General features: G+C 64.9%; 101 protein-coding genes, 1 tRNA gene and 3 pseudogenes (2 of these 105 cut by a window edge). 53 read left to right on the forward strand and 52 right to left on the reverse strand.

The annotated features are described in order from the left end of the window. A protein-coding gene (locus AC3WLX_RS17605) for a glycerate kinase type-2 family protein (RefSeq protein ID WP_492336889.1) crosses the window boundary here: on the forward strand, positions 1-1,250 show its 3' portion. It extends 34 nt beyond the left edge of the window; only the last 1,250 of its 1,284 coding nucleotides appear in the window; the start codon falls outside the window, past its left edge; the stop codon is at positions 1,248-1,250. 64 nt (positions 1,251-1,314) lie between these two features. Here AC3WLX_RS17605 and AC3WLX_RS17610 read toward each other — a convergent pair whose 3' ends face one another. Next, on the reverse strand, positions 1,315-1,836 hold the full coding sequence (locus tag AC3WLX_RS17610) for a MarR family winged helix-turn-helix transcriptional regulator (protein ID WP_492336890.1): 522 nt from the start codon (positions 1,834-1,836) through the stop codon (positions 1,315-1,317). A gap of 173 nt (positions 1,837-2,009) precedes the next feature. Between AC3WLX_RS17610 and AC3WLX_RS17615 the strand changes: the two genes are divergently transcribed. From AC3WLX_RS17615 to AC3WLX_RS17625, 3 genes are read left to right on the forward strand one after another with little or no spacing between them, the layout of a single operon-like run. Continuing rightward, positions 2,010-3,050 (forward strand): branched-chain amino acid ABC transporter permease, encoded by a 1,041-nt coding sequence (locus AC3WLX_RS17615; RefSeq protein WP_291622411.1) that lies wholly within the window; start codon positions 2,010-2,012, stop codon positions 3,048-3,050. A gap of 7 nt (positions 3,051-3,057) precedes the next feature. Continuing rightward, a complete protein-coding gene (locus AC3WLX_RS17620) occupies positions 3,058-4,827 on the forward strand; it encodes a branched-chain amino acid ABC transporter ATP-binding protein/permease (RefSeq protein ID WP_492336891.1) in 1,770 nt (589 codons plus the stop codon). Next, complete coding sequence (locus AC3WLX_RS17625; protein WP_492336892.1) at positions 4,824-5,555, forward strand: ABC transporter ATP-binding protein; 732 nt, start codon at positions 4,824-4,826, stop codon at positions 5,553-5,555. Before AC3WLX_RS17620 ends, AC3WLX_RS17625 begins: the two co-directional genes overlap by 4 nt. A 178-nt stretch (positions 5,556-5,733) precedes the next feature. Here AC3WLX_RS17625 and AC3WLX_RS17630 read toward each other — a convergent pair whose 3' ends face one another. Then, positions 5,734-6,366, reverse strand: coding sequence for a pyridoxamine 5'-phosphate oxidase family protein (locus AC3WLX_RS17630; protein WP_492336893.1), 633 nt, complete (start codon positions 6,364-6,366; stop codon positions 5,734-5,736). A 121-nt stretch (positions 6,367-6,487) separates the two neighbouring features. Between AC3WLX_RS17630 and AC3WLX_RS17635 the strand changes: the two genes are divergently transcribed. Further along, a complete protein-coding gene (locus AC3WLX_RS17635) occupies positions 6,488-7,372 on the forward strand; it encodes a LysR family transcriptional regulator (RefSeq protein ID WP_492336894.1) in 885 nt (294 codons plus the stop codon). Between the two features lie 85 nt (positions 7,373-7,457). On the opposite strand, the gene AC3WLX_RS17640 is transcribed toward AC3WLX_RS17635, so the two are convergent. Then, the gene (locus AC3WLX_RS17640) at positions 7,458-7,877 is read right to left on the reverse strand and encodes a PaaI family thioesterase (protein ID WP_492336895.1); all 420 of its coding nucleotides are present in this window, start codon (positions 7,875-7,877) and stop codon (positions 7,458-7,460) included. 255 nt (positions 7,878-8,132) lie between these two features. Next, positions 8,133-9,302, reverse strand: coding sequence for a 4-hydroxybenzoate 3-monooxygenase (gene pobA / locus AC3WLX_RS17645; RefSeq protein ID WP_492336896.1), 1,170 nt, complete (start codon positions 9,300-9,302; stop codon positions 8,133-8,135). Between the two features lie 263 nt (positions 9,303-9,565). Here pobA and AC3WLX_RS17650 point away from each other — a divergent pair, with 263 nt between their 5' ends. From AC3WLX_RS17650 to AC3WLX_RS17700, 11 genes are all read left to right on the forward strand, one after another. Further along, positions 9,566-10,582, forward strand: coding sequence for a TRAP transporter substrate-binding protein (locus AC3WLX_RS17650; protein ID WP_492336897.1), 1,017 nt, complete (start codon positions 9,566-9,568; stop codon positions 10,580-10,582). 232 nt (positions 10,583-10,814) lie between these two features. Then, positions 10,815-11,324, forward strand: a complete 510-nt coding sequence (locus AC3WLX_RS17655) for a TRAP transporter small permease (RefSeq protein WP_492336898.1) — start codon at positions 10,815-10,817, stop codon at positions 11,322-11,324. Positions 11,325-11,326: 2 nt separating this feature from the next. Then, entirely contained in the window at positions 11,327-12,646 is a 1,320-nt protein-coding gene (locus AC3WLX_RS17660) for a TRAP transporter large permease (protein WP_291622863.1), read from the forward strand. Between the two features lie 12 nt (positions 12,647-12,658). Next, positions 12,659-13,120: a DUF3237 domain-containing protein gene (locus tag AC3WLX_RS17665; RefSeq protein ID WP_291622861.1), complete on the forward strand. Its 462-nt coding sequence runs from the start codon at positions 12,659-12,661 to the stop codon at positions 13,118-13,120. 59 nt (positions 13,121-13,179) lie between these two features. Beyond that, positions 13,180-13,353: a type II toxin-antitoxin system HicA family toxin gene (locus AC3WLX_RS17670; protein WP_492337315.1), complete on the forward strand. Its 174-nt coding sequence runs from the start codon at positions 13,180-13,182 to the stop codon at positions 13,351-13,353. A gap of 5 nt (positions 13,354-13,358) precedes the next feature. Continuing rightward, entirely contained in the window at positions 13,359-13,757 is a 399-nt protein-coding gene (locus AC3WLX_RS17675; protein WP_492337316.1) for a type II toxin-antitoxin system HicB family antitoxin, read from the forward strand. A 129-nt stretch (positions 13,758-13,886) separates the two neighbouring features. Continuing rightward, a complete protein-coding gene (locus AC3WLX_RS17680) occupies positions 13,887-14,696 on the forward strand; it encodes a crotonase/enoyl-CoA hydratase family protein (protein WP_291622859.1) in 810 nt (269 codons plus the stop codon). Next, positions 14,693-16,576, forward strand: a complete 1,884-nt coding sequence (locus tag AC3WLX_RS17685; RefSeq protein ID WP_492336899.1) for a feruloyl-CoA synthase — start codon at positions 14,693-14,695, stop codon at positions 16,574-16,576. Before AC3WLX_RS17680 ends, AC3WLX_RS17685 begins: the two co-directional genes overlap by 4 nt. A 25-nt stretch (positions 16,577-16,601) precedes the next feature. Then, positions 16,602-17,363 carry an SDR family NAD(P)-dependent oxidoreductase gene (locus AC3WLX_RS17690; protein ID WP_492336900.1) on the forward strand — a complete coding sequence of 254 codons (762 nt, stop codon included), beginning with the start codon at positions 16,602-16,604 and terminating at the stop codon, positions 17,361-17,363. A gap of 207 nt (positions 17,364-17,570) precedes the next feature. Next, positions 17,571-17,990, forward strand: a complete 420-nt coding sequence (locus AC3WLX_RS17695) for an acyl-CoA thioesterase (protein WP_024340606.1) — start codon at positions 17,571-17,573, stop codon at positions 17,988-17,990. A 91-nt stretch (positions 17,991-18,081) separates the two neighbouring features. After that, positions 18,082-19,233, forward strand: a complete 1,152-nt coding sequence (locus AC3WLX_RS17700; RefSeq protein ID WP_291622847.1) for an ABC transporter substrate-binding protein — start codon at positions 18,082-18,084, stop codon at positions 19,231-19,233. A gap of 260 nt (positions 19,234-19,493) precedes the next feature. Here AC3WLX_RS17700 and AC3WLX_RS17705 read toward each other — a convergent pair whose 3' ends face one another. Together AC3WLX_RS17705 and AC3WLX_RS17710 are read right to left on the reverse strand one after the other, a co-directional pair. Continuing rightward, positions 19,494-20,222, reverse strand: coding sequence for a glutathione S-transferase family protein (locus AC3WLX_RS17705; protein WP_291622845.1), 729 nt, complete (start codon positions 20,220-20,222; stop codon positions 19,494-19,496). 37 nt (positions 20,223-20,259) lie between these two features. Continuing rightward, complete coding sequence (locus tag AC3WLX_RS17710) at positions 20,260-20,520, reverse strand: hypothetical protein (RefSeq protein WP_492336901.1); 261 nt, start codon at positions 20,518-20,520, stop codon at positions 20,260-20,262. Positions 20,521-20,647: 127 nt separating this feature from the next. Here AC3WLX_RS17710 and AC3WLX_RS17715 point away from each other — a divergent pair, with 127 nt between their 5' ends. Together AC3WLX_RS17715 and AC3WLX_RS17720 are read left to right on the forward strand one after the other, a co-directional pair. Continuing rightward, positions 20,648-21,346: a helix-turn-helix transcriptional regulator gene (locus tag AC3WLX_RS17715; protein WP_492336902.1), complete on the forward strand. Its 699-nt coding sequence runs from the start codon at positions 20,648-20,650 to the stop codon at positions 21,344-21,346. 1 nt (position 21,347) lies between these two features. Next, positions 21,348-21,665 carry a YkgJ family cysteine cluster protein gene (locus AC3WLX_RS17720; RefSeq protein ID WP_291622838.1) on the forward strand — a complete coding sequence of 106 codons (318 nt, stop codon included), beginning with the start codon at positions 21,348-21,350 and terminating at the stop codon, positions 21,663-21,665. Here the strand turns inward: AC3WLX_RS17720 and AC3WLX_RS17725 are convergent. Both AC3WLX_RS17725 and AC3WLX_RS17730 read right to left on the reverse strand, forming a co-directional pair. Continuing rightward, complete coding sequence (locus tag AC3WLX_RS17725; protein WP_291622836.1) at positions 21,662-22,060, reverse strand: hypothetical protein; 399 nt, start codon at positions 22,058-22,060, stop codon at positions 21,662-21,664. The genes AC3WLX_RS17720 and AC3WLX_RS17725 overlap by 4 nt on opposite strands. Before the next feature lie 277 nt (positions 22,061-22,337). Beyond that, positions 22,338-22,685 (reverse strand): DUF3307 domain-containing protein, encoded by a 348-nt coding sequence (locus AC3WLX_RS17730; protein WP_492337317.1) that lies wholly within the window; start codon positions 22,683-22,685, stop codon positions 22,338-22,340. 404 nt (positions 22,686-23,089) lie between these two features. Between AC3WLX_RS17730 and AC3WLX_RS17735 the strand changes: the two genes are divergently transcribed. The 4 genes and pseudogenes from AC3WLX_RS17735 (at position 23,090) to AC3WLX_RS17750 (ending at position 26,295) form a co-directional block, all read left to right on the forward strand. Next, entirely contained in the window at positions 23,090-24,535 is a 1,446-nt protein-coding gene (locus AC3WLX_RS17735) for a TAXI family TRAP transporter solute-binding subunit (RefSeq protein ID WP_492336903.1), read from the forward strand. Positions 24,536-24,703: 168 nt separating this feature from the next. After that, on the forward strand, positions 24,704-24,922 hold the full coding sequence (locus tag AC3WLX_RS17740; protein WP_492336904.1) for a hypothetical protein: 219 nt from the start codon (positions 24,704-24,706) through the stop codon (positions 24,920-24,922). 123 nt (positions 24,923-25,045) lie between these two features. Next, a pseudogene (locus AC3WLX_RS17745) lies at positions 25,046-25,828 on the forward strand (enoyl-CoA hydratase/isomerase family protein); the annotation flags it as partial. Positions 25,829-26,046: 218 nt separating this feature from the next. Then, positions 26,047-26,295, forward strand: a complete 249-nt coding sequence (locus AC3WLX_RS17750) for a hypothetical protein (RefSeq protein WP_291628593.1) — start codon at positions 26,047-26,049, stop codon at positions 26,293-26,295. Positions 26,296-26,349: 54 nt separating this feature from the next. On the opposite strand, the gene AC3WLX_RS17755 is transcribed toward AC3WLX_RS17750, so the two are convergent. The 4 genes from AC3WLX_RS17755 to AC3WLX_RS17770 form a co-directional block, all read right to left on the reverse strand. Then, positions 26,350-27,582: an EAL domain-containing protein gene (locus AC3WLX_RS17755; protein ID WP_492336905.1), complete on the reverse strand. Its 1,233-nt coding sequence runs from the start codon at positions 27,580-27,582 to the stop codon at positions 26,350-26,352. 271 nt (positions 27,583-27,853) lie between these two features. After that, a complete protein-coding gene (locus AC3WLX_RS17760) occupies positions 27,854-28,801 on the reverse strand; it encodes a fatty acid desaturase (protein ID WP_492336906.1) in 948 nt (315 codons plus the stop codon). Between the two features lie 11 nt (positions 28,802-28,812). Continuing rightward, the gene (locus AC3WLX_RS17765; protein WP_492336907.1) at positions 28,813-29,829 is read right to left on the reverse strand and encodes an alpha/beta fold hydrolase; all 1,017 of its coding nucleotides are present in this window, start codon (positions 29,827-29,829) and stop codon (positions 28,813-28,815) included. Between the two features lie 158 nt (positions 29,830-29,987). Then, on the reverse strand, positions 29,988-30,791 hold the full coding sequence (locus AC3WLX_RS17770) for an MBL fold metallo-hydrolase (RefSeq protein ID WP_291626460.1): 804 nt from the start codon (positions 30,789-30,791) through the stop codon (positions 29,988-29,990). Between the two features lie 196 nt (positions 30,792-30,987). Between AC3WLX_RS17770 and AC3WLX_RS17775 the strand changes: the two are divergent. After that, a pseudogene (locus AC3WLX_RS17775) lies at positions 30,988-31,164 on the forward strand (MFS transporter); the annotation flags it as partial. Between the two features lie 188 nt (positions 31,165-31,352). Then, positions 31,353-32,303 carry an AraC family transcriptional regulator gene (locus tag AC3WLX_RS17780; protein ID WP_492336908.1) on the forward strand — a complete coding sequence of 317 codons (951 nt, stop codon included), beginning with the start codon at positions 31,353-31,355 and terminating at the stop codon, positions 32,301-32,303. On the opposite strand, the gene AC3WLX_RS17785 is transcribed toward AC3WLX_RS17780, so the two are convergent. Together AC3WLX_RS17785 and AC3WLX_RS17790 are read right to left on the reverse strand one after the other, a co-directional pair. Further along, the gene (locus tag AC3WLX_RS17785) at positions 32,300-33,307 is read right to left on the reverse strand and encodes a zinc-dependent alcohol dehydrogenase family protein (RefSeq protein ID WP_492336909.1); all 1,008 of its coding nucleotides are present in this window, start codon (positions 33,305-33,307) and stop codon (positions 32,300-32,302) included. The two genes, AC3WLX_RS17780 and AC3WLX_RS17785, sit on opposite strands and share 4 nt — an antisense overlap. Positions 33,308-33,322: 15 nt before the next feature. After that, positions 33,323-34,933 (reverse strand): acyl-CoA synthetase, encoded by a 1,611-nt coding sequence (locus AC3WLX_RS17790; protein ID WP_492336910.1) that lies wholly within the window; start codon positions 34,931-34,933, stop codon positions 33,323-33,325. 200 nt (positions 34,934-35,133) lie between these two features. Between AC3WLX_RS17790 and AC3WLX_RS17795 the strand changes: the two genes are divergently transcribed. From AC3WLX_RS17795 to AC3WLX_RS17810, 4 genes are all read left to right on the forward strand, one after another. Further along, positions 35,134-36,339, forward strand: coding sequence for an ABC transporter substrate-binding protein (locus AC3WLX_RS17795; RefSeq protein WP_291626450.1), 1,206 nt, complete (start codon positions 35,134-35,136; stop codon positions 36,337-36,339). Positions 36,340-36,590: 251 nt separating this feature from the next. Beyond that, a complete protein-coding gene (locus AC3WLX_RS17800; protein ID WP_492336911.1) occupies positions 36,591-37,658 on the forward strand; it encodes an HlyD family secretion protein in 1,068 nt (355 codons plus the stop codon). Further along, positions 37,655-40,426, forward strand: a complete 2,772-nt coding sequence (gene rbbA / locus AC3WLX_RS17805) for a ribosome-associated ATPase/putative transporter RbbA (RefSeq protein ID WP_492336912.1) — start codon at positions 37,655-37,657, stop codon at positions 40,424-40,426. The genes AC3WLX_RS17800 and rbbA overlap by 4 nt, the downstream gene beginning before the upstream one ends. Positions 40,427-40,428: 2 nt before the next feature. Beyond that, the gene (locus AC3WLX_RS17810) at positions 40,429-41,541 is read left to right on the forward strand and encodes an ABC transporter permease (protein WP_492336913.1); all 1,113 of its coding nucleotides are present in this window, start codon (positions 40,429-40,431) and stop codon (positions 41,539-41,541) included. Between the two features lie 195 nt (positions 41,542-41,736). On the opposite strand, the gene AC3WLX_RS17815 is transcribed toward AC3WLX_RS17810, so the two are convergent. After that, positions 41,737-41,813 (reverse strand) — tRNA-Met (locus AC3WLX_RS17815). 393 nt (positions 41,814-42,206) lie between these two features. Between AC3WLX_RS17815 and AC3WLX_RS17820 the strand changes: the two genes are divergently transcribed. Beyond that, positions 42,207-43,799 (forward strand): GMC family oxidoreductase, encoded by a 1,593-nt coding sequence (locus AC3WLX_RS17820; protein WP_492336914.1) that lies wholly within the window; start codon positions 42,207-42,209, stop codon positions 43,797-43,799. Between the two features lie 262 nt (positions 43,800-44,061). Here AC3WLX_RS17820 and AC3WLX_RS17825 read toward each other — a convergent pair whose 3' ends face one another. Further along, the gene (locus tag AC3WLX_RS17825) at positions 44,062-44,823 is read right to left on the reverse strand and encodes an SDR family oxidoreductase (RefSeq protein ID WP_492336915.1); all 762 of its coding nucleotides are present in this window, start codon (positions 44,821-44,823) and stop codon (positions 44,062-44,064) included. 118 nt (positions 44,824-44,941) lie between these two features. Here AC3WLX_RS17825 and AC3WLX_RS17830 point away from each other — a divergent pair, with 118 nt between their 5' ends. Together AC3WLX_RS17830 and AC3WLX_RS17835 are read left to right on the forward strand one after the other, a co-directional pair. Beyond that, on the forward strand, positions 44,942-45,454 hold the full coding sequence (locus AC3WLX_RS17830; protein WP_492336916.1) for a CvpA family protein: 513 nt from the start codon (positions 44,942-44,944) through the stop codon (positions 45,452-45,454). 128 nt (positions 45,455-45,582) lie between these two features. Continuing rightward, the gene (locus AC3WLX_RS17835) at positions 45,583-46,365 is read left to right on the forward strand and encodes an SDR family oxidoreductase (RefSeq protein ID WP_197966639.1); all 783 of its coding nucleotides are present in this window, start codon (positions 45,583-45,585) and stop codon (positions 46,363-46,365) included. Positions 46,366-46,498: 133 nt separating this feature from the next. Here the strand turns inward: AC3WLX_RS17835 and AC3WLX_RS17840 are convergent, their stop codons facing one another. After that, positions 46,499-46,975, reverse strand: a complete 477-nt coding sequence (locus tag AC3WLX_RS17840; RefSeq protein ID WP_492336917.1) for a DUF3775 domain-containing protein — start codon at positions 46,973-46,975, stop codon at positions 46,499-46,501. 122 nt (positions 46,976-47,097) lie between these two features. Here AC3WLX_RS17840 and AC3WLX_RS17845 point away from each other — a divergent pair, with 122 nt between their 5' ends. From AC3WLX_RS17845 to AC3WLX_RS17875, 7 genes are all read left to right on the forward strand, one after another. Then, positions 47,098-47,946 (forward strand): MBL fold metallo-hydrolase, encoded by an 849-nt coding sequence (locus tag AC3WLX_RS17845; protein ID WP_492336918.1) that lies wholly within the window; start codon positions 47,098-47,100, stop codon positions 47,944-47,946. 85 nt (positions 47,947-48,031) lie between these two features. Then, positions 48,032-48,874 (forward strand): fumarylacetoacetate hydrolase family protein, encoded by an 843-nt coding sequence (locus AC3WLX_RS17850; protein WP_492336919.1) that lies wholly within the window; start codon positions 48,032-48,034, stop codon positions 48,872-48,874. Between the two features lie 183 nt (positions 48,875-49,057). Further along, positions 49,058-49,669, forward strand: a complete 612-nt coding sequence (locus AC3WLX_RS17855; RefSeq protein WP_291627667.1) for a glutathione S-transferase family protein — start codon at positions 49,058-49,060, stop codon at positions 49,667-49,669. 100 nt (positions 49,670-49,769) lie between these two features. Continuing rightward, on the forward strand, positions 49,770-50,639 hold the full coding sequence (locus tag AC3WLX_RS17860; RefSeq protein ID WP_492336920.1) for an MBL fold metallo-hydrolase: 870 nt from the start codon (positions 49,770-49,772) through the stop codon (positions 50,637-50,639). Positions 50,640-50,756: 117 nt separating this feature from the next. Beyond that, positions 50,757-51,905, forward strand: a complete 1,149-nt coding sequence (locus AC3WLX_RS17865) for an alpha/beta hydrolase (protein ID WP_492336921.1) — start codon at positions 50,757-50,759, stop codon at positions 51,903-51,905. Between the two features lie 66 nt (positions 51,906-51,971). Next, positions 51,972-52,943 (forward strand): iron exporter MbfA, encoded by a 972-nt coding sequence (gene mbfA, locus AC3WLX_RS17870; RefSeq protein WP_492336922.1) that lies wholly within the window; start codon positions 51,972-51,974, stop codon positions 52,941-52,943. A gap of 96 nt (positions 52,944-53,039) precedes the next feature. Then, positions 53,040-54,512, forward strand: a complete 1,473-nt coding sequence (locus AC3WLX_RS17875) for an amidase (protein ID WP_492336923.1) — start codon at positions 53,040-53,042, stop codon at positions 54,510-54,512. A 108-nt stretch (positions 54,513-54,620) separates the two neighbouring features. Here AC3WLX_RS17875 and AC3WLX_RS17880 read toward each other — a convergent pair whose 3' ends face one another. The 3 genes from AC3WLX_RS17880 to AC3WLX_RS17890 all read right to left on the reverse strand — a co-directional run bounded on the left by AC3WLX_RS17880 (position 54,621) and on the right by AC3WLX_RS17890 (position 57,877). Continuing rightward, a complete protein-coding gene (locus AC3WLX_RS17880; protein WP_492336924.1) occupies positions 54,621-55,709 on the reverse strand; it encodes a Zn-dependent alcohol dehydrogenase in 1,089 nt (362 codons plus the stop codon). A gap of 186 nt (positions 55,710-55,895) precedes the next feature. Then, positions 55,896-57,680, reverse strand: coding sequence for an acyl-CoA dehydrogenase family protein (locus tag AC3WLX_RS17885; protein ID WP_492336925.1), 1,785 nt, complete (start codon positions 57,678-57,680; stop codon positions 55,896-55,898). 8 nt (positions 57,681-57,688) lie between these two features. Then, entirely contained in the window at positions 57,689-57,877 is a 189-nt protein-coding gene (locus AC3WLX_RS17890) for a hypothetical protein (protein ID WP_492336926.1), read from the reverse strand. Positions 57,878-57,911: 34 nt separating this feature from the next. On the opposite strand from AC3WLX_RS17890, the gene AC3WLX_RS17895 reads away from it, so the two are divergent. Beyond that, a complete protein-coding gene (locus AC3WLX_RS17895) occupies positions 57,912-58,613 on the forward strand; it encodes an SDR family NAD(P)-dependent oxidoreductase (RefSeq protein ID WP_492336927.1) in 702 nt (233 codons plus the stop codon). A gap of 115 nt (positions 58,614-58,728) precedes the next feature. Beyond that, positions 58,729-59,559, forward strand: a complete 831-nt coding sequence (locus tag AC3WLX_RS17900) for an enoyl-CoA hydratase (protein WP_492336928.1) — start codon at positions 58,729-58,731, stop codon at positions 59,557-59,559. 35 nt (positions 59,560-59,594) lie between these two features. On the opposite strand, the gene AC3WLX_RS17905 is transcribed toward AC3WLX_RS17900, so the two are convergent. After that, entirely contained in the window at positions 59,595-60,485 is an 891-nt protein-coding gene (locus tag AC3WLX_RS17905) for a LysR family transcriptional regulator (RefSeq protein ID WP_492336929.1), read from the reverse strand. 120 nt (positions 60,486-60,605) lie between these two features. On the opposite strand from AC3WLX_RS17905, the gene AC3WLX_RS17910 reads away from it, so the two are divergent. Further along, positions 60,606-61,445 (forward strand): oxidoreductase, encoded by an 840-nt coding sequence (locus tag AC3WLX_RS17910; RefSeq protein WP_492337318.1) that lies wholly within the window; start codon positions 60,606-60,608, stop codon positions 61,443-61,445. Between the two features lie 52 nt (positions 61,446-61,497). Here the strand turns inward: AC3WLX_RS17910 and AC3WLX_RS17915 are convergent, their stop codons facing one another. Together AC3WLX_RS17915 and AC3WLX_RS17920 are read right to left on the reverse strand one after the other, a co-directional pair. Next, a complete protein-coding gene (locus tag AC3WLX_RS17915) occupies positions 61,498-62,121 on the reverse strand; it encodes a GNAT family N-acetyltransferase (protein WP_492336930.1) in 624 nt (207 codons plus the stop codon). 67 nt (positions 62,122-62,188) lie between these two features. Beyond that, complete coding sequence (locus tag AC3WLX_RS17920; protein ID WP_291621960.1) at positions 62,189-62,392, reverse strand: DUF1127 domain-containing protein; 204 nt, start codon at positions 62,390-62,392, stop codon at positions 62,189-62,191. 110 nt (positions 62,393-62,502) lie between these two features. Between AC3WLX_RS17920 and AC3WLX_RS17925 the strand changes: the two genes are divergently transcribed. Both AC3WLX_RS17925 and AC3WLX_RS17930 read left to right on the forward strand, forming a co-directional pair. After that, complete coding sequence (locus AC3WLX_RS17925; RefSeq protein ID WP_492336931.1) at positions 62,503-63,402, forward strand: transcriptional regulator GcvA; 900 nt, start codon at positions 62,503-62,505, stop codon at positions 63,400-63,402. Positions 63,403-63,543: 141 nt separating this feature from the next. Continuing rightward, entirely contained in the window at positions 63,544-64,875 is a 1,332-nt protein-coding gene (locus AC3WLX_RS17930; RefSeq protein ID WP_492336932.1) for an MFS transporter, read from the forward strand. Between the two features lie 122 nt (positions 64,876-64,997). Here the strand turns inward: AC3WLX_RS17930 and AC3WLX_RS17935 are convergent, their stop codons facing one another. The 3 genes from AC3WLX_RS17935 to AC3WLX_RS17945 are packed head-to-tail and all read right to left on the reverse strand — an operon-like array spanning position 64,998 to position 67,604. Then, complete coding sequence (locus tag AC3WLX_RS17935) at positions 64,998-65,411, reverse strand: Rieske (2Fe-2S) protein (RefSeq protein ID WP_492336933.1); 414 nt, start codon at positions 65,409-65,411, stop codon at positions 64,998-65,000. After that, on the reverse strand, positions 65,411-66,520 hold the full coding sequence (locus AC3WLX_RS17940; protein ID WP_492336934.1) for an amidohydrolase family protein: 1,110 nt from the start codon (positions 66,518-66,520) through the stop codon (positions 65,411-65,413). Before AC3WLX_RS17940 ends, AC3WLX_RS17935 begins: the two co-directional genes overlap by 1 nt. Before the next feature lie 25 nt (positions 66,521-66,545). Further along, positions 66,546-67,604: an amidohydrolase family protein gene (locus AC3WLX_RS17945; RefSeq protein WP_492336935.1), complete on the reverse strand. Its 1,059-nt coding sequence runs from the start codon at positions 67,602-67,604 to the stop codon at positions 66,546-66,548. Positions 67,605-67,749: 145 nt separating this feature from the next. Here AC3WLX_RS17945 and AC3WLX_RS17950 point away from each other — a divergent pair, with 145 nt between their 5' ends. Beyond that, positions 67,750-68,232 (forward strand): CinA family protein, encoded by a 483-nt coding sequence (locus tag AC3WLX_RS17950; RefSeq protein WP_291621972.1) that lies wholly within the window; start codon positions 67,750-67,752, stop codon positions 68,230-68,232. Positions 68,233-68,355: 123 nt separating this feature from the next. Further along, the gene (locus AC3WLX_RS17955) at positions 68,356-69,180 is read left to right on the forward strand and encodes an IS5 family transposase (RefSeq protein WP_291624818.1); all 825 of its coding nucleotides are present in this window, start codon (positions 68,356-68,358) and stop codon (positions 69,178-69,180) included. A 171-nt stretch (positions 69,181-69,351) separates the two neighbouring features. On the opposite strand, the gene AC3WLX_RS17960 is transcribed toward AC3WLX_RS17955, so the two are convergent. The 12 genes from AC3WLX_RS17960 to AC3WLX_RS18015 all read right to left on the reverse strand — a co-directional run bounded on the left by AC3WLX_RS17960 (position 69,352) and on the right by AC3WLX_RS18015 (position 82,979). Beyond that, a complete protein-coding gene (locus tag AC3WLX_RS17960; RefSeq protein ID WP_492336936.1) occupies positions 69,352-69,627 on the reverse strand; it encodes a DUF1488 family protein in 276 nt (91 codons plus the stop codon). Positions 69,628-69,708: 81 nt separating this feature from the next. Then, positions 69,709-71,178, reverse strand: a complete 1,470-nt coding sequence (locus AC3WLX_RS17965) for an AMP nucleosidase (protein ID WP_492336937.1) — start codon at positions 71,176-71,178, stop codon at positions 69,709-69,711. A gap of 265 nt (positions 71,179-71,443) precedes the next feature. Next, positions 71,444-72,778 (reverse strand): HlyD family type I secretion periplasmic adaptor subunit, encoded by a 1,335-nt coding sequence (locus AC3WLX_RS17970; RefSeq protein WP_492336938.1) that lies wholly within the window; start codon positions 72,776-72,778, stop codon positions 71,444-71,446. 10 nt (positions 72,779-72,788) lie between these two features. Next, positions 72,789-74,537: a type I secretion system permease/ATPase gene (locus AC3WLX_RS17975; protein ID WP_291621980.1), complete on the reverse strand. Its 1,749-nt coding sequence runs from the start codon at positions 74,535-74,537 to the stop codon at positions 72,789-72,791. Between the two features lie 252 nt (positions 74,538-74,789). Beyond that, positions 74,790-75,059 (reverse strand): GlsB/YeaQ/YmgE family stress response membrane protein, encoded by a 270-nt coding sequence (locus tag AC3WLX_RS17980; RefSeq protein ID WP_492336939.1) that lies wholly within the window; start codon positions 75,057-75,059, stop codon positions 74,790-74,792. Between the two features lie 102 nt (positions 75,060-75,161). Next, the gene (locus tag AC3WLX_RS17985) at positions 75,162-76,139 is read right to left on the reverse strand and encodes an ABC transporter ATP-binding protein (RefSeq protein WP_492336940.1); all 978 of its coding nucleotides are present in this window, start codon (positions 76,137-76,139) and stop codon (positions 75,162-75,164) included. After that, positions 76,136-77,551 carry an amidase gene (locus tag AC3WLX_RS17990; RefSeq protein ID WP_492336941.1) on the reverse strand — a complete coding sequence of 472 codons (1,416 nt, stop codon included), beginning with the start codon at positions 77,549-77,551 and terminating at the stop codon, positions 76,136-76,138. The genes AC3WLX_RS17985 and AC3WLX_RS17990 overlap by 4 nt, the downstream gene beginning before the upstream one ends. Next, on the reverse strand, positions 77,548-77,745 hold the full coding sequence (locus AC3WLX_RS17995) for a hypothetical protein (protein WP_492336942.1): 198 nt from the start codon (positions 77,743-77,745) through the stop codon (positions 77,548-77,550). The genes AC3WLX_RS17990 and AC3WLX_RS17995 overlap by 4 nt, the downstream gene beginning before the upstream one ends. Continuing rightward, the gene (locus AC3WLX_RS18000) at positions 77,742-78,803 is read right to left on the reverse strand and encodes an ABC transporter ATP-binding protein (protein WP_492336943.1); all 1,062 of its coding nucleotides are present in this window, start codon (positions 78,801-78,803) and stop codon (positions 77,742-77,744) included. The genes AC3WLX_RS17995 and AC3WLX_RS18000 overlap by 4 nt, the downstream gene beginning before the upstream one ends. A gap of 175 nt (positions 78,804-78,978) precedes the next feature. Then, complete coding sequence (locus AC3WLX_RS18005) at positions 78,979-79,881, reverse strand: ABC transporter permease (RefSeq protein ID WP_492336944.1); 903 nt, start codon at positions 79,879-79,881, stop codon at positions 78,979-78,981. A gap of 210 nt (positions 79,882-80,091) precedes the next feature. Next, the gene (locus AC3WLX_RS18010) at positions 80,092-81,045 is read right to left on the reverse strand and encodes an ABC transporter permease (RefSeq protein ID WP_100232268.1); all 954 of its coding nucleotides are present in this window, start codon (positions 81,043-81,045) and stop codon (positions 80,092-80,094) included. A gap of 275 nt (positions 81,046-81,320) precedes the next feature. Continuing rightward, entirely contained in the window at positions 81,321-82,979 is a 1,659-nt protein-coding gene (locus AC3WLX_RS18015) for an ABC transporter substrate-binding protein (RefSeq protein ID WP_291624400.1), read from the reverse strand. A gap of 197 nt (positions 82,980-83,176) precedes the next feature. Between AC3WLX_RS18015 and AC3WLX_RS18020 the strand changes: the two genes are divergently transcribed. Continuing rightward, entirely contained in the window at positions 83,177-84,772 is a 1,596-nt protein-coding gene (locus AC3WLX_RS18020; protein WP_492336945.1) for an ABC transporter substrate-binding protein, read from the forward strand. A 335-nt stretch (positions 84,773-85,107) separates the two neighbouring features. Here AC3WLX_RS18020 and AC3WLX_RS18025 read toward each other — a convergent pair whose 3' ends face one another. Together AC3WLX_RS18025 and AC3WLX_RS18030 are read right to left on the reverse strand one after the other, a co-directional pair. Further along, positions 85,108-87,339, reverse strand: a complete 2,232-nt coding sequence (locus tag AC3WLX_RS18025; RefSeq protein WP_492336946.1) for a CHASE2 domain-containing protein — start codon at positions 87,337-87,339, stop codon at positions 85,108-85,110. 130 nt (positions 87,340-87,469) lie between these two features. After that, on the reverse strand, positions 87,470-92,512 hold the full coding sequence (locus AC3WLX_RS18030) for a VCBS domain-containing protein (protein ID WP_492336947.1): 5,043 nt from the start codon (positions 92,510-92,512) through the stop codon (positions 87,470-87,472). A gap of 743 nt (positions 92,513-93,255) precedes the next feature. Here AC3WLX_RS18030 and AC3WLX_RS18035 point away from each other — a divergent pair. Both AC3WLX_RS18035 and AC3WLX_RS18040 read left to right on the forward strand, forming a co-directional pair. Beyond that, a complete protein-coding gene (locus tag AC3WLX_RS18035; RefSeq protein ID WP_492336948.1) occupies positions 93,256-93,984 on the forward strand; it encodes a transglutaminase-like cysteine peptidase in 729 nt (242 codons plus the stop codon). 171 nt (positions 93,985-94,155) lie between these two features. Beyond that, positions 94,156-95,271 (forward strand): lysozyme inhibitor LprI family protein, encoded by a 1,116-nt coding sequence (locus AC3WLX_RS18040; protein ID WP_492336949.1) that lies wholly within the window; start codon positions 94,156-94,158, stop codon positions 95,269-95,271. A gap of 202 nt (positions 95,272-95,473) precedes the next feature. Here the strand turns inward: AC3WLX_RS18040 and AC3WLX_RS18045 are convergent, their stop codons facing one another. From AC3WLX_RS18045 to AC3WLX_RS18070, 6 genes are all read right to left on the reverse strand, one after another. Continuing rightward, the gene (locus tag AC3WLX_RS18045) at positions 95,474-96,673 is read right to left on the reverse strand and encodes an ABC transporter substrate-binding protein (protein WP_492336950.1); all 1,200 of its coding nucleotides are present in this window, start codon (positions 96,671-96,673) and stop codon (positions 95,474-95,476) included. A gap of 138 nt (positions 96,674-96,811) precedes the next feature. Beyond that, positions 96,812-98,650: an AMP-dependent synthetase/ligase gene (locus tag AC3WLX_RS18050; protein ID WP_492336951.1), complete on the reverse strand. Its 1,839-nt coding sequence runs from the start codon at positions 98,648-98,650 to the stop codon at positions 96,812-96,814. A 92-nt stretch (positions 98,651-98,742) separates the two neighbouring features. Beyond that, the gene (locus tag AC3WLX_RS18055) at positions 98,743-99,531 is read right to left on the reverse strand and encodes an ABC transporter ATP-binding protein (RefSeq protein ID WP_291621638.1); all 789 of its coding nucleotides are present in this window, start codon (positions 99,529-99,531) and stop codon (positions 98,743-98,745) included. 4 nt (positions 99,532-99,535) lie between these two features. Then, on the reverse strand, positions 99,536-100,294 hold the full coding sequence (locus AC3WLX_RS18060) for an ABC transporter ATP-binding protein (protein ID WP_291621636.1): 759 nt from the start codon (positions 100,292-100,294) through the stop codon (positions 99,536-99,538). After that, a complete protein-coding gene (locus tag AC3WLX_RS18065; RefSeq protein WP_291621634.1) occupies positions 100,291-101,442 on the reverse strand; it encodes a branched-chain amino acid ABC transporter permease in 1,152 nt (383 codons plus the stop codon). The genes AC3WLX_RS18060 and AC3WLX_RS18065 overlap by 4 nt, the downstream gene beginning before the upstream one ends. 5 nt (positions 101,443-101,447) lie before the next feature. Next, a complete protein-coding gene (locus AC3WLX_RS18070; RefSeq protein ID WP_492336952.1) occupies positions 101,448-102,323 on the reverse strand; it encodes a branched-chain amino acid ABC transporter permease in 876 nt (291 codons plus the stop codon). 329 nt (positions 102,324-102,652) lie between these two features. Here AC3WLX_RS18070 and AC3WLX_RS18075 point away from each other — a divergent pair. The 4 genes and pseudogenes from AC3WLX_RS18075 to AC3WLX_RS18090 form a co-directional block, all read left to right on the forward strand. Next, positions 102,653-103,348 (forward strand): annotated as a pseudogene (locus tag AC3WLX_RS18075) (ABC transporter ATP-binding protein); the annotation flags it as partial. Beyond that, complete coding sequence (locus tag AC3WLX_RS18080; protein WP_492336953.1) at positions 103,345-104,886, forward strand: permease; 1,542 nt, start codon at positions 103,345-103,347, stop codon at positions 104,884-104,886. The pseudogene AC3WLX_RS18075 and the gene AC3WLX_RS18080, both read left to right, overlap by 4 nt. A 78-nt stretch (positions 104,887-104,964) precedes the next feature. Next, positions 104,965-105,777, forward strand: a complete 813-nt coding sequence (locus AC3WLX_RS18085) for an MBL fold metallo-hydrolase (protein WP_492336954.1) — start codon at positions 104,965-104,967, stop codon at positions 105,775-105,777. Positions 105,778-105,842: 65 nt separating this feature from the next. Further along, the gene (locus tag AC3WLX_RS18090; RefSeq protein ID WP_492336955.1) at positions 105,843-106,364 is read left to right on the forward strand and encodes a hypothetical protein; all 522 of its coding nucleotides are present in this window, start codon (positions 105,843-105,845) and stop codon (positions 106,362-106,364) included. A 106-nt stretch (positions 106,365-106,470) separates the two neighbouring features. On the opposite strand, the gene AC3WLX_RS18095 is transcribed toward AC3WLX_RS18090, so the two are convergent. The 3 genes from AC3WLX_RS18095 to pcaB form a co-directional block, all read right to left on the reverse strand. Next, on the reverse strand, positions 106,471-106,920 hold the full coding sequence (locus tag AC3WLX_RS18095) for a cupin domain-containing protein (RefSeq protein WP_492336956.1): 450 nt from the start codon (positions 106,918-106,920) through the stop codon (positions 106,471-106,473). Positions 106,921-107,218: 298 nt separating this feature from the next. After that, entirely contained in the window at positions 107,219-108,475 is a 1,257-nt protein-coding gene (locus AC3WLX_RS18100) for an aminopeptidase (RefSeq protein ID WP_291621617.1), read from the reverse strand. A 113-nt stretch (positions 108,476-108,588) separates the two neighbouring features. Further along, complete coding sequence (gene pcaB, locus AC3WLX_RS18105; protein ID WP_492336957.1) at positions 108,589-109,950, reverse strand: 3-carboxy-cis,cis-muconate cycloisomerase; 1,362 nt, start codon at positions 109,948-109,950, stop codon at positions 108,589-108,591. Positions 109,951-110,262: 312 nt separating this feature from the next. Between pcaB and AC3WLX_RS18110 the strand changes: the two genes are divergently transcribed. Further along, positions 110,263-111,819: a winged helix-turn-helix domain-containing tetratricopeptide repeat protein gene (locus tag AC3WLX_RS18110; protein WP_492336958.1), complete on the forward strand. Its 1,557-nt coding sequence runs from the start codon at positions 110,263-110,265 to the stop codon at positions 111,817-111,819. A gap of 59 nt (positions 111,820-111,878) precedes the next feature. On the opposite strand, the gene AC3WLX_RS18115 is transcribed toward AC3WLX_RS18110, so the two are convergent. The 3 genes from AC3WLX_RS18115 to AC3WLX_RS18125 form a co-directional block, all read right to left on the reverse strand. Beyond that, positions 111,879-112,568 carry a hypothetical protein gene (locus AC3WLX_RS18115; RefSeq protein WP_492336959.1) on the reverse strand — a complete coding sequence of 230 codons (690 nt, stop codon included), beginning with the start codon at positions 112,566-112,568 and terminating at the stop codon, positions 111,879-111,881. Between the two features lie 87 nt (positions 112,569-112,655). Then, positions 112,656-113,369, reverse strand: a complete 714-nt coding sequence (locus AC3WLX_RS18120) for a hypothetical protein (RefSeq protein WP_291621612.1) — start codon at positions 113,367-113,369, stop codon at positions 112,656-112,658. Between the two features lie 135 nt (positions 113,370-113,504). Further along, positions 113,505-113,606, reverse strand: partial view of a hypothetical protein gene (locus AC3WLX_RS18125; protein ID WP_291621610.1) — the 3' end only. 147 nt of this gene lie beyond the right edge of the window; the window shows 102 of its 249 coding nt (coding positions 148-249); the start codon falls outside the window, past its right edge; it ends in the stop codon at positions 113,505-113,507.

The following is a 113,606-nucleotide window of genomic DNA, read 5'->3' on the forward strand; positions in this document are numbered from 1 at the left end:
ATGACGCCGCGGTTGACGCCGCCCATCCCAACGTGGTGCTGGCTCCCCATTTGCAGCCTGCGCCCCGGGGACGCGTGATCTGCCTCGCGGCTGGCAAGGGCGCCGGCGCCATGGCCGCGGCCGCCGAGCGGCATTATCTCGACGCGCTCGCGCTGGCGCCGGAGCGCCTCGTTGGCATCGCCACCACGCGCCACGGCTACGGCGTGCCGACCCGCCGCATCCGCGTGGTCGAGGCCGGCCATCCCGTGCCTGACGAGGCCGGACTGAAGGGCGCCGCCGACACGCTCGCGCTCGCTGGCGAAGCCGGTCCCGACGATTTGCTGCTGGTGCTGCTGACCGGCGGCGGCTCGGCCAACTGGATCGCGCCGGTGGAGGGCATCAGCTTCGCGCAGAAGCAGGCGGTCAACAAGGCGCTGCTGCGCTCGGGCGCACCGATCGGCGAGATGAACATCGTGCGCAAGCACCTGTCGCGCATCAAGGGCGGGCGGCTGGCACGCGCCGGCAGGAAGGCCGCCGAGATCGTCACGCTCGCGATCTCCGACGTGCCGCATGACGATCCGTCCGCGATCGCTTCCGGCCCCACGGTGCCGGATCCGACCACGCTGGCGGACGCGCGCGCGATCGTCGCGAAATACCGGCTCGACGTCGACGATGCCGTGCGCCGCGCGCTCGAGGATCCCGCCAATGAGAGCTGCAAGCCGGGTGACGCTGCGTTTGCGCGCGCCTCGTTCGAGCTGATCGCGCGGCCCAGGCAGTCGCTCGACGCCGCGGTGAAGCTCGCGCGCGCGTCCGGTTACGAGACGATCGATCTCGGCGCCGATCTCGAGGGCGAGGCGCGCGAGGTCGCCGCCGCGCATGCCAGGCTGGCGCTGGACGCCCGCGCGCAAGGCAGGCGCCTCGCGATCCTCTCCGGCGGCGAGCTCACGGTCACCGTGCGCGGCAACGGGCGCGGCGGCCCCAACCAGGAATACGCGCTGGCGCTGGCCTCGCTGTTGCAGGACACGCCGGGCATTGCCGCGCTGGCCGGCGACACCGACGGCGCCGACGGCGGCGCCGGCCATCCGACCGATCCCGCCGGCGCAATGATCGACGCGACGACCTTCGCGAAGATGAAGGTGCTGGGGCTGCAGCCGCAGGCCTATCTCGACAACAACGACGCGACCGCGTTTTTCGAGGCGACGGGGGACCTGCTCAAGCCGGGCCCGACGCTGACCAACGTGAACGACGTCAGGGTGATTTTGGTGGATTGAGGCCTAGGTATCTCCGTCATGGCCGGGCTTGTCCCGGGCATGACGGTGGATAGAGAGCGCCCCGTCAAAACTCGTGGGCGATCTTGGCGAGCATCGCGAGCAGGGCCTCGCGGTTGGCCTGGCCGAGCAAATCGTTCAGCCGCGCCTCGTGCTTGGTGGCGACCAGCTTCTTGGCGCGGGCCAGCACCGCCTTGCCCTTGTCGGTGAGCACCAGGATGTGCGAGCGGCGGTCGTTGGTGGAGCGGATCCGCGTGCAGAGGTCGCGGCTCTCGAGATTGTCGAGCATGGCCACGAAGTTCGGCCTGAGGATGCCGAGCGTGGAGGCGATCTCGGTCTGGTTACGGCCCGGGTTCTTCTCGACCAGCAACAGCACCGAGAACTGCGCGGGCGTCAGTTGCAGCGAGGCCACGCAGCGCAGGAAGTTCTCGAACACCTTGAGCTGGGCACGTTTCAGGACATAGCCGAGCTGCTCGGACAACTCGCCGAGCTGGAGGGCTTCCGCCTGCGGCTCGCCCGCGTCCTTGCGGCCCTTGGCCGCGTCGGCCGGTTTTCCGGAAGACTTTTCAGCGGTTTTGGAAACGGTCATCGCCTCGTGCTCGCAATCCCGATAAATTCGGGACGGGTCGCTCCCCACCCTTGATGTTATATTTGATAATTGTTATGGACCATACCAAATATCGTCAGCGTTTTTCAATGGCTGTGAGCGGACCGTCCACCGCAATCGCGAGGACCGGTCCGGATTAGGGGGAGCGTCCGGTCTTGAATACCACCATCATGCTGTTCCTGGTGCAGGACGGCATCACCAACGGCGCCATCTATGCGCTGCTCGGCCTAGCGCTGGTGCTGGTGTTCGCGGTCACCCGCGTCATCCTCATTCCCCAGGGCGAGTTCGTCACCTATGGCGCGCTGACCTATGCCTCGCTGGCGGCGGGCCAGATGCCTGGCACGGCAAAGCTCGCGCTGGCGCTCGGCATCGGCGCCTTCGGCTTCGACCTGTTCGTGGCCCGCAAGGCCTTGCACGGCCGCCTGGTCCTGCGCAGCCTCGTCACCAACATCGTGCTGCCGGCGATCGTGCTGGCGCTGACCCTGTACTTCGCCGCCCAGAAGCCGCCGGTCGCGATCTGCATCGCGCTGTCGCTGGTGATCGTGGCGATGATCGGCCTGTATCTCTACCGCATCGCCTTCCAGCCGCTGGCGCACACCTCCGTGCTGGTGCTGCTGATCGCCTCGGTGGGCGTTCATTTGGCGCTGCAGGGGCTTGGCCTGTTGTTCTTCGGCGCTGAAGGCCAGCGCGGGCCCGCCGTGCTGTCCGGCGCCTTCACCGCCGGCGCGCTCCGCTTCACCGGCCAGAGCATCACCGTCTACGCCATCACCATCGCCTTCATCGTCGCCCTCTGGCTGTTCTTCGGTCTGACGCTGTACGGCAAGGCGCTGCGCGCGACCGCGGTGAACCGGCTCGGCGCGCGGCTTGCCGGCATCCGCACCACGCTGTCGGGGCAGATCGCCTTCCTGCTCGCCTCCGTCATCGGCGCGCTCTCGGGCATCCTGATCGTGCCGATCACGACGCTCTATTACGACAGCGGATTCCTGATCGGCCTGAAGGGCTTCGTCGCCGCGATCATCGGTGGCCTCGTCAGCTACCCCCTCACCGCAGTCGCGGCGCTGGTGGTCGGCATCGTCGAGGCGTTCTCGTCCTTCTACGCCTCCAACTACAAAGAGGTCATCGTCTTCATGCTGCTGATCCCCGTGCTGCTGCTGCGCTCGCTCGCCGCGCCCGCGGTCGAGGAAGAGAAGGACTGACGCCAAGATGCAGAGCCGGCTTCCCATCATCGTCTTTGCAGCCGTCATGGCGGCGATCCCGTTCGTCCCGGGCATGCCGCCGTTCTGGATCGTGCTGCTCGACAATATCGGCCTTGCCGCCCTGGTCGCGATGGGCCTCGTGCTGCTGACCGGCGTCGGCGGCCTGACCTCGTTCGGCCAGGCGGCCTTCGTCGGCTTCGGAGCCTACACCACCGCCGTACTGACGACCGCCTACGGCCTGTCGCCGTGGCTGACGCTGCCGCTGTCGCTCCTGGTCAGCGGCCTGTTCGCGGTGCTGCTCGGCCTGATCACCGTCCGGCTCTCCGGCCATTATCTACCCCTCGGCACGCTCGCCTGGGGGCTCGGGCTGTTCTATCTCTTCAGCAAGCTGGAGTTCCTGGGCCGCAACGACGGCATATCCGCGATCCCGCCACTGTCGATCGGCACGTTCAAGATGCTCTCGCCCGGCTCGATCTATTACGCGATCTGGATCGCCGTGATCGTCTCGGCGCTGCTGACGATGAACCTGCTGGACTCCCGCACCGGCCGCGCGATCCGCGCGCTGCGCCGAGGCCATATCGCGGCGGAAGCCTTCGGCGTGCATACGCCGCGGGCCAAGCTGCTGGTGTTCATCCACGCCGCGGTCCTCGCCGGGCTCTCGGGCTGGCTCTACGCCCATCTGCAGCGCGCGGTGAACCCGACCCCGTTCGGCGCGCATATGGGCATCGAATATCTCTTCATCGCGGTGGTCGGCGGCGCCGGCTATGTCTGGGGCGGCGTCCTCGGCGCGGCCATCGTCGTGGTCCTGAAGGAGGTGCTGCAGAGCTATCTGCCGCTGATCCTGCCGGGCTCCGGCCAGGTCGAGACCATCGTGTTCGGCATCATGCTGGTGGCGCTGCTGCAGCTCGCGCCCGGCGGCCTCTGGCCCTGGCTGATGTCTTTCCTCCCCGAGCGGACCGGCGGCAAGAAGCCGGACACCTCGCAGAAGCTGGAGCATCGCACCCGCGCTCCCGCCGAGGCCGGCGTCCTGCTCCAGGTCGACAAGGCGCGAAAGCAGTTCGGCGGCGTAGTCGCGGTCAACAACGTCTCCTTCGACGTCAAGGCCCGCGAAATCGTCGCGCTGATCGGCCCGAACGGCGCCGGCAAGAGCACGACCTTCAACCTGATCACCGGCGTGCTGTCGGCGACCGCGGGCTCGATCTCCGTACTCGGCAGGAAGGTCGATAACGCACCGCCGCAGGAGATCGTGAAACTCGGCATCAGCAGGACCTTCCAGCACGTCAAGCTGGTGCCGGACATGACCGTGCTGGAGAACGTCGCGATCGGCGCGCATCTGCGCGGCCATTCCGGACCCTTGTCCTCGATGCTGCGGCTCGACCGCGCCGACGAAGCCCGGCTGCTCGCGGAGGCCGCCCGCCAGATCGAGCGCGTCGGCCTCACCGAACAGATGCACCAGCTGGCAGGCAGCCTCTCGCTGGGCCAGCAGCGTATCGTCGAGATCGCCCGCGCTCTCTGCGTCGATCCGATGCTGCTGCTGCTCGACGAGCCGGCCGCGGGACTGCGCCACATGGAGAAGCAACGCCTTGCGACGCTGCTGCGCGACCTGCGCGACGGCGGCATGAGCGTACTGCTGGTCGAGCACGACATGGGCTTCGTCATGAACCTCGCCGACCGCATCGTGGTGCTCGATTTCGGCACCAAGATCGCCGAAGGCACGCCGGCCACGATCAAGACCAATCCCGAAGTGATCAAGGCCTATCTCGGAGTGGCGGCATGAGCACGCTGTTGTCCGTCACCGACGCGCATGTCGCCTATGGCAAGGTCGAGGCGGTGCGCTCGGTCTCGCTCGAGGTCGGCAGCAACGAGATCGTCACCATCGTCGGCGCCAACGGCGCCGGCAAGACCACGCTGCTCTCGGCCATCATGGGCATTCTGCCGCTGAAAGGCCGCGTCGCCTTTGCGGGCCAGGATCTCGCCCGCCTCGACATCGAGGACCGCGTCGCGATGGGGCTCGGCCTCGTGCCGGAGCACCGCGAATTGTTCGTGACCATGAATGTCGAGGACAATCTCCAGCTGGGCGCTTTCCGCATCGAGCGGAGCAAGGCCAAGACCTCGATCGAGCGGGTCTATGCGCTGTTTCCACGGCTCAAGGAGCGGCGCAAGCAGCTCGCCGGCACGCTCTCAGGCGGCGAGCAGCAGATGCTCGCGATGGGCCGCGCCCTGATGGGCGAGCCGAAGCTCCTGATGCTGGACGAGCCGAGCCTCGGCCTTGCCCCGATCATCGTCGCCGACATCTTCCGCATCGTCACCGAGCTCCGTACTGCCGGCGTCTCGGTCCTGCTGGTCGAGCAGAACGCACAGGCCGCGCTGAAGATCGCGGACCAGGCTTATGTGATGGAGCTCGGCGAATTCGTGCTCAGCGGCAAGGCCAGCGACATCGCGGCGAACGAGCGCGTGGCTGCGAGCTATCTCGGCTTCCAGAACGAAGACGCGAGCGTGATGTGACTCTTATCCTCCCCTGGAGGGGGAGGGTCGCTACGCATGCAGCGAAGCGAAATGCGTAGCGGGGCGGGGTAACGGTCTCTCCGTGGCGTAAACTGCCCGTGTTGAGAGATCACCCCACCCCGCTCGCGCTTCGCGCGATCGACCCTCCCCCTCCAGGGGAGGGTAAGAAAGCAGCAGTTTAGGGAACTACTCCCGCTGCCTTCTCGCCCTTAAGCGCCGCGACCTCCGCCTCCAGCTCCGCAATCCGCGCGTCCCTCGCTGCCAGCGCAGCGGCGACATCTGCCGCATCGAATTTCTGCGGGATGTGCTGCGGGCAGTTGGTGTCCCAGGCTGCGATCTTGAACAGGATCACCTGCTCCGGTCGCGCGCGGTAGTCCTTCGGCATCAGCGAGGTGGTCAGCGCTTCGTCGTCCTCGACCACGCGCGCCTCGCCCCAGATCTTCACCCGGCGGCGGTGGGCGTAGTCCATTACGAAGATGTAGGCCTTTGGGTTCTCCGACAAATTGCCCTGGGTGATGAACTGCTGGTTGCCGGCATAATCGGTGAACGCCAGCGTCTGCTTGTCGAGCACCTTGAGAAAGCCCTTCGGACCGCCGCGGTGCTGGATATAGGGCTGGCCGTCCGCCGCGGCGGTAGCGAAATAGAAACTGTTGGCATCGGCCAGGAAGGCCGCGAGGTTGTCGTCGACCTCGGTGCGCCAGCCGCGTTGTTCGCTGCGCGCGTAGGCCTCGCGGGAGCCCTTGCGGGCCTGGATCGCCTTCACGGCGGGCGAGAAGGCGACGTCGCTCGCATAGGTGTGGGTAGCAGTCATCGGAACGTCTCCTGAGATTCCGGCGCATTGCTGCGTCTTCGCCCCCAAAGATGGACCTTCCGCCCACCAAAACAATCTAGTCGCTTGACACTTCATCATTGCAATATATGCAATAATGCCGATGGACCGGCTCGAAGCTATGCACGTCTTCGTCACCGTCGCCGATCTGCGCGGCTTTGCGCCGGCGGCGCGCAGGCTGCACATGTCGCCCTCGGCGGTGACGCGGCTGATCGCCGCGCTGGAAGAGCATCTCGGCGCGCGGCTGTTGCAGCGGACCACCCGGCAGGTGACGCTGACGGACGTCGGCACGCGCTATCTGGAGCGCGCGCGGCGCATCCTCGCGGATGTCGAGGAGGCCGACGGCTCCGCACGGCAGGAGCGCAACCGGCCGAGCGGGCGCCTCGTGGTGTCTGCGCCGGTCGGCTTCGGTCGGCTTCACGTCGGGCCGGTCATGACCGCCTATCTCAAGCGTTATCCCGAGGTCGCCGCCGAGCTCAGGTTGTCCGACCATCTCGTCAACCTCGTGGAAGACGCCGTCGACGCCGCGGTGCGGATCGGCCATCTCGTCGATTCCTCGCTGGTGGCGCGCCAGGTCGGCGAAATGCGGCGGATCGTGGTGGCCGCGCCCGGCTATCTCAAGCGTCACGGCGAGCCGAAGACGCCCGAGGCCCTACTCGAGCACCAGACCATCCAGTTCGGCCCCTGGTCCGAATGGCGCTTCCGGCGCGATGGCCGCGACATCGAGGTGAAGCCGACCCCACGCTTCATGAGCAACAGCGCCGACGCGGCGCTGCAATATGCCGAGGCCGGCGGCGGCGTGACGCGCGTGCTGGCCTATCAGGCTGCCGAGAGCCTGAGGCGGGGCCGGCTGAAGATCGTGCTCGCCGCATACGAGCAGCCGCCGCTGCCGATCCACATCGTCTACCCGACCTCGCGCCTGCTCTCGGCCAAGGTCCGCGCGTTCATTGATCTCGTGGTGGAAACGGCGGAGTGGAGGTTCGGGTGATGACTGTCATTCCGGGGCTCGCGAAGCGAGAACCCGGAATCTCGAGGTTCCAAGTTCAGTGCGCCGCACCACCCCGGAACGACAGTTAGCAATTCTTCGGCACCACACGGAACGTGCCGCTGGCGCGCGCGATCACGGCTTCGTCGGCTTTGACCATGCATTGCGCGAAACAGATCGTGCTCCCGATCTTGATCGCCTCGCCCTCGACCGCGAGCCATTGGCCGATCTCGGCGGCACCCGCATAGTCGACGGACAACGAGATGGTGACGAAGGATGTCGTCCAGTTCGTGACTTGCGCGCAGCTGTAGCCCATGGCGGCATCGGCGAGCGCCGCGATCAATCCACCATGAATCAGCCCGCGCGCGTTGGTGTGCGGCGTCGCCAGCCGCAATCCCATGGTGACGCCCTTCTCGGTCTTCTTCGAATACAGCGGCTCCCAGGGTTCGGTGAGCGGGGATTTACGGAAATGCGGCTCGAAGCCGGCGGGAACGTCGATTGAGGTCATGGCTGTCTCGCGTTGCTAATTGCCGGCATTGAACGCGATGTGGAAGATGGTTGCATCAATTACAAAGTTTCAAACGGAATTTGCGCGGGCGTTTGAAACGGATGTGCGGACGTGCGGCAGCCGTAGGGTGGGCAAAGCGAAGCGTGCCCACGATTTTTTCATGATCGAGAGAGATGGTGGGCATGGCACGCGGAGCGCGTGCCTTGCCCACCCTACGGCACCTCCCGATGACGATACGGGGAGAGCGATGCCGCCCTAAAACGGCAGCCCCACGTAGTTCTCCGACAGCGAGGTCATCGCCGCCTGCGACTGCGTGACGTAGTCGAGCTCGGCGAGCTGGATACGTGCGCCGATGGTGCCGGTGTCGGGGAATTTGTGCAGCATCGAGGTCATCCACCAGGAGAAACGCACGGCTTTCCAGACGCGCGCCAGCGCCTTGGCGGAATAGGCGTCGAGGCCGGCGCTGGATTTCTCGTCGTAGAACTCGCGCAGCGCGCTCGACAGATAATGCGCGTCGCTGGCGGCGAGGTTCAGGCCCTTGGCGCCGGTCGGCGGCACGATGTGAGCGGCGTCGCCGCACAGGAACATCTTGCCGAAGCGCATCGGCTCGGCGACGAAGCTGCGCAAGGGGGCGATGCTCTTCTCGATCGAGGGGCCGGTGACGAGGCGGTCGGCCGCCTCCTGATCGAGCCGGCGCTTCAGCTCGTCCCAGAAGCGGTCGTCCGGCCATTGGTCGACATGATCATCGAGCGAACATTGAACGTAATAGCGGCTGCGCTTGGTCGATCGCATTGTGCACAGCGCAAAGCCGCGGGCGTGGTTGGAATAGATCAGCTCGTGGCTGACCGGTGGTGTATCGGAGAGAATGCCGAGCCAGCCGAACGGATAGACCCGCTCGAATTCCTCGATCGCGGAGGCCGGAACGCTGGCGCGGCTGACGCCGTGGAAACCGTCGCAGCCGGCGATGAAGTCGCAATCGAGCGTATGGGTGACGCCGTCCTTGAGGTAGGTCACGCGCGGGTGACTGCCGTCGAAATCACGCGGCTGCACGTCCCGGGCCTCATAGACGGAAACGAGACCCGCGGCCTTCCTGGCATTCATCAGGTCGAGGGTGACCTCGGTCTGGCCGTAGATCATCACCGTCTTGCCGGTCGCGCCCTTCATGTCGATGCGGTGACGGCGGCCGGAGAAGGCAAGCTCGATGCCGTCATGGACCAGACCCTCGGCATGCGCGCGCGCCCCGGCGCCGACCTTGTCGAGCAGTGCGACCGTTCCCTCTTCCAGGAGACCGGCGCGAATGCGGCCGAGCACGTAATCCGGGCTCTGGCGCTCCAGAATGACGTTGTCGATGCCGTATGTGTGCAGAAGTTGCCCCAGCAACAATCCGGCCGGCCCGGCCCCGATGATTGCGACTTTTGTCCGCAATACTTGCTCCTCCCGATCCTTTAGGGTTTCGCCGCGGCCTGCTTGTGGCGAGGCCTCGCAGGCGATAATTATATCATATAACGTTTGCGCAAAAGGGGAGCGGTCGTCGCCCGGCAGCGATAAATCCATGCAACAGAGTTGACGTAGATGACGCGGCAAGGCTGCGCATCAGTTCCGGCTTGAATGCGCCGGGCAATTAGATAACATGTTAATTAACGAGACCGGGCCATCGAAGCCCGCCGTCGAAAACAGGGAGAGACGTGATGAGGAAAGCCTGTCTGGCCTTGCTGCTGGCAGCAAGCGTGAGCCCAGCGTTCGCGCAGGACAAGACCTTCGATCTGAAGATCTCGCACTGGGTGCCGGCCTCGCATCCGCTGCAAAAATCGCTGGAAGACTGGGCCGCCGCGGTCGAGAAGGATTCCGGCGGCACCATCAAGAGCAAGGTGTTTCCGGCCCAGCAGCTCGGCAAGGCGTTCGATCATTACGACATGGCGCGCGACGGCATCGCCGACGTCACTTACGTCAACCCGGGCTACCAGCCCGGCCGCTTCCCGATCATCGGCGCCGGCGAGCTGCCGTTCCTGATCTCGGACGCCAAGGGCGGCTCGATGGGACTGGACGCCTGGTATCGCAAACATGCCGAGAAGGAGATGAAGGACGTCAAATACTGCCTCGCCTTCGTCCACTCGCCCTCTTCGTTCCACTCCCGGACCAAGAAGATCGTCAACCCCGAAGACGTGAAGGGCATGAAGATCCGCCCGGCCCACGCCACCATGGCGAACTTCGTCACCTCGCTCGGCGGCACCAATGTGCAGTCCTCGGCACCGGAAGTGCGCGACATCATCGAGCGCGGCGTCGCCGACGGCGTCACCTTCCCCTGGGGCTCCCTGGTGCTGTTCGGCATCGACAAGGTGACCAAATACGACATGGAGGCGCCGCTCTACACCACCACCTTCGTGTTCGTGATCAACAAGGACAAGTACAACGCGATGTCCGACAAGCAGAAGGCCGCGATCGACAAGAACTGCTCGGTCGAAATGGCGGGGGCGGTCGGCGAGCATTGGGGCAAGTTCGAGGATGCCGGCATCGCCAAGGTGAAGGCGGAATCCAGTCACGAGGTCTACAAGCTGACGGCCGAGCAGACTGCCGCCTGGAAGAAGGCCGCCGAGCCGCTGGTCAAGACCTGGGGCGACGGCGCCAAGAAAGCCGGTGCCGATCCGGATGCGACGCTGACGGATCTCAAGGCCTCGCTGAAGAAGTACAACGCGCTGGCGGAGTGACGCCCAGCAGTGGCCGCGCACTCGCTGCATCTCTCCCGCTTGCGGGAGAGGTCGCGCCCAACGGGTCGCGCCGAAGGCGCGCCCGATGACAGGCTCCGGCGCGGGTGAAGGCCTTCTCCTATAGAGGGTCTTCGATCGTGGAAACACCCTCTCCCCAACCCTCCCCCGCAAGCGGGGGAGGGAGCGTAGCTTCATCGCGGACACACCGCGCACTTGCCTGAAGGACACTTTCATGAAGCGCTCCTGGATGGACCGCATCATCGACTCGATCGAATGGATCGCGGCCGGCTTCGTCGGCATCGTCGCGCTCGACATCTTCCTGTCGGTGCTGCTGCGCAACACGCTGAACTATTCGATCCCCGACAGTTTCGACATCGGCCGCATGCTGCTCGGCATCCTCATTTTCTGGGGCATCGCGGCAACTTCCTATCGCGGCACCCACATCACGGTTGACCTCGTCTGGGGCAATGTCGGGCCGCGCCAGCAGCGCTGGATCGACGTGTTCGCAACCCTGGTGCTGCTGTTCGTGGTGACCGTGCAGACCTGGACGCTGTTCGACAAGGTGCGCGGCACCTACAACGACAACGTCCAGACCTTCGACCTGCACATGCCGACATGGCCGTTCTTCCTCATCGCATGGATCGGCGACGTCTGTGCCGTGCTGCTGATCGCGATCCGCACGTACCGCCTGATCTTCCACCCCGAAGACATGCACGAACCCAAGATCAAGGTGACGGAGTGACCATGAGTACCGACGCCGTCGCCGTCCTCGGCTTCGTCTCCCTGTTTGCCCTGATGCTGCTGCGCGTGCCGGTCGGCATGGCCATGGGTCTCGTCGGCGTGTGCGGCTTCAGCTATCTCGTCGGCTCGACACCGGCCCTGAAGATGGTCGGGCAAGTCACCATGCGGACGGTGACGGATTACACGTTCGGCGTGATTCCGATGTTCCTGCTGATGGGATCCTTCGTCAGCAACTCCGGCATGAGCCGCGAGCTGTTCCGCGCCGCCAACGGCTTCGTCGGCCATCTGCGGGGCGGGCTCGGCATCGCCACCGTCGGCGCCTGCGGCGGTTTCGCCGCGATCTGCGGTTCGTCGGTCGCGACCGCCGCGACGTTCTCCGCCGTCGCCTACCCGGAGATGCGCCGCTTCGGCTACCCGCAGTCCTTTGCCACGGGGGTCATCGCGGCCGGTGGCACGCTGGGCGCGATCCTACCGCCCTCCACGGTGCTTGCGGTCTACGGCATCATCACCGAGCAGGACATCGGCAAGCTCTTCATCGCGGGCATCATTCCCGGCCTGCTCGCGATGGCCATGTACATGATCACGATTTTCCTGATCGGTTATTTCCGCCCCGACTTCCTGGCCAAGGGCAAGGTGATTCCGTGGCGCGAACGCTTCGCCGGTTTGAAGGACATCTGGGCTCCGGTGCTTCTGTTCGTATTCGTGATCGGCGGCCTCTATGGCCTGCCCTTCCTGCCGCGCTTCACGCCGACAGAGGCCGGCGGCGTCGGCGCGACCGGGGCCTTCATCATCGGCGTGCTGACGGGCCGGCTCGACCGCGAGAAGGTGCTGGCCTCGCTGCTGCAGGCCACACGCACCGCAGCCGCCGTGTTCACCGTGCTGATCGGCGCGCTGATCTTCGGCTATTTCCTCACGGTGACGCAGACGCCGCAGAAGGTCACGGAGCTCCTCACCGGCCTCGGCCTTGGTCCCTACGGCGTGCTGGCGCTGATCATGGTGATGTATCTCGTGCTCGGCTGCCTGATGGACGCCATGGCGATGATCATCCTGACCGTACCGATCATCTTCCCGGTCATCATCCATCTCGGCTTCGACCCGATCTGGTTCGGCGTCATTGTCGTCATGACGGTCGAGCTCGGGCTGATCACTCCGCCGGTGGGCATGAATGTGTTCGTCATCAAAAGCGTGGTGAAGGACGTGTCCTTCTCCACCATCTTCAGGGGCGTGAGTCCGTTCGTGGTCACTGACCTGATCCGCCTGGTGATTCTGATCGCCTTCCCGGCACTGGCGATCTGGCTGCCGACACGCATGATGGCGCATTGAAGAGGTGAAGCGATGACCACGCCGACGTTGGAAACAAAATACGTCTTCACCCTTACCGTCCGCATCGGCGACGTCGTCACCGCCGGCGAGACCGGGATCGGAGTCCGCCGCATCATCCCGATCATCGGCGGCGAGGTGAAAGGCACGATCACGGGGAAGGTGCTGCCGTTCGGCGCCGATTTCCAGACCATCCGCCCCAACGAGCTGATCGATCTCGAAGCCAAATACGCCTTCGAGACCGACGACGGCGCAACCGTCTATGTCGAGAACAAAGGCATGCGCTTCGGCCCCGTCGAGCTCCTGCAAAAGCTCAAGCGCGGCGAGCCGGTCGATCCCAAGCTGATCTATTTCCGCACCGTGCCGAAATTCGAGACCGGGCACGACAAGTATCGCTGGCTGATGGAGCACATCTTCGTCGGATCGGCGGCGCGGCATGCCGATCGCGTCGTGATCGACGTGCACCAGGTGATGTGAATCCGAAATTGACAATGAGTCATGATGTGTATAAATACACACCATGAAATAGTCGAGACATCATCTCGGCGCTTCAAAGGGATGGCTGGGTCCAAGTGGCTCAAAAAGGCAGCCACGTCCAACTCAAGCACCCGGCAAAACCAGGCCGCGTCACTGTCCCTCACCCGAAGCGGGACATCCCGCTCGGAACGTTGAAGAGCATCGAGCGACAAGCCGGCCTGAAACTGAGGTGAGCGCCATGCGTCACTACATTGGTCTTATCCATAAAGATGCTGACAGCGATTTCGGCGTGTCGTTCCCCGATCTGCCGGGGCTTGTGACCGCGGGGACCACGCTCGACGAAGCACGCGACATGGCCGAGGAAGCGCTGGCGCTTCACCTTGAAGGCATCTTGGAAGACGGCGCATCGGTTCCAGAGCCTTCGTCGCTCGAAGAGATCATGGCTGACCCGGAGAATCGCTCCGGGGTCGCGATTCTGGTGTCGGTGAAGGACGACCAGCCGAAGATCGTGCGCGTCAATGTCACCCTGCCCGGCGACGTCCTGGAGCAGATCGACAAATATGCCGCGACCCATGGCTATACGCGTTCGGGCCTGCTCGCTCAGGCCGCCAAGAAGCTGATTGCCGAAGCCGTCTGAGACAGTTCTGCGCACCGCGCCGGCGATTTGCCACGCGCCTTCCTGCCACCTCGACGCAGGCGGGGATGCGCCCCTCCTTGACTCCCCCAGAATTCGTTATACAACATAACTATTCTGACAAGGACGCAAATGACACAGGGAAACGCCGAGACCGCGAACGCGGGCAGCTCCGGGCTGTTGAAGATCGAGCGGGCGGACCGGGTTCTCACCGTGGGTCTGAACCGGCCGGCCAAGCGCAATGCGCTCAATGACGGCATCATCCTGGAAATCGGCGAGTGTTTCGCGTCCCTGCCCGAGGACATCGGCGCGGTCGTAATCCACGGCATCGGCGACCATTTCTCCAGCGGCCTCGACCTCTCCGAATTGACCGAGCACGACGCGACCGGCGGCCTGCTCCATTCGCAGATGTGGCACCGGGTGTTCGACCGCATCCAATATAGCCGCGTGCCCGTGATCGCAGCGCTCCGGGGCGCCGTGATCGGCGGCGGGCTGGAGCTCGCCTGCGCCGCGCATATCCGCGTCGCCGAGCCCTCGACCTATTTCGCGCTGCCAGAAGGGCAGCGCGGCATCTTCGTCGGCGGAGGCGGCTCGGTGCGGCTGCCACGGCTGATCGGCGTCGCCAGGATGATGGACATGATGCTGACGGGGCGCGTCTACAGCGCGACCGAAGGCGCGTCCTATGGCTTCGCGCAATATCTGACCGAGGCCGGCAACGGGCTCGGCAAGGCGCTGGAGCTCGCGGCCAAGGTGGCGTCCAACGCACCGCTGACGAACTTCGCCGTGCTGCAGGCGCTGCCGATGATCGCGGAGGCCAATCCGCAGGCCGGTCTCCTGATGGAATCGCTGATGGCCACCGTCGCGCAGAGCGACAAGGAGGCCAAGCGGCGGATCCGCGAATTCCTCGAACACAAGACCGCGAAGGTAAAGCCGAAGTCATGAGCGCGCAGCCGTCCTCTTCCAGCATGGAGCGCGGCGCGAGCACCATCCCGCTGCGGCCGATCTCGTTCGGTGATCCCGCCGTCGACGTCGAGCGCCGCGATGACGGCACGATCTATCTGAGGCCGAAGCAGCCGCTCGGGGACTATCCCGTCCGCATCACCGACCGCCTGCACCACTGGGCGAACACGACGCCGGACCGGATCTTCATGGCAGAGCGCGACGGCGGCCGCTTCTGGCGCAAGATCAGCTATGCCGAGCTGCTCACCGCGAGCCGGCACATCGCCTCGAGCCTGATCGCGCGCGGCCTGTCGGCGGAGCGGCCGGTCGTCATCCTCTCCGGCAATTCGATCGACCACGCCCTGCTCGCCTTCGGCGCGTTCTATGCCGGCGTGCCGTTCTGCCCGGTGTCGCCGGCCTATTCGCTGGTGTCGAAGGACTACGGCAAGCTGTCCTATCTGATGAAGTTGCTGACGCCCGGCCTCGTCTTCGCCGAGGACGCCGACAAATTCGCCGATGCGCTCGCCGCCAATGTTTCGCTCGGCACCGAGATCGCCGCGTCCTATGGCCACGTACCGGGCCGCGACGTCACCCTGCTCGCCGACCTGATGGCGAGCCCGATCCGCAGCGATCTCGACGACGTCCACGGCCGGATCGGCCCCGACACGATCGCGAAATTCCTGCTCACCTCGGGCTCGACCGGCAACCCCAAGGCCGTCATCAACACCCAGCGCATGATCTGCGCCAACCAGGTGATGCTGCGCGAGACGCTCGCTTTCCTCAAGGACGAGCCGCCGGTCATCGTGGACTGGCTGCCCTGGAATCACACGTTCGGCGGCAACCACAATATCGGTCTGACGCTCTACAATGGCGGCTCGATGTATCTGGACGCCGGCAAGCCGATGCCCGGCGGTATCGAGGAGACCGTGCGCAATCTCCAGGAAATCTCGCCGACGGTCTATTTCAACGTGCCCAAGGGCTATGAATCGCTGCTGCCATACTTGCGCGACGACCAGGGCCTGCGCGCGAAATTCTTCGACCGGCTGCATGCGATGTTCTTCTCCGGGGCGGCGCTGTCGCCCTTCATCTGGGACAGCCTCGACGCGCTCGCGGTGAAGGAAAAAGGCTATCGCGTGCCGATGCTGACCGGGCTCGGGGCGACCGAGACGGCGCCGTTCTTCATGTCGGTCAATCCGCGCACCAGCCGCTCGGGCCATGTCGGCCTTCCGGTTGCGGGCAATGACGCCAAGCTGGTGCCGAACAACGGCAAGCTGGAGGTGCGCGCCAAGGGGCCGAACGTGATGCCCGGCTACTGGCGGCAGCCCGACATCACCGCAAAATCCTTCGACGAAGAAGGATTTTACATGATGGGCGATGCACTCAAACCTGCCGACCCCAATGATCTCAATGCCGGCTTCGACTTCGACGGCCGCGTCGGCGAAGACTTCAAGCTCGCCAGCGGCACCTGGGTCAGCGTCGGCCCCTTGCGCGCGCGCCTCACCGCAGCCTGCGCGCCGCTGGTGCGCGACGTCGTCATCGCCGGCATCAACCGTGACGAAATCTCTGCCCTCGTGGTGCTCGACCTCGACGGCTGCCGACTGATCAATCCGACGCTGCCGACCGACGATCTCGTCGTCGCGACGCGCGACCGGCTGGTGCGCGACGCCTTCCGTGAGCGCCTGACCCGCTTCCTCGGCCAGGCCACCGGCTCCTCGACGCGGATCACGCGCGCAATCCTGATGGACACGCCGCTGTCGATCGACAAGGGCGAGGTCACCGACAAGGGCTCGATCAACCAGCGCGCCGTGCTGGAGCACCGCACCGACTTGATCGAGGAGCTCTACGCTGCCAATCCATCCAACCGTGTGATATCGGTCGGATAACAAATTACCGCTACAGGAGAACGCCATGTTGTTGAAGGATCAGGCAGCCATCGTCACCGGCGGCGCATCGGGACTGGGCGCGGCCACCGCGCGAAAACTGGCGGCGCAGGGCGCCAAGGTCGCGGTGTGCGACCTCAACACCAAGCTCGCGGAAACCGTCGCCGCCGAGATCAAGGGCGTCGCCGTGACCTGCGACGTCTCCGATGCCGCTTCCGCCGAAGCCGCGATCGCGCAGGCAGCAAAGGCCCACGGCCCGGCCCGCGTGCTGGTCAATTGCGCCGGCATCGGCGTTGCCAAGCGCGTCGTCGGCCGCGACGGTCCGATGGCGCTCGCCGATTTCGACAAGGTGATCAAGGTCAATCTGATCGGTACCTTCAACATGCTGCGCCTCGCCGCGACCGAGATGTCCAAGCTCGAACCGCAGGCGACCGGCGAGCGCGGCGTCATCATCAACACCGCCTCCGTTGCCGCCTATGACGGCCAGATCGGGCAATCCGCCTATTCGGCCTCCAAGGGCGGCATCGTCGGCATGACGCTTCCGATCGCACGCGAGCTGGCGCAGTTCGGCGTGCGCGTGCTGACCATCGCGCCCGGCCTGTTCCTGACGCCGCTGCTGGCCAACTTGCCGCAGGAAGCGCAGGATTCGCTTGCCGCCGCGATCCCCTTCCCGCGCCGGCTCGGCCATGCCGACGAGTTCGCCGCGCTCGCCCTGCACATGGTCGAGAACGCCTACCTCAACGGCGAAGTGGTGCGCCTCGACGGCTCGCTGCGCATGGCGCCGAAGTAAATTGATGAGCGGGATTGCACCAGCGACCTCGACCTTACCTCTGCCATTGGGAGAGGTCGGCGCGCAGCGCCGGGTGAGGGGCCCTGCCCTATCGAGAGACCGTATTTCCTCACCCGAATTGCTCTTGACGATGCTGCGCATCGCAAGGCGCAATTCGACCTCTCCCTTCGGGAGAGGTGTGGCGCAGCGCCAGTGGATGAATAAGTCATGTTCGTGAACCGGCGCGAGGTTCAGATCCAGTGGGGCGATTGCGACCCCGCCAACATCGTCTACTACCCGCGCTATTTCGCGATGTTCGACGATTCGACCTCGACCCTGTTCGAGGTTGCCGGTTTCTCCAAGCAGGATTTGGTCCGCAAATACGGCCTGGTGGGCATTCCCATGGTCGACACGCGGGCCAAGTTCTACATCCCCTCGACCTATGGCGACTGGATCACCATCGAAACCAGGATCGAGAGCATCAAGCGCTCGAGTTTCGAGGTGAAGCACAACGTCTACAAGGGCGAGGCGCTTGCGATTGAAGGGTTCGAGACCCGCGTCCTGGTCGGCCGCGATCCTGTTAACCCAGACAAACTGAAATCGGCACCGTTCCCGGCGGAAATGGTAGCCAAATTCACGGGGAGCTGAAGTCCGGAGCTAAATCGCCGCATCACCAAAAGAGGGGGCTGAATTACCCCCCGATTTCTGCTTTCAAGGAAACACGTCAAGGGAGGAATAGATGAAACGCTTTTATTTGACCGCCGCCATCACTGCGGCAACGCTTGCCCTGCCGGCGGTGCCCGCATTGGCCCAGACCGCCGAAGTCACCATCGGCATCACCACCACCACGACCGGTCCCGGCGCAGCCCTCGGCATTCCCGAGCGCAACGCGCTGGAATTCGTGCCGAAGGAGATCGGCGGCGTGCCGCTGAAGGTGATCGTGCTCGACGACGGCGGCGATCCCACGACAGCCACGACCAACGCCCGCCGCTTCGTGACCGAATCCAAGGCCGACATCATCATGGGCTCGGCGCTGACACCGCCGACGATCGCGGTCTCGAACGTCGCCAACGAAGCCGGCATCCCGCATTTCGGCCTCGCGCCGTTCCCGATCACGCCGGAGCGCATGAAGTGGTCGGTGGCGATGCCGCAGCCGATCCCGATCGTCGGGAAGGTGCTGTACGATCACATGAAGTCCAAGGGCGTGAAGACGCTCGGCTATATCGGCTATTCCGACTCCTATGGCGACCTCTGGTTCAACGACCTCAAGGCCCAGGCGGTGCCGATGGGCATGACCATCGTCGACGAGGAGCGCTTTGCCCGTCCCGACACCTCGGTGACAGGTCAGGTGCTGAAGCTCGTTGCCGCCAATCCCGACGCCATCCTGGTCGGCGCCTCCGGCACCGCGGCCGCGCTGCCGCAGACCGAGCTGCGCGAGCGCGGGTACAAGGGACTGATCTACCAGACCCACGGCGCGGCGAGCATGGACTTCATCCGCATCGCCGGCAAAGCGGCGGAAGGCGTGTTGATGGCCTCCGGTCCGGTCATGGCCCCCGAGGAACAGCCGGATAGCGCGCTGACCAAGAAGCCGGGCCTCGCGCTCAACTCGGCCTACGAGGCCAAGTACGGGCCGAACAGCCGCAGCCAGTTCGCCGGCCATTCCTATGATGCGTTCGAAATCCTCAAGCGCGTCATTCCGGCGGCGTTGAAGACGGCCAAGCCCGGCACGCCCGAATTCCGCGAGGCCATCCGCCAGGCGCTGCTGACGGAAAAGGAGCTGGCCGCAAGCCAGGGCGTCTACAATTTCACCGAGAAGGACCGCTACGGCCTCGACGATCGCTCGCGCATCCTGCTCACGGTGAAGGATGGCAAGTACACGTTGGTGAAGTAGACACAGCGAGATTTGAGACGACGAGAGCCGGCCCATGGGCCGGCTCTTTTTCTTTGGCTGTGAGAACGTGCGACGGCTCCGCGGTCGCTGTGCCCCCTCTCCCGCTTGCGGGAGAGGGTTGGGGAGAGGGTGCCTCCGCGTTGGGACCGTCCGAGGCCTGCAGAGACAATCCCCCAGAGGAGAAAGCCCCCACCCGGCGCTCTGCGCCGACCTCCCCCGCAAGCGGGAGAGGTTACACCGAGTCTGCCGATGCACCGGGGCTACGCTGCCTGCCGCAGCGGGGTCCAGGCGAACTCGGGATAATAGTCGTCCATCATGCGGTCGACATAGGCGGTGAGGTTTGGAAATCCCTCGGCGCGTTCGCGCAAGGCCGATTCGAAGAAGGGCGAGAGAACGCCGGCAAGCATGCCGAAAGCCGTAGCGTCGACGCCGCAGGGCTTGCTGCCCATCAGATATGCCTTGTCGCCGAGCTGCACCGAGAGCGCGAACAGCGAGCGCACCGCGAGATCGACGTCGTCATCCGGCGCATGGCGGCCGAGGCCGGAGAGGAGATAGTTCTCGGCGACGCGGAACTGCGCATCCTCGCGCAGCTTCTCGCGATTGTGCTCCGGCGCGCCGTCGAAGAAATGCGCTGGGCCCTTGGCGAAATTGACCGGATCGACCCAGCGCGCGCCGACCAAGGCCCAATAGACGTGATGCTCGATCATGCGCTCGAACGCCCAGGCTTGCGCGCGCTCCTGCAACGAGAGCCCGGCATCGAAATCGAAGCCGTAGCGGCGCTCGATATGGGCGCGGATGAAGGTGGAATCGGCCACCGCCTCGCCGCCGTCGTCGATGAAGGGCAGCTGACCCTTGGGGGAGGCCGGCGGCATCGCCCGCTCCTTCCGGTAAGGCAGCCCCGCCATCTTAAGCTGGACCTCGGTCTTGGTGACGAAGGGGCTGATCTCCGGCAGGCCGAAGCCGGCGCCGAAGCCGTAAAGCGTGATCATGCGAGCTCTCCTGAACCTGTCGAACGCGTGACGGAACCTAGCGGCGGGCTGCTGCCACCATGGTGGCAGCAGCCGTGATATCTTCTGCGAAGCGCGCGCCTTGCCAGGCACGGCCCATCACGTGGCGGACGAGCGCATCCGCGGCACGGACGAGCGGGCTTGCCACGGCGCCCGTGAGGGCAAACCGGAGGTCGACGGCCATGAGATCGAGCGAAACGAGGCGGCCGAACGCCGACACGGACCACCCCTGCGCTTGCGACAACGGAACGGCCGGGCCGAAATGGGTTGGAATGATCATGGACAAATCCTCTTCAGTCGATGTGTTGTCCCGGTATAGAACTCCCCTGCTGCCAACATCCTGTCAGCAGCCGCGCGCCGCCTTCTGAAAACACCGCCGAGACAAAAGCAGCGACAAGAGACCCGTCATGAGACGCGCCGACCGGCTGTTTCAAATCATCCAGGTGCTGAGACGCACGCGTAAACCGCTGACGGCTGACGCGATCGCGGCCGAGCTCGAGACGTCGAAGCGCACCATCTATCGCGACATCGCAACCCTGATCGGCCAACGCGTGCCGATTCGCGGCGAAGCCGGCATGGGCTACATCCTGGAAAAGGGTTTCGACCTGCCGCCCTTGATGCTGACGCCCGACGAGATAGAGGCCGCGGTGCTGGGCGCGCAATGGGTCGCAGGCCACGCCGATTCCGCGCTGGCGCGCGCGGCCGAAGATCTGATGGCCAAGATCGCCGACACCGTGCCTGAGCGCCTGCGGCCCTTCGTGCTGGAGCCGGCGAGCCGGGCGCGGCCGAGCTGGAACCAGGAGCCGGACCGCCTGGACATGGCGCGCACCCGCACCCAGATCCACGAAGGCAAGAAGATCATGCTGCGCTATCGCGACGAGCAGGGCCGCCCGAGCGAGCGCATGATCTGGCCGATCTCGGTCGGCTACCTCGAAGCGGTGCGGCTGCTGGCGGCCTGGTGCGAGCTGCGCGGCGACTTCCGCAGCTTCCGCACCGACCGCGTGGTCGAGGCGAGCTACCTTGACGAGAAATATCCTGAAAGGCGCGACGTGCTGCGCGCCAGATGGCGGCAGAGCCTGGTCTGGGGTCCGCCCAAGGACACGTGAGATGAAGGAAGAGATCGACCCGTCGAGCTGTTGCCAGGGTTGCGGCGCCTGCTGCGGCTATTCGGAGAACTGGCCGCGTTTCTCGATCGAGAGCGACGAGGAGCTTGCGGCGATCCCGGAAGGGCTGGTCAACGCGCGCCAATCGGGCATGCGCTGCGAGGGTGATCGCTGCGCGGCGTTGCAGGGAGAGATCGGAAAGAGCACGGCCTGTGGCATCTACGAGGTGCGGCCGGAAGTGTGCCGGACCTGCATGCCGGGCGACGCCGAATGCGCAATGGCGCGGCGGAAGTTCGGCTTGCCGGTGATAGAGGCCGCTTAGGCGGGCACCGCTTCGCCGATCTCGTCGTCGAGCTCGTCATCGAGTGGTGCGAGCACCGAGAGCGGCTTGGTCGACAGCGTGATCGGCTTGCGCCCGCCCGACAGCGACGGTGAGGATTTCGTCGCGCGTTCGCGCGACAGCGCATAGAGCGTCGAGCCGACGCGGCCGCCGTTCTCGATCAGGTCGCGCTCGCTGCAGCTTTCCGCGATCGCGACAGCCAGCGAATGCAAATGGCTGCGGCGATAGCAGAACAGCGCCAGCCTGGCGCGCACGTCAGGGGAAACACTCTCAACCAGCCTCGGCAGGCCACTCTCGCTGGCGCGATACATCTCGCCAAGGAGTTCGTCGCGGACCGGGCAGAAATCGCTTTCAAAGGTGTCGCGGCTTGAAAACATTGCAGTCTCCCTCGTGTCCGGAAGATGCAGTGCAATTCTCTAATGAAAGGTTAACCACGCCGGGTGGTAGTCACCCGGAGTGCTTGCGCCCTCGCCGCGAATCGGAGGGTTCCGGCAGGCACCTTCGCTGCGGCCACCCTTCGAGACGCCCGCCTTCAGCGAGCCCTCAGGATGAGGGTCTTGGTTCGCCACGGAATACCAGACCCTCATGGCGAGGAGCGCCGCCCTTACGGCGCGTCTCGAACCATGAAGGCCGAGCAGCCAACCGCGGCTGCCCTCAGTTCGCAGCCATGAAGATGGAGAGGCCGAAGCCGGTGAGGTGGTGCAGCGCCTGGTCGACACCGATCAAAGTCCAGAACCAGGGATGCGTGAGATCGACGCCGAAATTGGCGGAGACGAATCCTTTGGCACGGTCGATCGTGATGTGGATCACGAAGTCGATGACGGCCACGAACCAGAATCTCGGCGCCACGATCAGGATCAGCGGCAGCGCAACCGCAAGGTGGATGAGGCAGTGCACCAGAAGCGGCAGGGCCCAGCCCTGCTTCTGGTCCTTGCCGTGCGCCATCCAGGCGGTTTGAAGAACGAAATCGGCGATGATGTGCTTGAATGTGAGCAACAACATCCAGCCAATGAGCGCTTCGACCGGAACCGCCGATGACATGGGTGGAAACGACAAGCTGACGCCCTCATTGACGTGACGAGAAGAATTGGAGCGTTCAGCGCAACTTCTTCCTGGACCGGTCAAATCGCCGGGCCGCATGATTTATGACATCTCCGGCGACGGAATGCAGCCGGGGGGAACCGGAAAATCGCAAAGTGTGGCTAACTGGTGATATGATGACCAGCGCGCCGGCTGCACCGCGTAAGGTTACCTCCGGCTCGAAATTTGCGTTCTGCTGCCTTCGCGCTATCATCGACGGTCAGGAATTTCCTTCTTTTTTCAGACGTTTACGAATTACAGGGCGTCCGCCGGACTTTTCAGTCCCCGCGCTGCCGCCACCCAAAGCATAAGGCCGGAGTGCTGCCATGAGTACTGAGGGCCCCGCCGCATCGCCGGCCCCGCCGCCGCCACGGCGTCCCAAGGTGATCAAGACCAATCAGCAGCAGGTCTTCCTCTACGTCGTGCTGACCCTTCTGCTGTCGCTCGCCACCGTCTGGGCCGGCCGCACGCTGGTGCACAATTCGGAAACGCTGACCTTTGCCGTCGGCGGTCCCAACAGCGACGAGGCGATGTTCGCGGCCAAGCTCGCCGCTCTCCTGAAGACCAACGCGTCCCGCCTCCGGATCAAGATCGTCAACAACTCCGACAATGCCAAGGCGATCGCGCAGTTCGACCGCAAGCAGGCCGACCTCGCCGTGCTGCGCACGGACGCCAAGGTGCCCTTGCGGGCACGTGCGCTCGCGATCCTCGAGCACGATCTCGTGCTCCTGCTCGGTCCCGGCAACAGGAAGATCAAGTCGCTCGCCGAGCTGAAGAAGAAGAAGGTCGCCGTCGTCGCCGAGAACGAATCTTCGCTCGCCTTTGTCCGCAGCATCCTCGACGTCCCCGACGGCCCTGAGGCCGCGAAGATCCAGATGGCGCCGCAGGGCGCAACGCTCGACAAGCTGTTTGGCCCGGCAAACGGCTACAGCGCGGTGATTGCCATCGTCCATGCCTCACGGGCGGTGCGGGACAAATCCTATGAGCAAGCCGCCAAACGCGGCGGCTTTACGCTGAACGCCATCGACGAGGCCAAGACGCTGGCGCGCAAATTCCCCGGCATTTCCGACGAGACGTTGACGGCGGGCACGCTGTCGGCATCCCCGCAAATCCCCGACGACGACCTCGACACGATCGGGCTCGAATGGCTGCTGGTCGCGCAATCCAGGATGTCCCCGAGCACGGCAGGCGAGCTCGCCCGCACCATCTACGAGAACAAGTCGGCGCTCGCGCTCGACAACGGCTTTGCCACCAGGATCGAACCGGCCTCCGTCGAGAAGGACGCCTTCGTGATCGCGCATCGGGGCGCCGCCGACTACATCAACGACGACACCAAGTCGTTCCTGGATAAGTACAGCGACGTGATGTATCTGGGCGTCGCCGCGCTCAGCATCATCGGCTCGATCTTCGCGGCGATCTACGCCAAGATCACGCGGATCGCGCCGGAGAAGGCGAGCGAGCTCTCGACCGCCATCCTCGACGTCGGCGAGCGCATCGAGCACGCCCATTCGCTGGATCAGCTCGAATGCCTCCAGGACGAGTTGGAAGGCATTTTACGAGGGGCCGTCATCGGCCTCAGGGACGGCACGATCAGCACAGACGGCCTCGACACGTTCAAGCTCGGCTACGAATTCGTCCGCGACGAGATCGGCATGCGCCGCGACTATCTGAAACGCCATGCCGGCGAAGCCGAAAAGACGGTGCGTGATACCCGCCCTGCCCTGCCGGACGACAGCAACGTGGTGGTCGTGAAGACCGCCCAGAGCGCCTGATCTCACCGGGCACTTTCCTGTCCCGGACAGCAACGTCCCTAGCGCGTTGGAGACGCGCGTGAACGCGCTTAGGGCGTTGCCGCGCTGCGCCGGGGCCCGACACCTCGGCCGTTTGGAACCGCCGCGATCCACAACCGTTGATTCCTAGTTGCAACCGGATAGCGCGGCATGCGTGCACTCCTCCTCATCCTCCTTATGGCAATGCTGGCGGCGGCCGGTTACTTCGCCTATTCCGCAATGGCGGTCGAAGGCGAGCCGATCCCGACGGAAGGCTATGTGGCGCTTGCCCTGGGCGCGGGGTTTTCCGTCCTCGTCGGCGTCGGGCTGATGGTGCTTCTGTTCTTCAGCAGCCGCCGCGGCTACGACGAGCCGCCACATTTCAAGTAGGCCCTTCGCCGGCAGCGCGGCAGGGAGGGCAAGCCCGGCGCACGCGGTGTCATCAGAACAGGCTCGCCGTCGTTGACGGCCTCCGTCCGGGCGGGCACTTTGGCACCGACAATGGAGACAAGAATGTCGGACACAGCCGAGGCCGCATCCAGCCCCGTGCTCGAAATCACCGGCGCCCGCGCCACCATCCGCCTCAACCGGCCCAAGCATCTCAACCGGCTCCAGGCCGAGGATCTCGGCGAGCTGACGGAACTGTTCGACCGGATCGAGGCCGATCCGGCCATCCGCGTGCTGGTGCTGACCGGCACGGGCCGCGCGTTCTCGGCCGGCTACGATCTCAATTCCGTGGCGGAGCGCGCGGTCAGCGCGACCGAACAGCAGAGCGCGGGCTCGGCCTTCGCGGCGGTGGTCGACCGGCTGGAGGATCTCGGCGTTCCCACGATCTGCCGGCTCAACGGCGGCGTCTATGGCGGCTCGACCGACCTCGCGCTCGCCTGCGATTTCCGCATTGGCGTCGAGACCGCGGAGATGTTCATGCCGGCGGCGCGGCTTGGGCTGCATTACTACCCGAGCGGCATCAAGCGCTACGTGACCCGCCTCGGCGTGGACAATGCGAAAAAGCTGTTCCTGACCGCGCAGAAGATCGGCGCCCCGGAGATGCTGCGCATCGGCTACCTCACCGCGATGGTGCCAATGGACTTGCTGGATCAGGAGGTCGACAAGCTTGCTGCGATCCTCGCCGGCAACGCTCCGCAAGCGATGCGCGGCATGAAGCGGGCGATCAACGAGTTCGCCCGCGGCGAGCTCGATGAGGGCGCCGCCGACCAGCGCCACCGCGACAGCATGCGCGGCGAGGAGATCAAGGAAGGCATCGCGGCGTTTGCGCAGAAGAGAGCGCCGCGGTTTTTAGCGACAATGTCCCATACGGCCGTGGCGGAGATGACGCAGGCGAGGCCTGAGCGCGACCACACGGCGCGCAAAGCCTGACCGCGGCACATTTCGCCGCTGCCGATGAAACAAACCTGAAACACGATTCTTCCCGCTCGCCATGAACGCGATCGCATCTCGTCTCGACCGAGATGCAGGGACGCAACAATGGTCCTAGCGCCAAATGGAGAATGAAGATGTTTCGTAAGCTTGCTCTTGGTCTGATCGCTGCCGGCACGCTCGGTGTCGCCGCTCTGGCTCCCACTGCCGCTTCGGCCGGCGGTTTCCATTACTATCATGGTCATAACCACTGGGGTCCCGGTTGGGGCCTTGGCGGCATCTACCTCAACACCGGCGTCAGCAATTGCTACCAGGAGCGCCTGGTCCGCACTCGTCACGGTCTGCGCGTGCGCGTCGTGAATGTCTGCGCCTACGGGATCTACTGAGCACGGCTATCGTCTGGCGCAGCCCCGGTCGCTCCGCGACCGGGGTTCGTCGTCTCAGCTCGCAAGAGCCGCCGGCGTCGCGGAAGCGGCCTGCTGGTCCGTCAATGCATTGCGATCCGATATCCATCGTTCGGCGCGGGAACGCCGTAGCGAGGGTGCGAAGTAGTAGCCTTGGGCGACGTCGCAGCCTGCCCGACGGATGATTTCAAGCGCTTGCGAGCTCTCGACCCCCTCGGCCACAACCTTCATATTGAACGCCTTCGCAAGCGCGACGGAAGCATCGACGATCTTCATCATGTCGTCGTCGGCCTCGCAACCTTTGATGAAGGACTGGTCGATCTTGAGCTCGCTGAACGGAAGTCGCGCCAGGGCAGCCAGCGACGAATAGCCGGTGCCGAAATCGTCGATTGCGGTACCGATCTTCTTCAGCCGCAGACGCACCAGAATGTCGTTGGCACGGTCGACGTCGGCCATTGCAGTGGTCTCGGTGATCTCGACCGTCAGCGAGGACGGAGGCACGTTCGCCTGGCGAAGGATCGCCTCAATCCGCTCCGGCAGTGCCAAATCCGACATCAGTGAACCCGAGATGTTGACGGCGATGGTGAAACCGGGGTTGCGTTCGATCAGCTTGCGGCCCTGTGACATCGCCGATGAAAGAATGCAATCGGTCACCTCGCGAATCAGGCCGGTCTGCTCGGCGATCGGAATGAAGACCATCGGCGAGACCATGCCGAATTCGGCGGTGCGCCAACGTGCGAGGGCCTCTGCGCCGACCACTTTGCCCGTCCCCAGCGCGATCTTGGGCTGGAATTCGACGAAGAACTCGCCATCGGCCAGCCCACGCGCAATTCGGTCCGGCGTGATCCGGGGCGGGGTTTCGGCAGATCTCGCAGCCAACGGCGAGCGCTGCGGCAAGTCGAAGGCACAGCGCAAGCGGTTGAGATCGAGCGGCTTGGTCAGGCAGCCGCCAAGCAGCAGCTTCAGTCCGGCGACAACCCGGCGCGTTGCCTTCATGACGCGATCATCGCAGCCGCTGATGATCACGATCGACATCGCGCGGAGATCCCGCTCGGCGACGAACCGCAACAGCTCGACACCGTCCCGCTCGCCGAGCGACAGATCCAGCGCCATGATGTCGAAGGCTTCGCGTGACAAAAGGTCCGTCGCGGCCTCGTAGGAAGGCACGACGACGGACTCGTAACCGAGCTTCGCGCCGATCTTGCTGATCAAGACCCGTTGCACCAGATCGTCGTCCACTACCAGAAGACGGCCTCTCGTCGCGCTCATCATCAAACTCCCGGTTGATGGCGTTCACCGTAGAGCAGCGGCCTCGCTTGGTTATGAATAGAAGACGGCTAAAACTTTCCCGATCGGGAAGGATTTGTTAGCGATGTTTCTCAGCCACATAAGTGGCTGATATGGCAGGTAAAATTTGCGCGCTTCGCACCGCGCGGCAAAAACGGTATCGGGTTGACGCGTCCGACCCTTAGGCGTGATGAACGCGTCGTGAAGCTCTTTATCGGAAGCCGGCAAACGCGCCGGGGAGATCTGTGCGCGGCTAGCCGGTCTGCCGCTGCCGGCGAAACCAGGCCCAGGTCTCGCGCGTCGTTCTGAGGTAGCCGCGGCCGCGATGGACGATCTCGCCGTCGACGATCGCGTTAAGCTTCGGCAGCGCATGAAAGGGAATCGAGGGATAGGCGTGGTGCTCGACATGGTAGGGCATGTTCCACGCGAACCATTTGACGACTGCGCCGGTGGTGGTGGTGCGGGTGTTGTGGAAGGCGCTGCGGGTGCGGTCGCAGCCGGTATGCTCGGCGTAGAGATAGGGCCGCAGGAAGAACTGCCCGATGATCAGCGGCACGATCCAGACCCAGAGCAGCAGCGCCGACGAGAACCACAGCGAAAGCGCGAGCAGCAGCGCATAGAGGGCCACATGGATTCGCGCTTCCGTCACGATCGTCGCGCGCTTGTTCTGGGGGATCCAGGGCACGGTGACCTTGCCGGTGAGCGCATGGCCGAGCATCAGGTGCAGCCGGCCGGCGACCTGGAGCAGGCCGCTATAGGCGAGCGCGAGCTGCGTGTCGGATGTCGGCTTCGCCCCGACGATCAATTCGGGATCCCTGTCTGGATCCTGGGTGTAGCGGTGATGGTCCCAGTGAAACAGACAGTAATATTCGTACGGCAGTCCGATGATGAAAGCCGAGAGATAGCCGACGACGAGGTTGAGGCCGCGGCTTCTGAACGCGGTCTTGTGCGCGGTCTCGTGCACCGCCATGAACAGGAAGGCGACGACATAGCCCTGCACCACCATCAGCGGCAGCGCCCAGAGCACGCCCCAGGTCGAGGAAACCTTCCAGATCAGCGCGCCCACCAGCACGATCACGCCGTAGTGACCGAGGCTCTGCGCCGCACCCCTGAGGTTGGATCGAACCGACAATTCGCGCAGCATGGCCGGCGAGAGCGGCTTCAGGCGATGCCCGGGTTCTGAAACGGTTGCGTCGCTCATGATCTGCCTGCCTATTTGCTCAGAAGCTCGGCGATCTCGGCCTTGATGAAGGCCTGATCGCGCGGATTGTTGACGGGATTGCCGGCGCGATGGCCATGCAGCGATGGGATCGGATGCAGCACGGCCGATTTCGCGTTCACCAGCCGGCCGAGCTCGTCCTCGTTGTCGCGAAGGTCGAAATAGCGATCGGTTGCGCCGGGCATCAGCAGCATGTGCGCCTTGATCGCCGCTAGCGCGCGGTCGGGATCACCCGTGAACGCCGGGCAGCGGCTGACGTCACCATTTTGCCAGATCCCGATCTGCGCCAGGAGATCATTGGCGTCGCGGCGCGCGAAGGTCGCATCCCAGGCGCGGACGAGATAATCCTCGAGCGATGTAAAGCCGGCCTCGCGCCAGAGCTCATCGCGATAGAAGCCATGCGACATCGCCCAGCCGGCATAGACGCGTCCCATGGCGCGATAGCCGGCGACGGGCCTTTCGGCGAAACGGCCATCGCGGAAGGCAGGATCGGCCGTGAGCGCCGCCTTCACGCTTTCCAGGAAAACGAAGTTGTAGGGCGCGCAGCGCGCGCTGCCGCAGACGACAGCGGCACGCTCGACCATGTCGGGGTGCAGCGCCGCCCAATGATAGGCCTGCATGCCGCCCATCGACCAGCCATAGACCAGCGCCAGCTTCGAGATGCCGAAGCGTTCGCCGAGCAGGCGGTGCTGGACTGCGATGGCATCGTGATAGCTCACCTCGGGGAAGGGCCCGGGCGTGTTCGAAGGCGAGGACGAAAGCCCGTTGCCGAACAGGTTCGGGATGATGATGAAGTAGCGTGTCGGATCAAGTACGGCGTCGGGTCCGATCAGCCATTCCGTGTCGAAATGCTGCGCGCTGAACGAGGTCGGATAGAGGATGACGTTATCCCTGGCCGGGTTCAGCGTGCCGTAGGTCTTGTAGGCGAGCTTCAGGGAAGGAAAGACGGTCCCGGACTGGAGAGTGACGTCGCCGGCCTCGAAGATGTCGTAGTCGCGCTGCCCTGTCATGCAACCAGCTCCCGCTCGCGGAGGCCGCAAGACCTCACGGCCTCCGCGATGCATCGATCATGCCGGCCCCGCAGGTGGTCCGTTGGCGGCAGGCCTTATAATGTACTTATAGTACAGTAATTAAAAGCCAGCAAGATAAATCCGATCGGGACACCAGCTCAGGCGATGGCCGCCAGATATCGCGCGACAGATGCAGCAAACGCCGCCTTCGCGCCGCTGGCGATGTTGCGGCCCCACCAAGCGCCGTAGATCCGTTCGAAGGCGAGCGGCTCGACCGCGGCCGCGATCCGTCGCACCGCGGCGGCGTTGAGCGGAATGTAGTTCGGGTAGGAATACATGAAGCTGACGAAGCGCCGGTCCATCGTCACCTGCGCGATATCCCCGGTGAGCAGCGCGCCCTTGCCGTCCGCACCACGCGCACAGTGCAGCACGGTGGCGCCCGCGAAGTGGCCGCCGGTCCGCAACAGCTGCACGTCGTCGGAGATGCGATGGGCATCGCCGGTCCAGTGCACGATGGCGGGATGAGACCGTGTGACGAAGGCGCGATCGTCGGCGTGCAAATAGACCGGCACGCCGCCGAACGCGTCGCTCCAGTCGGCGAGCGCGCCGTAGTAATGTGGATGCGAGATCGCGATGGCCTTCAGCCCGCCGAGTGCCGCAACGTACCGGACGGCTTCGTCGGTCGCGAGCGGAATGCAATCCCACATCACGCACCCGTCTTCCTGAGGGACCAGCAGCGCACGTTGGCCGATGGCAAAGCTCGGCTCCATCCCGATCCCGGTGAGGCCGAGATCGTCCTGCGCCACCAGCCGGTGCTTGCGCGCGAGCTCCTCGCGCGTGAGGAAGGTCTGACCGCTCCAGCCGACGAACTGGCGCTCGTCCTCGCAAATCGGACAGGAGTCGGGCGGTGCGCCGCGTGACGGAAATTGTGCGCCGCAGGTTTCGCAGGTCCAGAGGGGCATTGCCGTGATCCACGATGACAGCTCGCCGCAAGACATGACCTCGTCGTCCTCCGACGGCAAGAGCGCGACCAAAACCAACGCGTTCAGCGCAGGTTAGGTTCTGGTCCGCCGGGGCACCATAGCCCCGCCGATACCGCTCATGCGCGCCCCGGTTAGATCGTCAGCAAGAAACTCAGCGTCCCAAGTTCAGCTCCCGATGACGTCGCGCCCTCCAACGTCCCGTATTTGGCCCCTGTTCGCGCTCAACTTCTTCATGGCCGACATGCAGTCGGGCATCGGGCCATTCGTCGGGGTCTTTCTCCAGGAACGCGGCTGGGCGACCGGGCTGATCGGCACCGCGATGACGATCGGCAACGTCGCAGGCATGCTGGTGGAAATATTGAGCTTCCAAAGGATTGCGAGTGCGATCCCTGGGGCATCGCGCAACTGCGGCAGCTGGTCGCGGTCTCAGCACGTCATCGCGAGTGGCTTATCACGCAATCCTGCGTTTTTGCCGTTGCGGCGCACCGGCCCGACGATACAACCTGCCGCGGTTCGCTAACAAACCTGCCCTTCCGATTGATGATCCAGCCCCAACTCTCCTTCGACGGCGATCCGAACGGCCACGCCTACGAACGATGGCGCGAGCAGTTCTGCCGCCAGGTGGCGAACGTCGACTTCGTGCCGGTCGGGGAAGGACACGTCCATCGGACCATTGCGCCGGCCATCCTTCCGCGTGTCAGGCTGTCGGCCTCGTTCGGCACACCGATGTCCTTCGTGTCGTTGGGCACCAACGACGAACTGATCATGACGACGTCGCCCAATTCGGCGTTGAGCGGAGCGATGGGGAAACGTCCGCTGGAGATCGCCGCCGGCGACGTCACCATCGGGGACCCGTCGATCAAGGGCGCCTGCATCACCCAGATCAAGCACGGCAATTTCCAGACCGCGCTGCTGCCGCGCAAGGCGCTGCTGCGCGCATGCCCGAATGCAGAGGACCTGATCGCGCAGTCGATCCCCGGCGCCAATCCGATCACGTCCATGTTCCTGCGATACTACGACCTCGCCCATGCCTATGCCGACAAGCTCGCCCCCGCGGAGCTCGATGCCGTCTCGCAGCATTTGTTTGACCTCGCCGTGCTGATGATCGGAGGCCGCGGCGATGCCGCCGAGCAAGCTCGGACACGCGGCCTTGCTGCGGCGCGTCTTGAAACCCTCAAGGCAGATATCCTGGCACAGCTGGACAGCCCCGCGCTGTCCCTCAGCGTCCTGTCGGCCGCGCACCGGGTCAGCCCGCGGACGATCCAGCTGTTGTTCGAGCAGGCCGGCATCACCTATAGCGGCTTCGTGCTGGAGCAGCGATTGCTGCGGGCCGAACGGCTGCTGCGGAATCCCGCCATGCGCCTACGCAAGATCATCGAGATCGCGCATCTGGCGGGATTTCACGACGTCTCCTACTTCCATCGCGCGTTTCGCCGCCGCTTCGGGCAGACGCCGGACGATGTCAGGAAGCTCGCTAGCGATGCCCGCTAGCCGAACTCGACCACGATCTTGCCGAAGTGACCACTCTCCTGCATGAGTCGCAGCGCGTCCGGCACGGCTTCGAAACCGAACACGCGGTCGATCACCGGCCTCATGCCATTGCGCTCGATCGCGGCTGTCATGCCCTCGAACATGCGCCGGCTGCCTACGGAGAGGCCGATGACGTGCAGGTTCTTGGCGAACAGGCTCGAGATCGCTATCTGCTGCGAGACGCCCGTGAGTATGCCGATCACCAGGATGGTGCCGCCGACGCGAGCTGCTTCCAGCGATTGCGAGAACGTGTCCTTGCCTCCGACCTCGACAATATGGTCGACGCCGCCGCCGGTCCACGCTGCCGCAGCCTTACCCCATTCCGGGACCGAGCGATAGTTGATGGTGTAGTCGGCGCCGAGCGCCAGTGCGCGCTCGAGCTTGTCGTCGCTCGACGAGGTCACGATCACGCTTGCGCCGGCCAGCTTCGCGAACTGCAGCGCGAAGATCGAGACGCCGCCGGTGCCCTGCACCAGCACTGTATCGCCGGGCTTCACGTTGGCTTCTTCAAACAGCGCCCGCCAGGCGGTCAGCCCGGCGCAGGGCAGCGTCGCAGCCTCCGGGAACGACAGATGCGATGGAACGCGGCTCACGCCTTCGGCATCGAGCACCATCACCTCCTGCAGGACGCCAGGCCTCGTGCCGCCGAGGGCGTAACGGCGGCCGGCCGCGGAAACTCGTCCGTCGATCCAGGACTGGAAGAACATCGGGCAGACGCGATCGCCCACCGCAACGCGCCTGACGCCCTCACCGATCGCGGCCACCTCGCCCGCTCCGTCCGAGAACGGGATCAGCGGCAATCTGGTGACGCCGCCCTTGCCCTGCACCGTCAGCAGGTCGCGGTAGTTGAGCGATGCCGCCTTCATCCGCACCGCGACCTGGCCCGGTCCGGGCATAGGCTCCGGCAATTCGGCCAGCTCCATCCCATCGATCGACCAGTCGCGTGCGACCTGCCAGGCTTTCATGGAAACCGTTCCCTCTCAGGTACCGAAGCTCTTCTGCACCGCCTTGTCGAGGGTATCAGCCCCGACGAAGCGCTGGCGCAGCTCGCGCTTGAGCAGCTTGCCGCTCGGATTCTTCGGCAAGGCGTCGACGAAGATGACGCGCTTGGGCACCTTGAAATGCGCCATCTGGCCGGCGCAATGCTTGATGACGGTGTCCTCGTCGAGCTTCTCGCCGCTCTTGACCACGACGATGGCGGTGACCGCCTCGATCCAGCGCGGATCGGGCAGGCCGACCACGGCCACTTCGGATACCTGCGGAATGCGGTAGACCATCTCCTCGACCTCGCGGCTCGCGACATTCTCGCCGCCGGTCTTGATCATGTCCTTGACGCGGTCGACCACGGTGATGTGGCCCTCGTCATCGACCGTGGCGAGATCGCCGGAGTGAAACCAGCCGCCGGAGAAGGCCGCCGCGGTCTTGACCGGATCGTTGTAGTAGCCGGAGAGCAGGTGCGGCGAGCGATGCACGATCTCGCCGACTTCCCCGACCTTGACGTCCTCCATCGCGGTGTTGACGACGCGCGTCTCGACATTGAGCACGGGCTTGCCGGCCGAGCCGGCCTTGCGCAGCTGGTCTTCCGGCCGCAGCACGGTGGCGAGCGGCGCGATCTCGGTCTGGCCGTAGAAGTTCCAGAACTTGACATTGGGCAGGCGGCGCTGGAGCTCGAGCAGCACCTCCACCGGCATGATCGAGGCGCCGTAATAGCCCTTCTGCAAGCTCGACAGATCAGTCTTGTCGAAGTTCGGCGAGCGCAGCATCGCGATCCAGATCGTCGGCGGTGCGAAGAACGAGGTGATCCTGTGGCTCTGGATCAGGGCCAGGATGTTGTCGGCGGTCGGCTTGCCCGTGATGACGCCGGAGGCACCGAGATAGATCTGCGGACCCAGGAACACGTCGAGCTGGGCGCAATGATAGAGCGGCAGCGCGTGCAGGAATTTATCCTCCGCGCTCATGCCGCCGTCGATGATGCAGCTGACATACTGCCACATCACGGCTTCATGGGTCAGCATAGCGCCCTTGGGCAACGACTCCGTGCCGCTGGTGTAGACGATCTGCGCAAGATCCCGGCTGTCGACCGACGCATCGAGGAACGAGCCGTCGGCATCGAGGAGATCGAAGGTGACGAGGCCCGCGGGCGCCGTGGCCGCATCCTCGCCCGGCAGCCAGATCATCTTCTCGATTGCGTAATCCTTCGCGCTGGCCGCGCGCGCGGCCTCGACGAAATCGGGGCCGGTCGCAAGCAGCTTGGCGCCGGAGCTCTTCAGGATGAAATTGATCTCGTCCGGATTGAGCATGAAGTTGATCGGCACCAGCACGGCACCGATCCGCGCCAGGGCGAAACGTAGCGCTGCGAAGGCGTGCGAGTTGCGCGAGAGCACCGCAACGCGATCGCCCTTCCGGACGCCGAGACCGAGCAGGCCGCGGCCGAGCCGGTTGCAGATCACGTCCATCTCCGCGAAGGTCCAGCTCGTGCCGCCGCAGCTCACCGCGAGCTTGTTCGGCTCGCGGCCAGCAGACCGGCGCAGGAGGTCGCCGATGGAATGCTCGCGCGCTTTCGCGATGGTGGCTGCGGTGTCTCCGGTCATTTCCGTCCCCTGAATTGGCAATCTACTCGGATACCCGCAAGGCCGTGGCCGCGCCTTCGCGTTTCCGATATTTGCGCAAAACGTAATCGGCGCCATCGGCCGCGTCAATTCGGCCTGTGGGCGCGGCGTCGTCACGCAAGAAATGACGTTACACCACGGCAAACTGCGCGGGCGTACCAACTATAAACAGAGGAAATGCCATGCGCCGGACTATTGTGCGAGCCACGTTCGCGGCCGCACTCGCAACACTCCCGATCAGCCCGTCCTTCTCGCAGCAGGCGCCGCTCAAGATCGGCGTGCTCGCCGACTTCTCGTCCGTCTATTCCGACATCGGCGGCATGGGGAATGTCGAGGCCACCAAGATGGCGATCGAGGACTTTGGCGGACAGATGTTCGGCAAGCCGATCGAGATAGTCAGCGCCGACGTGCTCAACAAGCCCGACGTCGCCTCCACCATCGCCCGCAAATGGTGGGAGACCGAAGGCGTCGACATGATCATTGACCTGCCGACTTCCGCGACCGCGCTCGCGGTGATGGAGCTGTCGAAGCAGTATGAGAAGATCATGATCGTGACGGATGCGGCGAGCTCCGACATCACTGGAAAATCCTGCTCGCCCTACACCGCGCACTGGACCTATGACACTTACGCCAACGCACACACGGTCGGCAGCGCCATCGTCAAGAACGGCGGCGACACCTGGTTCTTCCTCACCGCCGACTACGTGTTCGGCCATTCGGTCGAGCGCGACACCGGCGATGTCGTGAAGGCTTCCGGCGGCAAGGTGCTGGGCAGCGTCAAGCATCCGCTGAATACGGCCGATTTCTCCTCGTTCCTGCTCCAGGCCCAGGCGTCCAAGGCCAAGATCATCGGCCTCGCCAATGGCGGCGGCGACACCATCAACGCGATCAAGCAGGCCGGCGAGTTCGGCATCGTCGCCGGGGGACAGAATCTCGCTGCGATCGTGATGTTCATCTCCGACGTGCACAGCCTCGGGCTCAAACAGGCACAAGGGCTGATCGTCACCGAGGCCTATTACTGGGACCTCAACGACAAGACCCGCGCCTTCGGCAAGCGCTTCATGGAACGCGTCAAGCGCATGCCGACCATGAACCAGGCCGCGACCTACAGCGCGACGCTGCACTACCTGAAGGCGGTGCAGGCTGCCGGCACCAGGGACACCAAGACGGTGATGGCGAAGATGCGCGAGTTGCCGGTGAAAGATGCCTTCACCGACAATGGCGTGCTCCGCGAGGACGGCCGCATGGTGCACAGCATGTTCCTGTTCCAGGTCAAGAAGCCCGACGAATCGAAGGGGCCGTGGGATTACTACAAGCTTCTTGCCGAGGTTCCCGGCGACAAGGCGTTCCGGCCGCTGAAGGACGGCGGCTGCCCGCTGGTGAAGTGAGGCAGCCTGGATCGAGCCGACGGCAATCCCTCCACCAAGGCTCGCGCGTCCGCTCCGCCGATCGGGGCGGACGCTTGGCGATGACGACGCACGGCCAAAAATAGAGGCAGCATGCCGCGCACCGCGGTCTGATCTGCATCAAGCTGCGGTGCAAAATTAGCTGCAATGTTGAGCTCCGCCCTTCTCCGCGCGATGCGCGGCCGGGCGTTCGTATCTCAACAGTGGGCGCCACCGCACGGCGTTGTGCACAGATGAACTTTACACTGGGTCGCGTCGTCGCCGTGCTCGCCGTGCTGCTCGCGGGCGGCGGCTATTACTATTGGCAGCACCGTGATGCCGACGCGCTTCCGCCGGGTTTCGCCCGCGGCAATGGCCGCATCGAGGCCGTCGAGATCGACATCGCCACCAAGACGCCGGGCCGGATCCGCGAGATCCTGGTTAGCGAAGGCGACTTCGTCCGCGCCGGCCAGGTTCTGGCACGCATGGACACCGAGCAGCTGCAGGCCCAGCGTCGCCAGGCCGAAGCGCAGCTCCAGCGCGCAAGGATCAATGTCGAGACCGCGAAGAGCCTGGTGAACCAGCGCGAGGCCGAGCGCCGGGCCGCCGAAGCCGTGGTCGACCAGCGCATCGCGCAGCTCGACACCACGAGCCGCAAGCTGGACCGGTCCGAGCAATTGATCAAGACGAGTGCGGTGTCGCAGCAGGTCCTGGACGATGACCGCTCCGCCAACGCCACGGCGAAGGCGGCGCTGGCCGCTTCCCATGCCCAGGTCGCAGCCTCGGAAGCCGCAATCAGCTCCTCCCGCGCCATGGTGATCGATGCCGGGGCTGCGGTCGACGCGGCGAAGGCCGCGATCGAAAGCATCAACGCCGACCTCGACGACAGCGTGCTGAAGGCGCCGCGCGACGGCCGCGTGCAATATCGCGTGTCGCAGCCCGGCGAGGTGCTCGCTGCCGGCGGCCGCGTGCTCAACATGGTCGATCTCGGCGACGTCTACATGACGTTCTTTCTGCCGACGGCCGATGCCGGCCGCGTCGCGATCGGCGCCGAGGTCCGCCTCGTGCTCGACGCCATCCCGCAATATGTGATCCCGGCCAAGGCCAGCTTCGTCGCCGACGTCGCGCAGTTCACGCCCAAAACGGTCGAGACCGAGGAGGAGCGGCAAAAGCTGATGTTCCGCATCAAGGCGCAGATCGCACCCGATCTGCTGCGCCAGCACATCGAGCAGGTGAAGACCGGCCTGCCCGGCATGGCCTATGTGCAGCTCGACCCGGCCGCACAATGGCCCGACAACCTCAAGATCAAGCTGACGCGATGAGCAGCGCCGCAGCCGAAGCGCCGGATGCCATGGACCGCGTGGTGCATCTGGAAGGCGTCGGCCTGAGCTACGGCAAGACCCGGGCGCTCGAGTCGGTCACGCTCGACCTGCCGTCGGGCTGCATGGTCGGGATCATCGGCCCCGACGGCGTCGGCAAGTCGAGCCTGCTCGCTCTGATCGCCGGGGCGCGCGCGATCCAGCAAGGGCGCATCCACGTGCTCGGCGGCGATATGGCCAGCGCGCGCCACCGCCGCAACGTCTGCCCCGACATCGCCTACATGCCGCAGGGCCTCGGCAAGAACCTGTATCCGACATTGTCGGTGTTCGAGAACATCGACTTCTTCGGCCGCCTGTTCGGGCACGGCAAGGCGGAGCGGCACAGGCGGATCGCCGGCCTGCTGCGTGACACCGGGCTGACGCCCTTTGCCGATCGGCCGGCGGCAAAGCTCTCCGGCGGCATGAAGCAGAAGGTCGGCCTGTGCTGCGCGCTGATCCACGATCCCGAGCTCCTGATCCTGGACGAGCCGACAACCGGGGTCGATCCGCTGTCGCGCCGCCAGTTCTGGGAACTGATCGCCTCGATCCGCGACAGCCGGCCCGGCATGAGCGTGATCGTCTCGACGGCCTACATGGAAGAGGCCGCGCAGTTCGACTTCCTGATCGCGATGAATGCCGGCCGCGTGCTGGCGACCGGCACGCCCGCAGAGCTGAAGCGGCAGACCGGCGCGGATACGCTCGACGAGGCCTTCATCCGTCTGTTGCCGGAAGCAGATCGCAGCAGCCATCGCGACGTCGTCATCCCGCCGCGCGGACCGGATCACGACGAGATCGCGATCGAGGCCGATCACCTGACCCGGCGGTTCAACGGTTTCGTTGCCGTCGACGACGTCAGTTTCCGCATCGGGAAGGGCGAGATCTTCGGCTTCCTCGGCTCGAACGGCTGCGGCAAGACCACGACCATGAAGATGCTGACCGGTCTCCTGCCGGTGAGCGAAGGCAGCGCGCGGCTGTTCGGCAAGACCATCGATGCTAGCGACATGTCGGTGCGGCGGCGCATCGGCTACATGTCGCAGGGCTTCTCGCTCTATTCGGAGCTCACGGTCGCGCAGAATCTCCACCTGCACGCGCGCCTGTTCGAGCTGCCGGCGGACACCATCGCTGCGCGCATCGACGAGATGATCGCTCGGTTCGATCTGGCCGACGCCGTCGACGCCCTGCCCGATGCTCTGCCGCTCGGGCTGCGGCAGCGATTGTCGCTGGCGGTCGCCATGATCCACGGGCCCGACATCCTCATCCTGGACGAGCCGACCTCAGGCGTGGATCCGGTCGCCCGCGACCGCTTCTGGCAGATCCTGGCCGAGCTCTCCCGCAAGGATAACGTCACCATCTTCGTCTCGACCCATTTCATGAACGAAGCCGAACGCTGCGACCGGATCTCGCTGATGCATGCGGGCAAGGTGCTGACGTCGGACTCGCCCGCCGCCATTGTGGCAGCGCACGGCACCGCCACGCTGGAGCAGGCCTTCATCGCCTGCCTGGAAGAGGCGATCGCAGACGCAGCAGAGCCGGCGGAACAGCAGGCTGCTGCCCCGGCGTCGACGCCGCCGGCAGTCGCCACGCCGCCCCGGCGCCGCAACGCTGCGTTCAATCCGACGCGCATGCTCGCCTATTCCCGCCGCGAGACGCTCGAGCTGCGGCGCGATCCGATCCGCGCCACGCTCGCGATCATCGGCAGCGTGCTGCTGCTGTTCGTGCTCGGCTACGGCATCAGCATGGATGTCGAGAACCTAACCTTCGCCGTGCTCGACCGCGACGACACCGCGATCAGCCGCGACTACAGCCTTCAGATCGCGGGCTCGCGCTATTTCACCGAGAAGGCCCCGATCACCGATTACGCCGATCTCGACCGCCGCATGCGCGCCGGCGAGATCGGCCTCGCCATCGAGCTGCCGCCCGGCTTCGGCCGCGACGTCAGCCGCGGCCGCCATGTCGAGATCGGCGCCTGGGTCGACGGCGCCAATCCGACGCGGGCCGAGACGCTGCGCTCCTACGCCCAGGCGATCCACGCCTCCTGGCTCGCGCAGAAGGGCCGCGAGCTCTATGGCGATGCGGCGATCGCCGGGTCCTATCAGCTCGCGCTGCGCTACCGCTACAATCCGGACGTCCGCAGCGTCGTCGCCATGGCGCCTGGCATCATTCCGCTGCTGCTGATCATGATCCCTGCGGTGCTCGCAGCACTCGCGGTCGTGCGCGAGAAGGAGCTCGGCTCGATCGTCAATTTTTACGTCACACCAGTGACGCGGCTGGAGTTCCTGCTCGGCACCCAGCTGCCCTATGTGGTGCTGGCCTTTGCCAACTTCCTGCTGCTGGTCGGCTTTGCGCTCACCGTCTTCCGCGTGCCTTTCACCGGTAGCTTCCCGACCTATGCGGCTGCCGCGCTGCTCTATGTCACGGCCACCACCGGCACCGGACTGGTGATCTCCTCGTTCATGAAGAGCCAGATCGCCGCGCTGTTCGGCACCGTGCTGATCACGCTGATTCCCGCGATCCAGTATTCCGGCCTGATCGATCCGGTCTCCTCGCTGCAGGGAGTGGGCAAGCTGATCGGTCTTGTCTATCCGACCAGCTATTTCGTGACCATCTCGCGCGGCACCTTCTCGAAGGCACTGGGATTCGACACGCTTCACAACGAGCTCTTGGCGCTCGCCGTCATGATCCCGGTGCTGGTCACCGCAGGCGCGCTGCTGCTGAAGAAACAGGCCCGCTGACCATGCGCCTTGGCAACTTGCTACAGCTCGGAATCAAGGAATTGCGCGGACTGGCGCGCGACCCGGTGCTGCTCGTGCTGATCGCATATTCCTTTACGTTCGCGGTTTATGAGGGTGCCAACACGCTGCCGGAGACGTTGAACCGCGCTGCGATCGCCATCGTCGACGAAGACCATTCGCCGATCTCGACTCGCATCGGGATGGCGTTCACCGCCCCGTACTTCTCCACGCCCCGGCTGATCTCGCAATACGAGATGGACCGACGGATGGATGCCGGCCTCGACACGTTTGCCCTCGACATTCCGCCGGACTTTCAGCGCGACCTGCTGGCGCGGAAGGCGCCGACGATCCAGCTCAACGTCGACGCGACGCGCATCTCACAGGCCTTCAACGGTGGCGGTTACGTCGAGCAGATCGTCAACGCCGAGATCGCGGAGTTCCTGGCGCGCGCCCGCGAAGCTCAAACACCGCAGATTGACCTCGCGCTGCGCGCCCGTTTCAATCCGGAGCTGAAGAGGTCGTGGTTCGGCGCGATCGACCACCTCATCATGTCGATCACGATGCTCTCGATCATCCTGACCGGGGCGGCGCTGATCCGGGAGCGCGAGCACGGCACAATCGAGCACCTCCTGGTGATGCCGGTGACGCCGCTCGAGATCATGGTGAGCAAGGTCTGGTCGATGGGAGCGGTGGTGCTGGTCGCCTCGGCGCTGTCGATCGCCTTCGTCGTCAAGGGATGGCTGGCGGTCACGATCGACGGCTCGGTGGCGCTGTTCCTGGTCGGCACGGCGCTGCAGCTGTTCGCCACCACCAGCATGGGCATCTTCCTCGCCACCATCGCCGGGTCGATGCCGCAGTTTGGACTGCTGCTGATCATGATCCTGCTGCCGCTGCAGACCCTGTCGGGCAGCATGACGCCGCGGGAGAGCATGCCGCAATTCGTCCAGGACATCATGCTGGCCGCGCCCAACACGCATTTCGTGATGCTGGCGCAGGCGATCCTGTTCCGCGGTGCCGGCCTGGAGGCGGTGTGGCCGCAGCTCCTCGCGCTCGCCGTGATCGGCAGCATCTTCTTCGGGATCGCGCTGCGGCGGTTTCGGGCGTTTCTGGCGTGAGCGAAGGGCGACACCTGAAGAGGGCGAAAACAACCCCATGCACAGTAGCGATCCCGTTGTTTCGGCTACTGGATTTGTTCGGCCCGTCGGGCAAACGAGGAGTCGTCGCCACTCCAGCCTGCGTATTGCCCCAAAAGCAAAAACGGCCCGCATCAAGCGGGCCGTTTTCGTCTCGGATCCGGTGAAATCCGAACTTGGTTGCGGGGATAGGATTTGAACCTATGACCTTCAGGTTATGAGCCTGACGAGCTACCGGGCTGCTCCACCCCGCGTTAAACCTTTGCGCGCCTTCGTTGAGGAAGTCCGTTGACGGTGGGTTGAGGCCTGCGCTGGTCGCGTGGCTTGCTCGGTCCGTCCCAAAGGCTTCCTTGGAAGGCAACCCCGGGCAGAGCCCGTCGGGTGCGAGGCGTATGTATCAAGGCGGGGTGCCTTTGGAAAGGGCTGCGGGAACGTTTTTTTCGACTTTATGACAGGGATCAGGGCCGATTTCTGCGGCGTTCCCCGCCCCCTTGCCAGAAGTTCCACAAACGGCCAGCTTGCGGCAACAAGATTAAGGCTGAAAAGGCCGCATTGTCGTTCCTGGGCGCGAAACGAATCCGGAATCTCGAGATTCCGGGTTCGCGCTTCGCGCGCGCCGGAATGACGGTAACGGGGGGAAACAAGCATTGACCGACACATTCGATTTCGTCGTCGTGGGCGCGGGCTCGGGCGGCTGCACGGTTGCGGGGCGGCTGTCGGAGGATGCGGCGACGTCCGTGGCGCTGCTCGATGCCGGTGGGCGCAACGACACCTGGCGGATCACCACGCCATTCGGGCTTGCTCTGCCCTACAGCCCGGCCAACTGGGCCTTCGATACCGTGCCGCAGAAGGCATTGAACTGCCGCATCGGCTACCAACCGCGCGGCAAGGGCCTCGGCGGCTCCTCGGCGATCAACGCGATGGTCTACATCCGCGGTCACAAATCGGATTACGACCATTGGGCCGCGCTCGGCAATTCCGGCTGGTCCTATGCGGACGTACTGCCCTACTTCAAGGCTTCCGAGAACAACGCCGATTTCGACGGCGAGTATCACGGCAAGGGCGGCCCGCTGCACGTCAACAAGCTGCGCTCGGACAATCCGATCCACGACGTCTTCCACCAGGCGGCGCGCGAGGCGCAGTTCCGTATCCGCGAGGACTTCAATGCCGAGGACCAGGAGGGGCTCGGCAGCTACCAGGTGACCCAGCACAAGGGCGAGCGGTGGAGCGCGGCGCGCGCCTACGTGGATCCCCACCTCGGCAAGCGCGCGAACCTGCACGTCGAGACGGGCGCACACACCACGAGAATCCTGTTCGAAGGAGGCCGCGCGGTCGGCGTCGAATATGTGCAGGGCAAGCAGACAAAGCAGTTGCGCGCCCGCCGCGAGGTGATCCTCGCCGCCGGCGCCTTCCAGTCGCCGCAGCTGTTGATGCTGTCGGGCGTCGGCGATGGCAATGCGCTTGGCCAGCATGGCATCACCCTCGTGCATCACCTGCCGGGCGTGGGGCGCAATCTGCAGGACCACCCGGATTTCGTGTTCGTCTACGCCTCGGATTACCCGCACTTCGTTCATTCGTCGCTCGGCCGGCTGCCATCCCTGCTGCGCGGCATCCAGCAGTACCGCCGCGAGCGACGCGGCGTGATGACCACCAATTTCGCCGAGTGTGGCGGCTTCCTGAAGACGCGGCCGGATCTCGACATACCGGACATTCAACTCCACTTCGTCATCGCGATGCTCGACGACCACGGCCGCAAGAAGCACAAGGAGGCGGGCTTCTCGTGCCATGTCTGCCTGCTCAGGCCGAAGAGCCGCGGCAGCGTATGGCTCAAAAGCGCCGATCCGCTCGCACCGCCCATGATCGATCCAAATTTCCTCGGCGAGGAAGAGGATGTCGAGGCGATGGTTGCAGGCTTCAAGACCACGCGCCGCCTGATGGACACGCCGGCGCTGCGCGCGCTGCAGAAGAAGGACATGTTCACCGCCGATGTCCGAACCGACGACCACATCCGCAACATCCTGCGCGAGCGCGTCGACACCGTCTATCACCCCGTCGGCACCTGCAAGATGGGCACGGATGCGCTTGCGGTGGTCGATCCGGCGCTCAAGGTGCGCGGCGTGGAGGGATTGCGCGTCGTCGATGCCTCGATCATGCCGACGCTGATCGGGGGCAATACCAACGCGCCGACCATCATGATCGGGGAGAAGGCGGCGGATATGATCAAGGGGGAGATGCGGTAGATTGTCTCCCACGCCCGTTGCGGCAAAGCTATCGCACGCGGAGTGATTTCGCTTGCGGCCATCCTTCGAGACGCCCGCCGTTGGCGGGCCCTCAGGATGAGGACCGCGTGCGTTGCGCTGGTTTCGACGGGCTCCGTTGCTGCTTAGCCTCATCCTGAGGAGACCGCGAAGCGGTCGTCTCGAAGGACGAGGCGCGCGCGCTCAAACTCCGCCGAGCTCATATGCGATTGCCTGTCGCGCGCGGGAAATCGCAAAGCCAATCTCAACTCAGCAGGAACCCGCCGTCCACGGTCACCACGCTCCCCGTCATGTAACGCGACGCATTCGAAGCGAGCAGCAGGATCGCGCCGTCGAGATCGGACTCGGCGCCGACGCGGCGCTGGGGGATGCGCTTGGCGAGGCGCTCGCCTGGCGGCGTCGACCAGAAGGCGTGGTTCATCTCGGTGTCGATATAGCCGGGCGCGAGCGCGTTGACGCGGATGTTCTGGCCGGCGAGTTCCAGCGCCATGGCTTTCGTCGCCTGGATGATGCCGGCCTTGGAGATCGCGTAAGGAGACAGCGCCTTGAGCACGCCGGTGCCGAGCACGGAGGCGATGTTGACGATGTTGCCGGGCTGCTTGCGCGCGATCATGCGCCGCGCGACGTCCGTTGCGAGGAAATAGGCGCCCTTGAGATTGGCGCCGATCACCGCGTCCCAGTCCGCCTCGGTCTGCTCGGTCGCAAGCTTCTCGATCGCGATGCCGGCATTGTTGATCAGCACGGTGACGGGACCAAGCGCGGCCTCGGCGGCATCGACAGCCCTGGCGATCGAGGCCGTGTCGGTGACATCGAGCGCGACCGCCGCAGCCCGGCCGCCCTTGCTGCGAATTTCGTCTTCCAGGCTCTTCAGCTTGTCGGTCTGCCGCGCGGCCAGCGCGACGGCCGCGCCATGCGCCGCCAGCACGCGGGCGAACTGCCGGCCCAGGCCCTGGCTCGCGCCCGTGACGAGGATGGTTTCTTTACTGATGTCGAATAGGTCTGACATGAGGATTCCCTGCGCAATTTCCCTGAGCTTTGGAGCCACCAATACAGACGATTTTAGCGATCTGAAACCGGAATGATCGGCTAGGCGTTCATCGTACCATCGTGGCAAGGTTGTGCTCATGAACAGTTTCGATCTCGCCGTCTATGCCGCGCTCGCCGTCGCGGTCGGCTTCGGCTTCAGGACCGGGCTGCTGCGTAGCGCCATGACCATCCTCGCCTATCTGCTCGCCGCGCCGATCGCGGTGGCGCTGATGCCGCTGATCGCACCGCAAATCGCCGGCAATCCAAACGGGCCGCTGCTCCAGAACTGGATCTGGCTGTTCGGCATCTTCCTGGTGGTGGGCATGCTGTTCGGCCATATCGGCCGCATCGCGCTCAACGACACGATCGGCGAAGCCGGCATTGGCGACCGGCTCGGCGGTGCCGCGCTCGGCGCCGTCAGGGTCGGCCTCGTCGCCACTACGCTGGTGCTGGTTTTCGACCAGATCGTGCCGGCCAGCCGCGAACCGCCGTTCCTCGCCGGCTCGCATCTGCGACCGCTGTTCTCGACGGTGGGACAGATGGGATTCAAGTCGCTGCCACCGGAAGCGGCCGCCGCGATCGACCGCCTCAAGCAGGAACGGCGCATCTGATCTGGCGCATTTGCATCGCAGCGTGGGCGCGCATGCATTTTGGTGCGAGCCCGTCCCTTATCAGCGGCGCAACAGTTGGCTAGAGTGCCACCGTCGAAAACCTGCCTGACATTTACGGGAGTGAAACAGTGGATCTTGGGATCAAAGGTCGCCGCGCCATCGTCTGCGCATCCAGCAAGGGCCTCGGGCGCGCCTGCGCTATTTCGCTGGCGGAGGCCGGCGTTCACGTCACGCTGACCGCGCGCGGTGCCGAAGCCCTCAAGAAGACGGCCGACGAGATCCGCAAGGCCTATCCCGACGTGACGGTCACCGAGATCGTCGGCGACATCACGACGCCGGCCGGCCGCGAGGCGGTGCTCAAGGCCTGCCCCGAGCCGGACATTCTGATCAACAATGCCGGCGGCCCGCCGCCCGGCGATTTCCGCAACTGGACCCGTGACGACTGGATCAAGGCGATCGACGCCAACATGCTGACGCCGATCGAGCTGATCAAGGCGACCGTCGACGGCATGATGGCGCGCAAGTTCGGCCGCATCGTCAACATCACCTCGGCCGCGGTGAAGGCGCCGATCGACATCCTCGGCCTCTCCAACGGCGCGCGCGCCGGCCTCACCGGCTTCATCGCCGGCCTGTCGCGCAAGACCGTCATCAACAACGTCACCATCAACGGCCTGCTGCCCGGCCCGTTCGAGACCGATCGCCTGACCAGCACCGCCAAGGGCGAAGCGGACAAGCGTGGCGTCACGCCGCAGCAGATCCTGGCCGAGCGCGCCAAGCTCAACCCCGCCGGCCGCTTCGGCCAGCCCGACGAGTTCGGCTATGCCTGCGCCTTCCTGTGCGGCGCCAAGGCCGGCTTCATCACCGGGCAGAACATCCTGCTGGACGGTGGCGCGTTCCCGGGCACGCTGTAACCCGGCATCGCATCACGAAAGATCGTCATGCCCGGCTTGTCCCGGGCATCCACGTTCTTTGTTCGGCGAAGTAAGACGTGGATGGCCGGGTCAAGCCCGGCCATGACGATGTGGAGGCGTCAGAGCCCGATCCTCATCGCTGCTTCGTCGGCTCGTCTTCGTCCTGCTGGCTCGGGCCGGAGGAGTCGGCGGTGGTGCGCTCATCGGTCCAGTCGATTCCGAATTCGTCGAGGCCGTTGGCGAGCAGATCGCCCAGCATGGGCTCGCCGAGCAGATAGCGCACGGTTTCGCGGCGCGGGCTGCGGTACTCCCTTCGCGCCTCCACGGCGCGGGCGCGCAGATCGTCCCACTCGTCGATGGTGCCGTCGCCGCGGCCGAGCCAGGTCAGCGTGACGAGATCGAGTTGCTCGTCCTCGTTCAGGGCGATGATGAAGCTGCCGAGCTCTTGCACGACAGGATCGGAGCCGTCGTCCTCGAGGACGTCGATCGCATCGTCGTCGCTGGGGTTCGAGCCGGAATCCGGATCGGAATCACCCTCCTTGACGTCGAATTCGCGCGCCTTCTCGATGATGTAGGCGACCTTTTCAGCGGATATTGCAAGCTCTGGCATGGCTCCTCCTCCGGTTCCCGCGATAACGCCGCATCGCGTCAGATGATCCATTGCACATCATGGCGGAAAACCGCATGTTTCGGCATCAAAGCAAGAACATAGGCAAAATGCAGGAGGCGCCGATGCAGTGGAAGGTGGGCAGGGTCAAGATCACCAAAGTCGTGGAAATGGAGACGGTCGGCTCGACCCGCTTCATCCTGCCGCTCGCGACCAATGAGGAAATCCAGAAACTGCCCTGGCTGATCCCGCATTACGCCACCGAAGAAGGCCGGCTGAAGATGTCGATCCATTCGCTGGTGGTGGAGACGCCTTCGCGCCGCATCGTGGTCGACACCGGGCTCGGCAACGACAAGCAGGGCCGTAACGTCCCGACCTGGAACGACCGCAACACGCCCTTTCTGGAGACGATGACAGCGGCCGGCTTTGCCCCTGACAGCATCGACACCGTGCTGTGCACGCATCTTCACGTCGACCATGTCGGCTGGAATACGAAGCTGGTCGACGGCAAATGGGTGCCAACGTTTCCGCAGGCACGCTACGTGTTCGGCCGTACCGAATACCAACATTGGCGCGATCATTCGAGCGAGCCCGACAAGGCCGCGGTGTTCAATGATTCCGTGCAGCCGATCGTCGAGGCCGGCAAGGCCGATCTGATCGCGAGCGATCACCGGCTCTGCGAGGAAATCAGCATGATCCCAACCCCGGGGCACAGCCCCGGCCATATGAGCATCCTGATCCGGTCCGACGGCGAGCAGGGCCTGCTCACTGGCGACGTCGCCCATCATCCCTGCCAGATGGCGCATCTCGGCTGGTCCTCGACCGCCGATTCCGACCAGGCGCAATCGGCCAAAGCGCGGGCAGCGCTGTTCGGCCGCTTTGCCGACACGCCGACATTGGTGATCGGCGGGCATTTCTCGGCCGGGCACATCAAGCGGGAGGGGGACGCGTTCAGGTTCGCGGCGCTGGGGTGATCTCTGTTTTGAGCGGTTGAATTTCCGGCCGCCCTGTTCCATGAAGCTGTTAACCGATCGGTCCAATCTCCAGGGAGAAACGAGAATGAAGCTTGTTCGTTATGGCGAGAAGGGTGCGGAAAAGCCCGGCCTGATCGACAAATCCGGCCAGTTGCGCGACCTGTCCGCGCATCTGAAGGACCTCACCGGCGAGGCCTATTCGCCTGAGTCCCTGAAGAAGCTCGCCGGGCTCGATCCCGCCTCGCTGCCCGCCGTGTCCGGCAAGCCGCGGTTCGGCGCGCCCGTCACCGGCATCTCGAAATTCGTGGCGATCGGCCTCAATTACAGCGACCATGCCAAGGAGACCGGCGCCGAGATCCCGAGCGAGCCGATCATCTTCATGAAGGCCAACACCTCGCTGTCGGGCCCGAACGATCCCGTCGAGAAGCCGCGCGGGTCGACCAAGCTCGACTGGGAGGTCGAGATCGCCGCCATCATCGGCACCCGCGCCAAATACGTTTCCGAAGCCGACGCGCTGAACCATGTCGCCGGCTATTGCGTCTGCAACGACGTCTCCGAGCGCGCCTTCCAGATCGAGCGCCTGGGCCAGTGGACCAAGGGCAAGTCGCACGACACGTTCGGCCCGCTCGGACCGTGGCTCGCCACCAAGGACGAGATCAAGGACGTGCAGGACCTGTCGATGTGGCTCGACGTCAACGGCCAGCGCCGCCAGACCGGGTCGACCAAGACCATGATCTTCTCCATGGCCAAGTGCATCGCCTATGTCTCGCAGTTCATGACACTGTTGCCGGGCGATGTCATCACCACGGGCACCCCGCCCGGTGTCGGCCTCGGCATGAAGCCGCCGACCTTCCTCAATGTCGGCGACGTCGTCACGCTCGGCATCGAAGGTCTCGGCGAGCAGCGCCAGGAGATCGTCGCGGCGTAAGCGCGGTCCTCATCCTGAGGAGCGCGCGACGCGCGCGTCTCGAAGGATGCGCCACAATCACGGTCGCCCGACGTTCGCGCCGGGTGACGACAGACCATCCCTCGTTGCCCATCCTTCGAGACGCGCGCGCCAGGGCGCGCTCCTCAGGATGAGGACTGTGTGCCCGGATAGAGGTTATTTCCCATGAAACTCACCTTCTCCCCCGCCTCGCCCTTTGCCCGCAAAGTGCGCATCGCCGCGATCGAGCTCGGGCTGATCGACAAGATCGAATTCGTGTCCGCCGCCGTGACCCCGGGCACGGCCAACGAGGACTATTCGAAGATCACGCCGCTGAAGAAGCTGCCGGTGCTGATCACCAACGACGGCGACGTCATTTTGGACTCCTACGTCATCGTCGAATATCTCAATGAGCTGGCCGGCGGCAGCCTGATCCCGGATTACGGCCCGCGGCGCTGGAAGGCCAAGACCAACCACTCCCTGATCAACGGCATGCTCGATTCCATGCTGCTGTGCCGCTACGAGAAGATGGTGCGGCCGCAGGGCCTGCAATGGCAGGCCTGGTCGGACGATCATTGGAACAGGGCCTGGACCGGCATGGCTCGGTTCGAGGACATGCCGGAGGTGCTGAACGGCCCGTTCGACATCTCGCAGATCGGCCTAACTTGCGTGCTCGGCTATGCCGATTTCCGCTTCGCCGACTCCGGCTGGCGCAAGGCTTATCCCAAGCTCGACGCCTTCCACCAGAAGATGCTGGAGCGGCCCTCCGTGAAGATCTCGGTGCCGCCGGCCAGCTAAAGCGCGAGATCGTCGCGCGTTAGCTTGTTGTTTGAGCATGATCTTGTCGGAAAACCGCGGCACACTTTTCCGGATCATGCTGTAATCGCACGGAGTTCTCATGAGCCTCACGTTCTCGGTCGGCGATCTCACCATCCATCGCATCGTCGAGCAGGAGACCTCGTTCGTGCCGGCGCTGGAGATGCTGCCGGGGCTGACGCCAGACCTGCTGGCCGAGAACCGCGCGTGGATGCGGCAGGCGAAGGCGCTGGACGACGAGGACGTGCTGCTGCTCTGCTTCCAGTCTTACGTGGTGAAGACGCCGCATCACACCATCCTGGTCGACAGCTGCATCGGCAACGACAAGCCGCGGCCCAACCGTCCGAAATGGAACATGAAGACGGATGACACCTATCTGCGCGGGCTCGATGCCGCGGGGTTCTCGGTCGACGACATCGACGTCGTGATGTGCACGCATCTGCATGTCGATCATGTCGGCTGGAATACGCGACTACAGAACGGCCGCTGGGTGCCGACCTTCCCGAAGGCGCGCTACGTCTTCGCCAAGCAGGAATTCGACCACTGGTCCGAGCAGAACGCGAAGGCGGAGATCCCGCCCTTCGCCGACAGCGTGCTGCCGGTGGTCGAGGCTGGCAGGCATGAGATCGTCGGCAACGATCATCAGATCGGCGATCACGTCCGCATCCTGCCGACGCCGGGCCACACGCCCGGCCATATCGCGATCACGATGGGGCGCGGCAAGGACGATGCGGTGTTCTCCGGCGATCTCATGCATTCGCCGCTGCAGACGCTCTACCCGGAGCTGTCGATCAAGTTCGACGTCGATCCGGCCAAGGCCGCAACGACGCGCCGCAGCTTCCTGGAGCGCTATTGCGACACCGACACCCTGTGCTGCACGGCGCATTTCCCCTCGCCGTCGGTGGGAAAGATCCGGCGCAAGGGCAATGCGTTCGTGTGTGAGTCCGTCTAACGAGATGCCGTAGGGTGGGCAAAGCGAAGCGTGCCCACGCGTCCAATAATGGTGGGCACGGCGCGCGAAGTGCGCGCCTTTGCCCACCCTACGATTCCACCCGCGTGGAGAGAATTGATGACAACACTCCCCGCCGTTCCCCTGCCTGCCGGCATCCGCTCGCGCTATGTCGACGGCATCAACGGCTTGCGCATGCATGTGCTTGAAGCCGGTTTCGAGACCGAGGGCCGGCCGTGTATCCTGCTGCTGCACGGCTTTCCCGAGCTCGCCTTTTCCTGGCGCAAGGTGATGCCGGCGCTAGCTGCGGCCGGCTACCACGTGATCGCGCCGGACCAGCGCGGCTATGGGCGCACGACGGGATGGAGTGCGGAGTACGACGGCGATCTCGTGCCGTTCTCGCTCCTCAACCTGGTGCGTGACGCGCTCGCTTTGGTGTCGGCGTTCGGCTACAGGCAGGTCGACGTGGTCGGACATGATTTCGGCAGCCCGGTCGCGGCCTGGTGCGCCTTGATCAGGCCGGACGTGTTTCGTTCGGTCACGTTGATGAGCGCCCCATTCGGCGGACCGCCGCCGCTGCCGTCCAACACCGCGGACGCACCCGCTGCGCCCGCGGCCGAAGACCCGGTCCATCGCGAGCTGGCCGCGCTGCCGCGTCCGCGAAAGCACTATCAATGGTACTATTCGACGCGCGAGGCGAACGCCGACATGCACCGCGCACCGAAGGGCCTGCATGATTTCCTGCGCGCCTACTATCATCACAAGAGCGCGGACTGGACCGGCAACAAACCCTATCCGCTGGCGTCGTGGTCAGCGGGCGAGCTGGCGAAGCTGCCGACCTATTACGTGATGGACGCCGGCGAGACCATGGCGGAGACGGTCGCGAAGGAAATGCCCTCGTCCGCCGCGATCGCTGCCAATCGATGGCTGCCAGACAGCGACCTCGCCTACTACAGCGCCGAATATGGCCGCACCGGATTCCAGGGCGGACTGCAATGGTATCGCTACGGCACCTCGGGCACGATGAACAACGAGCTGCAGCTGTTCGCAGGCCGCAGCATCGACGTGCCCTCGTGCTTCATCTCGGGCAAGCAGGACTGGGGCACTTATCAGCGCCCGGGCGTGTTCGAGGCGATGCAGAGCCGCGCCTGCACCAAAATGCTCGGCTGCCACCTCGTCGACGGCGCCGGCCATTGGGTGCAGCAGGAGCAGCCGGCCGCGGTCAGCCGGCTACTGCTCGACTTCCTGGCGAAGGCCGGGAGGCCCTGATTTGACCGGGGAACCACGGCCTCCTATATAATTTAGAATAGTTCTAAACTAGTCAACAGGCCTGCCGTGAAGAATTTTGCCGATCTGACCGAGCGCGAGGTGCTGGCGGTTGCGATTTCCTCCGAGGAAGAGGACAGCCGCATCTACATGGCCTTCGCCGAGGATCTGAAGGAACGCTACCCGGACTCGGCAAAACTGTTCGAGCAGATGGCCGACGAGGAGCGCGGCCATCGCCACATGCTGCTGGAGCTGTACGAGCAGCGCTTCGGCCAGCATCTGCCGCCGATCCGCCGCGAGGACGTCAAGGGCTTCCTGCGCCGCCGTCCGATCTGGCTGACCAAGAACCTGCCGCTCGACACCATCCGCCGGGAAGTCGAAACCATGGAGCTCGAGGCCGAGCGCTTCTACGCCAAGGCCGCCGAGCGGGCCGAGGACGTCAACGTGCGCCGGCTGCTCGGCGACCTCGCCGAAGCCGAGAAGGGCCACGAGCACACCGCCATCAGGCTGACCGACGAGATCCTGAGGCCCGACGTGCGCGCCGAAGAGGACCGCACCCGCCGGCGGATGTTCGTGCTGCAATATGTGCAGCCGGGACTTGCCGGCCTGATGGACGGCTCGGTCTCGACGCTGGCGCCGCTGTTCGCGGCCGCCTTCGCCACCCACCAGAACTGGCAGACATTCCTGGTCGGCCTCGCCGCCTCGATCGGCGCCGGCATCAGCATGGGCTTTGCCGAAGCGCTGTCCGACGACGGCTCGCTCACGGGGCGCGGCTCGCCCTGGCTGCGCGGCATCACTTGCGGCGCGATGACGACGCTGGGCGGGCTCGGCCACACCGCGCCCTATCTGGTGCCCGACAGCTGGGCCAACGCGTTCTGGATCGCGACGGGAATCGCCTGCATCGTCGTGTTCTTCGAATTGTGGGCGATCGCCTTCATCCGCTCGCGCTACATGGACACGCCGTTCCTTCAGGCCGTGTTCCAGATCGTCCTGGGCGGGGCCATCGTGCTCGCCGTGGGGATCATCATCGGGGCGGCATAGGTCTGCCGGCTCTCGCATGGCAAGCGCGATCAAACGTCGGTTGCGGCATTGGGCCAGACTGCGCATCATCCTTCGACAAGGAAAGGGAGACGCGTCGTGCCCACATCGGAATGGAGTTTCAAGAGCGCGGTCGAACTGTCGGCTGCACTGGCCGCAAAGGAGGTCTCGGCGGTCGAGCTGACACGCGATGCGATCGACCGCATCGAGCGGCACGACGACAAGATCAACGCGATCTGCGTGCGCGATTTCGATCGCGCGCTTGACGCAGCACGCGCTGCAGACGCGGCGCTGGCGCGCGGCGAGCGCAAGCCCCTGCTCGGCCTGCCCATGACGGTGAAGGAATCCTACAACGTCGCCGGCCTGCCGACGACCTGGGGCATTCCCGCGCAAAAGGACTTCATCGCCAAGGAGGACGCGCTGCCGGTCACGCGGGTGAAGGAGGCCGGCTCGATCGTGATCGGCAAGACCAACGTGCCGCTCGGGCTCGGCGACTGGCAGAGCTACAACGACATCTACGGCACCACCAATAACCCCTACGATCTCGGTCGTACCCCGGGCGGCTCATCCGGCGGCTCGTCGGCAGCCCTCGCCGCAGGCTATGGTCCGTTGTCGATCGGCTCGGACATCGGCGGCTCGCTGCGCGTGCCGGCCTTTCATTGCGGCATCTATGCCCACAAGCCGACCTTCAGCCTCGTTGCGATGCGCGGCCACACGCCGCCGCCATTACCGCCTCTGCCGTTCGAGCGCGACCTCTCCGTGATCGGCCCGATGGCGCGCAGCGCGGCCGATCTTTCGCTGGTGCTCGACGTGATGGCAGGGCCTGATCCGATCGATGCCGGCCTCGCCTACCGCCTCGACCTGCCGCCAGCCAGGCACACCGCGTTCAGGGATTTCCGTGTGCTCGTCATCGACACCGATCCGGTGATGCCGACCGACGCCGCAGTCCGCGGCAGCATCAACGCGCTCGCAGACAAGCTCGCCAAGGCAGGTGTGAAGATCGAGCGCAGCAGCCCGCTGCTGCCGGATTTTGCCGCGTCGTCTCGGCTCTATATGCGCATGCTGATGTCGTTCCTGGGTGCAACCTTCGCGCCCGACATCTATGCCGGCGCCAAGGCGGCCGCAGCCGCGCTGCCGGAGAGCGACAACAGTCTCGCCGCCGAGCGGCTGCGCGGCATCGCGCTCAGCCATCGCGACTGGCAGGCCGCAAACGGCGGACGCACGCGGTTGCGCGCGCAATGGCGCGAGTTGTTCAAGACCTTCGATGCGGTGATCTGCCCGGTGATGCCGACGGCGGCCTTTCCGCACGACCATGCGCCGGACCAGGAGCAGCGCCGCATCAGCATCGACGGCAAGGCCCATGTCTACACCGACCAGCTCGCCTGGCCCGGCATCGCGACGCTGCCGGGTCTGCCCTCGACCGCGATCCCGACCGGCTTTGCGCCCGACGGCCTGCCGGTCGGCGTCCAGATCGTCGGTCCCTTCCTCGAGGACCGCACGCCGCTCAAGCTGGCCGAGCTGATCGAACGGGAGTTCGGCGGGTTCGTGCCGCCGAAGATGTTTGACGATTAGAGCCGGCGTGTCTTTGCGAGGAGCGCTTGCGACGAAGCAATCCAGACTGCTTCTGCGGTAACAGCTCCGGATTGCTTCGCTTCGCTCGCAATGACGGAACCTGTCGTATCAGCTGTCGAACACGATGACGCTGCGCAGCGTCTTGCCGGCTTTCATGTTGGCGAATCCCTCGTTAATCTCGGACAACTTCAACTTGGCCGAGATCCAATCCTCCAGGTGCAGCCGGCCGCGCAGATAGAAGTCGACCAGGCGCGGCATGTCGACGCGAAAATGGTTCGAGCCCATCGAGGAGCCCTGGATCCTGCGCTCGCGCAGGAAATCGAAGCCGTGCAGCTCGATCTTCTGGCCGAACGGGATCATGCCGACGATGGTGGCGGTGCCGCCCGAGGTGAGCATGCCGAACGCCTGCTCGGCGGTCTCCTTGCGGCCGAGCACCTCGAAGGAATGATGCACGCCGCCATTGGTGAGGTCGCGCACCTGCTTGACCACATCGCCGTCGGCCGGGTTGATGATGTCGGTCGCGCCCAGCTTGGTCGCGAGCTGGAGCTTGGCCGGATTGGTGTCGATGGCGATGATGCGGCCAGCGCCGGCGATCTGCGCGCCGTTGATCGCGGCCATGCCGACGCCGCCGCAGCCGATCACCGCCACGGTCTCGCCGGCCGTCACCTTGGCCGTGTTCACCACGGCGCCGTAGCCGGTGATGACGCCGCAGCCGATCAGCGCGGCGAGATCGAGCGGCATTTCCTTCCTGATTTTGACGATGGCGTTCTCGTGCACCAGCATCTGCTCGGCAAAGGACGAGAGATTGAGGAACTGGTGCAGCTTCTCCGGCTTCGACCACTGCATCCGGTTCGAGGCGCCCGGCAGCATCTTCACCGTCGTGTCGGTGCAGAGCACGGTGCGGCCGGTGGTGCAATTGTCGCAGGTGCCGCAGAACACGGAGAGGCAGGTGACGACGTGATCGCCCGGCTTGACGTAAGTGACGTCGGAGCCGACCTGCTCGACCACGCCAGCCGACTCATGGCCGAGCACCGCGGGCAGCGGATGCGGATACAGGCCCTCCATGAAATGCAGGTCGGAATGGCAGAGGCCGGCAACGGCGGTGCGGATCAGCACTTCGCGCGGACCGGGCTTCGGCAGGCTGACGTCCTCGATGACGAGCGGCTGGTTGACTTCATGGAGGACGGCGGCCTTCATCGGTGTTTCCTCGTTGTTGTTGTTTCGTTGAGACGGTTCTTCACCTCTCCCATTGGGAGAGGTCGACGCAAAGCGGTGGGTGAGGGGTTACGCTCCCTCGTGGGACCTGGACCCCCCACCCGATTTGCTGCGCAAATCGACCTCTCCCTATGGGAGAGGTGACCTGCGCTCGCAGCCACAGCAAGCCTACGCCGCCAGAACCAATTCGCCAACCTCGCTCATGCCAGCATCGCGATCGCCGAGCAGCAACGCGGCGATCTTCGCTTGCGCCGCATTTTCCGTCAGCCGGAACGGATCGGCTGGCAACACGCGATGGTCGATCACGAGGCGCGACAGCAGCAGGCGGCGCGCATCGCCCCGCATGTCGTGGATGCGGTGTGCCTCCCAGGCGAGCGCGACTGCGCTTGCGACGTGATAGAGCACGCTGGTGGCGCGGCGGGCATCGGCCTCGTTCTCGGACTTGCTTGCGACCTCGCGCGCAAAGCCGACGGCGCGATCGGTGAGGCCTTTCAGACGCTCGCGCCAGGCCTGCGGCACGGAGGCGCTATCGTCGAGCCGGGCATGCAGATCGGCCGCGAGCGCGGATTCGGCGCCGTGACGGCCGACCGCGCGCCGGAGGGCATCGATCGCGACGATGTTGCCGGTGCCTTCCCAGACCGAGCCGAGATGGGCGTCGCGCAGCAGCCGGGACGTGGCGAATTCCTCGATATAACCGATGCCGCCGCGCATTTCGAGCGCATCGCCGCAGACCTTGCGCGCATCGCGCGTGGCGCGGAATTTCAGCGTCGGGGTGAGAATGCGCAGCAGCGCCGCGGCATCCTGGCTGCCGGCTTCCGCGCGGTCGAGCGCGTCGGCGGTGAGGAAGCTCATCGAGAGCGCCTGCTCGACCGGGAGCATGATCTTCAGCATCTGGCGCCGACCGAGCGGCAGGTCGATGATGCGCTGGCCGAACACGACGCGGTTCTTGGCCACCGTCATCGCATCGTGATAGGCGCGGCGCATCAGCGCCGTCGACTTGACGCCGTTGGAGAGCCGCGACGAGTTCACCATCTCGGCCATCTGCACGAAGCCGCGGTCGAGCTTGCCGACCGCATAGGCGATCGCGCCTTCCAGCTTGATCTCGCCGGAGGCCATCGAGCGCGTGCCGAGCTTGTCCTTGAGGCGCACGATCCGGTAGTGGTTCTGCGCGCCGTCGTCGAGGAAGCGCGGCATCAGGAACAGGCCGACGCCGCGCGTGCCGGGGCCGGCGCCTTCGGGGCGCGCCAGCAGCATCACGACCTTGGCGTCGGCATTCGAGCAGAACCATTTCTCGCCATAGAGGCGCCAATGGTCGCCCTCCTGCACCGCGCGCGTGGTCAGCGTACCGACGTCGGAGCCGCCTTCCTTCTCGGTCATGAACTGGCCGCCTTGCGTCAGCTTGCTCATGTCGGTCGAAGTCAGGCCGTCCAGATATTTCGCCTTGAGGGCCTCGCTGCCGAAATTCGCCAGCAGCTTGGCGCAGCCGTCGGTGACGTTGATCGGGCAGCCCATGCCGAATTCAGTCTGGTTGAACAGGAAGGTGAAAGCGTGCTTGGCGACAACAGGATATTTGTCCGGCCAGCCCATGATGCCCTTAGCGTTCGAGAGCGCGTGGATGCCGAACTCGCCAAACGCGGCGTTCTCCAGCTCGCGATAGGCCGGATGGTACTCGATCGACTGCACGTCGCGGCCGAACTTGTCGCGCTGGTGCAGAATGGGCGTGTGACGGTCGGCAAGGCGCGCGCATTCGTCGAGCCTGCCGCCGGCGAGCGCGCCGAGGCGGTCGAGATGCGGCTCGATGTGGCGGAACAGCGCTTCGGGCAGGTGGATGCGCAACAGGTCCGTCAGCGCAGGATCGGCACGGTAGAAATTCATGCCGCTGGTATCGGGCGCCAGCAGGCCGGATGGTTCGGCCGCGACGTTTTTCGGCTGTGCTGGGGCCGGTTTGTGCATGATCGTCCTCACTCGTTTCCGCCTTGCGGACATTTTGCGCTGATTTGGCGCTTGCCGCTTCGGATGATGTCGATCATGCTCCAGTCGCGGAGAGCGATAAAGCCGCAAATTGTCAGGGAGGCATGATCGCCGCGGCGGAGCAATTCGCTCTGCGGAATTGTTGATCGCTCCGTCTGGTTGTTGGCGTCGGCATGCATAGATCAGCAGCTCCCTGTCTCAAGAGATCGCGCCATGGAACATCCGAAGTACAAGATCGCCCTCATCGTCGGTGCTGGTGAAGGATTGAGCGCCTCCTTGGCGCGCTTGCTCGCCAAGCAAGGCATTCGCGTCGCACTGGCTGCGCGCAAGATCGAGAAACTCGGGGCGCTCTGCAGCGAAACCGGCGCCAAGGCCTATGCCTGCAATGCTGTGGAGCCTGAGGAGGTCGAGCGCCTGTTCGGCCTGGTCGAGCGCGAGATCGGCACGCCCGATCTCGTCGTCTACAATGCCAGCGGCCGCACGCGTGGGCCGTTCGTCGATCTCATTCCGGCCGACGTTGCTAATGCCATCGCAGTCAGCGCCTATGGCGGCTTCCTGGTGGCGCAGCAGGCCGCCAGGCGCATGCTGCCGAACAAGCATGGCGCGATCCTGTTCACCGGCGCCTCCGCCAGCGTCAAGGGCTATGCGCAATCGGCGTCGTTCGCGATGGGCAAGTTCGCGCTGCGCGGTCTTGCACAGAGCCTGGCGCGCGAATTGTCGCCGCAGGGCATTCATGTCGCGCATTTCGTCATCGACGGCGGCATCCGCAGCACGGCGCGGACGGAAGATTCCGACAAGCCGGATTCGATGCTCGATCCCGATGCGATCGCAGAGAGCTATTGGAACGTGCTGCAGCAGCCGCGCAGCGCCTGGAGCTGGGAGCTCGAGCTGCGGCCCTGGGTGGAGAAGTTTTGAAACGAACTGCCGTAGGGTGGGCAAAGGCGCATCGCGCCGTGCCCACCATCTCGAACTCAACAAACAATGGTGGGCACGCTTCGCTTTGCCCACCCTACGAGAGCAGGGAGGATCAATGACCACCGAAACCACCATCGACACCGGCACCAACGAGCTCCTCTGCGTCATCCGCGACCGCGTCGCCGTCATCACGTTGAACCGGCCGGAGGCGCGCAACTCGCTGTCGGATGCGCTGACGCCGGCGCTGCGCACGATGATCCGGAGCTGCGGCGAGAACCCCGGTGTCGGCGCGCTGCTGCTGACTGGCGCGGGCGAAGCGTTCTGTGCCGGCGGCAACGTCAAGGGCATGGGTGCGCATCGCGATCCGAAGAAGCTCGAAATGTCCTTCGACGACAAGGTCGCCGATCTGCAGGAGCGGCAGCGGCTGCTCACCGGCGCGCTGGTGTCGGTGCGCAAGCCGACCATCGCCGCCTTGCCCGGTCCCGCGGTGGGCGCGGGGCTCGCCATCGCGATGGCCTGCGACATCCGCATCGCCGCGCAATCGGCCTTCGTTGCCACCGGCTATGCCCGGATCGCGCTGTCAGGCGATTACGGCATCGCCTGGTTGCTGACGCGCCTCGTCGGCACTGCGCGGGCGCGCGAACTGATGTTCACCGGCGACCGGATCGACGCCGCGCGTGCCGAGGCGATCGGCCTCGTCAACCGCGTCGTGCCTGACGACAAGCTGCAAGCCGAAGCTTTCGCCTTGGCGAAGTCACTCGCCGAGGGTCCGCGCCTGGCCCTGCGCTACATGAAGGACAATCTCGACGAAGCCGTGCTGTTCGACTTCGAGACCGCGCGCGACCACGAAGCCGAACGGCTGGTGCGCCTGACCACGACCGCCGACCACAAGGAAGCGGTGCAGGCCTTCATCGAGAAGCGCAAGGCGGTGTTCACCGGGAAGTAGGCACGAATCCCGGATCAGGCTGCGTTCCATCCGGGCTACGAGACGGGCGTCCGCGCGAAATCCACGAACGCGCGCAGCGCGGCCGGCAATTGACGCCGGCTGGGATAATACAGGAAGAAGCCGGGATAGGCCGGGCACCAGTCGGCGAGCACGCGGACCAGCTTGCGCTTTGCGAGCAGCGCTTCCACCTGCGCCTCGAACACATAGGCGAAGCCAGCGCCGTCGAGCGCCGCATCGACCATCAGGTCCTGGTCGTTCATCGTCAGCGGTCCCGTGACGTCAATGGCGAGCTCGATGCCGCCGCGCTCAAATTCCCAGTGGTAGAGCGAGCCTGAGGTGAAGCGGTAGCGGATGCAGGGCAGGCCTTTCAGGTCGCGCGGCGTGGTCGGTGCCTTGTGCGACTTGAAGAACGCGGGCGAGCCGACCACGGCGAAACGATGCCGCGGGCCGATCGGCACCGCGATCATGTCGGCCGCAATCGTCTCCCCGAAGCGCACGCCGGCGTCGAAGCCGGCCGCGACCATGTCGATCAGGGCGTCGTTGAGGACGATCTCGACGCTGACGTCTGGGAATGATTTCAGGAAGCGTGTCACGATCGGCAACAGCACCAGTTGCGCCGAGAGGCGCGCGGCGGTGAAGCGCAGCGTGCCCGCCGGCTTGCCGCGGAAATTATTGAGGTCCTCGAGCGCGTCGTCGATATCGCGAAAGGCAGGGGTGATGCGGGCAAACAATCGCTCGCCAGCCTCGGTCAGCGCGACACTACGGGTGGTGCGATTGACGAGGCGAAGGCCGAGCCGTTCCTCGATAGTGCGCAACGCATGGGAGAGCGCCGATGGCGTGACGCCGAGTTCGGTCGCCGCCGCGCGAAAACTGCGATGGCGGGCAATGGCGAGGAAGATCGCGAGGTCTGACGGGTCGATGCGCATTGATGAATTTTTCTCAACAGCTTGAGAAGAATGTAGCGGATTATCTCAGCTATGGCGAGCCGCTACACCTTGCCCATCGGCTTCGGCACATCGCCGGGCTCAAATGGAAAGGGCAAGATCATGCGTGTCTGGTTCATCACAGGGGCATCCCGCGGATTTGGTGCGTTGATAGCCGAGGCCGCCTTGAAGGCCGGCGACGCGGTGGTCGCCACCGCGCGCGATCCGTCCACCGTTACCGCGCGGCTCGGCTCTCACGAGCGGTTGCTGGCGACCCGGCTCGACGTCACCAGCGAGGCGGAGGCGCATGAGGCCGCGGGCCAGGCCGTGAAGGGCTTCGGCCGCATCGACATCCTCGTCAACAATGCCGGCTATGGCCTGCTGGGCGCGATCGAAGAAGCCAGCGACGCGGAGACGAAAAAGCTATTCGGCACGAACGTGTTCGGGCTCCTTGGCGTTACCCGCGCAGTGCTGCCGCACATGCGCCGGCAGCGGTCGGGTCACGTCATCAACATCTCGTCGGTCGGCGGCTACACCGGCTATCCCGGCTGGGGCGTCTACGGCGCCACCAAATTCGCGGTCGAAGGGATCAGCGAGGCGCTGGCCGGCGAAGTCGCGCCGCTCGGCATCAAAGTCACCGTGGTCGAGCCGGGCTTCTTCCGTACCGACTTCCTCGACGAGACCTCGCTGTCGCGCACCGCGCATGTGGTCGACGATTATCACGAGAGCGTCGACAAGGCCCGCGCGCATGCGGCTGACGTCAACCACGGCCAGCGCGGCGATCCGCGCAAGCTGGCGCAGGCCTTCCTCAAGCTGGTGGATGCGCAGAATCCGCCGCTGCGGCTGCCGCTCGGCAGCGACACGGTGGAGCGGATCGAGACCAAAAACGCCTTCGTTGCGAAGGAGCTGGCAGGATGGCGGTCGGTCGCGACCTCGACCGACTTCAGCAGCGAAGGCGCGTGAATGAGTGCAAAAAAGCCCGGCGCTGGCTTGACCAGGCCGGGCTTGCAGTTTGTCAGGCCGAGGCTGAGGGGCGTTCGGCCTGACGGGAAACGGCGGCGAGGCGCCAGCTCGCGCAGGGAATGTCTTTCGGTTCGACGCGGATCTCCTTGTCGAAACGCACCAGCTTCCAATCGTCGGGATGCTGGACGAAAGCGAAGCCGGCTTTGCGCGCGAGCGAGACCATGGCCTCGTTGGAGCGCAGCGTGTCGCCGAACATGTGCTCGGCACCAAGCGCGGCCGCGCGGCATTCGAGGTTCTTCATCAGCGCGGTGGCGATGCCGTGGCCTTGCCAGCGGTCGTCGACCGAGAGGCCGAATTCGAGCGTCGCGGTCTCGGCATGAAAGGCGTAGCGCGCCTCCGCCACGATGGTGTCGAAGCCGTCGACCATCATCGTTGCCACGATGCTGAAGCGATCGCGCTCGCCGACCTCGAGGAAATCGTGCAGCAGGCTTTTCGGCAATTCGCTGATCGCGCCGAAGAAGCGGTTGTAGCGAGAGCGGCTCGAGAGCGAGCGGACATAGTGCTGGATTTCGTCGGTATCGCGCGGCTCGATGAAGCGAACATTTAGCCGCTCACCGTGCCGGGTGCGCAGCACGTCCGCATGTTGCCTGAGGTCTTCGAAACTGAAGGTTGTCATGACGCATGGCATCCGGAAAGGGACCGCCGGCGCCCCCGTGCTCAGGCGGCGCCGGCCTGGCGGCCTGTCAGGCCCGCCAGAAGGGTTTCTCAGCCTCGTAGGCCACATCCGTCCACGACAGCCCGACGTCCTGGAGGTCGCGGGCCGTCCAATGGGTCAGCTCGCGCCGGGTCCTGTAGCGCTCATGCCAGACGTGGAGGATGTCGCCGATCTGGTAAAGGAGACCTGGCGCATGATGATTTGTCATCGAATTCTGGGTCAAAATGGACATCTTCAGCTCCTTGAGCTATCTTGACCGCCAATATCTGCTTCCTGCTGCAGCGCGACAAACGACAATTTGTACCTCTTCGCATGAAATAACGTCATGCATCCTGTTGCCAGATGACTGCCAGATTGCCCTCCCTGAACGGATTGCGGGCGTTCGAGGCTGCCGCGCGCCATCTCAGCTTCACGCTGGCGGCCAGCGAGCTGAACGTGACGCAGACCGCGATCAGCCATCAGATCCGCAGGCTGGAGGAGGAGCTCGGCATCCGCCTGTTCATCCGGCAGAACCGCGCGCTGGCGCTGACGCCGGAGGCGCGTGATTACCTGCCGGGTGTCCGCGCCGCCTTCAATGACCTCCGGCTTGCCACCGACCGGCTGCTGCGCAAGGACGACGACAAGGTCCTGACGGTATCGACGCTGGCCTCGCTCGCCGCCAAATGGCTGCTGCCGCGGCTGACCGATTTTCAGGAACAGCATCCCGGCATCGACGTACGCATCACCACCTCGACCAGTCTGGTCGATTTCCAGCGCGACAATGTCGATGCCGCGATCCGCTATGGCCGCGGCCAATGGCCGGGCCTGCGCGCCGACTGGCTGATGGCAGACGAATTGTTTCCGGTGTGCAGCCCGTCGCTGCTGCGCGGCGACAAGCCGCTGCGCCGGCCCGAGGACCTGCGCCACCATCCCCTGCTGCACACCTCGAACGCCAACAGCGACGACTGGCGGCTATGGTTGACCGCGGCGGGCCTGCCGGCGGACATCGCAAGGCAGCCCGGCATCACCTTCGACATGATCTTCATGACGATCCAGGCCGCGATCGACGGCATCGGCGTCGCGATGGGGCGGACCTCCTACGTCCAGGATGACATCGCGAAGGGCCGGCTCGTCGTTCCCTTCAAGATCGCGCTCCCCGCAGACGCCGGCTTCTACCTGGTCTCCCCGGAAGGCCGCCGTGAGGCGCCGAAGCTGGTTGCGTTGCGTAACTGGATGATCGCTGCAGTGCAAAATAAAGCCTGAAAAATCATCAGCTTCGCCGGTAAAATCGGTTGACTCGTCGCGTCCTGCGCGGGAAGGGGTACGGCAGATTGTCGCAGCATCAATCTGTCACCTTGCCGGAATGACATTCCCGGCGGGCCACGCCTTCCAGGGAGCAACGTCATGGCTGGACCAGCCGCCCCACCCCATCCGCCCGCCATCACGTCGCGCATCGGCGCCATCCTGCGAGCGACGTCGGGCAATTTCCTCGAGCAGTTCGACTTCTTCCTGTTCGGCTTCTACGCCGCGGCGATCGGCAAGGCGTTCTTCCCCTCGACCAACGAGACAGCCTCGCTGCTCAACACCTTCGGCGTGTTCTGGCTCGGCGCCCTCATGCGCCCCGTCGGCGCGATCGTGCTCGGGGCTTACATCGACCGCATCGGCCGCCGCCAGGGCCTGATCGTCACGCTCGGAATCATGGCTGTCGGCACCGTCGTCATCGCATTCTGCCCGAGCTATGAAACCATCGGCATCGCGGCGCCGATCATTGTCCTGATCGGCCGCCTGCTGCAAGGCTTCTCGGCAGGCGTCGAGCTCGGCGGCGTTTCGGTATACCTCGCGGAGATCGCAACGCCCGGCAATCGCGGATTCTACACCTCGTTCCAGTCGTCGAGCCAGCAGGTCGCGATCTTCGTGGCCTCGATCCTCGGCTACATCCTCTCCGAGGTGATGCCGGCCGACACCGTGGCCGCCTGGGGCTGGCGCATTCCCTTCTTCGTGGGCTGCCTGATCATTCCGCTGATCTTCCTCCTGCGGCGGACGCTGGAGGAGACGCCGGCCTTCCTCGCCATGAAGAAGCATCCGACCGCGAACGAGGTGTTCGCCTCCGCGCTCGCCAATTGGCGCATCGTGGTGCTCGGCATGATGATCGCGATCCTGACCACGACGACGTTCTACTTCGTCACCGTGTACACGCCGACCTTCGGCAAGACCGTGCTGAAGCTGTCGACGCATGACGCGCTGCTGGTCACGCTGCTCGTCGCGGTGGCCAACTTCATCTGGAATCCGGTCGGCGGCGCGCTCTCCGATCGCATCGGCCGCAAGCCGGTGCTGATCACGATCGCCTGCCTGTCGCTGGTGACCGCCTATCCGTCATTGCACTGGCTGGTGGCGGCGCCGACGTTCGGCAAGCTGCTCGCGGTCGAGATGATGTTCTCGTTCTATTTCGGCGTCTACAGCGGCACCATGCTGGGTGCGCTGGTCGAGATCGTGCCGGCGCATGTGCGTACCACCTGCTTCTCGCTCGCCTTCGCGCTCGCCGCCGCCCTGTTCGGCACCTTCACGCCGTTCGCCTCGACCTGGCTGATCGAGCGCACCGGCGACAAGGCCGCGCCCGGCTTCTGGCTGATGTTCGCCGCCCTGCTCGGCATCATCGCGGCCGCGACGGTCTATCGCGGCGGTGGCAAGGTGGCGCCGGCTTATGACGCGGTGCCGGAGCCGATGGCCGGGCGTTAGGACGGTGTCATTGCGGGGCGCCTCGAAGAGGCGAGCCCGGAATCCATTTCTCCCAGCATTTCTGTCGCACGATGGATTCCGGGCTCGCGCTACGCGCGCCCCGGAATGACGGCGCGGTCGGCTTACAGCTCCACCACCACGTAATCTCTCTCGATCCTGACCGGGATCGTCTCCGCAACATACGGGCCCTTCACCACGCTCGCGCCCGGCTCGACATGGGCCGGGTAGGCCTTCACGCGGAAGCGGCGGGGGTCGCAGTAGGATTGGCCGGTGCGGATGTCGAACTCCCAGCCGTGCCAGGGACAGCGGATGATCTCGCCGAGCTTGGTGTACTCGATCTCCCCGGGATTGCTCGATTGAGCGAGCCCGATCAGCGGGCCCTCGCACAGCGCCGCGCCCTGATGCGGGCAGCGGTTCATCAGGCCGAAATATTCACCCTTGATGTTGAAGACGGCGATCGGCCGTCCGTCGATCTCGAGGAATTTTCGCGTGCCCGGCGGAAGCTCGTCGACCGGCGCGATGACGTGTCTTGCCATCAGGAAATGCCGTACAGCTTCTTGGCATTGCCGAGGTAGAACGCCTCGCGATTGGCCTCGCTGACGCCGGCCGGCAGGACGCGCGAGGGCTCGTCATAGTCCCAATGCGGATAGTCGGTTGCGAACAGCAGCCGATCCCAGCCGATCCATTTGATGACGTCGAACAGGTGCTCGCGGCTTTCCGGATCCTCCATCGGCTGCGTGGTCCACCACACCTGTTCGCGGATATATTCCGACGGCGGCCGCTTCACATGCGGCACCTCGCTGCGCAGCCGCTGCCAGGCCTTGTCGAGCCGCCAGCATAGCGATGGCGCCCAGCCGAAGCCGGCCTCGATCATCACCATCTTCAATTTCGGGAAGCGCTCGAACACGCCCTCCAAAACCAGGCTCGCCAGCGCCGATTGCTGGCACTGTGAGTGCCCGACCATCTCCTCGATGTAATAGGACGGCCAGCCCGAGGGCGTGATCGGGTTGCCGCCGAAGCCGAAGGCGTGAACGCCGACGGGGAGCCCCGCTTCTTCCGCGGCCTGATAGATCGGCCAGTAGCGGCGCTGGCCGAGCGGCTCGACATTGCGGCTGAGCAGCAGCACCTGAACGAAGTTCTTATCCCCCGCGCGCTCGCGGATCTCGGCAGCCGCCGACGGCCCGTCTTCATTGCCGACGACGATCGACGCTTTCAGCCGCTTGTCCTTGCTGGTCCATTTGTCGATCTGCCAGTCGTTGATCGCCGAGCACAAGGCGGCCGAGAGCTCGTGGTTGCGGATGCCCTGCCCGGTGTTGAGCGGATTGAGCACGCCCAGTTGCACGTTGTTGGGATCGAGCAGCTGTTTCTGCATGAAAGATAGCGAGGAGCCCTGCGGGCCGCCTTCCGGCGGCCAGGCGTCACGGCGCGAGGCGTTGGGCTGGGCCTTTGGATAGGGCGGGCCTTCCATCATGCCCTGATAGGCATGGACGCCGTAGACTTCGAGGTGATGCTGCCAGCGTTTGGCGAGGTAGGGATAGAGCTCGGTGCGGCTGGCGCGCGCCGGATGGATGTCGCAGTCCGCGATCGCGGTTTTTACGGCCAGAGGGGAAGCTGCGTCTTGGTTCTCGCGAAACTGGATATTCATCGCCTTGCCTCCTTTGGCAGCGGGCTCATGTCAGACGGGGATAAGTCGCACGCGGATTGTCGATCATGATCTTGCGCACGAGATCGGGGGACAGACCTTCGGGCAGCGCCTCCAGGCCATCGAACTGCCAGTGCGGATAGTCCGTAGAGAATAGGACCAATTCATCCGACTGCATATGATCAAACAGGCGAATTAATGTCTCGGGTTCCGGCGGCGCATCAAAAGGCTGTAACGAGAAGCGGATGTTGCTGCGCACAATGTCGAGCGGCGCGCGATCGACCCATGGCGTCTCCATCCGCACCCCGCGCCAGAACTTGTGCAGGCGCCAAAGATACGGCGCGATCCAGGACACGCCGGATTCCAGCATCACCATTTTCAGCCGCGGATACTTGGCGAACACGCCCTCGACGATCAGGCTGGTGAGCTGGGTCTGGAACGCCTGGGCCTGCCCGACATAGTCCTCGATGTGATAGGAGCCCCAGCCCACGGAGGTCGGCGGATTGTGATAGGCGGAACCGGCATGGATGCCGACCGGCAGTTGCAGCCGCTCCGCAGCCTCATAGATCGGCCACAGCGCGCGCTTGCCGAGCGGCACATCGCCCATGACCAGCATCAGGACCTGCACGAAGCGCTTGTCCGGTGCACAGCGTTCGATCTCGGCGACGGCCTTCTCGACGCTTTGCGTCGGGATCACGATCGAGCCGCGCAGCCGCTTGTCGCGGTCGAGCCATTCCTGCGCCAGCCAATCGTTCAGCGCGCGGCAGAAGGCCGCCTGCATGTCCTCGGAAAACACCATCTGCACGCCATAGAGCGGATTGCAGATGGCATGTTTGACCTGAAAAGGATCGAGCACATGGCGCTGCATGTCCGCCAGGCTTTCGCCGGGCTTGCCTGTCTCGGGACGCCAGTCCGGCCGCGCCGTGATCGGCGAATTCTGCGGATAGGATTGCGAAACGAGGTCGACCATGCCGCGCGTCGTCACCTGATCGCGCCAGTAATCGTTCAGGTAGGGCAGCAGGCTGGTCAGATGCGGCACGGCCGGATGCACATCGCAGTCGATGCCGCCGGCGATCAGGGACGCCATCACGTCTCCCTTCTCACGTTTCCTCATGTGTCTTCTTGTCCCCGCCATTCAAGCAGGCCTGCCCGTCGCCCGCAACTCGGCCAAGCCTTCCGTCATATGCTAGGAAGGCTGAGCTCGGTTGCGAAGGAATGAGGGGGGACTGGAGATGAAAGAACTCGTCGGCATCGCGGAACAGGTCGCGGCCAAACTGATCGCGCGCAAACAGACCGTCGCGGTTGCGGAATCGTCGGCCGGCGGCCTGATCTCGGCCAGCCTGCTCGCGGTGCCCGGCGCCTCCGCCTATTACCTCGGCGGGGCCGTGGTCTACACCCGCGATGCCAGGCGGGTGCTGATGGATATTTCGGATGACGGCATGAAGGGCTTTCGGTCGTCGTCGGAGCCCTACGCGCAATTGCTGGCCGAACAGATGCGCAGCCGCTTCAATTGTGATTGGGGCCTGTCCGAGACCGGTGCGGCGGGCCCCACCGGCAACCGCTACGGCGACGCTGCGGGCCATAGCTGCATGGCGGTCGCAGGACCCGCCGCGGAGGTGATGACGCTGGAGACTGATAGCAACGACCGGTTCGGCAACATGCAAATGTTCGCTGCGGCGGCGCTGAAGTTGTTGTTGCGGAAGCTGGAGGGATGACGTTGCCGTTGGCAGCGATTACGCTGTCAGTACCGTCATCCTGAGAGCCTGACCGAAAAAGGGTGAGCGGTTTTGGCGGGCTTGTGATTCCTTCGGATTTGCGAAGATTCGAGGGAGGACACCGTGCCGTGGACCAAAGCCGCTCGTCTCCAGTATCAGCGCAGTGGACTGCGTTACACAAGTGATCTGACTGACGCCGAATGGGCCTTGATCGCCCGGAAGATGCCGCCGCGACGGCGATTGGGCCGGCCGCGGAAGGTCGATCTGCGCGCAATCATGCAGGCGATCTTCTATGTTTTGTCGAGCGGCTGCCAATGGCGAGCCTTGCCGAAGGAGTTTCCGCCATACTCGACCGTGCAGGGCTACTTTTACGCCTGGCGCGACACGGGCAGATGGCAGGAGATCGTCGAAGCTTTGGTTCGGAAGGAGCGCCGGAGACTTGGACGAAAGCCCAAGCCGACCGCTGCTGTCATCGATAGCCAGACTGCTTCAACGACAGAGGCTGGCGGGCCTCGCGGATTTGACGCCGGCAAGCGCCTCCATGGCCGCAAACGCCATATCGTGACCGACACCAACGGTCTTCTGCTGGCTGCATATGTTCATCCCGCCAACATTCAGGATGTCCATGGTGCTGTTCCCTTGTTGAAGAGCTTGCGAGACCACTTTCCGAGACTAGAGCATGTCTTCGCCGACCGGATCTATCGCGGCAAACAACTCGTCAACGCGCTCTCAGACTGCGGCCCGTGGACGATCGAGATCGTGGAGCGGCCGCCCGGGGTTAAAGGCTTCCAGCTTCTACCAAGGCGCTGGGTTGTCGAGCGCACCTTCGCATGGCTCGGCCGATGTCGGCGCCTCTCCAAAGACTTCGAAGGCTCCGCTGCAACGGAACTTGCCTGGCTGCTCGCCGCCCATATCAGGCTGCTAACTCGTCGCCTGGCAAGACCCTAAAACGCATTTTGAGTCAGGCTCTGAGGTGCTCCCCTTGCATCGCAAGGGGAGCCTAGGACGACGGCCCGGCTGCATCTCGGCCGCTCATCCTTCGAGGCTCTCCACGTGGCGCGTTGCGCCACGTGTTTCGCACCTCAGGGAGAGGCCTATTGCCGGCGGCAACCTACACCGTCACCGTCCCAAATGCCGCACGAAAATCCGCACCACGTAGCCCGGGAATCGCGGCGCCTCGTCGTAGAGGTCCGACGCGATCCGCTCGATGGTCTCGCGCAGCGACAGGAACTGCGCCTGACGTGCGCTGGTCTCGGTGCCCTGCATGCCCGCGAGCTCGTCCATCGCGGCGTCGCTGATCTGGCATTGCACGACCTCGCCGTCGTTCAGCATGGTGAAGCGAAAGGCCAGCCGTTCGAGATCATGGCCGATGATCTTGTCGCGCGTGAGCGGCATTGCAGGCGTCCCGGTCGGCCCCCTCGCGGACAATGCGAAAAATTGTCCGGCCTGTCAGCAAGGATGAAAGGGGGCCCCGACCTACTGGAACGCGACTTCGGCGAAACTGCGGAGCTTTCGCGAATGCAGTCGTTCCGATTCCTGCTGCTTGAGCCGCTCCAGCGCCTTCAGGCCGATCTCGAGATGCTGGCCGACACGGCGGCGGTAGAATTCGCTGGCCATGCCGGCGAGCTTGATCTCGCCGTGCAGCGGCTTGTCGGAGACGCACAGCAGAGTGCCGTAAGGCACGCGGAAGCGGTAGCCGTTGGCGGCGATCGCGGCCGATTCCATATCGAGCGCAACCGCACGCGATTGAGACAGACGGCGGATCACTTCCGGTCCGGAAATCTCCCAGTTCCGATTGTCGACGCTGGCGACCGTGCCCGTGCGCATCAGGCGCTTGAGCTCGAAGCCTTCGAGCCCGGTGACGTCCTCGACCGCCTCCTCGAGCGCGACCTGCATCTCGGCCAGCGCCGGGATCGGCACCCACGGCGGCAACTCGCGGTCGAGCACATGGTCCTCGCGCACATAGCCGTGCGCCAGCACGTAGTCGCCGAGCCGCTGCGTGTTGCGCAGGCCCGCGCAATGGCCGAGCATCAGCCAGGCGTGCGGGCGCAGCACCGCGACGTGGTCGGTGACGTTGCGCGCATTGGACGGGCCGGTGCCGATGTTGATCAGGGTGATGCCGCGATAGTCCGGCATGACCAGATGGAAGGCCGGCATCTGCGGCACGCGAGCCGGCGCGGTGCCGTTGATCGCGCCGCCGCTCTGCATGATGACGTTGCCGGGCGAGACGAAAGCATCGAGGCCGGCCTCGCCGGACTGAAGCCGTTGCTGGCATGCTTGCGCAAAGGCGTCGACATAGAACTGGTAATTGGTGAAGATCACGAAGTTCTGGAAATACTCGGGATCGGTGCCGGTGTAGTGATAGAGCCGTCGCAGCGAGTAATCGACGCGGGCGGCGCGGAACAGCGACAGCGGCTCGGGCGCGCCGGGCTGGCGCTCGAAGGTGCCGTCGGCGATGGAATCGTCCATCGTCGCCAGATCAGGCACGTCAAACGCATCGCGCAGCGATCGCGCCACGGGCGAGTTCTCGCTGGTGGTGATGGCCGCCTCGATGTTGATGTCGCGCCGATAAGCGAAGTGGATCGGGATCGGCTCGGTGGACTCGCCGATCTCGACGGGTACGCCGTGGTTCTTGATCAGGAGCCCGATCTGCTCGGTGAGATAGCTGCGGAACAGATCCGGCCGCGTGACGCTGGTCTCGTGCACGCCAGGCCCGGCGACGAAGCCATAGGCGAGCCGCGAGTCCAGACGCGCATGCGTCGCGGTGGTGATGCGGACGAACGGATAATAGGCCCGCGCCCGCGTCGTGATGGCTGCGCCGCCGACATAGGCCTCGAACCGGTCGCGCAGGAACTTGGTGTTGCGCTCGTAGATCTCCTCGAGACGGGCGACCGCTGCGGACGCGTCCGAGAAGGATTGGGTGGCGATGGTGGGAGGAGATTGCATGGTTCGACCGCCGGATTGCTTGGGCTTCAGTCGAACTATAGCAAGAACACGGAGACGCGTCAGCGAAGGGTGGATTGCACGCTATGCACACCGCTGTCATGCCCCGGCTTGACCGGGGCATCCAGTACGCCGCGGCCTATCGGTTCAATCACTCATGTCTCTGGGATACTGGATCGCCCGGTCAAGCCGGACGATGACACCGAGTATGCCGCACGAGATCCCGGATGCGCGCTAAGCGCGCTCCGGGATGCCGCGCTTTCGCGCGTCACCTCTCCCGGAACGCACGCATCAGCTGGTCGTGCAGCGGCTTCATCAGATAGGACAGCATGGTGCGGTCGCCGGTCTGGACGAAGGCTTCCACGGGCATGCCGGGGATCATCTTGACGTCGCCGAGCCGTGCAATCTCTTCCGGCGGCATCGAGACGCGGATGGTGTAGTAGCTCTGGCCGGTGCGCTGGTCGGTGGTGACATCAGGTGAGACCCGGCTGACGAGGCCGTTGAGCTCCGGCGTGGTGCGCTGGTTGAAGGCGGACAGGCGCAGCAGCGTCTTCTGGCCGATCTGGAGCTTGTCGATGTCGACCGGATTGACCTTGGCTTCAACCTGGAGATCGTCGGCCTGCGGCACGATCAGCATCAAGGCGTCGCCCGCGGTGACGACGCCGCCGACAGTGTGCACCGTCGATTGCAGCACCATGCCGTCCTGCGGCGCGCGGATGTCGATGCGGCGGAGCTGGTCTTCGGCGGCGACCTTGCGCTCGATCAGCTCACCGATCTTGTCGTTGGTCTCGCGCAGGTCCTTGGAGACCTCGCTGACCACGTCCTTGTCGATCTGGATGATCTGGAGCTCGGTCTCGGTGATCTTGCCCTTGGCCTGGGCGCGCGCGGCGATGTATTGAGCGCGCTCGCCGTTGAGGCGCGCCGAGTCGCGTTCGAGTTGGGTCAGGCGCGAGATCTGCACCAGGCGCTTGTCGTAGAGCTCGCGCACGCCGGTGAGCTCGTTCTGCACCAGCGCGATCTCCTGGTCCTTGGCCTTCTCCTGGGCGCTGAGACCGGCGATCTCCTCGTTGAGCTGCGTGATGCGCTCGCGCAGCTGCGCCTTCTGCCCGGTGCGGCCATTGACGCGGACGTCGAACAGCTTGGTTTCCGCGGAGAGCAGCACCTTGACGTCGGGATCGCCGGCGCGATCGAGCAGAACCTGCGGAAACTCGATCTGATCGAGGCCGCGCTGTTCGGCCTGCAATCGCGCCGCACGCGCCTGCGCGGCATCCAGATTCTTGGTGACGATCGCAAGGTTGGCCTTGGTGACGGTGTCGTCGAGCCGCACCACGATGTCGCCGGACCTGACCCGATCACCGTCGCGGGCACGCACCTCGCCGACGACGCCGCCGGTCGGATGCTGCACCTTCTTGACGTTGGATTCGACCACGATCTGCCCAGGGGCGATCAGCGCGCCCGAGATGAGGACGGTCGAGGCCCAGCCGCCGAGGCCGACGACCAGGACCAGCACGATCGCAAGGCCGAGCAGCAGGTGGAACTTGATGGAATCGCGGACGGTTTTGTTGGCGGCGGGCTTCGGGCCGCCGACGGCCATCGTGCTCATGGCTTTGTGCTCATGGTTTGGCCACTCCACCTTCGCTGACGATCTTGATCGGAGCCGGCGGCGTCGCGCGCGGCTGCAGCACCTGGGCGAGCACCTGCTCCTTGGGGCCGAACGCCTGCATGCGGCCGTCGCGCAGCACCAGGATCTGGTCGACCGCCTCGACGCCGATCGGGCGATGCGCCACCACGACGACGATGGCGCCGCGCTCGCGCGCCGAGCGAATGGCGCGGGTCAGCGCCTCGTCGCCTTCGGTGTCGAGGTTGGAGTTGGGCTCGTCGAGCACGATCAGGAACGGGTTGCCATAGAGCGCGCGAGCCAGCGCCACCCGCTGCGCCTGCCCTGCGGAGAGCGCGGCGCCCTGCTCGCCGACTTGCGTGTTGTAGCCTTCGCGCATCTTGATGATCATCTCGTGCACGCCGGCCTCCTTCGCAGCCGCGATGATGCCGTCGGATGTCGCCTCGGGATCGAACCGGCTGATGTTCTGCGCGATGGTGCCGCCGAACAATTCGACGTCCTGCGGCAGATAGCCGATATGGCGGCCGAGCACGTCGCTCGACCATTGATCGAGCGCCGCGCCGTCGAGCCGCACCTTGCCGCGCACCGGCTGCCAGACCCCGACCAGCGCGCGGATCAATGACGACTTGCCGGAGCCGCTCGGACCGATCACGCCGAGGCCGTTGCCGGCGGCGAGCGCGAAGGTGACGTCCTGCACGACGAGGCGCTGATCGCCGGGCGGCACGATGGCGATGCCTTCGACCGAGAGCCGGCTGGTGGGCGGCTGCAACTGGGTCGGCATCGCCTGCGCCGGCATCTGCTCCAGCAGGCGGGTGAGGCGGTGCCAGCTCTGGCGCGCCGCGACGAAGGATTTCCAGTGCGCGATGGCGAGATCGACCGGCGCGAGCGCGCGCGCAGAGAGAATCGAGCCTGCGATGATGATGCCGGCAGTCGCCTCCTGGTGGATGACGAGATAGGCGCCGACCGCGAGCACGGCCGATTGCAGCATCATGCGCAACACCTTGGCGACCGCGCCGAGACCGCCGGCGACGTCGCTCGCCCGCTGATTGCCGGCGAGATATTTTTCGTTAGTCTCGCTCCAGCGCTGGTTCATCCGCCCAGCCATGCCCATCGACACCATGACCTCGGCGTTGCGGCGGCTGGCCTGGGCGAGATCGTTGCGCTGGGCGGCAAGCCCCATCGCCTCCTTCGCCGGCTGGCGGGACATGAACTCGGTGACCAGCGTCAGGCCGACCAGGATGATGGCGCCGACCAATGCGGTGAGGCCGATCATGACGTGGAAGGCGAAGCAGATGGCGAGATAGAGCGGCAGCCAGGGCAGGTCGAAGAACGCGCTCGGGCCCATGCTGCCGAGGAAGGAGCGGACATTGTCGAGATCGCGCAGCGGCTGCAGGCCCTCGTTGCGATTGCCGACCAGCAGCGGCAGGCGCACGACGGTGTCGAACACGCGCTTGTTGAGGGCCTCGTCCAGCGCGGTGCCGATCCGCCCCAGGATGCGGTTGCGAATCATGTCGAGCATGCCCTGCGCCATGTAGAGGAAGCTGGCGAGGATGATGAGGCCGATTAGGGTCGGAACGCTGCGGCTCGGCAGCACCCGGTCGTAGACCTCCAGCATGAAGATCGACCCGGTGAGATAGAGCAGGTTGATCATGCAGCTCATCAGGCCGACGCCGATGAACGCCGTGCGACAAGCGCGCAAGGCGTCACCGAGCTCTGAACGGCGGACGCCAGGGATGGCTGCCATCAGTCTGATCTCTTTCGGCTAACGGGCAAAGCCCTGATTTCAATGGCGATTCAAGGAGTACTCGCCTCGGCTTAACATCTGTTTTCCGGCCGTCCGACGTGGTCGAATATAAACCCCGAGGCCTCTTGAGCCACATCTACCCGCGACAGCCTTCCGCGCAAGTCCGGAATTTCACAGGCTTGCGGCTTTTTCTTGCAGGGTTTCAGCCTCTTCCGGGTAAAGTGCGGCTGGAGTTCCGATCGAGCGAAGGGGCTAGAGCCGGCCGCCGCCGCGCACCAGCCGCACCATCACCAGCAGGATGACCGCACCGATCGCGGAATAGACGATCTCGGACACGAGGCCGGTGCCAAGCCGGATGCCGAGCTTTGGAAACAGGAGGCTCGCCACCAGCGCGCCGCAGATGCCGATCACGATATCGCCGATGATACCGAATCCGGCGCCTCGCACGATCTTTCCGGCCAGCCAGCCGGCGACGAGGCCGACGAACAGGATGACGAGCAGGCCTTCGTTGGAAATGTACATCAGTGAGGTCCCTCTCCGCGAACGGGAGGCATGGAACGGGAACCGGAATGAATGAGGTGAGAATGCTGCAAGGGCTCGCGCAGCGCGGTTTAACTCATCGGACTATGACAGCACGGTGACCGGCTCCGCCAGCACGCACCTCGCCGCCCGGCCCGGTCCGACCTCGACATTGGCAGGCAATTGCTCCAGGCAGCGCGGCTCGGCGAGCTTGCAGCGGGGAGCGAAGGAGCAATTGTGCGGCTTCTCGGCGAGCGAAGGCGGCGTGCCCGGAATGGTCTCCAGCCGCTGCCCACGCTTGGCGCCGTGGGTGGTGGAGGCCAGCAGGCCCTTGGCGTAGGGGTGGACCGGCGAGCGGACGATGTCGCGAAGCGTGCCCTGCTCCACGATCTGCCCGGCATACATCACCGCGACGCGGTCGCAGATCTCGATGGCGACGCCGATGTCGTGGGTGACGAAGATGACGGACATGCCGAACTCGCGCTGCAGCTCGCGCAGCAGCAAGAGAATCTGGATCTGCACTGTGGCGTCGAGCGCTGTGGTCGGCTCGTCCGCGAGCAGGATCTTGGGCCGGCAGGCGAGCGCAAGCGCGATCATCGCGCGCTGGCGCATGCCGCCGGACATCTCGTGCGGATAGGCGTCGAGGCGGCGTTTCGCCGAGGGGATGCGCACCACCTCGAGCATTTCGAGAGCCCTCGCCCGTCCCTCCGCAAAGCTCTTGCCTTCGTGGCGCATTACGCTTTCGGCGATCTGCGCGCCGATCGTGTAGACCGGATCGAGCGCGAGCGCCGGCTCCTGGAAAATCATCGACACGGTCTGGCCGCGGAACGACGAGAGCTGCTCGTCATTCATGGCGAGCACGTCCTGCCCCAGCACGTTGACCTTGCCCGTGATCTGCGTGCGCTTCTTCGGCAAGAGGCGCATCAGCGCACGCAAGGTCACGCTCTTGCCCGAACCGGATTCGCCGAGCAGGCCCAGCACCTCGCTGTTGCCGAGCGAGAGGCTGAGATCGTTCACGGCATAGACCGTGCGCTCGCCGGTGAAGCGGATGTTGAGGCCCGAGATCTCGACGAGATTGGTCATGACGGCAGCTTCGGCAGACGGTCGTGATAGTCGGTGGCGCGCTGGAAGGCGGCGCCGATGGTGAGCAGGGTCGCCTCGTCGAAGGAGCGCCCGATCAGCTGCATGCCGACGGGCAGGCCGGTCGTGGTGAAGCCCGATGGAATGGTCAGCGACGGCAGGCCGAGGAAATTTACCGGTCGGGTGAACAGCGTCAGGCGCTGTAACAGCGCCGGCGCGTTCGGACCGCCGCCGACGTCGCTCTCCTCGATCGTCGGTGCGGGAACCGGAGACGCAGGTGCGATCACAGCATCGACGCCCGCAGTTGCCGCGTTATGCGCAGCCAGTGCCGGTCCGCGCCAGCGCATCGCCTCGAGATAGGTGATGGCGGGAACGGCGAGGCCGTTCTGGAGCCGCATCAGGACCTGCGGGCCATAATCCTGCGGACGCTCGATCATCCAGCGCTTGTGGAAGGCAGCGGCTTCCGCGGCGAGCACGAGCTGGCTCGCCGACGACAATTGCCGCTGGTCCGGCAGCTCCACCTTGACGATGTCGGCGCCTTCACGCTTGAGCACAGCAATGGTCTCGTCCAGCACGCGCGCGACCTCGCTGTCGAGATCGTCGACGTAGAAGGACGCGGGCACGCCGATCTTCAGGCCCTTCATCGAGCCCTTGGTCGCGCCGACATAATCCGACAGCGGCTCTTGGCTGCAGGTGGAATCGGCGGGGTCGGCGCCGGCCATCAGGGCCAGCAGCAGCGCACAATCCTCGGCGGTGCGGGCGAGCGGCCCGACGGTGTCGAGCGATTGTGACAGCGGCATCGCGCCGGCGCGGCTGACGCGGCCCACGGTGGTCTTGAGTCCCGTGACGCCGCAGAAATGCGCGGGCATGCGGATCGAGCCGCCGGTGTCCGAGCCGAGCGCCGCAAAGGTCAGCCGCGCGGCCACCGCCGAGCCGGAGCCGGACGAGGACCCGCCGGTGATGTGCGCGACATTCCAGGGATTGCGCACCGGCCCGTAATGGGCGTTGTGCCCGGTCGGGCCATAGGCGAATTCGGCGAGATGCAGCGTGCCGAGACGGACCTGGCCGGCGTCCTTCAGCCGCTGCAGCGCCGTGGAGGTGACGGTCGGCACGAAGTCGCGGCGGATCAGCGAGCCACAGGTCGCAACGTGGCCGGCGTCGTAATACATGTCCTTGTGCGCGAGCGGCACGCCGTGCAGCGGACCACGGACGTTGCCCTTGGCCAGCTCGGCATCGGCGGCCTCGGCGGCCTTCAATGCCGCTTCTGCCTCGATCGACATGAAGGCGTTGAGATGCGGCTGCCATTGCCCGATGCGCTGCAGCAGCGCGCGGGTGGCTTCGTGCGACGACATCTGCTTGGCCGCGATCGCACGCGCGACCTCGGTGAGCGTCATCAATGCGGGTTCGGTGCTCATTTCGACACCTTCTGCGTCTGCGCGAGAACATAGCCGGCCGGCTCGAGATCGAACGGCAGCGTGCCGGCGATGGCGGCGAAGCCCTCGAACGACGGGCCGATGGCATTGGAGATGCGCTCTGCGATCTCGTCATCCACGGCAACGCCGGCAATTTGCGCGATCGGCTTGATCTCTTTCGGTGTCGGTCTCGTCATGCGGTCTCTCCCGTGGACGCGCGGCTATGGCCTGAACCCGGTATCGCCATGTAGCACGCGGCCTCGTGGCCCATATTATCCAGCGCGGTGAGTTTTGGTGTCGCATTTGCGCAGAGCGGCTCCGCAAACGGGCAGCGGGTGTGGAAGCGGCAGCCGGGCGGCGGATCGATCGGATTGGGCGGATCGCCCGTGATCGGCGGCGTCTCGGTGCGGCGATCGGGGTCGGAAGACGGCATCGCCGCCAACAGCGCGCGCGTATAAGGATGCGCCGGCCGATCCCAGACCTGGTCGACCGGCCCGAGCTCGACGACCTCGCCGAGATACATCACCAGCACGCGGTCCGAGATGTAACGCACGACGTTGAGGTCGTGGCTGATGAACAGATAAGTCAGGCCGAACTCGCGCTTGAGATCGGCGAGCAGATTGAGCACCTGCGCCTCGACGGATTTGTCGAGCGCGGAAACCGCCTCGTCCAGGATCACCAGCCGCGGCGAGAGGGCCAGGGCGCGAGCGATGTTGACGCGCTGACGCTGGCCGCCGGAGATCTCGTGCGGATAGCGGTTGGCGAAGTTTTCCGGGCGCAGGCCGACCTTGCCGAGCAGCTCGCGCGCGAGCGTGCGCGCCGCGCCGTCGGCCATGCCGTGGACCTTGGGGCCGAACGCGATGGATTCCTCGATCGTCAGGCGCGGATTGAGCGAAGCGTAGGAATCCTGGAACACCATCTGCATGCCGCGGCGGAGCTCGCGCAAGCTGAGGGACCGGCCGACGGTCATGCCGTCATAGATGATGTCGCCGGTATCGCGCGGCATCAGATGCATCAAGAGCCGCGCGGTGGTCGACTTGCCGCAGCCGGATTCGCCGACGATGCCGACCGTCTCGCCCTTGGCGACGGAGAAGGAGACGTTGTCGACGGCGCGCACGGTGCGCTTGGCGGCGAAGGGGCCGCCCCGCACGGGAAAATGCTTGGTCAGCCCGTTGACCTGCAGCAGCGGCTGCGCCTCGCCGCCGACGTCCTCGACGGGTTCGAGCATTTCGATGGGTGTTGTGGTCTCATTCATGGCAGCAGTCTCCCACCTCTCCCCATCGGGGAGAGGTCGGCGCGTAGCGCCGGGTGAGGGGGCGCGGCAGACTCGGTGGAGCGCAACCCCTCACCCGGATCGCATTCGCGATCCGACCTCTCCCTATGGGAGAGGTGTGGCACCGACTCCGCGGCTGTCTCTGTCGCTCTCATCTCTAGTTCCTGATGTCCATGGCGCTGCGCAGGCCGTCCGAGAGCAGGTTGAAGCAGATCGAGACCGCGAAGATCATCGCGCCCGGGAGTGCTGCGACCCAGGGATTGACGTAGATCGCGGTGCGCAGCGTGTTCAGCATCAGGCCCCATTCCGGCTCCGGCGGCTTGGTGCCGAGGCCGAGGAAGGACAGACCGGCGGCGAGGATCATCGAGACCGAGATCAGGCTGGTGGCGTAGACGAAGATCGCGCCCAGCACGTTGCCGAGGATGTGCACGCGCATGATGGTGAAGGCGCCGGCGCCAGAGGCGCGTGCGGCCTCGACGAAGTCCATGTTGCGCACGCCCGTGGTGACGCTCTCGGCGACGCGGGTGATCTGCGGCACGAACACCACGGTGAGCGACACGATGGAGTTGAGGATGCCGGCGCCCAGCGCGCCGGAGATCGCGATCGCCAGCAGCACCGACGGGAACGCGTAGAATACGTCGACGGTGCGCATGATCGCGGTGTTGAGCTTGCCGCCGACATAGCCGGCAACGAGGCCGAGCGAGGTGCCGATGCAGAAGGCGAGGATCACGGGCAGGATGCCGATCACCAGTGACAGCCGCCCGCCATAGATCAGCCGCGCCAGCATGTCGCGGCCGAGTTCGTCGGTGCCGAGCGGATAGCCCGGCGTGCCGATATGGCGGAGGCGGCGGATCATCGAGCCCTTGTAGGGATCTTCGAGACCGAGCCAAGGCGCGAGGATCGCGGACAGGAGGATCAGCAGCAGCACCAGCGCGCAGGCCATGCTGACCTTGTCGCGCCTGATGCGGCGGCCGACGGTTGCCCAATAGCCGCGTGCCTTGGTCGCGGGCGCAGCCTGGAGCGCGGCATCGCCGGTGGTGGATAGGGGGAGCTCGCTCAACGGCTGACTCCCGGGTGGTATTGATGCGATCGGAGCAAGTCGCGGAGACAGTGCACCTCTCCCGCTTGCGGGAGAGGTCGCGCCGAAGGCGCGGGTGAGGGCTTTCTCCTCTGGGGGGTTCTCGCGAGCGGAGACACCTTCTCCCCAGCCCTCCCGCGCAGGCGGGGGAGGGAGCGCACCTTTTGCGTGGCGACAGCTGGGCTCATACCATCAGCCCCGCTTGATGCGCGGGTCGATCGCGGCTTGGGCGATGTCGACCAGCAGGTTGAGGAAGACGAAGAACAGCGCCAGGATCAGGATCGTGCCTTGCAACAGCGGCAGGTCGCGCTGGAAGATCGCCGAGTTGAGCAGGAAGCCCGAGCCCGGCCAGGAGAACACGGTCTCGATCAGGATCGAGCCGCCGAGCATGTAGCCGAGCTGAAGTCCCATCACCGCGAGCGCGGTGGGCGCAGCGTTCTTGATGACGTGGCGGAACACTCCGGTTTCGCGCAAGCCCTTCGCACGCAGGGCCTCGACGAAGTCCTGGCTGAGAATGTCACCGGTGAGCGCGCGTACCGTGCGCGTGACGATGCCCATCGGAATCACCGATGTCGTGATCGCCGGCAGCACCAGATATTTCAGGTGTGCCCAATCCCAGGCCCAGGAATTGGAGCCGCTGGGGCCGGCGCCGACTGCGGGCAGCCAGTTGAGCTGTACCGAGAAGATGATGACGAGCAGCATGCCGAGCCAGTAATGCGGCACCGAGACGCCAGCGATGGCAAAGGAGGTCGCGACCTTGTCGATCCAGGTCTCGCGGAAATAGCCGGCGATCAGGCCGAGCAGGATGCCCATGGTGAAGCCGATGATGGCGGCCGCGATCGCCAGCGTGACGGTGTTGCCCACCGCGCGCATGACCTCGGCCAGCACGGGACGCCCCGTCGCGATGGAATTGCCGAGATCGCCATGAAGCGCGCGCAGGAGCCACAGCCCGAACTGCACCGGCAGCGGCCGGTCGAAGCCATAGGCGGCGCGCAGCTGCGCGGCGAGCTCCTGCGAGGCATCCGCCGGCAGCACGGCGACGAGCGGATCGCCCGGCGTGATGTGCACGAGCAGGAAGCACACCAGCGCCACGCTGATGACGATGGGGACGACATAGACGATGCGTCTGGCGATATAGGCAAGCACGTTGTTTCTTTCTTCCTTCTCCCCTTGCGAGGGAAGGTGGCATAGGCCGCCTCCGGCGGCCGTTTCTTAAGTCGACGCCGAAGCGAAGCTTCGGCTACGGCGCCGGATGAGGGGTATCGATCCGCGGCTACAGTCATTTCAAACGAGCGAGAGTCTCTCCGCGGAGACCCCTCACCCGGCTTCGCTAAAGCGAAGCCACCCTCTCCCACATCCGCCTTCGCCAAGGCTTCGGCGAACAGAAGGGGAGAGGGTGCACCGAGTGCGCCGCTAGCACGTCACTTCGCGATCGACACCGGCGAGAAGTCGATGAACCAGCTCTTCGGCTGCACGACGCCCGTGACCTTCGGGCTCATCGCGCGCGGGCCGACGTCATGGGCGACGTAGAGGAAGGCGGCGTCGTCGACGGAGGCCGCGTGCAGCTCGGCGAGCGCGGCGTCGCGTGCGGCGGGATCGAAGGTCTGCCGCGCCTTCTTCACCAGCTCGTCGAATTTGGGGTTGTTGATGAAGCCCCAATTGTTCGAGACCGGCGGGGCCATGCCCGATTGCAGGAAGCGCACCAGCGCGAAAAACGGGTCCATCGCCGCATAGGTGACGTTGGTCGCGTTCGAGCCGTTGGCCGAGGGGTCCTTGGCGCCGCGGCGCCAGTTGGTGAACAGGGTGTTCCACTCGATGACGTCGAGCTTCACGTCGAAATAGCACTCGGCCAGCGCCTGCTGGAGATATTCGTTCATGGCCAGCGGCTGCATCTGGCCCGAGCCCGACGCTGAGGTCTGCGTCTTGACCGTGAGCTTCTTGTCGGGACCGAAGCCGGCCTCCTGCATCAGCTTCTGCGCGGCCGCCTTGTCGTACTTGATCTGGAAGCTGGGATTGCCGCGCCAGGGATGGCCGGGCTCGAAGGTGCCGGTCGCCGGCACCATCAGGCCCGCGAGCAGCCCGTCCTTTAGGCCCTCACGATCGATGCAGAGGTTCGCCGCCTTGCGCACGCGGATGTCGTTCCAGGGCGAGCCTTCGACGCGCGAGAACTGCCAGGGCCAGACATGCGGCTGCTCGTTGGCGTAGAGCTTGAAGCCGCGCTGCTTCAATTCGGGGATCGCGTCCGGCGCCGGCGCCTCGACCCAGTCGACCTGACCGGAGAGCAGCGCCGCGGTGCGCGCGTTCGCCTCCGGCATCGGCAACAGCACCATCTTGTCGACCTTGGGCACGCGATCCTTGTTCCAATAGTTCGCGTTCTTGACCAGTTCGAGCCGCTCGCGCGGCGTGAAGCTCGCCATCTTCCAAGGGCCGGTGCCCGAGGCGTCCTTGGCGAACGCGGTCCAGGCGGCCTGCGACTTCGCCTTGGCGTCAGCGCCCTCCGCCTTGTCGTAGAAGGCCTGCCACTTCGCCGGGCTCGCCATGAACAAATTGGTGAGGTTGATCGGCAGGAAGCTGTCGGGCTCCTTGGTGGTGAGCTCGACGGTCATGTCGTCGATCTTCTTTGCCGAGGCCAGCGTCGGCATGCGCGAGGCCGTGACGCCGACCTGGCTGGCGTCGAATTGCGGCGCGTCCTGCTTCAGCACCTTCTCGACGTTCCACACCACGGCGTCCGCGTTGAAGGGCGAGCCGTCATGGAAAGTGACGCCGGGGCGCAGCTTGAAGACCCATTTGGTCTTGTCGGCATCGTCGACCTTCCACTCGGTGGCAAGGCCGGGAATCACCACGCTCGCCTTCTCGGCGGAGGACAGGTCCCAGCCGGTCAGCGCGTCGTACATCGTGAGACCGGTGAAGCGGTTTCCTTCAAAACCCTGATCGGGCTGGCCGAGGGTGCGCGGAATATCGGCAGCGGTCATGCCGATGCGCAGCACGGTTTGCGCGTCGGCCACGCGCGGCCATGCGGCGGCCGTCGTGAGAGCGAGCACCGCGATCAGTGCTGCACGTGTCTTCTTCTTAGTAAGCATCGCCTCGTCCTTCTCCGGCTTTGGATGATTAATTTTGATGCAATGGTATGCAATGCCTATGCCAAGGAGAAACTTTTTCTGCAAATTGCCCCTGCGGCGACAAGTCCTTGTGGATCGCGGGAAGGTGAAACCACGGTCTGCCTATTCTGGCATCAAGATTGCAAGTTCGGCTCCGAAATCCCTGGGAGCTTTGGACCATGCGTATTCGCCTATCGACCTGTCTCGCCGTGCTTGCGCTGGCGTCCTCCGCAATCTCGGCGCGCGCCGAAACGGTGGTGCGCTACGGCATCTCGATGGCGGACATCCCGCTCACCACCGGCCAGCCCGATCGCGGCGCCGGCGCCTATCAGTTCTCGGCCTACACGATCTACGATCCGCTGGTGGCCTGGGAGATGGACGTCGCCGATCGGCCCGGCAAGCTGGTGCCGGGGCTTGCGACCGAATGGAAGGTCGACGATGCCGACAAGACCAAATGGCGCTTTGCGCTTCGCAAGGGCGTGAAGTTCCACGACGGCAGCGAGTTCAATGCCGATGCGGTGATCTGGAATCTGGACAAGGTGCTCAACGACAAGGCGCCGCAATTCGACAAGCGGCAGAGCGCGCAGGTGAAGACTCGCCTGCCCTCGGTCGCCAGCTACGCCAAGGTCGACGATTTCACGGTGGAGATCACCACCAAGACGGTCGATTCCTTCTTCCCCTATCAGATGCTGTGGTTCCTGGTGTCGAGCCCGGCGCAGTACGACAAGCTCGGCAAGGACTGGGACAAGTTCGCCAGCCAGCCCTCCGGCACCGGTCCGTTCAAGCTGACCAGGCTGGTGCCGCGCGAACTCGCCGAACTCTCCAAGAATCCCGACTACTGGAACAAGAAGCGTATCCCCAAGGCCGACAAGATCGTGCTGGTGCCGATGCCGGAAGCGCTGACGCGCACCAATGCGCTGCTTGCGGGCCAGGTCGACCTGATCGAGACGCCCGCGCCGGACGCGGTGCCGCAGCTGAAAGCGGCCGGCATGAAGCTGGTCGACAACGTCACGCCGCATGTCTGGAACTATCACCTCAGCGTGCTGCCGGGCTCGCCCTGGACCGACATCCGCCTGCGCAAGGCGCTCAACCTTGCGATCGATCGCGAGGCGGTGGTCGGCCTGATGAACGGATTGGCGAAGCCCGCGAAGGGACAGGTCGATCCGTCGAGCCCGTGGTTCGGCAAGCCGAGCTTCGAATTGAAGTATGATCTCGCCGCGGCGAAGAAGCTGGTCGAGGAGGCCGGTTATTCCAAGGCCAAGCCGCTGAAGACCACCTTCATCATCGCGCAGGGCGGCACCGGCCAGATGCTGTCGCTGCCGATGAACGAGTTTCTGCAGCAGAGCTTCAAGGAGATCGGCATCGACATCGACTTCAAGGTGGTCGAGCTCGAGACGCTCTACACCCACTGGCGTAAGGGCGCGGCCGACGAGATGAACGCGGGCATCACCTCCAACAACATCGCCTATGTCACCTCGGACCCGCTCTATGCGATCGTCCGCTTCTTCCATTCCGGGCAGATCGCGCCCGTGGGCGTCAACTGGGGCGGCTACAAGAACCCGAAGGTGGATGCGCTGATCGACGAGGCCAAGCAGACCTTCGACAGCGCCAAGCAGGACGCGCTGCTGGCGCAGGCCCATGCGCTGATCGTCGACGACGCCACGCTGGTCTGGGTCGTCCACGACACCAACCCGCACGCGCTGTCGCCGAAGATCAAGCAGTTCGTGCAGGCGCAGCACTGGTTCCAGGATCTGACGACGATCGGGATGGAGTGAGGGCGGCAAACACAGCTGTCGTAGGGTGGGCAAAGCGCAAGCGTGCCCACCCTTTCGACATTGCAGATCAAGATCGTGGGCACGGCGCTCACGCGCCTTGTGCCCACCTTACGAGAGTTGGTGTTTGGCGCCTGTCGCGTTGACGCCCAGCGTCTCGCCAACCACCGCTGTCGTCCCGGGCAAGCGTACGCGCAGACCCGGGATCCATAACCACAGGGAGTGGTTTGACGACAACTCGGAGTTGTCAGCTCGCGCCATAATTGCTGCCTGTGGTTATGGGTCCCCGCCTACGCGGGGACGACAGCGAGTATGTGGCACCAGCGAGTGTGTGCCCCCTACTTCGTCAGCAACGCATAGGCGCCGGTCCAGCCCTCGGGCGGCGGATTGACCTGGAAATCCCTGATCCTCGCCTCGTAGAGCCTGAACAGCTTCTCCAGCGTGTCGGCGTCTTCGCTTCTACGGCCGCGCTCGATCGCATCCAGCGCGCCCTGCCAGTCGCGGCCGCGGTAGCAACCGAGCATTTCGATGGTGATGTTGCGCAGGCGCTGAAAGGCGGCCGAATTCATCACGTCCTCGCGGCCGGCGATGGCGTAGATCACTTCCGGCTCGGTCTTGCCCTTGACCATGATGAAGTCGAGCTCGAGGATCGCGAACTTATCCTTGGCGGCGAGCGCCGTCCGCGAGCCCACGATGATCGGGAAGCCGTACTCCTTGGACTGGCCCTCGAGGCGCGAAGCCAGGTTCACGCTGTCGCCGAGCACCGAATAGTTCTTCTTCAGGTCGGATCCCATGTTGCCGACCACGCCGATGCCGGTATTGAGACCAATGCCGACGTTGAGCGGGATGTAGACGTGGCCGCCGTCGGCCGCCTCCTGCTCGCGACCTTTGTTGACCTCGTCGATCTTCTCGAGCATCTGGATGGCGGCTTCGCAGGCGTTGATCTCGTGCTCGGCGTCGTCGAGCGGCGCGTTCCAGAACGCCATGATGGCGTCGCCCATGTACTTGTCGATGTAGCCCTTGCGCTCGATGATGACGTCGGTCAGCGGCGTCAGGAAGCGGTTCATCAGCTCGATCAGCCCTTGCGGATCGTGCTTGTAGGTCTCCGAGATCGTGGTGAAGCCGCGCACGTCGGAGAACATGATCGTCAGCTCGCGTTCCTCGCCGCCGAGCACGAGCTTTTCCGGCGACTGCGCCAGCTGCTCGACCAGCACCGGCGACATGTACTGCGCGAACATGCCGCGGATCTGCACGCGCTGGCGCTGCTCGCGCACGAAGCTGGCAAAGATCAGCGTCAGGTAGATCGCCGTGGTCGACAGCAGCGGGTAAGTGAAGTCGATGAGGTAGCGGTGCTGCGCGTAGAAGAACCAGGAGGTGCCGACCAGAATGGCCGCGAAGGCCGCGCCCGCCAGCACGAGGCGGACGGGACCGAGATTCGGGGTGAAGATGATGACGAGCAGACCGATGATCAGCGCCGCGATCAGCTCGACGCCCAGCGCATAGTTCGGCTGCGATATCACCGCGCGGCTCAGCACGCCCTCCAGCACCTGGGCATGGATCTCGACACCCGGCATGGCCCGGGACACCGGCGTGGTCTTGATGTCGTTCAAGCCGCCCGCTGAGGTGCCGACCAGCACCAGCTTGCCGGCAAACCTCCCGGGCGGCACAGTATTGTCGAGCACGTCGACCGCGGAGACGTAGATCGACGGATCCCGGCGGGCATAGTGCACCCAGAGCTGACCGTTCTTGTCGGTCGGAACCTCCAGGCCCTTGAGGCGGATCGCCTTGATGCCCGTCTTGTCGGTGCGGATCAGCAAGGTCGGGGTGCCCGTGACGACGCGCAGGATCTCGAGGCTGAGCGAGGGCATGATGTTGCCCTGGGCGAGCATGATCATCGGCACGCGGCGGATCAATCCGTCGCGCTCGGTCCGGATCGAGAACAGGCCGCGGCCGGCCGCGGCTCTCTCGATGACCGGTACGTTGCGCAGCAGGCCGGGGAATTCGAACAGGAAGCGCTCGGCCCCGTCCTCCCCCACTGTGGCCACCCCCGTGAACGGCAATGACTTGTCGAGTTCGGACAGGACTTCCGGAAGCCCGGTTTCGCCCAGCACGACGCGCGAGCGCTTGATCGCGTCTGCGAGGATCTGATCGTTGCTCGGCAGCTCGCGCAGCTTGGCGCGGGTCGCGTCGTCGAGATAGCGCATCTGGCTCGCGACCTGATCCGGGTTGAGCCGGTCGGCTTCGGAGAAGACCACGTCGAAGCCGATCGCCACCGCGCCGTTGTTGGTGAGGTTTTGGATCATGTCGGCGATGCGCGTGCGCGGCCACGGCCACTGGCCGAGCCTGGCGAGGCTCTTGTCGTCGATATCGACGATGACGACCGGCCGCGCCGCCTTCTGGCGCGGATCGATCAATTGAAACATGTCGAAGGTGCGCAGCCGCAATTCCTGGATCGGCAGCGGATCCCAGAGGCGCGCGCCCGCGAACAGGACCAGCAGCGCAAGGCACATCAGCCGCGCAAGGCCGAACTTCCGCGCAAACCACCGCCGCAGGATCTTGAGACGCTTCATGAAAGTGGAATTCCCTGCCCCGGACCGAGCCGGGCGCCGCGATCATGGAGCGTCGGCATGCGGTTGGCTATTCCTGGATGCCGAGGATTCCAGATTTTTTGCCACCCGAAGGCCGCCCGCCCCGCGTCCGCTAGGCGTTGTGCGTGCCGAAGATGAAATCGCTGGATTGGAGATTCAGGATGGCCACATTCTTGAGCAGGACCGTCTCCTGGGTGTCCAACGTCAGCAACGTGCCGCCGCTCTGCTCTGTCAGCGTAAGATCGCTCAGGGAGCCGATTCCGCTGAACTGCCGCAGGTCAATCTTGTCCAGACCGAGCTCGAAATCCTCGACGGTATGCTGGACATTGTCCAGCGACGATGCCGGCGCGAAAACGAACTGGTCCCTGGCGCCGCCGCCAATGAGCGTGTCGCTCGACTCGGTGGCGAAAATGATGTCCTTGCCGCCGGTGCCTTGCAGCGTGATACCCTGGCCGCCAGCCCCCTCGGCGAAGATGAAGTTGACGGTGTCATAGTGGCCGGCCGCGTCGGTGACGGTCAACGTGATCCGGTCGGTCGCGGGCAACTCCGCGCCGGGAGCTGCGCCGGTCGGATCGTAGGCGATGCCTGCGCCCTCCGCGAGGCCTGCGTTGATCTGATCGAGCGTGCCGGTCGTCGGATAGACGCTGGCTGTGCTGACGCCCTGTGCGGTCGACAGCGTGACCGTGAACGTATCTGTGCTGGAATCGGCGTCGAAGACCTGAAGATCGGTGATGATCGTGTTACTGTTCTCGTTGATGTGCTCGACCTGGAAGCCCGTGGTGTCGATGACCGGCGCGCTGCCCTCGTCCGAACCGCTCACGTTGACCGTGAGCTTCGCCGTGCCGGTCGCGCCGTGCACGTCCGTGGTCTGAACCGTAAACTCGTCCACGTAGGAGCCATCCGGCAGCGCGTTGATGGCCGCTGCATTGGGGACGTAGCTGTAGCTGCCGTCGGGATTGACCGTCAGCGAGCCGTAGAGGCCGGCAACCGTCGTCGCCGCGTGATGGTCTGCATCGAGGACCGCATAGGTCAGCGTCGCCGTCTCGCCGCTATCCACGTCGTGGCCCGCAAGTGTACCGGTCAGATCGGAGAAGGTGTCCTGAGCAGTCGTGTCCGTGATCGGACCGATGTCCAGATCCGCGAGCGTCGGCGCGTCGTTGACGCCCGTGATCGTGACGGTCACGTCCTGCGAGACATGCGCGCCGTGATCGTCGGTGATGGTGACGGTGTAGACCTGGGTGATGGTCTGGCCCTGCGCCAGCGACTGCAGCACCGCATCGTCGTTGTCGAGGCTGAAGTGCCAGCCCAGCGTCGCGCCGTTGTCCGTATCGTTGTTGAACTCGGTTACCGACGGATCGATCGTGAACGTACCCAGCGGCGTGCTGCCGTCGAAACCGGGCAGATGCGTGCTCGACGTCGCCGACTTGAACGCGGCTTCGGCGCTGTGGGTGTCGATCAGGTCGAGATCCTGGATCGCCAGCGTGCCCGCGATCGACAGCGTCGCGCATGCATCCTCGGTCACCGCCCCCGCAGCGGCGGCGGTGTCGCTGGTGATCGTCGGCGCGTCGTTGGTGCCGTTGATCGTGACAGTTATGTCCTGCGAGACGTGCGCGCCGTGATCGTCGGTAAAGGTGACGGTGTAGACCTGGGTGATGGCCTGGCCTTCGGCCAGCGATTGCAACACCGGATTGCTGTTGTCGAGACTGAAGTGCCAGCCCAGCGTCGCGCCGTTGTCCAAGTCGTTGTTGAACTCGGCAACCGACGGATCGATCGTGAAGGTCCCGAGCGGCGTGTTGCCGCCAAAGCCCGGCAGTGGCGCGCTCGAGGTCGCCGACTTGAACAGCGCCTGCGCTGTGTGGGTATCGATCAGGTCGAGATCCTGAATGGCCAGCGTGCCGCCGATCGACAGTGTCGCGCAGGCGTCCTCGGTTACGGCTCCGGCGGCATCGGTGGCGCTGCTGGTGATCGTCGGCGCATCGTTGGCACCGTTGATCGTCACGGTCACGTCCTGTGAGACATACGCGCCGTGATTGTCGGTGAACGTGACGGTGTAGACCAGGGTGATGGTCTGGCCTTCGGCCAGCGACTGCAACACCGCATCGTTATTGGCGAGGCTGAAGTGCCAGCCCAGTGTTGCCCCGTTATTGGTGTCGGTGCTGGATTCGAGCACCGATGGATCGATCGTGAAGGTCCCGAGCGGCTCGTTGCCGGCGAAGCCCGGCAGAGGCGCGCTCGCGGTCGCCGACTTGAACACTGCCTGCGCGGTGTGGGTGTCGATCAGGTCGAGATCCTGGATCGCGAGCGTGCCGGCGATCGACAGGGTGAGGCCAGTATCCTCGGTGACTGCCCCAGCAGCGGCCGCAGCGCCGCTGGTGATGGTCGGCGTGTCATTGGTCCCTTTGATCGTGACCGTGACGTCCTGCGAGACCGTTGCGCCATGGTTGTCGGTGAACGTGACGGTATAGACCTGGGTGATGGTCTGGCCCTCAGCCAGCGACTGCAACACCGGATTGCCGTTGGCGAGGCTGAAGTGCCAGCCCAGCGTTGCCCCGTTACTGGTATCGGTGTTGGATTCGAGCACCGACGGATCGATCGTGAAGGTGCCGATCTTCGTGGTGTTGTCGACGAACCCGGGCAGATGTCCGCTCGAGGTCGACGACTTGAACGTGACCTGCGCCGTGTGCGTGTCGATCAGGTCGAGGTCCTGAATCGCGAGCGTGCCGCCGGCCGTCAGCGTCGCGCCGGTATCCTCGGTCACGGCACCCTTGGCCGCCCCGGAAACGCTCGTGATGGTCGGCGCATCGTTCGTGCCGGTGATGACCACCGTGACGTCCTGGGTGACGGTCCCGCCGTGGTGATCGTCGACTTTGACGGTGTAGACCTGCGTGATGGTCTGCCCCTCGGCCAACGACTGGAGCACCGGATCGTTGTCGTTGAGGGTGAAGGTCCAGCCGAGCGACCCACGGGAGCTCGCGCCCGGGCTCTGAATCACTGCCCCGAGCGCAAACGTGCCGACATGCGAAGTGCCATTGCTGAAACCGGGCAGATGCGCGTTCGACGTCGTCGACTTCAGAACGAAGCTCGCGGTGTGCGTATCGGTGAGATCGGGGTCGTTGAAAGCAATGGTGCCGTCCGCCGTCAGGCTCTCCCCATCCTCCGTCACAGCGCCGGTAGCAAACGTCTCGTCTTGGACGATCGTCGGCAGGTCGTTGGTGCCCTCGACGTTGACGTCGGCACCATCGATCGACAGCGTGAGCGGCGTGCTGACGACGCCGCCATGACCATCGTCGACCTGCACAACGTAATTGAGGATCAGCTTCTCGTGCTCGCCGAGGAAGTCGAACAGATGATCGGGAACGCTGTAGGTCCAGGTGGCCGTACCGTTGTTGCCGTTCGCGGCACCTTGAACCACGGTCAAGGGCACCTTGACGGCAGCGATCGCGGCGAGCTGCGCCGGCGTCAACGTCGCGGTGATGTCGTTGCCTTCGGAGTCGAGATACTTGAACGGTTGGGTGGACGAGAGTTCCGCGCTGACGATCGGCCGGTCGGTCAGATCGACGTCCGTGAAGGTGACCGTGCCGGTGATGGTGCTGAGAGCTTGGTTTCCGGTCCCGACCAACTCGATCACCGTGCCGCCTGACGTCGCAACGGTCGGCTTGTCGTTCGTCCCCGTGATCGTGATGGTGATCGGGACGAACTTGCTCTCGGGGCTCACCGTGAAATTGGTGTCGACGCGGACCATGTAGGTCAGGGTCAGCGTCTCGCCGGCCGCGAGGAAGTCGAAGACCTTGTCGGGGATCGTGTAGGTCCAGACCGCCGAGCCGTTGTTCTGGTTGCCGGGGTCGGCGACCACATTGATCTGGATCTGCGTCGCCGCGATGGCCTGCTTCTGGAGCGCGGAAAGCGAGCTGGTGACGTCGGTCTGGCCGGCGTTCTTGTAGGCAAAATTCGGGGCGGCGGCGAGACTGATGCTCACCGTCGGCCGGTCGCCGAGGTTTTGATCGACGAACCTGATGATGCCGGAAATCGTATCGGCCTGCGTGTCGCCGGTCGTGCCCGCGCGCTCGGTCAGCCCGAACGCCGTCTTCACGTTGCCGGCAGCGTCGAAGCTCTGCACGATCGGCTGGCCGGGAATGCGCACGATGGGCGGCGTCGAGGGGCCGGGCTTGTCCGATGTCTGCAAATTGAGGTTGACGAGGGTCGCGGTCACGATGGCGCCGGACCCCGACTTGAACACCAGGTCCTGGCTGAACGGCGTGATCGTGTCGGTGAAGTTCGTTGTCAGCTTGGTGTTGGTGTTGTTGTCGGTGAACTTCAGCGTGAACACGTCCGTGATCAACTTCTGAACGTCCGGCGACATCAGCGCGTTGGTGATCGAGACGTTGCCGCCGCTGATCTGGATCATCTGGCCGGCCTGGTTGACCGTCGCGATCGGCAGCAGGGTGACCTTGTCGAACAGGATGTAGGAGCCGGTCGTGCCGTTCGGCTCCACCAGCACCTGGAAGCTCGCCTGCGGCTGCGGATCGCCGCCGCCGGCGGGAACCACGAAGTTGATCTGGGTCAGCACCGCGGTGCCGCGGATGCCCATGGTGGCGACCGGCGTGTCGACCTTCATGTCGCCGTGCTTGGCGGTCTCGCCGGCGACGAAGGTGATGGTGCCGGCGATGAGGCTGAGCAGCGAGGAGTTGCTCGACCCGTTGGGGTCGTAGACCATCTCGTTCAGCACCATCCGCGCATTGGAGGACAGGCCGAACACGGTGCCGTCGATGAAGGTAATGCCGAGCGTCGAATCGGCTCCGGTCGAGACCACGTCGCCCTTCTCGACGTTGTCGCCGTTGTTGAGGATAACCGAGACGCCGTTACGGATCGCGGTCGCGCTGCCCACGAGCTTGGTGACGTGACCGATGACCTGAGCGGCAGAGGCGCCGGGCGCGGCCTGGGCAACTTGAACATGGCCGGTGAGGGCGTTGACGACGTCGCCGCTGAGGTGGGCGCCGTCGGGCGAGGCGATCGCCGCACGCTTTTCGCCCCGGAAATAATCGTGAACCACGTACTCATGGCCGTCGTGGGACAGCACGAGATCAAGACCGGTTCGCTTGAACTCGCCGTTGAAGATCAGATTAGGGTCGGGAACGACGAATGCGCCATCCGGCACGAGGCCATTCGCCTTCGCGATAAAGGATTTGGCCGACAAGGAATCGGCAGCGATAGAGGCAGGCGAGCTGGAACCCTGGCCGTCCAGCGACGTCGCGGCGTCAAATTTGCCAGCGTAATTCAACCGGGCACCGTGAAATGGGTTAAAATTTAAGTAAGTATCGACCGCCAAAGCTTGCTTAGCATTACCAAGTCCTTAGTGAAACCATCTATTGCTTGTGTGATTTCGTGTCACTTGGCTGAAAGAACCGCTGCAGGGCGGGGCTTCCTTAGAGAAGCGGAAGTCGTCATTGAAGAATTCCGCAGTCGAAAGAAGCTTAGATGCCGGCATTTCCCCTCGCCCCAAGTCGTCTAAAGTAAAGAAGACAAAACAGATACTTGTTTTATCTTTTCCTGATGATGCTCTGCAGCATCCTGCGGCAAATACGGAGCTAAATCTGTGACCTAACTAACAGATCCCGTGAAATAGCGGGCTGTTAGCCATAGGGAACAAAATCAGCGGCGGTCGCAACTTGTGCCTGCAACCGGCTCCATTTCGCGGCAGGAAGCGCCCTCCTAGCCTCGGAATCGTAAAATTTGACGCAATTCAGACGAGCCTGGTTCAGCCTGTCACCCGGTTTTGATACCCCTGCCGCCCGCGTTAAGCAGACCAAAACGGCCCGTCACGCACTATCTCCGCGAAAGCAACAAGCCCGGCACGTCGAGATCGAGGGGGATCTCGCGAAGCCTGGAAGGGGATGTCAGATGGAGACCGCAGCTCGCTCGCGCGCCTTTCGCGCAATCCTTGTCTTGTGCGGCTTGATCCTGCTCGGATCGGCCGCGGAGCTTCGCGCCGGCACGCTGCTGTCGCCGGGCGCCGGCGTCCTCGTGCGCAAATCCGCCGAACCTTTCGGGGTGTTCGCCTTCGCCATCTCGTCGGGCGGCCTGCAGCAAAAATGGTCCGCGCTGAAGCACAGGCTCGACGACGACATGGTGCAGCTCGCACTATGCGACGGCGACCGGGACAATTGCGTCTCGCCCGCAGCCCTGAAACTGCTCGCCATCGTCGACCAGGCCCGCGCCCGCGACGGCCGCGCGCGCCTCGGCGAGGCCAACCGCGCCGTCAACCTCGCCATCCACGCCGCCGATGACGGCACCGACGACGTCTGGAGCTCGCCGCTCTCGACCTTCGCGCGCGGCGCCGGCGATTGCGAGGACTATGCTATCGCCAAGCTGGCCGCGCTGCGGCTGGCCGGGGTGGCCCCTGAAGATCTCCGCATCGTGGTGGTGCGCGACATCCGCGCCGGCGAGGATCATGCGGTTGCCGCTGCCCGGCTCGACGGCCAGTGGCTGATGCTCGACAACCGCCGCATGGCGATGGTCGGGGATGACGCAACGCGGAGCTACCAGCCGCTGTTCGTGCTCCACCAGTCGGCGGTGATGAAATACGTCGACGAGCCGATCCAGGTCTCGATGGCCTCCGAGGCGCGTTGATCGCGCGCAGCCTGGGTGGAGCACAGCGAAATCCGGGACTCTGAGCACTCGCACCGCCCCCGGATCAGGCTTGCGCTCCGTCCGGGCTACAGACATCCCACTTCCCAGAAACCCATTTCACCGCGCAAGACCACACGCTAGCATAGTGCCTTCCGTGCGGGGGCGAGTGGAATGCGATTCATCGTGCTGTCCGTGCTTGCGCTGCTGGCATCGCCGGCGGCGTCCGCGTTCGCGCAATCCGGCGGTACGATCGCCGACAGGCTGCCGCTGTATGCCAAAAACAACTGCCAGCAGATTCGCGACCCCGGCAATCAATTGTTTTGCGGCGATGCCGGGCTTGCCGCCGCCGCCGAAAAGCTGAGCATCGCAATCGAGGCGCGCCTCGCCCGCCTGCCCGATCGTCTGCCTGCGATCGAGGAGAATGCGATCTGGGTCCGCAACCGCAACCTTGGCTGCGGCATCGTCGGCCAGACCGCGATCCGCGCCGACGAATTCGACCGCGTCAGGGCCTGCCTGCTCAGGGTCACCGAGGAGCGCACCGCGATCGTGCGCGATCCCGATTTCGACTGCCTTGCAGCCAACACCGCTGCCGGCGCGGTGATCTGCGCGGATCCGTCGCTGGCGCTGGCCGAGGCCGAGCTCAATGGCCAGGTGCTCGGCCTGATCGGCAAGTTGGACCCGACCGCGGCACGCTTTGCCTTCGCCGAATATGGCCGATGGACGCGCGAACGCGACCGAAAATGCAATCTGGTCGGCAAGGAGAACGTGCCGCTGCAGGAGCTGGAATCGGCGGAGGATTGCCTCGCCGAGCATCTGAAGCGCAAGACCGAAGACGTCCGCGCCGCGAAGGGCGATCCCAGGAAGGTGTTCGGCCGGCAGGTCACGGTCCGCATCCCCGACACCGACGCCGTCGACTTCTGCGCCGCGCGAATTCATGCGGCCAATTCATGCGGCAACTTTCTTCGAATCAACCGCGTCTATGCGCTCGACAGCCAGGTGACCGATCAGGAAGCGCAGGTCACGGGCGAGATCGAGATGGTCGTGCTGGCGCCCTTTACCCTGTGCAGCAAGGTGGCCTCGACCTGCACCGGCACCTGCTGGGACGCGCGGACGGGTCGGCCGCAGCCAGGCGCCGGCAACAAGGAGCGCTCCGCGGACGCCTTCAACGTCACGCGCCGCCTGCGGATCCAGAGGACTTTCGCCTTCGTCAAGGCCGCCGACGGCTGGCGCTGCCGCGAGGACGAGCTGGCCCCGGTGAATTCGGGTACGGCGAGCGGGGGATCGTAGGGTCCTCTCCGCGGTGCGCATCTTCCTTCTCCCCTTGTGGGAGAAAGTGGCGCGCAAGCGCGCCGGATGAGGGGTTCTTTCCACGCGCAAGACCGTTCGTGAGGATAGAGACCCCTCACCCGGCTCGCCGCTGCGCGGCGATCCACCCTCTCCCACAAGGGGACCCACAAGGGGAGAGAGTGCACCGGTCGCTCGCGAGAGATCAGAACATCAGATTGTCCTTCACCAGCACCCAGCGTCCGCCCTTGACCTGCTGCACCTGGGTGATGGTGTTGGCGAGGTGGTCGGTCTTGGAGAACTTGGTCGGCGGCGAGTTGAAGATGTCGAGGAATTTCTCGCCCGACTCGAGCGCATCCAGCATCTTCTGGCCGGTGAGTTCCTTGCCGGCTTTGTTCGCGTAGAACGCAAACGTCATCATCGCATTATAGCCGATGATCGCCTGCGTGTTGGCGTCAGCATTGAACATCTTCTTGTAGTTGACGAGCCAGTCCTTCACCTTGCCCTTGGCGGTGTCCTCATAGGGAATCTCGAAGCCGCTGGCGGCATAGAGCCCCTCGACCGTTTCCTTGCCCAACGCAGGAACCTCCATCACGTTGGTGGGAGTGGCGCCGAGGAAGGTGACGTCCCAGCCCAGCTTCTTGGCTTCGCCCATCGCCCCGATGGTCTCGCGGAGCACGGTGCCGAGCACGACGAGGTCGCAGCCGTCGGACTTCATCTTGGCGATCTGCGCGCTGAAATCGGAGGCGCCACGCTTGTAGCTCGTGATCGAAGCCGGCTGCGCCTTCATGGCGGTAAGCTGCTGATTGAAGCCGTCGAGCACGTTCTTACCGTACTCGTCGTCCTGATGCATGATGCAGGGCTTCTTAAAGCCCTTCCACTCTATCATGTACTTCACCGCGGCCCGCGTGCTCTCGACGTAGGGCAGCAGGTTGTTGAACTTCAATCGCTCCTGCGGCTTGGCCGGATCGAACTTGAAGGTGAACTCGGCCGCCGTCAGCGGGAAGAGCTGAAGCACGCCGGCATCGAACAGGATGTCCTGCGCGGCGAGCACGGTCGGCGACCCCATCGGCCCGACCATCGCGAAGATCTTGTCGCGCTCGATCAGCTTCTGCGAAGCCAGCACCGCCTTCTTCGGGTCATAGCCGCTGTCCTCGACGACCAGTCGAATCTTGCGGCCATGGATGCCGCCGGCGGCGTTGATCTCCTCGGCCGCCATCTTCAGGCCGTTTGCGACCGGAACGCCCCAGCCCTTGATCGGACCCGACAGATCCTGATGCGTGCCGATGACGATCTCGGTTGCCGAGATGCCCTCATTGGTGACCTTGGTTTGCGCTGCGGCCGGCAGACAGGTGAGCACCACGGCACTCACAGCAAGGCCGAATGCGCTGAACGATTTCGACATTGACGTCTCCTCTCCTAAAGGCCCGTGTTGGACGAAGGGCGGGGGCCACGGCTCCTTCGCTTTCTCGAATGCGACGTTTCCTTTTTGCGCATGCTCTTCCCGGAAAACCGGTTCCCACTTTCCCGGGCAAGCGCATGGTCACGCCACCGCACGCTCGCGATACATTGCTTCGATTTCGGCGGCGTAGCGCTTGTTCACGAAGCCGCGCTTCAGCTTCATGGTCGGCGTCAGCTCCTCGTCCTCAGGGGTGAGCTGGCGCTCGATCAGGTAAAACCTTTTGATGGTCTCGACGCGGGCAAAGTTCACATTGACCTGTTCGATCTCGCGCCAGATCAGATCCTGAATCTCCCTCGCCCGGCACAGGCTGGCGTAGTTGGTGAAGGGAATGTCGCGATCCTGCGCGAACTTCTCGACGTTCTCCTGGTCAATCATCACGAGGCAGGTGAGATAGGGCCGCTTGTCGCCGATCACGACCGCGTCCGAGATGTAGGGCGAGAATTTGAGCTGGTTCTCGATCTCGGACGGCGTGATGTTCTTGCCGCCTGAGGTGATGATGATGTCCTTCATCCGGTCGGTGATGCGCACGAAGCCTTCATTGTCGATGGTGCCGACGTCGCCGGTGTGCAGCCAGCCGCGGGAATCGATCGTCTCCGCGGTCTTCTCCGGCTGGTTCAAATAGCCCATGAACAGGAAGTCGCCCTTGACCAGGATCTCGCCCTCGGGCGACAGCGCGACCTCGCCCCAGGGCACCGCGGTGCCGACCGAGCCGAGCTTGATCCTGTCCGCGGGCATCATGGTGGCGACCCCGCAATTCTCGGTCTGGCCGTAGACCTCGTGCATGTCGATGCCGAGCGCCAGATACCAGCGGATCAGCTCCGGTGCGATTGGGGCTGCGCCGGTGAACGCGATGCGGCAACGGTCGAGCCCGATCATGCGGCGAATGTTGCGGAACGCGACCAGATAGGCGATGCGGTCGGCGATGCGCAAGCCTAGCGGCGGCGCCCTGCCCTCGAGCCGGTACTCCACCATGCGGTAGCCGACGGCGATGGCCCGGCGATAGACCCATTGCTGAAGCGGCGTCGCGTCCTTCAGCGCGATGGTGATGGCGGAATAGAATTTTTCCCAGACCCGCGGCACCGCCAGAAAGGCGGTCGGCTGCACCTCGCGTAGATTGTCCAGCACGGTTTCCTGGCTCTCGGCGAAATTCATCACCGAGCCGAGCGCGACGGAGATGTAATAGCCGCCGATGCGCTCCGCGACATGGCAGAGCGGCAGGAACACCAGCCGTTCCTCGTCCTCTTGCGCAGGGATGAAGTCGTTGGCGTGCCGCATCTGGTGGGTGACGCTGCGGTTGGCGTGCATCGCGCCCTTGGGCGGACCTGTTGTGCCCGACGTATAGACCAGGATCGCGAGATCGCCGGCGCTACGGCTCTCGATCATCTCCTGCCACAGCGCCTCGCGGCCGACCATGTGGTTGCGGCCGAGCGCACGAAATTCGTCGAGCGACATCACCATATCGTCGGAGAAGCCGCGCAGGCCCTCCATGTCGAACACGATGATCTTCTGCAAGCTCGGGCAACGCGCGCGGCAGGTGAGGATCTTGTCGAGCTGCTCCTCGTCCTCCGCGAAGATCGCTTTCGTGCGGGAATCGTTGACGAGATATTCGACCTGCGAGGAGGAATCGGTCGGATAGATTCCGCTGGAGACGCCGCCGGCGCACAAGATGCCCATATCGGCGTAGACCCATTCGGGGACGGCGTTGGCGATGACGGAGGCGACGTCGCCGGGCATGAAGCCGATGGCGCGAAGCGCGTAGGCGATCTCTTTCGAGATCTCGAGCCACTGGCGCCAACTTGTCGGCTGCCAGATGCCGAACTTCTTCTCGCGGATCGCCGGCCTCTCGCCCCGCGTCTCGGCGGCCTGCAGAAAGCTCTTCGCGATCGTATCAGCGACCGTCAGCACCGCCGGTCGGGCCATGCGCGTCTCCTCCTTGTCGCGTGCCTCCGCTGCCTGCCTTGCCGGCGGTCTCTAATTGCGGATGGCAAGCTCATCCTACTGCCAGCTTGTCCTCACCGCCACGTCTTCTTCTTTTTCCAGCGCCGCTCGCCTCGCGCACCCGCTTCCTTGGCGCCAAGGTAGAACTCCTGGATGTCCTGGGAATGCATCAAGCGGTCGCAGGTGTCGTTCATCACGATTCGGCCGATCTCCAGCACATAGCCGTAATGCGCCGTCTCCAGCGCCACCTTGGCGTTCTGCTCGACGAGCAGGATCGACATGCCCTGCTCCTCGTTGACCCGGCGGATGATGGTGAAGATCTCCTTCACCAGCAGCGGCGACAGGCCGAGCGAGGGCTCGTCGAGCAGGAGAAGCGTCGGCCGGTTCATCAGCGCCCGCCCGATCGCGAGCATCTGCTGCTCGCCGCCGGAAAGCTGTCCGGCCGGCTGGTTGATGCGCTCCTTCAGGCGCGGGAAATAGCCATAGACGCGCTCGATATCCTCCGCGACGCCGTCGCGGTCCTTGCGCGGATAGGCTCCCATCATCAGATTCTCGCGCACGGAGAGGAACGGGAACACTTCGCGCCCCTCCGGCACGTGGCTGAGGCCGAGCCGCACGATCCGGTCGGCTTCCATGCGCTGGATCGGCCTTCCCAGGAACTCGATCGTCCCCTTCTGCGGGTCGAGAATTCCCGAGATGGTCTTCAGCACCGTGGTCTTGCCGGCGCCGTTGGCGCCCAGCAGCGTGACGATGCGGCCGCGCGGCACCTCCAGCGAGATGCCGCGGATCGCCATGATCGGCCCGTAATAGCTCTCGATGTTCGAGAGCTTCAGGATTGTCTCGGGCGTCGCGGTCGCGTCCATCGCCTCAGGCTCCCAGATACGCAGCGACGACGTCGGGGTGCTGCTGCACCTCGGCCGGCGAACCCATCGCCAGCACCCGGCCGTAATTCAGCGCGATGACGCGGTCGGAGACGCGGTTGACCAGCGACATGTCGTGCTCGACCATCAGCACGGTGACGCCGAGCTCGTTCTTGAGGTCACGGATCCAGAACGACATGTCGTCGGTCTCCTCGACATTGAGACCGGAGGACGGTTCGTCGAGCAGGATCAGTTTCGGCTCCGAGCACAGCGCCCGCGCCAGCTCGATCACCTTGCGCACGCCGTAAGGCAGGCCCGAGATCAGCTTGTCGCGATAGGGCTCGAGATCGAGGAATTCGATGACCTGCTCGACCCGGCGGCGGTGCACCTTCTCGTTGGCCCGGACGCTAGGCAGGAACAAGAGCTCCTGCCAGAGCTGCGTGGTGGAATGGCGGTGACGGCCGACCAGGAGGTTCGACAGCACGGTCGCGTTCTCGAACAGCTCGATGTTCTGGAAGGTGCGGGCGATGCCGAGCTTGGCGATGTCGTAGGGCGCCTCCTCGGTGATGTCCTGGTCCTCGAAGAAGATGCGGCCGGAGGTCGGCCGGTAGATCCGCGAGATCAGGTTGAAGATCGAGCTCTTGCCGGCGCCGTTGGGCCCGATGATCGAGAGAATCTCGCCCTTCTCGACCGCGAACGAGACCGCGTCGACGGCCTTGAGGCCGCCGAAATGCAGCGAGAGGTTCTCGGCGCGAAAATAGCTCATCGGTTGCGCTCCGACTTCACGTAGATCTTCTGCCGCTTGAAGGTGGCACGCTTGTAGAGCGGGAACAGCTGGAAGAAGAGCTTGATCTTGAGCCAGCGGCCGTAGAGCCCGAGCGGCTCGAACAGCACGAACAACACGATGATGATGCCGTAGATCGCCCCCTTAAGGCCGTTGAGCGAGGCGAAGGCCGCAACGTTCGCCTGGATGTTGCCCGCAGTCGTCGTGCCGGCCCCGAATGCCGCGGCGATGCCGGCGATGATGCCGGGCATGTCGTCCTTCAGATAGGTCAGGAACGGGTCGATCATCACGATGAAGATCGCGCCGAGCACGGCGCCGTGCAGGCTGAAAGTGCCGCCGATCAGGATCACGATGATGAACTCGATCGAGAGCTGGAGCGTGAACATCTCCGGCGAGATAAAGGAGAGCTTGTGCGCGAACAGCACCCCGGCAAAGCCGGTGATCGCCGCCGAGATCGCGAACGACTTCACCTTGTAGAGCGCGACGTTGACGCCCATGCTGCGCGCCGCGGTCTCGGAATCCCGGATCGCGACGAAGGCACGGCCCGTCGGCGAGCGTAACAGATTGAGCGTTCCGACGATGGTGAGAACCAGTACGGCAAGGCAGAGGTAATAGAAGGTCGGGCTGTCGCGCGGCACGGTGACCCCGAGCAGCGACAGCGCCTTGACCCGCATGCCTTCGTTGCCGTGGGTGACGCTCTCCCAACGCGCCAGGATCTCCTCGACAATCAGGGCAAAGGAGATGGTGGCGATGACGAGGTAGATGCCGGTAAGACGCAGGGCCGGAAACCCGACCATCGCGCCGATGATCCCGGTCAGGAGCCCGGCGGCGAGGAAGTACACCGGAAACGGCACGTTGTATTTCTGCAGATACGCGGCCGTGTAGGCCCCGATCGCGAGGAACGCGGCGTGCCCGAGCGAGGCCTGGCCGGTGAATCCGGTCAGGATCAGCAACGCCACGCCGACGATCGCGTAGATGCAGACGAAGACGAGCTGGCTCATCAGGTAGCTGGAGAGCACATGAGGTGCGATCAGCAGCAGCGCGAGCAGGACGCCGTAGGTGACGATGTAGCCCGAATGCGGGAACAGCTTGATGTCGTCCTCGTAGTCGGTCTTGAACATGAACCGCATGGCGTTCAGACCTTCTTGCGGACGTGGAGGCCGAACAGGCCTTCGGGCTTCAGGAGCAGCACGGCGAGCAGCACGAGGTAGGGCGCGACGTCCTTCCAGCCCTCGGGCAGGTAGAAGCCGGCCATGCTCTCGATCACGCCGATCAGGACGCCGCCGACCACTGCGCCCGGGATCGAGCCGAAACCGCCGAGCACGGCGGCGGGAAACGCCTTCAGGCCGAGCACGAGGCCGACATTGGAGTGGATGAAGGTGATCGGGGCCAGCAGCACGCCGGCACAGGTCGCGACCGCCGCGCTGATGGCCCAGACGACCGACACCACGCGCTTGACCGGAATGCCCATGTAGTAAGCAGCCAGCATGTTCTCGGAGCTGGCCCGCATCGCGGTGCCGAGCATGGTCTTGTTGAAGAACAGCCACAGCAGCGTGCACAGGATCATCGTCGCCGCGATCACCGAGAGCTTGTCGTAGGCCAGCACCAGCGAGCCCATGCGCAATACGCCCTGGCTGAACGGGGTATCGATCTTCAAATCGTCGGTGCCCCAGATCATGCCGGCGACCGAGCGAAGGAAATAGCCGAGGCCGATCGTGACCATGATGATGGAGAACTGGGGATAGCCGAGGATCGGCCGCACCACCACGCGCTCCGCCACCATGCCGAACAGCGCCATGGCGGCCACTGCGCCGGCAAAGCCGAGCCAGTAGTTCAATCCCATCATGCCGATGAAGGTGAAGGCAAAGAACCCGCCGAGCATCATCAGATCGCCCTGGGCGAAATTGACGACCTCGGTGGCCTTGTAGACGAGCACGAAGCCGAGCGCGATCAGGCCGTAAACGCAGCCGAGCGCAACACCGCTGACCAGCTGCTGAACGAAATCCAGCATCGCCGCGCATCCTCCCCGATGCAACCAACGGCTCTTTTTGGCCGCTCAACCGCATCTTGTGTCCAGTCGCTACGCAGTCGTTTCGCCGCGTTAGCTCCATTTGTCCGGAATCAATTCAGCCTGATCGCTCGCGCGCTGTCAACAAACGGTGACTTGTGGGCGTGGCCCGCCCTTAGCCAATCCGGATGACGGAATTTGCGGCAGTGCGATTCACGGCGCCTCAATATCTTCGGATCATGGTCTCGGGCGATGCGAAACCGGATGGTGTGGCCGTCATGAAGCCGGACAGCTCGGCGCTGGAAGTTAAGGGGTTAACGAAGCGTTTTGACCGTCTGGCGGTGGACAGCCTCGATCTCACCATTCGCGCCGGAGAATTCTACGCGCTGGTCGGTCCCAACGGCGCCGGCAAGACCACGACCTTGCGGATGGTTGCAGGCCTGCTGCGCCCCGACGCCGGCGCTGTCTCGATCTTCGGCATCGACGCGCTGGCCGACCCTGTCGGCGCCAAGCAGGTGATGGCGTGGGTCTCCGACGAGCCGATGATCTACGACAAGCTGACGCCACTCGAATATCTCGAATTCGTCGCCGGGCTCTGGGGCATCGCTCCGGCGATCTCGGAGCCGGTGGCACAAGAGCTGCTCGGCTCGCTCGGGCTCGAGGCGCACCGGCACGAGCGCTGCGAGGGCTTTTCCAAGGGCATGCGCCAGAAGGTCGCTCTCGCAGGGGCGCTGGTGCACGATCCCCGCCTCATCATCCTCGACGAGCCGCTGACGGGGCTCGACGCCGTCTCCGCCCGCCACGTCAAGGGCCTGCTCAGCGCGCGCGTCCGCGCCGGCTGCACCGTCATCATGACGACCCACATTCTCGAGGTGGCCGAGCGCATGGCCGACCGCATCGGCGTCATCGCCTCCGGTCGCCTGGTCGCGGAAGGCACGCTCGCCGAGCTGCGCCAGCAGAACGGCCATGCCGACACCAGCCTGGAAGATCTCTTCATCGCGCTGGTGACGCTTCAGGCCGCGGCATGAGCTCGGCAACCGCGCTGTCCTGGTTTGCCCGTCACGAGCTGCGGCTCGCCTGGCGGGAATGGTTCGCCATGATGACGGGCGGCCGGCGCAAGCGGGCGCGCGTTGCCGTGGTCGGCCTGCTCTGCTTCGCCGCGCTGCTGCATTTGCCGGCCTGGGCGGTGATCGGGCGATTCGCCGACCTGCAATTGCCGCTCGACAAATCCTCGCTGATCGTGATCTCGGCGACGATCTTCCTGGCCTGGACCTTGATGCTGTCGCAGGCGATCGAGTCGGTGACGCGGGTATTCTACGCCCGCGCCGATCTCGACCTGATCATGTCCTCGCCGGCGCAGCTCGCCAATCTGTTCTCGGTCCGCATCGCCGCAATCGCGCTGACCGTCACCGTGCTGGCGCTGCTGTTCTCGACGCCCTTCATCGACGTGCTGGTGATCGGCGGCGGCGCGCGCTGGCTCGCCGCCTTCGGCGTCGTCATTGCGATGGGCCTGTCCGCCGCGGCGATCGCGATCGCCATCACCATTCTCTTGTTCCGGCTGATCGGCCCGGCGCGAACGCGCCTGATCGCCCAGATCCTCGCCGCGATCATTGGCGCAGGCTTCGTGATCGCGCTCCAGATCGCCGCGATCATGTCCTACGGCACGCTGGCACGCTTCACCATCCTGACCTCCGGCAGTCTCGCCGCCCATGCACCCGAGATCGACAGCATCTGGTGGTGGCCGGCGCGGGCAGCGATGGGCGACCATGAGGCCCTGCTGCTGCTTCTCGCGCTGGCTCTGGTTCTGCTCGGCGGCGTGATGGCGATCTTCTCGCACCGCTTCGCCGACACCGCGATCGATGCGGCGGCGTATGGCGCATCCGGCCGCGTCCGCGCCAGGGAGCGCCCGTTCCGCGGCGGATCGCGCCAGCAGGCGCTGCGTCGCAAGGAATTCATGCTGCTGTGGCGCGATCCGTGGCTGATCTCGCAGACCTTGATGCAGCTGCTCTACCTGGTGCCGCCGGCGCTCCTGCTCTGGCGCAATTTTGCCGACAGCTCCGCGGCGCTGACGCTGATCACGCCCGTCATCGTGATGGCGGCAGGACAGCTCGCCGGCGGGCTCGCCTGGCTGACGATCTCGGGCGAGGACGCTCCCGACCTGGTCGCAACGGCGCCGCTGATGCCATCCGGCGTCATTCGCGCCAAGATCGAGGTCGTGCTGATCGCCATTGCCGCGATCTTCGGCCCGCTGGTCGCTGCGCTGGCCTTTGCCTCGCCGTCCCAGGCCGCGATCAGCGCCGGCGCGATCATCGTCAGCGCGGCCTCCGCGACCGCGATCCAGCTCTGGTTCCGCGTTCAGGCAAGGCGCAGCCAATTCCGCCGCCGCCAGACCTCGTCGCGGCTGGCGACCTTCGCCGAGGCCTTTTCCTCGATCGGCTGGGCCGCGACGGCGGCCCTGCTGCTCGCCCTGCCGCTTGCCGGCCTCATCACCGGCCTGATTACCGCGGGTCTGGTTGCGATCACCTGGAAGTTAGCCCCCGGGCGGACCGTGACGGTGCGACACTGACGCGCTGTTGATCACTGGCTGTTGGCCACGCGCTGCGTTGCACGCTAGACTTCCCCTGACATCATTGGGGATGGATGCATGCGGCGACTGGTTTCGGCGGCTCTGGCGCTGTTCGGCGCAATCCTCTCACCTGCCCTCGCGCAGCAGCCACTGCGCAGCGAATGCCTGGCGATGGCCAATGCCGCGCCGCGGGTCATGTCCGTCGCGTACCGGAAAGCGGCCGCCTCGCCCGAGGTCGAGATCACCTATGCCGGCCATTCCACCTATTTCATCGACACGCCCGGCGGCCTGCGCATCGCGACGGATTATAGCGGCGCATACCAGGTGGGACGGCTGCCCGACGTCGTCACCATGAACCGGGCGCACAGCACGCACTATTCCCTGTATCCGGACAAGCGAATCCCCCACGTGCTGCATGGCTGGAGCGACGACGGCAAGCCGGCGATCGTGTCGCAGCGCATCAGTGACACCATCATCCGCAACGTCACGACGGACATCCGCCGCTATTTCTCCGACGATCTCGGCAGCGACATGCTCCGCGACGGCAATTCCATCTTCATCTTCGAGGCCGCCGGCCTCTGCATCGGCCATCTTGGCCACCTCCATCACAAGCTGGACGACAGCCATTTTGCCCAGATCGGACGGCTCGACATCGTGATGGTGCCGATCGACGGCACCTACACCATGTCGCTCGACGGCATCTCCGAAATCACCAAGCGGCTGCGCGCCTCGGTGGTGCTGCCGATGCACCGCTTCGCCACCCCGCTCGACGACTTCATGCGGCGGATCGGCCAGCAGTTCGAGATCGACCGCCGCATCGAGCGCTCGTTCCGGATGTCGCGGGATGCGCTGCCGCCAAAGCCGACCGTGATCATCCTCGACGGCGTCTGAGGCGCAATTTTCTCCAAGCCGGCCGGCGGATGGTCATGCTGATCTCCTCGCAACAGGAGATCAGCATGAGCGACTTTGCCCGATTATTGCACGCCGACGCAGCCAACCCCGAGCATGCCGAGGCACTCCAGCTCTATGGCCGCTTCATCGGCGACTGGGACGCCGAGATCACGGCCCATGGAGTGGACGGAACGAAGCACACCGCCCCTGGCGAAATCCATTTCGGCTGGGTGCTCGAAGGGCGCGCCGTGCAGGACGTCTGGATCATCCCCCGGCCCGCAGGCGCGCCGGCGTTTCCGATCGCAGGCAACTGGTACGGCACCACGCTACGAGTCTATGATCCCGCCCTGTCCGCGTGGCGCATCTGCTGGTTCGATCCCGCGCGCTGCGTGTTCCGCCAGCAGATTGGCCGCCCGCACGGCAACGACATCGTGCAGGAAGGCACGACCGAATCCGGCGAACTGACGCGCTGGAGCTTCACCGGGATCACGGACGGCTCGTTCCATTGGCTCGGCGAGGCCAGGTCCGCAGCAGCGAAGGACTGGCGGCTGATGGTGGAGGTCAAAGCGCGACGGCGCAGGCCATGAGCATCGGCCAGCCATGATACCGAAACGAGAAGAGGGGCCGGGATGTCGATCCCGGCCCCTCTTCGTCGTGGCCGCTGGGAAGCGTCCTTGAAGCCTTATTGTCCCGTCAGCCGGCACCCATCAGCGAGGCCGGACGGGGCGCGCCTGTGGAAACGAACATCCTCTTAAGCTTGTTGACGACGCGGATCAGGAAACCGATCATCACCGGATTGGTCTTGCGGCAGAAGGCGATCTTCTTGACGTGCCCTTCGACGTGCCATTTCGCATGCGCGCCGTCGCGGAAGAAGATGACGTCGCCGGGGCCGTAGCGCTTGGGCGGCATGCCGTCGCTCTCGAGCACGATCGATCCCTCCATGATCATGATCGTCTCGTCGATGTCGTAGTACCAGTTGAAGCGCCCCTCGGTGCAGTGCCAGACGATGGTCTGGGCGGTGCGGTCTTCGCTGGTGGACAGGACGCGCGAGCGCGCGACCGGATGACCCTCGATGATCCAGGAGGGCTCGATCGGACTCGGCTCGAGGTCCACATTGAAACTGCCGACTTCAATCAATGCCATTTGCTTCCTCGGAAATGATATTTTGCGGCCGGCTCCGGCCGGGAGTGTCTCGAAAGATGCACGGACGCTAGTCGCCCGTTTCTAATTCTTTCTTACATCGATTTCGAGAATCCGCCGGAAGCAACACGTGCAGACGGTTAACGTCACAATTCCCGTGCAAATCCGCGGACATGACCAGGTGAGTCCCGGGTGCGACAAAGTGCGCGGTGGTATTAAAATGAAGCCGCGAGGCCGTTGCGGTCGATGTTATGGAGGCCGTCGGCGCGGCTCGTCCGCGACCGAGGAGAGTTACCGCGGGCTACTTCGCCCACTCGCCCTTGCGGAAGACAGGGACCTTGCTGCCGTCGGCCAAAATGCCGTCGATGTCGGTCTCGGCCGAGCCGATCATCCAGTCGATGTGGATCAGGCTCTGGTTGCCGCCTTGCGCCGCGATCTGCTGCGGCGTCAGCTGGGCGCCGTTGACGAAGCACTTTGAATAGCACTGGCCGAGCGCGATGTGCGAGGCCGCGTTCTCGTCGAACAGCGTGTTGTAGAACAACAATCCGCTCTGCGAGATCGGCGAGGAATGCGGCACCAGCGCCACCTCGCCGAGGCGCCGCGCGCCCTCGTCGGTGTCGAGCACCTTGTTCAGCACTTCGGCGCCGCGCGAGGCTTTGGCGTCGACGATCTTGCCGTCCTCGAAGCGCACCGCGATGTTGTCGATCAGCGTGCCCTGGTAGGACAACGGCTTCGAGCTCACGACATGGCCGTAGACGCGGCGGCAATGCGGCGTGGTGAACACCTCCTCGGTCGGAATGTTCGCGTTGCAGCTGATGCCGTTCTTGGAGAGCGAGGCCCCGCCCTCCCATTCGTGACCGTCGGCAAGGCCGATGGTGAGATCGGTGCCGGGACCCGAGTATTGCAGCGCGCGGAAGCGCTGGCCGTTGAGCCAGTTGGTACGCTCGCGCAGCACCGCATTGTGGGCCGCCCAATTGCCCATCGCGTCCTCGCGATCGACGCGGGACGCGGCGAAAATCGCATCGGCGAGCTTGCCGACGGCGACGTCCTCGGGATCACCAGGAAACACCAGCTTCGCCCAGGACGCGCTCGGATAGGCGATGATGTTCCAGTTGGTGTCGAAATTGACGATCTTCTCCAGCGCGGGCTGATAGGCCATCGAATTCGCCTTGCTGGCGCGCGCCACCTTGGAAGCATCCTCGCTCGACAGCAGCATCGGATTGTCACCGACGATGGCGAGCCGTGCAGTGTTGTTGGAGAACGCCTTGGCCATGCCCTCGTAGAGCCAGCCGGCGGCACGATCGAAGCTGTCGTCGTGGCCGTTGCGGTAGCGTGCCAGCGTGATCTCCTCGTCCGACAGGATCGGCGTCACGAGGCCCGCGCCGGCCTTGTAGGCGTGCACGGCGATCCGCCGCACCAGCGGCAGCGCGATCGCGGGCGCCGTGAGAAGCAGATCCTGTCCCGGCCGCAAGCCCAGGCCCACCTTCACCGCCACCTCGGCCAGCCGGTCGAGCTTCGCCGGATCGATGGGAGTGGAGATATTGCGTTGGTCAGTCATGCCGGGCCCTCTGCCGAAAGTCGCTCACTCAATCTAAGCCTAGCATCACGAGACACAAGTATGCGAGCGCCTTGCGACACATGAAAGATACGCGGTTTCACGCATTTTGGTTTTCAACGCGTTGCCGATTTCAGCACCCGGTCGACCATGGCGGGCGCGAGCCCGAGGTAATTTCTTGGTGAGGTGAGCGCCTCGATTGTGGCGCGATCGATCCGGCTCGATATCCGTGTGTCTGCGGAGAGCGAATCGGCAAGGCTCATTCCCGTCTCGTTGGCCTGACGGCAGGCATCATAGACCACGTCATGCGCCTCCTGCCGCCCGATCTGCGGCGCAAGCCCCATCATGACCGCCTCCGCCACGATCAGGCCGCGGCTGATTGCGAGATTGTCGTTCATCTTGGCGTCGTCCACGATCAGGCCCGCCAGCGCGAACTTCGCCTGGTGCAACGCTCCGGCGGTCAGCACGAAGCTTTCGGGGATCGCCATCCATTCGGCGTGCCAGGGGCCGGTGGCACGCTCGAGATCCTGCACCATGGCATCGAGCATCAGGCCGGCGTGCTGACGCACCGCCTTGGACGCCGCCAGCATCAGCTCCGCCGAAATCGGGTTGCGCTTCTGCGGCATGGTGGAGGAGGCGCCGCGGCCCTTGACGAAGGGTTCGTAGACCTCGGCGAACTCCGTCGAGGCCATGATCATGATATCGAGTGCGATCTTGCCGAGCGAGCCGGTGACGAGCGCCAGGAAATTCACCGCCTCTGCAAAGCCGTCGCGCGCGACGTGCCAGGTCGAAACGGGAACGCCGAGCTTCAGCTCGACGCAGAGCGCCTCCTGCACCTCGAAGCCCTTGTCGCCGAGGGAAGCCAGCGTTCCGGCAGCACCGGCGAACTGGCCGACCAGCACCCGTGGCTTCAGCTGCGCCAGCCGCTCGGCGTGGCGGTCGAACATGGCGAGCCAGATCGCGGTCTTGTAGCCGAAGGTCACCGGCAACGCCTGCTGCAGATGGGTACGGCCCGCCATCGCCGTGTCGCGATGGCGCTTCGACAGATCGGCGAGAATCCCGCGCAGCACGGCGATGTCGCGCTCGACGATCTCGAGCGCGGCGCGCAGCTGGAGCACCACGGCGGTGTCCATGATGTCCTGCGTGGTGGCGCCCCAATGCACGTAGCGGCCGGCCTCGCCGCATTGCTTCACCATCTGATGCACCAGGGGGAGGATCGGATAGCCGACGATGTCGGTCTCCTGCCTGAGAAGATCGAAATCGAGCCCGGCGACATTCGTTCGCGCCGCGATCTGGTCGGCGGCGTCCTTCGGGATCACGCCGCATCTGGCCTCCGCCTTCGCCAGCGCCACCTCGACCTCGGCATAGCGCGAGATCGTCGCGACGTCCGAGAACACCTCGCGCATCTCAGGCGTGCCGAAGGCGTCGCGAAACAGCAGGGAATCGAGCACGGTGGTGGAGGCGTGGAAAGCGGGCATGGGCGTTTCTTCGTGGTTCGTGTTTGGGGGCGAAAGCACCTTACGCAGGCGGCGCTGTTCGGCAATGGACAAACTCCGATAGTCTCGCCGCTCACGCCAAAGTAGCGCGTCCCTGGAATGACGACGCCCATGGCGTCGTCCAAATAGGACGAAATCCCGTCGTGGGTTTATATTCCATCCGTGGGCGGCATGGCTGCCATCACGCAATCGCGATGAACCAAGCGCCCCCTTCGGCAGACACATGATTTTCGACCCAAATTTCATTTTGTCTTTTCATTCGACCGATTTCGCAATGAGGCCTGAGTTTTCGACGTGCAGTTTCTGTTCCGGGACCATCTTCTGGATACCGACCGGCGCGAGCTGAGCCGCGAGCAGGTTCCCATTGCCGTGGAGCCGCAGGTTTTCGACCTCGTCGTCCACCTCATGCAGAACCGCGACCGGGTGGTCAGCAAGGACGAGCTGATTGACAAGATCTGGCACGGGCGCAGCGTCTCCGAATCCACTCTGACCAGCCGGATCAACGCCGCGCGCAAGGCGATCGGCGACGATGGCGCGAGCCAGGCGCTGATCCGCACCATCACCCGCAAGGGTTTCCGTTTCGTCGGCGACGTCCAGACGCAGCTCGGCACCGTCACGCCGGAGCCGGTCCGCATCGCCGCGCCTCAGGCAGCCTTCGCGCTGGCCGAGCGGCCTGCGATCGCGGTGCTGCCTTTCAGCAATATGAGCGGCGAAGCCGAGCAGGATTATTTCTCCGACGGCATTAGCGAGGACATCATCACCGCGCTGTCCAAGCTGCGCTGGTTCTTCGTCGTCGCGCGCAACTCCTCCTTCGTCTACAAGGGCCGCGCCGTGCACATCCACGAGGTCGCGCGCGAGCTCGGGGTGCGCTACGTGGTCGAAGGCAGCGTGAGGCGGAGCGGAGAGCGGGTCCGCATCTCGGCCCAGCTCAACGACGTTTCGACCGGCAGCCACCTCTGGGCCGAACGCTACGACCGCGAGCTCGCGGACATCTTCGCCGTCCAGGACGAGATCACCGAGGCGATCGTCGCCGCCATCGAGCCGCAGCTCTATGCCGCCGAGAGCTTTCGCGCCCAGCAGAAGCCGCCGGGCAGTCTCGATGCATGGGACCTCGTCATGCGCGCGCTGTCGCATTACTGGCGCAGCACGCGCGAGGACAATGCCGCCGCGCAGAGGTTATTGGAGCAGGCCGTCGCAATCGATCCCGCCTACGGCAAGGCGCTGGGCCTGCTCGCGACCAGCCATATGTTCGGCGCCCATATGGGGTGGGCCGACATGGCGGCGGCCGTGCCGGTCGCCGAACGCGCGGCCCTCGCGGCGGTGGAAGCCGATCGCGAGGATGCCTGGGCCCATCACGGCCTGGCCTACACCTATCTGTTCCGCCGCCGCTTCGACGATGCTCTGGCAGAATTCGAATTGGCCTTGAGGCTCAATCCGAATTTCGCGATGGCGCACGCCTTCCATGGCGTGACGCTGTGCTATGCGGGACGATGGCAGGACGGCGATGCTGCCGCCCGGCGCGCGCTGCGGCTGAGCCCGCGCGATCCGCTCGCTGCGATCTATTGCGGTGTTGCGGCCTATGCCCGCTTCGTCGGCCGCGACTACCAGGGCGCCGTCCAGATGGCGCGGGAATCGCTGCGCCAGCGCGGCGATTTCGTCGGCGCGCACCGCGTGCTGACGGCCGCCGCCGGCATGCTCGGCGATCCCGTGCTCGCGGCCTCCGCCCTGGAAAGCCTGCGCCGCGCCCAGCCGGAAGTCTCTCTTGACTGGATCACCCGCGAGCTGCCGATGCTGCGGGACGAAGACCGTGCGCATTATCTCGAAGGCCTGCGGCGCGCGGGCATCAAATAGCGGTGGCGCGATGCGGATCGCGGACGTCTGCTCGGTGCACGGCCGCAGCGGTCTAGACGCTAATCGTCGTCAGCCCCGAACAGTCTGATTTGCGGAACGCCGCTGCGCGGACGGCCGGCGTAGTCGCGCGACTCGGAGTCTTCGCGGATGTTGCGCGCGACGTCGTCCCAATCGGTGCGATCGCGCATGCCGCGCGGCTCGCGGGACTCGGAAGAATAGCGGCGCTCGGTCCATCGCTCACGACGCTCGGCTCGGCGTCGTTCGGTCGCCGCGCGCCTCACGTCCGACTCCCTGGCCTTGGCGTAAGCATTGTTCAACGCCGGCGACGGCTCGGTCGACGCCACTTGCTCGGCCGGCTTTGCGGGCTGCGGCGGTGACGATGCAGGGGCGGGCCTGGGCGGCTCGACTGCAGCGGCCTGCGAGGGCTGCGGCGCCGGGGGGCCAGCATTCGCTTGCGGCGTTTGCGTGTCAGGCTTTACGGCTTCGGGCTTTGCTGCGGCCTGAGCGGGCGCCGCGACGAGCGTGCCGAAGGCCTGCGAGCCGGTGAGATAGTTCACCCGCTCGGACGGCGCATTGGTGGTCGCCGTCACCGGAGTTTCCGTGCGTTGTGCCAGCTTGCTGGTGTCCGGGCCCTGCTTGGGCGTAACCGGGTTCATGATGTTGCCGGCGACGATGCCGCCGCCGAGACCGATGGCGATGGCCGCGACGATGGTTCCGGCACCGACAAAATAGGCTGTCGAGGCGCGCATTGATCCACTCCCTCTATAGGGCGAGCAACGCACGTTGATTGCCGGATGTTCCTGGTACGCGAAGCAGTTCCCGAAGGAACTTGCGCATCAGATCTGCTGCGCGACCTTCTCCAGCCCGATGATGCGGGCGAGCTTGCGCACTTCTTCCTTCTGGTCGTCACGCAACTGGAACAGCAGCGGCATTGCCGCCGACTTCAACTGCTGGACCTCGTCGCAATTCGGATCGATCGGCACGCCCGGCGCATTCGGGTTGGAGAGCTTGTTGGCCGAAATCTTGCGGACGACGTTGCGGAGCGCGGTCTCGACCGATGGCCAATAATATTCCTGCGACGACGAGAGCTTCAGGCGATCCCTGATGCCCGAGATCTGTGCGTCGGACAGCAGCGTATAGTTCCTCTGCGGCGGCGGCTTGACCGCCACCTTCGGCTTGGCCGCGGGGACCTCGACGGTGGGAACCTCCGCCGCGGCGGGCGCCTCGTGCAGGCTCGGTTTCGGCATCGGGAAGTCGGAGGGCGTGGCGGCGGCAAAGGCCTGGCGCAGCGGCTCGGCCAGGACCGGAGCCTGGGCGAGCTTGTCGGCGGCGACCTGGACCGGCTCGAATGCGGCCGAGGCCAGTGCCAAAGTCGGAATCAGACGGTCGGCCTTGGCGGCGCGATTGGTGGCGAGCGGCTTGGCCGCAGGCGGCTCCGAAATCATCTCCGCGCTGACACTGGGTACGCTGTCGCGGCCGAGAATGGCGGTCGTCGCTGCGCCGAGGACGAGAAAGCAGGTCAACACGGTGATGGTGATGGCTTTGGACAAACGTCTCTCCGGGAGCGACCGCTTCACGACTTTGTTAACGTTGCCGGGAAAAAGGGCACGAATTATGGCTTGAGTGTGCCTTCGTTGCGACAATCGCTGTGCCGCCGGCGACACCCTCTAAAAGTGCCAACGAAATCAGGCGGCTGCTGCCAGGTCGTAGGCATCCTGGATGTCGGCGACGATTTCCGAGGCCTCCCAGACCGCACGCGGCTCGACCGATTGCAGCGTCACCGTCCA

It is taken from the genome of Bradyrhizobium sp. FW305-F6 (assembly GCF_058782905.1).

Coding starts and splice junctions, on each gene's coding strand:
- AC3WLX_RS17610 (WP_492336890.1), bottom strand. CDS start 1,836: ATGACCGTTTCCAAAACCGCTGAAAAGTCTTCCGGAAAACCGGCCGAC.
- AC3WLX_RS17620 (WP_492336891.1), top strand. CDS start 3,058: ATGCAGAGCCGGCTTCCCATCATCGTCTTTGCAGCCGTCATGGCGGCG.
- AC3WLX_RS17625 (WP_492336892.1), top strand. CDS start 4,824: ATGAGCACGCTGTTGTCCGTCACCGACGCGCATGTCGCCTATGGCAAG.
- AC3WLX_RS17630 (WP_492336893.1), bottom strand. CDS start 6,366: ATGACTGCTACCCACACCTATGCGAGCGACGTCGCCTTCTCGCCCGCC.
- AC3WLX_RS17635 (WP_492336894.1), top strand. CDS start 6,488: ATGGACCGGCTCGAAGCTATGCACGTCTTCGTCACCGTCGCCGATCTG.
- AC3WLX_RS17640 (WP_492336895.1), bottom strand. CDS start 7,877: ATGACCTCAATCGACGTTCCCGCCGGCTTCGAGCCGCATTTCCGTAAA.
- AC3WLX_RS17650 (WP_492336897.1), top strand. CDS start 9,566: ATGAGGAAAGCCTGTCTGGCCTTGCTGCTGGCAGCAAGCGTGAGCCCA.
- AC3WLX_RS17655 (WP_492336898.1), top strand. CDS start 10,815: ATGAAGCGCTCCTGGATGGACCGCATCATCGACTCGATCGAATGGATC.
- AC3WLX_RS17660 (WP_291622863.1), top strand. CDS start 11,327: ATGAGTACCGACGCCGTCGCCGTCCTCGGCTTCGTCTCCCTGTTTGCC.
- AC3WLX_RS17665 (WP_291622861.1), top strand. CDS start 12,659: ATGACCACGCCGACGTTGGAAACAAAATACGTCTTCACCCTTACCGTC.
- AC3WLX_RS17675 (WP_492337316.1), top strand. CDS start 13,359: ATGCGTCACTACATTGGTCTTATCCATAAAGATGCTGACAGCGATTTC.
- AC3WLX_RS17680 (WP_291622859.1), top strand. CDS start 13,887: ATGACACAGGGAAACGCCGAGACCGCGAACGCGGGCAGCTCCGGGCTG.
- AC3WLX_RS17685 (WP_492336899.1), top strand. CDS start 14,693: ATGAGCGCGCAGCCGTCCTCTTCCAGCATGGAGCGCGGCGCGAGCACC.
- AC3WLX_RS17690 (WP_492336900.1), top strand. CDS start 16,602: ATGTTGTTGAAGGATCAGGCAGCCATCGTCACCGGCGGCGCATCGGGA.
- AC3WLX_RS17695 (WP_024340606.1), top strand. CDS start 17,571: ATGTTCGTGAACCGGCGCGAGGTTCAGATCCAGTGGGGCGATTGCGAC.
- AC3WLX_RS17700 (WP_291622847.1), top strand. CDS start 18,082: ATGAAACGCTTTTATTTGACCGCCGCCATCACTGCGGCAACGCTTGCC.
- AC3WLX_RS17705 (WP_291622845.1), bottom strand. CDS start 20,222: ATGATCACGCTTTACGGCTTCGGCGCCGGCTTCGGCCTGCCGGAGATC.
- AC3WLX_RS17710 (WP_492336901.1), bottom strand. CDS start 20,520: ATGATCATTCCAACCCATTTCGGCCCGGCCGTTCCGTTGTCGCAAGCG.
- AC3WLX_RS17715 (WP_492336902.1), top strand. CDS start 20,648: ATGAGACGCGCCGACCGGCTGTTTCAAATCATCCAGGTGCTGAGACGC.
- AC3WLX_RS17720 (WP_291622838.1), top strand. CDS start 21,348: ATGAAGGAAGAGATCGACCCGTCGAGCTGTTGCCAGGGTTGCGGCGCC.
- AC3WLX_RS17725 (WP_291622836.1), bottom strand. CDS start 22,060: ATGTTTTCAAGCCGCGACACCTTTGAAAGCGATTTCTGCCCGGTCCGC.
- AC3WLX_RS17730 (WP_492337317.1), bottom strand. CDS start 22,685: ATGTTGTTGCTCACATTCAAGCACATCATCGCCGATTTCGTTCTTCAA.
- AC3WLX_RS17735 (WP_492336903.1), top strand. CDS start 23,090: ATGAGTACTGAGGGCCCCGCCGCATCGCCGGCCCCGCCGCCGCCACGG.
- AC3WLX_RS17740 (WP_492336904.1), top strand. CDS start 24,704: ATGCGTGCACTCCTCCTCATCCTCCTTATGGCAATGCTGGCGGCGGCC.
- AC3WLX_RS17750 (WP_291628593.1), top strand. CDS start 26,047: ATGTTTCGTAAGCTTGCTCTTGGTCTGATCGCTGCCGGCACGCTCGGT.
- AC3WLX_RS17755 (WP_492336905.1), bottom strand. CDS start 27,582: ATGAGCGCGACGAGAGGCCGTCTTCTGGTAGTGGACGACGATCTGGTG.
- AC3WLX_RS17760 (WP_492336906.1), bottom strand. CDS start 28,801: ATGAGCGACGCAACCGTTTCAGAACCCGGGCATCGCCTGAAGCCGCTC.
- AC3WLX_RS17765 (WP_492336907.1), bottom strand. CDS start 29,829: ATGACAGGGCAGCGCGACTACGACATCTTCGAGGCCGGCGACGTCACT.
- AC3WLX_RS17770 (WP_291626460.1), bottom strand. CDS start 30,791: ATGCCCCTCTGGACCTGCGAAACCTGCGGCGCACAATTTCCGTCACGC.
- AC3WLX_RS17780 (WP_492336908.1), top strand. CDS start 31,353: ATGATCCAGCCCCAACTCTCCTTCGACGGCGATCCGAACGGCCACGCC.
- AC3WLX_RS17785 (WP_492336909.1), bottom strand. CDS start 33,307: ATGAAAGCCTGGCAGGTCGCACGCGACTGGTCGATCGATGGGATGGAG.
- AC3WLX_RS17790 (WP_492336910.1), bottom strand. CDS start 34,933: ATGACCGGAGACACCGCAGCCACCATCGCGAAAGCGCGCGAGCATTCC.
- AC3WLX_RS17795 (WP_291626450.1), top strand. CDS start 35,134: ATGCGCCGGACTATTGTGCGAGCCACGTTCGCGGCCGCACTCGCAACA.
- AC3WLX_RS17800 (WP_492336911.1), top strand. CDS start 36,591: ATGAACTTTACACTGGGTCGCGTCGTCGCCGTGCTCGCCGTGCTGCTC.
- rbbA (WP_492336912.1), top strand. CDS start 37,655: ATGAGCAGCGCCGCAGCCGAAGCGCCGGATGCCATGGACCGCGTGGTG.
- AC3WLX_RS17810 (WP_492336913.1), top strand. CDS start 40,429: ATGCGCCTTGGCAACTTGCTACAGCTCGGAATCAAGGAATTGCGCGGA.
- AC3WLX_RS17825 (WP_492336915.1), bottom strand. CDS start 44,823: ATGTCAGACCTATTCGACATCAGTAAAGAAACCATCCTCGTCACGGGC.
- AC3WLX_RS17830 (WP_492336916.1), top strand. CDS start 44,942: ATGAACAGTTTCGATCTCGCCGTCTATGCCGCGCTCGCCGTCGCGGTC.
- AC3WLX_RS17840 (WP_492336917.1), bottom strand. CDS start 46,975: ATGCCAGAGCTTGCAATATCCGCTGAAAAGGTCGCCTACATCATCGAG.
- AC3WLX_RS17845 (WP_492336918.1), top strand. CDS start 47,098: ATGCAGTGGAAGGTGGGCAGGGTCAAGATCACCAAAGTCGTGGAAATG.
- AC3WLX_RS17850 (WP_492336919.1), top strand. CDS start 48,032: ATGAAGCTTGTTCGTTATGGCGAGAAGGGTGCGGAAAAGCCCGGCCTG.
- AC3WLX_RS17855 (WP_291627667.1), top strand. CDS start 49,058: ATGAAACTCACCTTCTCCCCCGCCTCGCCCTTTGCCCGCAAAGTGCGC.
- AC3WLX_RS17860 (WP_492336920.1), top strand. CDS start 49,770: ATGAGCCTCACGTTCTCGGTCGGCGATCTCACCATCCATCGCATCGTC.
- AC3WLX_RS17865 (WP_492336921.1), top strand. CDS start 50,757: ATGACAACACTCCCCGCCGTTCCCCTGCCTGCCGGCATCCGCTCGCGC.
- AC3WLX_RS17880 (WP_492336924.1), bottom strand. CDS start 55,709: ATGAAGGCCGCCGTCCTCCATGAAGTCAACCAGCCGCTCGTCATCGAG.
- AC3WLX_RS17885 (WP_492336925.1), bottom strand. CDS start 57,680: ATGCACAAACCGGCCCCAGCACAGCCGAAAAACGTCGCGGCCGAACCA.
- AC3WLX_RS17890 (WP_492336926.1), bottom strand. CDS start 57,877: ATGCATGCCGACGCCAACAACCAGACGGAGCGATCAACAATTCCGCAG.
- AC3WLX_RS17895 (WP_492336927.1), top strand. CDS start 57,912: ATGGAACATCCGAAGTACAAGATCGCCCTCATCGTCGGTGCTGGTGAA.
- AC3WLX_RS17900 (WP_492336928.1), top strand. CDS start 58,729: ATGACCACCGAAACCACCATCGACACCGGCACCAACGAGCTCCTCTGC.
- AC3WLX_RS17905 (WP_492336929.1), bottom strand. CDS start 60,485: ATGCGCATCGACCCGTCAGACCTCGCGATCTTCCTCGCCATTGCCCGC.
- AC3WLX_RS17910 (WP_492337318.1), top strand. CDS start 60,606: ATGCGTGTCTGGTTCATCACAGGGGCATCCCGCGGATTTGGTGCGTTG.
- AC3WLX_RS17915 (WP_492336930.1), bottom strand. CDS start 62,121: ATGACAACCTTCAGTTTCGAAGACCTCAGGCAACATGCGGACGTGCTG.
- AC3WLX_RS17920 (WP_291621960.1), bottom strand. CDS start 62,392: ATGTCCATTTTGACCCAGAATTCGATGACAAATCATCATGCGCCAGGT.
- AC3WLX_RS17925 (WP_492336931.1), top strand. CDS start 62,503: ATGACTGCCAGATTGCCCTCCCTGAACGGATTGCGGGCGTTCGAGGCT.
- AC3WLX_RS17930 (WP_492336932.1), top strand. CDS start 63,544: ATGGCTGGACCAGCCGCCCCACCCCATCCGCCCGCCATCACGTCGCGC.
- AC3WLX_RS17935 (WP_492336933.1), bottom strand. CDS start 65,411: ATGGCAAGACACGTCATCGCGCCGGTCGACGAGCTTCCGCCGGGCACG.
- AC3WLX_RS17940 (WP_492336934.1), bottom strand. CDS start 66,520: ATGAATATCCAGTTTCGCGAGAACCAAGACGCAGCTTCCCCTCTGGCC.
- AC3WLX_RS17945 (WP_492336935.1), bottom strand. CDS start 67,604: ATGGCGTCCCTGATCGCCGGCGGCATCGACTGCGATGTGCATCCGGCC.
- AC3WLX_RS17950 (WP_291621972.1), top strand. CDS start 67,750: ATGAAAGAACTCGTCGGCATCGCGGAACAGGTCGCGGCCAAACTGATC.
- AC3WLX_RS17960 (WP_492336936.1), bottom strand. CDS start 69,627: ATGCCGCTCACGCGCGACAAGATCATCGGCCATGATCTCGAACGGCTG.
- AC3WLX_RS17965 (WP_492336937.1), bottom strand. CDS start 71,178: ATGCAATCTCCTCCCACCATCGCCACCCAATCCTTCTCGGACGCGTCC.
- AC3WLX_RS17970 (WP_492336938.1), bottom strand. CDS start 72,778: ATGAGCACGATGGCCGTCGGCGGCCCGAAGCCCGCCGCCAACAAAACC.
- AC3WLX_RS17975 (WP_291621980.1), bottom strand. CDS start 74,537: ATGGCAGCCATCCCTGGCGTCCGCCGTTCAGAGCTCGGTGACGCCTTG.
- AC3WLX_RS17980 (WP_492336939.1), bottom strand. CDS start 75,059: ATGTACATTTCCAACGAAGGCCTGCTCGTCATCCTGTTCGTCGGCCTC.
- AC3WLX_RS17985 (WP_492336940.1), bottom strand. CDS start 76,139: ATGACCAATCTCGTCGAGATCTCGGGCCTCAACATCCGCTTCACCGGC.
- AC3WLX_RS17990 (WP_492336941.1), bottom strand. CDS start 77,551: ATGAGCACCGAACCCGCATTGATGACGCTCACCGAGGTCGCGCGTGCG.
- AC3WLX_RS17995 (WP_492336942.1), bottom strand. CDS start 77,745: ATGACGAGACCGACACCGAAAGAGATCAAGCCGATCGCGCAAATTGCC.
- AC3WLX_RS18000 (WP_492336943.1), bottom strand. CDS start 78,803: ATGAATGAGACCACAACACCCATCGAAATGCTCGAACCCGTCGAGGAC.
- AC3WLX_RS18015 (WP_291624400.1), bottom strand. CDS start 82,979: ATGCTTACTAAGAAGAAGACACGTGCAGCACTGATCGCGGTGCTCGCT.
- AC3WLX_RS18020 (WP_492336945.1), top strand. CDS start 83,177: ATGCGTATTCGCCTATCGACCTGTCTCGCCGTGCTTGCGCTGGCGTCC.
- AC3WLX_RS18025 (WP_492336946.1), bottom strand. CDS start 87,339: ATGAAGCGTCTCAAGATCCTGCGGCGGTGGTTTGCGCGGAAGTTCGGC.
- AC3WLX_RS18035 (WP_492336948.1), top strand. CDS start 93,256: ATGGAGACCGCAGCTCGCTCGCGCGCCTTTCGCGCAATCCTTGTCTTG.
- AC3WLX_RS18040 (WP_492336949.1), top strand. CDS start 94,156: ATGCGATTCATCGTGCTGTCCGTGCTTGCGCTGCTGGCATCGCCGGCG.
- AC3WLX_RS18045 (WP_492336950.1), bottom strand. CDS start 96,673: ATGTCGAAATCGTTCAGCGCATTCGGCCTTGCTGTGAGTGCCGTGGTG.
- AC3WLX_RS18050 (WP_492336951.1), bottom strand. CDS start 98,650: ATGGCCCGACCGGCGGTGCTGACGGTCGCTGATACGATCGCGAAGAGC.
- AC3WLX_RS18055 (WP_291621638.1), bottom strand. CDS start 99,531: ATGGACGCGACCGCGACGCCCGAGACAATCCTGAAGCTCTCGAACATC.
- AC3WLX_RS18060 (WP_291621636.1), bottom strand. CDS start 100,294: ATGAGCTATTTTCGCGCCGAGAACCTCTCGCTGCATTTCGGCGGCCTC.
- AC3WLX_RS18065 (WP_291621634.1), bottom strand. CDS start 101,442: ATGCGGTTCATGTTCAAGACCGACTACGAGGACGACATCAAGCTGTTC.
- AC3WLX_RS18070 (WP_492336952.1), bottom strand. CDS start 102,323: ATGCTGGATTTCGTTCAGCAGCTGGTCAGCGGTGTTGCGCTCGGCTGC.
- AC3WLX_RS18080 (WP_492336953.1), top strand. CDS start 103,345: ATGAGCTCGGCAACCGCGCTGTCCTGGTTTGCCCGTCACGAGCTGCGG.
- AC3WLX_RS18085 (WP_492336954.1), top strand. CDS start 104,965: ATGCGGCGACTGGTTTCGGCGGCTCTGGCGCTGTTCGGCGCAATCCTC.
- AC3WLX_RS18090 (WP_492336955.1), top strand. CDS start 105,843: ATGAGCGACTTTGCCCGATTATTGCACGCCGACGCAGCCAACCCCGAG.
- AC3WLX_RS18095 (WP_492336956.1), bottom strand. CDS start 106,920: ATGGCATTGATTGAAGTCGGCAGTTTCAATGTGGACCTCGAGCCGAGT.
- AC3WLX_RS18100 (WP_291621617.1), bottom strand. CDS start 108,475: ATGACTGACCAACGCAATATCTCCACTCCCATCGATCCGGCGAAGCTC.
- pcaB (WP_492336957.1), bottom strand. CDS start 109,950: ATGCCCGCTTTCCACGCCTCCACCACCGTGCTCGATTCCCTGCTGTTT.
- AC3WLX_RS18115 (WP_492336959.1), bottom strand. CDS start 112,568: ATGCGCGCCTCGACAGCCTATTTTGTCGGTGCCGGAACCATCGTCGCG.